Origin of the sequence: Burkholderia sp. ABCPW 14, from assembly GCF_001523835.1 — a bacterium.
Taxonomy (GTDB): domain Bacteria; phylum Pseudomonadota; class Gammaproteobacteria; order Burkholderiales; family Burkholderiaceae; genus Burkholderia; species Burkholderia mayonis.
Genome location: NZ_LOVS01000070.1, coordinates 1 through 111,718 on the forward strand (window position 1 = coordinate 1; position 111,718 = coordinate 111,718).

The following is a 111,718-nucleotide window of genomic DNA, read 5'->3' on the forward strand; positions in this document are numbered from 1 at the left end:
CCGACCCGCCGTTCTGAACGGTACCGCCGTCGCAACACGTCAAAGGGGCCCGAGGGCCCCTGCGTACTTGAGAAAATTACTCAGCATTGCGCCGCCGTTTAAGCGCGGTTTTACGCCGCCATCAACAGGCCGTCGACGCCGATCTCGAGGCCGAGCGTCGCGGCCGTCATGATCCCGGCGACGATCGTCTTCGGCTCGCACTCCTGAAGCTTCGGCGTCGAACTGAACGCGGTTACGGCGAGGCGCGCCATGCGATCCGCCGTCAGATGCTTCGGCAGCGCGAGCGCCATCTGCGGCTTGAACTTGTCGAGGAAGCTGCTGAACGAAGCAACCGGATTATCTTTCTTGCCGGTTGCGACTTGCTTCAGTTGGGCGGTGCTCATGTCGTATGGACTCCGGATAGGGTGTAAGTGGATTGCGTCTGGCGTGGCGTTGGGTTACTTGATCTTCGAAAGACGCAACACGCGGATTTCCTTAGTGCGCGAATACTTCGCGTAGACATCTGGTGCGTCATCCTTCAGCAGCTTCTGGTCGATGCGTGTGTCGTTCTGGTTCTTCCACGTGGCGATCGTGTTGCCACCGGCCGTGAGAACCGCGTTAGGCTGCATATACGCCGTGATGCGATAGCTCAGTTCCTCTTCGGACGCTTCTAGGATCTTGATCTTGGCTTTCACGCCGATCAGGTTGAATACTGCGTCGCGGATCTCGGTATTTGCTTCGATTGAGCCGCCGTTGCTCTTCGCGTAGATCGCCTTGCAGTCGTCGAAGTCGATCGGGTCGGGCGCCACGTCGGCGAGCACGCATTCGTTCCAGAATTCCACGACGCGGCTGCGAATGCCGTCGATGGTTTCTTGGTCGCGCTTCACCCAATAGATGAGCAGGTCGTCCATGCCGATGAGGGTTGCCACGATGCAGAAGTCGCGGCCGGTAATGCCGAGGCCGTGCATGAACTGCGCGGCGTAATCGATCGGCACTTCGTCGGTTCCTTCTTCGCCCCACTTCTTCGCAGCGAACGGGTGCACCGTCTTGCAGTCGCCGTTGATGTGCTCGCCTGAAAACTGGACCACTTCACCAGCGATTTCGATTTCACCAGTCACACGCAGTTCGAAGTCGATCTCGCACGCCAGAAAAGAATGCTCGGCATCTGTGTAGCGCTCGTTCGTGCGCACGAGCTCGACTTCGATCCCTTCATCCTCGAGGCGATCGATGAGCATCTGCAGCACGACCGGCTCCAGGCGGTGACCACGGTCGAAGCGCTTTTGTTGCTCAGGCGTGATCTCTTCGCGCGGCGCGCGGCCCGTCTTCTGAAGCCACAGTTCATGTGGCGTTTTCCACGGGCTTACGCCAAGAATGGCGGCAACGTCGCTGCCGCCGATGAAGCCAAGGCGATTCATTTCCGGTGCGTTCATGCAGGCCTCGATGAGGTTGGGACTGGGTTCGTAAGGACTTCATCCAGCGTACCGAGCATCTGCGGCACGACGAGCCATACGATGATGAAAAGGATCGTGGCGATGACGATCCACAGGGCAAAGAGCTCGCCGACCTTGCGCGCGAAGGACTTCACAGCGCACCTCCAGCACGGAGGCCGACGACCACGTACCAAAGCGCGCCGATGCATGTGAACAGGCCGAATGCCGCGCCGATCGTCAGCGCACGGTGCGCGCGCTCGCAGGCGGCGAGCAGCAGATCGTTGTCGTTTGCGGTGCGCATCATTGGTCCCTGGCCTTTAGCATGGCGTCGGCAACGATATAGGCGACTTCCGCGATCACTTTCGACATCGATGCGTAGATAGCGATAGATGAGGGCTTAAAAGTCATCATCGCAGCGTTCATCGCAGCGTTCATCGCTTTCCCGGCGAACCAGTCGCGGAGATCAACCGGCAATGCGACGTGCGGCGCGTCTTTTTCGTTGCTTTGCGTTGTAGTGTTCACGATTATTCCTTTGCCATTCAGCATGAGATGCGCCAGAGCATTGCTTGCACCAGCTCTTTAGTTTCAAAGGGCCACTCCGCCCGTTATCTGCCGAGAATTGTTCAAACGGCTTCGCTTTTTCGCACCTCGGGCAATATTTGTGGCCCGCAGGCATACTTCTAAAACTGTCTTCCGGCATGAATGCATGTCGGGTGTTGCATGACCGACAGACAATAGCCATCGACCCGTCGCGGTAATGCTGTAGGCTGGCGACTGTTGATTGACCATCCGCAGCTAACCAATTCATCGGAACACCGCAATCCGGGCATTTCAAATCAACTCCGCGCATGTTGTGCAGTTCGGCATGCGCCGGCACCGGTTTCCCGTCCCTTTTTGCTCGAACTCGCATCTGGCCAAACCGATAATGTTTGGCGCACAGATGTTGATGACCCTGCTTCCGCACAGCGGGATCGCCGCATCGAGAGCACGCCGGTCCACCATCGTTGATTTCACTCATCGCGCATTCTCGCGATCCCGTTCCATTTCCCACGATTCCCGCAACACTTCATACGGAACGTCGTCGGGACACAGTTCATCGGCGGCTTTCCGAAGCGTCTCCGCCAATTTGTTCCGATCCCGCGGATTCAACCAACCGAGTTCGACTTTCACATTGTCGATTTCGATTAGGACCTCGGAATATTTGTCGCCGTGGACCGGATAGATATTAAATTTCATCTCAGCATTCCTCCTTCGGCTCATCGAGCATCCAGTCAATCCACGCGAGGCGATCGAACAGAGACTGGTATCCGCAGCGCTCCCCGAAACCATTCTTTCTTTGCCAAGACTCTAAAGGTCCGCAATGGCCAAGTTGGATCTCGATGTAATCTCTAAGCACCTGGCATGCACCTGCAAGTCTCGGGTGTTTGCGTTTGACGCTGTATAGCGCGAAGCAGATATACATTTCTTGACCGCTTTCAATCATCTCGCGCGCATACCTCAACGCCTCGCGCTTCTCAGTGGTCAGCGCCATCACAAACCCCCTCGCGCAATCAACCCTTCGCGCTCGGCAAGATTCGCAGCAAGCTCACGTTCGCCCGACATCGCGTAGCTGATCGCCTGTACCGCAATGTCCATGCCGTGACGGTTCGCATGGCTGCGCGCTTCGTCGTAGGCGTCTTTCAGACTGGAAAGAAGATCGTGTTGCATGGTGGTTCCTTATCGGCGTATCGGCTCGCTCAGGCGATTTGTGCCTTGAATTCCTCCTCGGCCATGCGCTTCATGTCTTCGATGGCTTCATCGTTGCCGCAATAGAAGTCCGGCAAGCGCTCGATCTTCCAGCGCTCGGGATCACTTGCGAGGTAAATGAGGGTGGCTGCCGTCGCCGTTCCCATCGCCCATTCGAGGGCCTTTCCGCCTTCTCCTGCCAGTGTCACGACCCACCCGGCGCGACAGTGCGATGTGCCGCACGAGCTGTGCCAGTTACCCATGTTGAGCGCTCCCGGCTGCGATGCAGCGCCGTGGACTGCTTGGTGGATATTGGGAATTTTCGGAATGCCGCTCAGGTCCGAGCCGCGCAGGTTCGCGTCGCGCAGGTTCGCGTCGCTCAGGTTCGCGTCGCGCAGGTTCGCGTCGCTCAGGTTCGCGCCGCGCAGGTTCGCGTCGCTCAGGTTCGCGCCGCGCAGGTCCGAGCCGATCAGGTTCGCGTCGCTCAGGTTCGCGCCGCGCAGGTCCGAGCCGATCAGGTTCGCGTCGCTCAGGTCCGAGCCGCTCAGGTCCGAGCCGATCAGGTCCGAGCCGATCAGGTTCGCGCCGCTCAGGTCCGAGCCGATCAGGTCCGAGCCGATCAGGTTCGCGCCGCTCAGGTTCGCGCCGCTCAGGTCCGAGCCGATCAGGTTCGCGCCGCGCAGGTTCGCGTCGCTCAGGTTCGCGCCGCGCAGGTCGACGTTTTGCGTATAGGCCAATTCGACAGCCGCTTTCATCGAATCGGCTTCGCATTCGAAAATGACTTTCAGCGTCCAGCGGTTCAGGATTTTGATGTTCATAGTGGTTCTCGGTTTTGGGTTTTGGGTTGTGGTTCAGCGTCGTGGTGGGCTACGTTAGTCAGGCGATCTTGGACAGTTGAAACGCCAACGATTCGATCTCGCGTTTCACATACGAGAAATCTCGATACGTTTCGTAGCCGCTGTCGCCGTACTTTTCGGCTGAGACCGGACAGAGATCGCCGGCGTGAGCGCAGTCGAACCCAAATACCCATAGACCATCCAATGCCTCGACGCCGGGAGCCGAGTAGGTCAGGCCGCCGTGGACATCGATGAGCAGGACGATGCTCGCCGCTTCCTCGGTCGGTGCGTTTGCGCAAAGTAGGTTGATCGTCCCGATCTTGTCGATGTCCACTTCGCGATCCAGTTGGGCCCGCGTTGCCGGTACATCGGCGTTGTAATCCTTGCCGAACCATGGATGCGATTCCGGCACGCCGACGTATCCGCAAAGATGTCCGCTCCACGAAACGCGGCAGATCTCGCATTTCATTCCGTGAGCCTCGAATACTTCTTCGCTCGGCTCGTTCTTCCATGATTGGTCCACGTCGTTCTCCTGTAGCGGGAGGGATTGGTCAACCGCCGCCGCGCTCATCAGCGACGCCAACCGCTATTAAATTGAGCGCCACTTCGCGCAGCAGATGTTCGGTAAGCGCGCCCGCTCCGCCCTTGGCAAGGCGAATCAGTTCGAGCAGGTCTTGGGCGGCGAGGCTCATGATTCGCTCCTGTTCTGGTTGTCGAAAGCCTGTTCCTCGCTGGCTCCGATGACGTGCGCCGCTACGGCAGCCATAAAGCCCATCACCGTCACGCCGCCAGCCACGAACCCGAGAAGGAAACTCGTCATATCCATCTCACACCTCGTCAAAGAAGCGCACCTTTCGGTTGGCACGATCCGCGTGCGCCGCGAAGAATGCGTCGCGCTCTCTGGCAACCGCAGCTTCGAACAGGCGACGTACGATCCGCTCGACCTCGGTCGCTTGCTCGGCCGATTCGGGACGCGCGAACAGTTCCTTGAGGTCGCGCCACTCGTCAGGAGACAGCTCATCGATCTCATCCGCGAGCTGATGGGGAAGAAGGCCGCGCAGAATCGCCAGCTCAAGCGATTCGGTCGGGTCCAGCAGGGCATTCATGATCGACGTCCAATCACGCTGTGCGGCGCCGGCGTGCGGCCAGCCTGTCGCGCGCATAGCGCAGCACCTGGTTCGGGTCCATGTCGCCGAAGTCGGTGCGCCCGCGCATGCCGGTCAGGTAGCCCGACAGCAGGGCTACGGCGTCTCTCTTGGCGGCCAGGTACTCGATGAATTCGAGTTCCTTGTGGGTCGTCCAACTGCGTTCCTTTTCCATTGCGGCCTCGCGGTTCAATCTGTGGTCTGAGGTGGTGTGACCGTGACTTGATAATACAAACGTATTCTTAGGAAGTCAATACGAATGTATTTATCGAAGGCAAAAAAATCCATGCCGCGAGAGCTCTGCTCGAACAGGGCTCTTCGGTCGACATGGATTAATGGTGTCAGGTTCTTATGATTTTCCGCGAGGGCGTTTTCGTCGCGGTTCGGCCGCAATGAGGGCGGCCTTTAGGCAAAGTTTCACGTGCTCGAGCTGGCGCTGCGCGGCACAGGTATCGCATGGGTTTTGATCTTCGCTTTGGTCGATATTACTGACCAAAAGCCTGATTTTTTTCCTGCTTGTTGCTGCTGTCATCCGGCCCCCGAATCGTTAATGCGCTCCCCGCAGAGCATACGAATACGAGGCATCAATGTACATGTTTAGAACTTGCAGCGCTCTTACGTCTGCTTGGTTTTTGTGCTGTCTTGGCCTGCATGTGAGGGAAAATCCCTACGCGCTTGGAGAATGTAGCGAATGCCGGCGATGGTCATCTCTCTGTCTGCGCCCCCAATTTGATCAATCGCTATGAGGATTTCGACGAGCTCACGCATGTCGCGTGAAAGCGCGGCGAAAGATTTCTCCAATTTCGAAGCGCGGCGTTGGACGGCGTCCGGAAGTGAAGAGGGCTGAGAAACAGCGACGGGCGCGGCGTTGGTGCCAAGATCCGTTTCTGCGGGAATGCCCTCGGCCGCCGACGTCAGGCCAAGCTCGAGAGGATTGAGCCCAAGGGCGCGCACGATCTCGAGCAATTTCGTCGTGCTGCGGTTGCGTCCGCTTTCAAGATGACCAACGGTCCCCTGGCTGACCCCCGAGCGTTTCGCTAGCTCTTGCTGCGTCCACTCCTTGTCCAGCCGGGCCTTCTTGATGATCGGTCCGATGTCAATATTACTCATGTAGTGGATTTTGCCGATAGATCCAAATACTTGGGTAGATTTTGGGCTTTGCATTCAACTACGTTTGTATTAGACTGTGTGGTGTCAATCTTCCGGACGCACAGCCATGGATGCAAAGCAACTCATCATCGCCTTGCGCAAGCATGGCTTGTCGCAAACGGCGATCGCGGAGAAGTGCGGCTTGTCTCAAGGTGCGATCAGCCATATCGAGATCGGGCGCCGCAAGAACGTGCTGCTCAGCACTCAACAGCAGCTCGAACGTCTGTATGCGGAGACGTGCTTAGCCGAAGGCGTTGCTGATAATTCCGAAACGCCCGGAGAGGTGGTCGCATGAGCCAACTTTCAATGCAGCGTACCTCCGCGTACTGCTTTCAGCGTCTCGCAGGCATTCCAGTTCCTGACAGGACCGGCGAAAGTGATAACTGGCTTTCCCGTTGGATCTTCAACCCACGCATTCATGACGGTGAGTCCTCTCCCCAGACCTGCAACGCCAACCATTTCCTGCACGATGAATCGCGAGTCGACGGGGAAGTAAGCATTCGTTGCAGTGCCACATACAACGAAAACTTCCCCTTCTTCTACAGGGGAACGGTACACGCGTACGTTCAGGAATTCTTCCGTGCGAAGCGCATTCGCTGGGAGCCAATACATATGAATTGGCACGGCTTCTTCCGCGAGGGCCTTGATCTCGTCGTCGGTTGGCGCAGATGCGCCGGATGCCAGAGGGGAGAGCGCTGCCGCAAAGGCAACTGCAAACAAGGATGCGAGTGCTTTCATTTTCTTTCCTTTCCTAAGCGTAGGACGCCATGAAGGCTGCCTATTTGCCACCCACCAGCGCTTTCAGAGCGTTGCGAATCGTGCGTTCGTACACCTCATGCGTGTTTGGAGTTTCGCGCGCAGACGCCTCGCTCAGGTGCGTGGTGGCCGCACGCAGGAGCACCGCGACATCGCCTTGCTGCGGATGCGTTTTCAGCAATAGTCGTATCGCAGTCATGCACAGGTCGATCCGCGCCTGCTGTTCCACGATGCAGTTGAACAACTTCAGATCTTTCCGGTTAGCTCGCCATTCCATCAGGCGTCGATCCCACCCAAGCGAAAAGGCCACGAAGACTCCCAATCCGATGAGGATGAAAAACGTTTTCATGAATTTCTCCTTTGTCAACGAAGGGTGAAGTGATGCCACGAAGATTCTTCCCGATTCGGCGCGCATGCAAGCCCAGTATTCGCAGCGGTGCATCTAGCCGCCGAGCCGGCTCCCCCGGAAATTCGGGTTCGCTCGCAACGCCTCGATCACCGAATTCGCTTCTGCCGATGCAGCCGCAGTGCCATGGTGAGCGGCCGGATTTGAGTCCGGCATTGCAAGAACTCTTTCGACATACCCACGAAAGTCTTTTAGAGCTGCATCCGGTTCCGGATGCGTCCGTGCAATCGCATGAAGCGCTGCACTCTGCACGGAGAGGCGCATTTGCATGGCCACGAACTGCCGTTGCAGCGTTGCGATCACTTCTGCGTCGCCCTTTTCGGGCATAGGCGCTGGATTTTTTCTGCTCATGGGACTCTCCTTTCATGAAAGTCATTGACGTAGGGGTACGCAATTCTGGCATGACTGGAGACTCCTTCTTTCCGGGTGCCCGCCGCATTTGCGCGGGCATCACTTCCATTTGCGGCTGTTGCTGCGCACCTCTGTGCTTGCGCGTCACCGCACATCGTGCGGGAAGCCCGCCATGAGCACAGTCTCGCCGACGATTGCCGAACGCGCACGCAAGTTCATGTCGATCGCAATGCAGCGAATTTCGGCGATCGGGCAAAACACGATCGCCACTGAAATCGGCGTTTCACCGCCGACGATCTCGCGCTTCGTTTCGGACGATCTCGAACGCGCATGCCAGGTGCTGGCCGCAGCCGGGCTGAAGCTAGTACCGGCGGAAATGCAGTGCTTTCCTCCGCGCAAAGTCGCGATCTTGATGGAGCTCGCGCGCGACCATCTCAATCAGCTCGAGAACGTCGAACAGCTAACGTGGGAAGACCGGCGGACAGGATCGGGCGATACAGCGAAACCATGAAAGACCATGAAATTGCACAAAGCTCGCTGGGAAGAATTGAATGCCGATTTCGTCGGCTCTGCGTTTCTTCTGCTCGGTGAAAGGAGGTTTTTATGACAGAACTCCCGAATCCTCTCACCGATGCTGAACGCGAGTTACGCATCCATGAACTCGGCGAATCGATGGTTGCAGCCGAGTCTAAATACGTCCGGGCCATTCTGTGGCAGCAGATGCGTGAGCTTATTGTGCAGCGCTCGCAAGCTCAGGTGGAACGAATGGAGAAGCAAAAGGGGCTTCGGTGAACTTCTATAAGCACCACATCGGTGATTACGACCAGGCGACTCGACATCTGTCGTTTGTCGAGGACGCGGCATATTCGCGACTGATCAGGAAATACTATGCGGAAGAGCGCCCTTTGCCAGTTTCAGTCGAAAAAATTCAAAAGTTGATCGGGGCACGCAGTAAAGAAGAGAAAAAGGCTGTTTTGACGGTGCTGGAAGAATTCTTCGAATTGCGCGAGGACGGCTACCACAATTTGCGCTGTGACTCAGAGCTGGAAGCCGCTCAGGCTAAGGCTGAGCGCAATCGCGCTGTTGGGAAGCTGGGCGGTAGACCGAAGAAATCTGGCAACCCAGATGAAACCCATGAAGAACCCATAGATAACCCAGATGGTTTATTTGTGGAACCCACACAAAACCCTAGCCAGACTCCAGACTCCAGACTCCAGACAACAGCTTTAACTTCTTCTGCCCCGAGCGAAAAAATCTCGCTCGGCGCCGACGGATGGATTGGCATCCCAGAAGGCCTCCTGAGGCAGTGGGGCAGGGCTTACCCGGCCGTGAACATCGACGGTGAGCTTGCGAAGGCGGCAGCATGGATCATCGCCAACCCTGCGAATCGAAAGTCGAACTACGCCCGGTTCCTGACGAACTGGCTTGCGAAGGCTCAGGACCGTGCACCGCGTTTGAACGGCATGAACGGCCACCGCAGCCCTGACGAAATTTTCGGGTGACGCCATGGACCTCCGATTCCCCGGCAACTCTGCCGAACTCGTCGCCATGCGCAAGGGCGGCAACGTGCCGGCGCTCCCGGTGCTCGTGACCTTGGCCGGCCCGCTTCCGTGGTCGAACACCACGCTTCGCGCAACCGCCGGCGAGCGTTACGACTGGCGTCCGATCCGTGCGCTCGACGTCGAGGTCTTTGCTTCGAGAAACGTCGCATGGAGCGATCTGGTCCACACGCTTGCGGATATCGCAGCGGCAATTCCCAACACGCTCGCACTGACTTTCCGCGAAGGTCCTAGCATCGACTGCGGGCAAATGCGCGTCGTGCCGGGCCAAGATTTCGCACTCTTCGACTGGTTGCCGCTGCCGCTCGACCAAGCGCATTGGCATGCCTCGCGCGTCATCGCAAACCGCCTGCTCAATGCGCTCGGCCGCGATCTTCCGAATCCCTATGACCGAGCGTGCGAGCTCGTCTTGCAGCTCGCCGATGAAAGCCATGCAAACGTCGCGGAGGTGGCCTGATGGCCCGAACCATTCCTGATTCGATCGATTGGGATGCATACGCTTCCGACGAGGATGACGGACGCTCAGATGTGCGCCCTGCCCACGAGTTCATCGATGAGCTCGTCGATCACCTGTACGGCGAAGAAGAGCAACAGACGGGTGTCGCGACGCCATGGCCGAGCGTGGGCAATGACATCGCATTTCGTCCGGGCGAGGTGACGCTATGGGGCGGCGTGAACGGTCATGGAAAATCGGCCGTGCTCGGCTACGCGATGCTTCATGCGCTGACGGCGGCCGAACGCGTCTGTATCGCTTCGATGGAGATGCGACCGCGGGCCACGATGGAGCGATTGACGAGGCAGGCCGCATGCACCGAACGTCCTGGGTCCGATTATCTGCAAGCGTTCGGCCGTTGGACGAACGATCGGCTTTGGATCTACAACCACGTCGGCACTGTGCCGCGGAATCGGATGCTTGCGGTATCGCGCTATTGCCGCCGTGAGCTGAACGTTTCGCATATGGTCATCGACAGCCTGCTCAAGTGCGGCATAGCGCCGGACGACTACGCTGGGCAGAAGGCATTCGTCGACGCGCTTTGCTCGCTTGCACGCGACACCGATCTGCACATCCATCTCGTGCATCACGCACGCAAGGGCGAGAGGGAATCGGACATTCCAGACAAGTTCGACCTTAAAGGCGCAGGCGAGATCACCGATCTCGTCGACAACGTGCTGATCGTCCATCGCAACAAACGCAAGGAAGCCGATCTGCGGAAAACCGATCTGTCGGACGAAAAGCGCGCCGCCGTCGAGAGTTCGGCAGACACGGTGCTGATCTGCGCGAAGCAGCGACATTACACGTGGGAAGGAAACATCCGCCTCTGGTTCGATCCTGCGAGCTTGCAGTTTCGCGATGATCGGAGCGGTGCCCAACGCTATCTCGATCTGCGATCGGGGCAATGGATTGCTCAATGGGGGACGCAACGATGATCGGCAAGCCATTGTTTCCTGCCCAAAATCCGGAGGCGCAATGATCATCGTGGGGATCGATCCAGGCATCCATGGCGCCATCGCCACGCTCACCGCCAGCGACTTTGCGCACGTCATCGATATGCCGATCCGTCCATCTCATCGCGGCGGCAAGATCCGCAACGAGGTCGACCCGCTCGCGCTGCGCGATGAACTGCGCAAGCTCGTGCCGCCCGATGAGAAGGGAATCGTCGTGATGGAGGACCTAAACGCGTTCATCGGCGGCGGAGCGCGTGTAGGCTCGATGGCATCTCAGGCATCGCTAGCCGCGACGAAGGCCGTGGTGAGGACGGTATGCGAGCTCGCGGGTCTTCCCATTACCCATGTCTCGCCGAAGGCATGGCAGGCGTTCTACGGCATCGCTACGCGGGTCGAGTCGACGAAGAAGCAGTCGCTGCGTATCGCGCGAGAGATGTTCGGGCGTGAGCTGTGCCCCCTCGAGCGACACGATGGGCGGGCTGATGCGCTGCTGATTGCACGCTTTGCACTGAGGACGATGACATGAGCCCGTATTTCTGGCGATCCCACGAGAAAGCGCTTGTCGCGCGCATGTACGAAGCCGGCGCGCCATTGCGCGACATCGCTGCGGCTACCGGCGTAAGTGACGACACGGTGCGGCGCGCGGTGGGTCGGTGGAAGCTACGCCGTCCGGCGGGTCACATCGGCATCGAGACGCGCACCAATCTCGCATGGCCGCGCATCCGTCTCGCGCTTGAGCAGCACGGCCCGATGTCGACGCCCGAACTGTGCGTTGCGACCGGCATGATGAAGAGCGTTGTCGTGCGCAACCTGGCGCGGTATCGCGGCGAAATGCATGTGGCGCGCTGGATTCCTACGTCGCGCAGGCCAGCTGCGGTATGGGCGCTCGGCCCCGGCACAGACGCCATCAAGCCTCTCAAGGTGCGCCGCGTGATGCGTACGCAGGCTAATCCCTTCCTCGTCGCGCTAGGAGCCATCGCCGCGCCGAAGAACCACCGCGGGCGTGTGATCGAGATGCTCGATGAGCCCGAAACCGTTTGAACGAAACTCTTTCGAGGGGAACGAAATGGCTGAGAAGAAGTGGATTCAGGGCGCGGTGAAGCATCCCGGTGCGCTGCGCAAGGAACTGGGCGTCAAGAAGGGCGAGAAGATCCCCGAGAAAAAGCTCGACGCCGCGGCGAAGAAGAGCGGCAAGGAAGGTAAGCGCGCGAGGTTGGCAAAGACTTTGCGGAAGATGGGGAGCAAGTGATCGTGGAGCTACCTGAAATTCCAATGGGAAGCGTTGTAGAGGTGCTGGGAAACATCGTAGAGACACATATGCTCGATCCGTATTTCGTGCCGCTTGGCACGCGCATCAATGCGCGTTATGACACGATGATCGACGGCCAACAGCGGGTCCTCTGGGCAACCTTCACTTCTTCCGATGAGAGAGGAACGGCGACTGAGCAACTTCTCAGATTTCGTCCACTTGCTTGCAGTCATTTCGAAAGCGAAGAGAGGCGCATCTTGGCCGAAAAAACTCGCGAGTTGCCGAAGGAGGCATGAGCATGGCAGCGCACAAGGGAATGGAAAACCTGCGGCCGCGCGCGTCATCGTACAAGCCGGAATACGCCGAGCTCGCGCGCAACTACGCGCTGCTCGGCGCGACGATCGAAGAGATCGGGCCGCTGCTCGGCGTGACCGGCCGTACGATCAAGAACTGGAAGAAGGCGCATCCGGAGTTCGCCGAGGCGATTGCGATCGGCAACAAGCATGCGGACGCGAAGGTGATCGGACGCGCCTTCGAGCGATGCGTGGAAGGCGATTCGACCATGCTCATCTTCTGGCTGAAGAATCGGATGGGATGGCGCGACAGGCGCGATACGCAACTCAGTGGGCCCGGCGGCGAACCGCTCACGGTCCAGATCGTGCGCTTCGGGGAGGTCGATGAAGATCCGCCTGCCGAATAATTGGCATCCTCGCGCCTATCAGCGGCCAGCTTGGGACTACCTCGAACGGGGTGGCAAGCATGCCGAATTGATCTGGTGTCGTCGCGCCGGCAAGGACGATATCGCGCTGCATAGAACGGCCGTGTCGGCGTTCGAGCGCGTCGGTACGTACTGGCACATGCTGCCGATGGCATCGCAGGCACGCAAGGCGATCTGGAACGCGGTGAACCCGCACACGGGCCGCAAGCGGATCGACGAGGCGTTTCCGGACGCGATCCGCGCACGCAAGAACGATCAGGAGATGTACATCGAGTTCGTCAACGGCTCGACATGGCAGGTGGTGGGATCCGACAATTACAACTCGATGGTCGGCGCGCCTCCGGTCGGCATCGTCTATTCGGAGTGGGCATTGTCGAATCCTTCCGCGAAGGCCTATCTGCGTCCGATCCTGGCTGAAAACGGTGGTTGGCAAATCTTCATCACCACGCCGCGCGGCAAGAACCACGCATATACGACCTATCAGAATGCCTCGCGCGACGAGCAGGCTTTCGCTCAAATCCTGACGGCCAATCAGACCGGCCAATACGATGCCGAGCAACTCGATCGGCTGCGCGCCGAATACGTTGCCGACTTCGGCGAGACGATGGGCAACGCGCTCTTCGAGCAGGAATTCCTGTGCTCGTTCGAATCGCCCATTCTCGGCGCGGTCTACGCCAAAGAGCTTCGGGAAGCAGCTGATCGCATTACGCGCGTGCCGCACGATCCGACGAAGCCGGTGCATCTGTTTTGGGACTTGGGCCGCGCCGACAAGACGGCGATCTGGTTCGCTCAGTTTGCGCACATGGAGTATCGCGTCATCGATTACCTGGAAGGAACCGGCAAGCACATCGGCGAGTATGCGCACGCCCTCCAAGGAAAGCGGTACGTCTATGCCGATTGCTGGCTGCCGCATGACGCCGAGCACGAGTTGCTTGCTTCGAAGCGGACAGTGGCGCAGCAATTGAAGGATGCCGGATTCAAAGTGCGGATCGTGCCGAAGACATCGATCGAGACGCGCATTCAGGCCGCTCGCCTGCTTTTTCCGTTGCTGTGGATCGATGGCGAACGATGCGAAGAGGGCCTGCAAGCGCTGCGCAGCTATCACTACGACGTCGATCCGGACACCAAGCAATTTAGCAAGGATCCCGTGCATGACTGGTCCTCGCATGCGGCCGATGCATTCGGATACATGGCGGTCGCGATGAAAGAGCCGAAGAAAGAAGCGCCGCCCGTGGAGATACCGCGAACGGTCAATCATTGGAATAAGGGGAGACGATGAAATACGCGCCAGACATTCTGCTGCGCCGTCGATGCGATTTGGGTCTATGCATTGACGAGCGCGACTATCTGCGGGAAATGCGCCGACTAAAGATCAAGTCGCCAAGTGATTTTGTGACCGCCGGAAAATCCGCGACGATGCACTGGTTCGATCATAAGCGCGGAGGGGATGATCTCGCGATCGTGTGCATCGACATGATGCGTTTGAGAAAGTGTCCCGGTACCGCGATCGCGGCACTTCTTGTTCACGAGGCTGTTCACGTCTTTCAGCGCATCCGGGAAAGTATGGGCGAGGAACAGCCGAGCTCAGAATTCGAGGCTTATTCGATCCAACGGATCAGCCAAGACCTGATGCTCATGTACCAGCAATCGATGAAGAAGGTGAAACGGCAATCCAGTTGAACTAAGATTCATCCCATTCAGCCATTCGTAGCCGCGTATCGGATGTGCAGTGAGCAGTTCCACGCGAGTTCAGTTTCATCCGCCCAGGATGGTTTTGCCGCGCATGCGGCGTTCATTGAACTCGCACATCATGACCCGACCCAAATCCGAAATCGAAGCCGCGCTCGTCGAAGAGTCGCTCAAGCATTTCGACTACGCGTACAAGTCTCAGCAAGAAATCCGCCTGAAGTGCCTGCAAGATCGACGCTTCGTGTTCGTCGATGGCGCGCAGTGGGAGGACGCACTGCGCCTGCAATTCGACAACAAGCCGCGCTTCGAGCTGAACAAGCTACACATGGCCTGCGTGCGCATCTTCAACGAGTACCGGGCGAACCGTATCGACGTGAAGTTCGAGCCGAATGACGACGATGCGGATCAGCATACATCCGAGACGCTCGAAGGCATGTACCGCGGCGACGAGCAACGCTCGGGCGGTCAGGAAGCCTATGACAACGCGTTCGAGGAAGGTATCTCCGGTGGCTTCGGCGCATGGCGTTTGCGAAACGAGTACACCGACGAATACGACGAGGACGACGATTCGCAGAAGATCGTGTTCGAGCCGATCTATGACGCCGACTCATCGGTGTTTTGGGATCTAGGCGGCAAGCGCTACGACAAGAGCGACGCAAAGCGGTGCTGGGTCATCACGTCGATGTCGCGCGACGAATACCAGGACACCTATGGCGAGACCGATTCGAGCGATCCATTCGGCAATGCCGGGATGGGTCAACCGGCGACGTTCCGCAAGGTCCAGAAAATGACCGAGTTCGACTGGTACACGCCGGACGTCATCTACGTCGCCGAGTATTACCACGCCGAGGAAGTGAAGAAGAAGGTGCACGTCTATCGGATGCTTAACCAGAACACGAAGGACGTGAGAATCGATGATGCGGATCTTGAAGACAAGACGCGCGAGGACATGCAGGCGCAGGGCTATACGCATGTGCGCACGCGCACGGTGAAGCAGCGCCGCGTGCATAAGTGGATTCACGATGGCGGGAAGGTGCTTGAGGATTGCGGGTTAATCGCCGGGCCGAATATCCCGATCGTGCCGTTCTACGGCAAGCGCGCGTTCATCGACAACCAAGAGCGGATCATGTCGCACATCCGCTTGGGCAAGGATGCGCAGCGCCTGCTCAATATGCAGATCTCGTTGCTCGCGATCATCACCGCGCTCGCGCCGCGCCGCAAACCGATCTTTGTGCCGGAGCAGGTGCGCGGCCATGAAATGAAGTGGGCGAACGACAACATCGACGACAACCCGTTCCTGATGATCAACCCGATCGAAAATCCGGACGGTACTGTGACGCCGGCCGGTCCGGTCGGTTACACGGAACCTCCGCCGATTCCGGAGTCGCTCGCCGCGCTGTTGCAGATCGTCGATTCCAGCATCAAGGAACTGACCGGCAATCAGGAGGCCGGCGAGCAGGTCGTCTCGAATGTCTCCGATGCGCTGATGGAGCGCGTGCAGGCGAAGGTCGACATGATGGCCTTCATCTACATGGACAACATGGCGAAGTCGATGCAGCGCTCGGGCGAGATCTGGCTCGGGATGGCACGCGAAATCTACGACGAAGAAAGCCGTCGGGTCGTGACGGTCGGCAAGGATGGCAAGCGCGGCAAGGCGGTACTGAAACAGCCGCGCCTCGTCGATGGCGTGCCGCAGATCACCAACGATCCGACGAAGGGCAAGTTCGAGGTGACGGTCGACGTCGGGCCGGCCTTCAAGAGCCGGCGCGACAGCACGGTTCGATCGCTGGTGTCGATGCTTCAGTTCATCCAAGACCCGCAGCTCGCCTCGATCGTCGTCTCGCTGACGCTGACCAACATGGATGGCGAAGGGCTCGACGATTTGCAGGAGTTTCTGCGGATGCAGCTCGTCAAGCTGGGCGTCATCAAGCCCAACGATTCGGAACGCAAGCAGCTCGAGGCGCAGCAGCAAGCCGCGGCCAATCAGCCGCCCGATCCGCAGTCGCAATACCTGCTCGCCGCCGCTGAGCGCGAACAGGCTGGCGCCGGCAAGGCGCATGCGGAAACCATCAAGACCCTGGCGGATGCCGCCAACAGCCGCGCGGACGCGATCGCGCGGCTCGCCAATGCGCGCCGTGAGGATCTGATGGGCGCCTACGAAATCCTGCAAACGCTGATCGGACAAACGGGGCAGGATGCTGTCGTCGCCCAGAAAACCACGCAATAATCTGTGGCATGAGTAGGATATATAGCAATTTAAGTGCTCTGATTCTTGATTTTGTTGACATTTAATGCTAACAATGCGTCAGGCTCTCCGCGAGGCCTGAATCGCGAGTCGATACGGTGATCGAATGGACAACACGGCAGAAACGCCCGAAGCGCAGCAAGACGATGTGCTCGATGCAGGACTGGATGACCCGGCGGCCGACCTCGGCGAGCAGGACATCGACCCAGCCGCAAATGGCGAGCAGCCCGAGACCCCCGAAGGCGGTCCCGAAGGCTCGGCAGGCGAAGGCGATACCGACAACGAGCTCACCCTGCAATTCGGCGATGAGGCACCGCCGGCCTCAGCCAGCCAAGAGCAGCAGAACGCACCACAGTGGGTGAAAGACCTTCGCAAGCAGTACGCGGAAGCGCAGCGCAAGCTGCGCGAGTTCGAGGCGAAGGAAAAGACGCAGCAGCAATCGCAGCAGACGCAGCCTCCGACGCTCGGCCCGAAGCCGAAACTCGAGGAATTCGACTACGACGAAGGCAAGTTCGATGACGCGCTCGGCAAGTGGTACGACGCCAAGCGCCAAGTCGATGCCGCGGAAGCCGAAAAGCGTCAGGCAGCGGAAGCGCGCCAGCGAGCCATCCAGGAACGTCAGGAAGGCTACGTCAAGGAAGCGCGTGAGTTGCGCGTCAAGGACTACCAAGACGCAGAAACGGAAGTCGTCGCGGCCCTGTCCGTCGAGCAGCAAGGCATCTTGCTAGCCGGTGCTGACAAGCCCGCGCTTCTGGTCTACGCCTTGGGTCGTAATCCCACCAAGCTGCAACCGCTGGCCCAAATCAAAGATCCCGTCCGGTTCGCATTCGCGGCGGCCAAGCTCGAAAAGGAGTTGAAAGTGACGTCTGCCCGCACTGCGACCAAGCCCGCGCCCGAAGGGCGCATCTCGTCTTCGTCTGGCGCTCCGGCGGCTGGCGGCGGCGAGAGGAAACTCGAGCAGCTGCGAGCTGAGGCGGAGAAGACCGGCGATTATTCGAAGGTCGTCGCATACAAGCAACAACTGAAGCGAGCGCATAACCAGCGCAAATAGTAGGTTGTCGCGGCTGCTCTGATGCCAACTTGGACAGGAGCAGCACAAATGAGCAACGCGTTTTCGAAAGAGGAACGTGTCGCCTTCGAGCAATTGCTCGAAGGCTTCAACGATATGCTGGTGCTGTCGCGGCTGGTCAAGAAATATTCGACCGATCAGCAGGCGATGGAACGGTCTTTTAACACCATCTGGCGCCCGATGCCGTACATCTCGCAGTCGTATGCGGGTATCGATATGACGGGCAATTTCAACAGCTATACACAGCTGGCGGTACCGGCACAGATCAATCAGCCGCGCTCGGTGCCATGGACCATGACTGCACTCGAGCTACGCGATGCGCTGCAAGAGAATCGCCTCGGCGAATCCGCCAAGAAGAAACTCGCTTCAGACATCAACGTCGCGGTGAACAATGCGGTAACGTCGCTCGGCTCGTTGGTGGTCAAGCGTACGTCGGCCGCGTCCGGCTTCGACGACATCGCAGCAATCGACGCGATCTACAACGAACAGGGCATCGGCGCCGACGATCGCTATGCAGCGTTCGTGTCGCGCGACTATAACTCGATGGCGAGCAATCTCGCGGCGCGTCAGACGATGCAAGGCCGTCCCGAAACCGCTTACGACAAGGCATATATCGGCGAGGTCGCGAATTTCGGCGTGTTCAAGATGGACTACGCGCCGCGGATCGCAGCGGCCGGCGGTGGCGCCATCACGATCGGTGCAGCGAATCAGTTCTATGTTCCGCAAGCGACCGTCGCCGCCTCGTATGGCGAAGTGACGAACGTCGATAACCGCTTCCAGACGATCGTCGTCAGCTCGACGACCGGCGTATTGGCTGGCGACTGCTTCCAGGTCGCAGGCTCCAACTCGGTCCATCACATCACGAAGCAGGACACGGGCCAGCCGAAGACCTTCCGCGTCGTATCGGTGGTCGACAGCACGCATCTGCAAATCACGCCGCCGTTCATCAGCGGCCAAGGCGGTTCGAATGCCGAAATCTGCTACCAAAACGTGTCGGCGACGCCGGCCAACGGTGCGGCGATCACGTGGCTGAACACCGCCGCGTCGTCGCTCAATCCGCACTGGAAGAAGGATGCGATCGAACTGCTGCCCGGCCGCTTTGCGCCGCCGACCGATGCCGGTGCGCAAGTGCTGCGCGCGACGACAGAGCAAGGGATCGAAATGTCGCTCGAAAAGTTCTACGACATCAAGACCAAGACCATCCTGTACCGCGCTGACGTGTTCTTCGGCGTCGCCGTACTCAACACCGAGATGTGTGGTGTCGAGCTGTTCAACCAGGTGTAAGGAGAGATCATGCAAATCACTCGCTCCACAGACTTTGGGCAAAAGGGCATCGGTCCAGGCGCCGGGGCCGGATATACGTATGAGCCTGTCACGCAGCTTGTTTCCGCGTCCAACGATCCGAATCCCGTCAACTACAACGCGCAAAACAATGACTTCCTGATTCTCGTCGATGCATCAAGCCAAAACGTGCAGATCACGTTGCCAGCCGCTTCGGTATCGAAAGGGCAGCACAAGATGATCAAGCGTAGCGATACGGCATTCGCGGCGGCGAATTCGGTTTCGCTCGTCACGGTTGATGGGTCGCAGATCGAAGGCTCTGCATCGCAATCGCTGACTGCGCAGAATTCGATCGTCGAAGTGAAGTCAGACGGGGCGCAATGGCAGGTCATCGGCGGCACGAATAGCGCCGCATGGGGAGCTGCCGGTGCAATTGCTGCGCTCACCGTGGGGGCTTCGCCGTTTGCCTATACGGCGCAGGCGGCTGGCACCGTCGTCATTAGCGGTGGCACCGTATCGGCGGTAACGCTCAAACGCGGCTCGCCTGCGGCTATTTCGGTGGGTGAGACTGCCGGTGTCGTACCGGTATCGGCAGGCGACATCGTGACCGTCACCTATACCGTGGCACCGACGATGGACTTCGTACCGCGGTAACGCGGACGATCTTGAGCCGCCCTTCTGGGCGGCCTCTCACTTTTTGGAGATCACGGAATGATCCCGCTGAAAAAAGCCACGATGCTCTATCGCAAGGGTACCCAAGAGCTGATTCACAAGATCCACGTCGACTGGATCATCGTCGACGAAGCCGACGTCGCCACGCATCTCGAGCAGGGCTGGCATCGCACGCCGGCCGACGTGATCGAGGCGCAGCAGGCCGAAGAAGCGGCGCGCGCGGCCGCGGCCTCGAAGGCTGCTAAGAAAGCTGACCAACCGCAATTGATCGAGAAGCAATCGTGACCACGAAAGGCGATTTGGTCGAAGCCGCATATGAGGAAATCGCGCTCGCGGGCTACGTGTTCGATCTGAGCCCAGAAGAGCGCAATACGGCACTGCTGCGCCTCGAACGGATGGCCGCATCTTTTGATGCGCGCGGCATCCGCATCGGCTACAACCTGGCAGGAAAGAGCGCATCGCTCAATGATGACGCGGGCATTCCCGATTGGGCCGAAGAGCCGTTCTATACGAACCTCGCGAAACGCCTCGCGCCGACGCTCGGCAAGCAGTTGAGCATGGAAACGATGCGCGCGGCCGCCGCTGGCTATCGGACGCTGCTGCTCGGCAATTACGAGATTCCGCAGATGCAAATGCCGCGGCACATGCCGATCGGACTGGGCAATCGACGCAACACGAAGAATCAGCAATTCTTCGCGCCCGTGGATCGCGTCACGACGACCAACGATGCGACGCTCGAGCCGAGCGGCAATCCGTGGCCGGATTCGAATTGAGGACACGTCATGTCGAACATCAATCAGCTGTCCCCAGACATCTCGCCGCAGCTCGCGGACCAACTGGCGATCTGGAATCAGAACGCCGGCCAACCGCGCAAGGTGGCGTTGTCGGCGCTTCTGTCGCTGTTCCAATCGAGTTTCGTGTTCTCGACCGGCGGTTTGTTGCTGGCGAGTTCGCTGTATGCGCTGCGCCGCACGCAGACTGAGAACGTTGCGCTGACCACGACGCCGGCCGTGATCGCGCCGTATGACGCCAACGGCGCCTCGACGCTGAAGATGGGCGGCCAGACGCTGACCGAGAACGTGACGACAGGCATCTTGCAGGCGACCCGCGCGATCAAGGCGTGCGCGTTCTGGGTCGCGCTGATCGGCTCGCTGCCGTCGCCGCGCGTGCTGACGCTTCAGGTACAGACCGGCCCGGTGGGCGGCCCGATGTACACGTCCGAATTCCAGGCGCTCATCGCCCAGACTGGCGCATCGCAGGCGTTCAGCTTCTCGGGCATCCTGCAAAACCCGAACAACGTCAATGCGCAGATCAACATGGGCGACGTGATTCAGCTCGTCGCATCGGCCGATGCGGCGACGACGTTTTCCCTCAGCCGCGCGACCCTGATCGTGCAGCCACTCGACGGAGTGTGAGACATGGCTTTCAATCAACCGTTTTCGCCGGCCCAAGGGCAGACGCAGGTCGTCTCGGTATCGAGCACGCACACCGAAATCGGCGTCGATGCACTGGCGAAGCAGGTTAGGGTACTCAATCCGAACGCTTTCCCGGTCTACGTGCGCTTTTCGATCTCCGGCAATCCGGCGGCGGCCTCCGCGCCCAGCTCCGGCCTGTCCGGCGATTACCCGATCGGTCCGAATTCGTCCGAGGTCGTCACGAAAGCCGATACGTACGGCGCGATGTCGCTAATCACCGATACCGGCAATAGCGGCAAGGTCTATGTGACGCCGGGCGAAGGTTTCCAGAGCGCGGCTGCCTGACATGCCCCAAATCCCACTCGCCTCGGGCACCTACACCGACGTCGGCGCGGAATTTCGCACGTCGTATCCGCGCAATCTCGTGCCCGTCATGAAGAGCACCGGCATCAGCAAGATGTTCCTGCGCTCGGCCGAGGGTCTCACGCGCTTCGACGTGGGCGCGCCGACGCTCGTCGGCCATGACCGCGGCGGCATCAACTGGCTCGGGACCTGCTATCGCGTGATCGGCACCAATTTCGTATCGGTGAACGCGCTCGGCGCGGTGAAGGTGCTCGGACAGCTTCCCGATGATGGCGAGCCGGTGGCGATGGCCTACGGCTACCAGAATCAGGGCATCGGAATCGTCACGGCGAAGCAACTTTTTTTCTACACGATCCAGAAGCCGGACGGCACCACGCAGGCAAATCCGACACTTCAGCAGTGCACCGATTCGAATGTCGGCAGCCCGATCGATCTGATCTGGTTCGCCGGCTACTTCGCGCTGACCGATCACACATCGGTCTACGTCACGCAGCTTGCGAACCAGTTCACGTTCAACTCGCAGCTGTTCGGCAGCGATAGCAATGCGGCCGATCCGATCAACTGCCTTTGGAAGTTCCGAAACGAACTCTATCTCGGCAATCGCTACACGATCGCGGTATTCGACAATACTGGCGGACTCGGCTTTCCGTTCACCGAAAACACCGGCGCGACGATCCAGAAGGGCGTCATCGGTCCCTATGCGAAGACCCTGACGAGTCAGGGTTTCGCCTTTGTCGGCGGCGCGCCGGACGAAGCGCCGAGCGTCTGGTTGTCGGTCGGTCTTGGCGTTGCGACGAAGATCGCCGCGCGCGAGGTCGAAATGATCCTCGCGCAGTACACCGAGGCGCAGCTCTACAATGCCGCGCTCGAGTACCGCGCCGAGAAAGAGCAGCAGTTCATCTATCTACATCTGGCCGACTATACGCTCGTCTATGACGTGGCCGGTTCTCAGGCGGCCGAGCAGCCGCTGTGGTTCCTGCTCGACTCGAGTTCGGATGGCACCGGCGCATGGCGCGCATGGCACCCGGTCTATTGCTACGGCAAGTTCCTGATGGGCGACAAGTTCGATCAGCGGATCGGCTATGTCGACGCGACGACATCTGCTCAATACGGTACCGATGCCCGCTGGCAACTCGACACGATCTTCGCCTACAACGAGGCGCACGGCTATATCGTGACGTCGCTCGAATTGATCGGCACCTACGGGCACGCGGCGCTCGGCGAGCACGACACGATGAGCATGCAGTACACCAATGACGGCCGCGTGTGGAGCACGCCCCGATACGTGTCGATGGGCGCGCAAGGCCGCACCCGGCAGCGTGCGCAATGGCGTCCCAAGCATTTTTTCCGCAATTTCCGCGGCTATCGGTTCGCCGGCTTTAATGCGGCGCCGGTTTCGTTTGCGGCACTTCAGGCGGACGGCGAGCCGTTGACGGCATGACGCTGAAGATCACCATTTCGACGCCGCCCGCGAACCGTCAAGAGCTATCGGAGGCGCTCGGCGGCAATCCGGCCGCGGTGCGCAGATTCGAGACGATGACGCGCGACATCACGATCAATCTGCCCGGCGAGATCGAAGAGGTCAACGGCACCGCGGAGGGCGGCTTGGCGCTCGCGCAACTGGTGCAAAAGCTGCTGGCCGCGCTCGACACGGAAGTGCATTCAGCCTCCTCGATCACTTCGATGATCGCGGCCGTCGCGGCCCGACTCGCGGCGGATGATGGCGGCGCGCTGGCGCCCGTGCCGGTTCAGGTGACGATCGAGGAAAGTGCATCGCCGGTTGCCGTGGTGCTGCCGCCGTCCGATGACATGCCGGGCGCCGTATCGCTTCCGGCACCAGCCGCGGAGGACGTTTCGGACGTGCTCGGTGCGCTGCTCGGCTTCATCCAGCGCGCGTTCGCCGATCCGCCCGCGCTCGGCAGCGATCTTCCGGCACCGGTAGCGGCGACGACTCTCTCGGCAGCCGGCAACGAGGCGCTCACCTACGGATCGGCCGGCGGTCAGAGTATCCCAAACAACGCGGCCACGACGCTCACCGGTTGGACGCAGATCACCGACCGCCTCAACGCGAACTTCAACGCGAGCAGCGGCGTCTACACGGCACCGGCGACCGGCTATTACCTGGTCAGCGCGCAGATCATCTTCAACACCGTGCCGCCCGCGGCGATCGGCGATCAGTTCGATCTCTACGTGCTCGTCAATGGCACGGTCGAGGTGGTCGCATCGAAATTCGCGGAAAGCACGACGTCGAACTATCAGCCGGTGTCGATGGCCGCGCGCCTATTTCAACTGAACGCGGGCGATCAGATCAAGCTACAGGCATTCCAGAATTCCGGTGTCGGCTGCACGCTGATGGCGACGTCGGCCGAGAACTGGCTCACGATCGCTCAAATACCCTGATGGAGAACTGAATGACCACGACGAAAATCCGGCTTTGCGAGGCGGTGCTGACCGGGACGCCGACGCTCGTCTATGGGCCGGTTCCGGCCGGTTCGGTGGTGACGCCGCAGGCCGCATCGGCATGGAATCCCGCAAGCGCATCGGGACCGATCCCGGTCGACGTGTTCATCGTGCCGTCCGGCGGCAGCGCCAACGATGCGACGCACGTTGGCCACGTATCGGTCGGCGTCGGTCGCACTGGGTTGATCGTCGAGTTGCTCAATCAGGCGTTGAGCCCCGGCGACGAGCTCTATGCATCCGGGAACGGCTGCACGCTGACCGTTTCCGGCAATCAGATCTCGAACTGATCGAGATTGAATTTCAAAGAAAAATGCAATATTGTTTCGTCTAGAACTGATGTGATCGAATTAAGTGCTCTGTTTGTTCGATATGACGATAGAAGATGGTAGAAGGGCTATTTGATGTCGAATTGATCGAATCGGTTTATGCGATTCCGTCGATTCGCGATCGAATCCAGCATGACCACTGGAAGCCTACCTACATCGCCAGTCCGGCAGTCGGTTATCTCGGCGCCTGGCATGAAGGCGAGTTCTGCGGATTCTTCATGGTCCGCGAAAAAAGCAGACTGGATATCGAGATCCACGCATGTCTGCTTCCTCGAGCGACGCTCTACAGCCGCGTATTGGGTGTCGAAGTGCTCGAAAAGGTGTTCAACGCGAGTTCGGCCCGGCGAGTGAGTGCGCCCATCATCAGTGATCTGGTGAGCGCACAGAACTACGTTCGGAAGCTTGGGTTCCGACAGGAAGGTGTTCTGCGCGAGGCGTGCATGCGAAATGGCCGCGCGCTCGACGTGATCCTGTTTGGAATGACCCGGACGGACTACGCAGAGAGCATCGCATGTCGTTCATCGGAAAGGCAATTAGCAGCATAGGCGGTTCGGCGCTCGGCGGGATTGTGGGTGGTGTCGGCTCGCTTGTCGGCGGCATCATTGGCGCTCATGGCGCACAATCCGCCGCCAATACGCAAGCTGGGGCCTCTGAGGCGGGGATTGCCGAGCAGCAGCGCGAATTCGATCAGATACGTGAACTGCTGAAGCCGTATGTCGATGCCGGCACAGGCGCGCTCGGCGGCTATGCGAATGCCCAGAAGAGCTATGCCAGCGCGTTGGCTCAGTATGGCGGCACGCTCGGTGAGATGAACAATCTGACCGGCGCGAATGGCATCGAGGCGCAGCAGGCCGCGATCAATGGCCTGAAGTCGAACCCGCTGTACACCACGTCGATGAACCTCGGCCAACAGGCCATCCTCGCAAACGGAAGCGCGACGGGTGGCCTGCGCGGCGGCAATACGAACTACTCGCTCGGCTATCTGCCGGGCCAGGTGCTGTCAAACGTGATGCAGTCGCAGATCGGCAATCTTGGCACGTCTCTTAGCGGCATCTCCGGCCTACTCAGCGGCTACGGCAATCAGATCTCCCAGTTCGGCAACCTCATCAACGTCGGCGAGAACGCGGCGGCCGGCACCGGCCAAGCGGGAATGCAAACCGGCAACAACATCACGAACCTCACCGGTCAGATCGGCGCCGCGCAAGCGGGCGGCACGCTCGGCTCGATGAATGCCATCCAGGGCGGCATCAATGGCCTGGCGGGCGCGCTCGGGTCATTCCTGAACAACTCCGGCTCCAACAACTATCAGTTCGCGTTGCCGGCGTACCTCAATGCTGCGGGCGTCGGAGGAAGGTTGTATGGCGTCGGCGCGGGCATGTTTTAAGGGAGACGATCATGTCCGACATCATGGCAACGCCGCCGCAGCCGATCAACTACACGGGGCTGCAAATCCAGCCCGATCCGGTCGGCAACTTCCTGAAGGCCGCGCAGGCCCAGGCAGGCATCGGCCTGACGAACGCGCAGACGCAAAACGTCCAGCAGTTCGCGTTGCTGAATGCGCTCGCTGCGCAACGGCAGCAGCAGTTCCAGCAGCAGTGGCAGCAATTCAGCCAGAATCCGACGCCGCAAAGCGCGGTGCAGATGGCGATGGCGAATCCCGAATGGGCGGATGGCATTACCAGCGCGTGGAATCGATACAACGAGCAGGAGCGGCAGCAGAAGCTCGACGTGTCCGCACCAGTCGTCGCGTCGCTGCAAAACGGCCGCTACGATCTCGCGTCCAATCTCGTCCAGAACCACATCGACGCGATCCAGAACACGCCCGGCTACGACAGCAATCCGCACATGCAGGAGGATTTGGCTAGCGCGAAGCAGATGCTGTCGGTCATCCAGGCCGACCAGCAAGGGGGCACGAAGAACGCGCTTGGGATGCTGTATGGCTCGCTGGCGGCGGCGATGGGGCCGCAGGATTTCATGCATCACTTCGGGCAAGGCGCGACGATGCCGGCCACGATCGCAGCAGCGCAATTCGCGCCGGCGCAGGCGGCGGCCAATGTGGGCCTGACCACGTCTCAGGCGCAAGACCTGCAAAGCACGATTCAGCGGCGCGCGGCCGATTTTCAGCTCGATCAAAATAGGTTCCAGGCTGACTTGCAGCTCAAGCTGCGCCAGATGAACTACCAGCAGACTGCGCCTGACATGGACGAGGGCACGCGCCAGATCGTGACGAGCGGCGCGCTCGACAGCGTGCAGCACGGTCAGATGGCAGATCGCGTCGGCTCGCTGCTTTCGAATGTCGCGACGCTGAACCAGGCCGGTCAATGGGCATCCGGCAAGCCCGAGGACGTGCGCAACTTCTGGCAGAACTTCTGGGGCTCGCAAGACAACGTCAGTTCGCTGCGCAACGAGTACCAGTCGATCATGAAGGGCGTGTCTGGCTATGGTCAGGCCGGCCTTTCGGATGCCGATCGCAAGGCACTCGAGACGGGCTTTCCGGCGAAGAACGCCAGTCCCGATCAAATCGTGCAGTTCCTGAGCTCGATGCGCAATGCATCGCTGCGCGCGGCCCGCATCGGCGACGGCTCGTCTTCATGGGCCGGCTCGTTCGGCTGGATGGGCCCCGCCAAATACGACGCCAACGTCGGCGGCGTGCAAGTCGCGAAGGGCACGACGTTCGCGCAGTTCATGAAACAGAACCTCGCGTCCGGCTCCGGCTCGCCCTCGGCCTTTGCGGCGCCGACCGCCGCGCCCGGCGTCCAGCTCAAGCCGCCGGCCGGCACCGCGCCCGGCGCGTCTTCCGCGCCCGTCTTCTCTGGCGGCCTCAGCTACCTCAATAAGTACACGGGAGGTCAGTAAATGGCCGGCGCCTACAACGCAAGCGCCTTCCCGGTCAGTTACCGTGATCCGGCCTACGATCAGGCCGATCAGGCCGCGTCGGCCGCAGTCGGCATCCCCGCGCAACTGCTGATGAACATCCGCACGAAGGGCGAGAAGAGCAATGCCGACCAGATCAGCAGCGCCGGGGCAGCAACTCCATACCAGATTACTCCCGGCACGCGCGATGCCATCATCAAGCAAACCGGCGTCGATCCGTGGCTCAACCCGCAGACGGCCTCCTACGGCGCCGCGTACCTGCTGAAACAGTCGATGGACCGCAACGGCGGCAATCCGGTGCTGGCGACCGCCGAATACCATGGCGGGACCGATCGCGATGCGTGGGGCCCGAAGACGATGGCCTACGTCAAGCGCGTGGCCGGCATGTCGCCGAACAACCCGGACGTCACCAATCCATACGCGGTGCAGGCGCTTCCCGGCATCGGCACCGCGCCCGGTGCATTGCAGCCGACGCCGCAGGGCTCTCAGCCGTCGCCCTCGAACCCGTATGCGGTCGCGCCGCTGCCGAACATCGGCGCGGCGCCGGGCGCCGTCGATTCCGGTCCGTCCGGACTTCAGCTCGCCTACGACGCATACCAGTCCGGACGCATGAGCCCGGAGGATTCCGCGCAGTTCGAGCAGGACGTGCAGGGCGGCCGGATCGTACTGCCGGCTGGAATGAACGTGAAGGCCGCGCCGCAGCCGCCGATGGCACCGCAACAGGCCGTCGATGCGTTCAACACCGGCCGCATGTCACCGGAAGATGCGCAGCAGTTTCAGCAGGACGTGAATAGCGGCGCGCTCGCGCTGCCGCATGGTGCTGTGCTCACGCCGCAGCAGCCTGAGACTGCCGGCCGCGTTGCAGGCATCGCCGCGCGCGGCTTTCTGCAAGGTGCGGCCACATCGTGGCAAAACGCCGTGCAGACGGCCGCAAATCCGACAAAGGTCCCGCTGCCAATCGCGGTGATTAACCAGCTGATGCAGTCAGCTCCGCAAGTCGCGGACCAAATTTTCGGGACGCATCTTGCATCAAACGTGACGCCGCAACAGGCGGTTGAACAGTCCGGATTGCCGCGCGCTCAGAATGCCGGCGAGCAAATTGTGCAGCAGGGGGCGGAAGGCGCGGGCGGCATGGCCGTGCCGCTTGGCGCCCTTTCGACGATCCCGAAAATGATCGCCGCGGGCGCGGCCGGAGGCACTGTCGGCGAAGCCGTCCATCAGGCAACAGGCAATCATATGCTCGGGGTCGCCGCAAACCTGCTGACGACGGCGTTGTCGCCCGTGGCAGCCTCGCGCGTGATGGCTGCGCTGGCGCGCGAATTGCCGCAGGCTGGCGCCGCGGCGGCAGCACAGGGAGGCGAAACTGCCGCAGCTTCGCAAGCCGCTCCCGAAGCGTCAACATCAGCTGCCGCTTCATCCGCGCCGTCTTCGTTGGGTACTCGATTGAATCCCGGCACACCGGAAGTTCCCAGCCCGACCGTGGCAAGTTTGCAGCAGGAGCGCGAAAGTCTTCTTCCCGTTGCCGCGAATGCTCCGGCTAAGGGTGACACGTCAATTCAGGATCAGATCTCTGCATTGGAGGGTCGATCTTTCGATTCGATCGCGGAGCGCACAAAGGAATTGCAGGCGCGAGGCATGAAGTTCGGTGACGCGCGAGCGCTTGCGCAGAAACAGATTGCTGGCGAGATGTCTGGATACCAAGACCAGATGCAGCGGCTGCAAAGTCAGATGGAAGCGTCTCAGGCTGGCTCACGTGCGCTGCAACGCATCCAGGAAATCGATGCCGAGCTGGCGCAGACGGCACCTACTGCTCCTGCCGCACGAAATCCTATCGCTGCGGCATCGAGCGAAGCTTTTTCTTCGCCTGGACTCCCGAATTCCGGCGCAATGGCCCGCATGCAGGAAGGGCGAGCGCAAGAGGCGGCCGCTGGCGCCGCGCAGGCGCCGGAAGGCGGCTATGTGGGCGCGCAGGAAACAGCAGGCGGCACATATGTCGTGTCGCCCGAGGAATTGGCCGCAGCACAACGTGCCCAGCGGGTCAACGATGCATTGGCAGCATCGAATGGCGAACAAGCACCACCGAGCACGGCAAGAAGTGTCGTCAATCCCGCTGCATCGCCGCTCGCGTCGGCCGCGCAGGATTTCATGTCATCCGACGAACTCGCCGCGCAGATGCGGAAAGCGACCGGTTCGGCGCCGTTCGGCATCGGCAAAAAAACCGCGCGCGAGGTACTCGCGTCGCAGGCATCGCCCGATCCAGAAACGCTCAAGGCCGCGAAGTATCTGGGCATCGAGGACAACCTGCAACCCGATCACCTGACCTCAAATCAGGCCTTTCGTGAGCTCGCGCAGGCGATCAAGTCGACGCCCGGCAGCCTCTCGCGTTCGCAGGAAATGGAAGGGCTGCAAGCGGTTGGGCAACGCGCACAGCAACTCGTCGATGATCTCGGCGGCACGCGCGATCTGAGCGGATTGTCCGGGCAAGTGAAGGGCGAGCTGATGAACACGCAGCAACAGCTCGATCAGAAGGCAGAAGGCCTGTATCAGTCGCTGCGCGATACCGTGCCCGCAAAGATGGGCGTGGATGCATCGAACGTGCTCGACTTCATCAAGCAACGCACGGACGATCTCGGCGGCGCAAAGAACCTGTCGCCAATCGAGCGGATGATCCAGTCGAAGCTCGCCCCTCGCGAACTGCCTGTCTCGATCGGCGGTCAGGAAGTATCGTCCGCATCGCTCGGCATGAAACCGCAAATGCAGCAGCCGACTTACGCGCTACTCGACGACATCCGCAAGAGCATCGGCTCCGGCCTGCGCAATCAGGGGCCGTTCAAGGACGCCGATCAGGGTCTGCTGAAAGCGCTCTATGGGCGCATCTCGGAAGATCAGCGCGGCGCGCTATCGACTATTCCCGGCGCGCTTGAACAGTTCGACGCGGCGCGCGCGGCGGTGCAGATGCGCAAGAGCGTCGAGGACGACATGACGTCGTTATTCGGCAAGCATCTCGGCGATTCGCTGGTCGGCAAGCTCGGCACGGCGATGGCCGTATTGCCGAAGGGCGACGAAGTCAAATTCGTAGCGCTGATGAAGTCGGTTCCTCCCGGAATGCGTCAGCAGGTTACGGCGAGCGGCCTTGCGTATGCCTTCGGAAAGGCCACGAAGAACGGCGAGCTCAATTTCAAGACCTACGCGGATTGGATGGACGGACTCAAGAAGAATCCGTCTGCCTTCAACGCGGTGATGGGCAATCTTCCCGACGAAGGGCGACAGCAACTGCTCGCGCTCGCCAAGGTCTCTCGCGGCATTGCGAATGCTACTCGAGAAAACATCACGACGGGTCGGATTATGGCCGCGCGCGAGGAATTGGCCGCACGAGCCGACGGCATGATCGCGAAGATCATGAACGCCGCACGAAGCGCGGCGATCGGCAAGGTGGGGACCGTAGTTTCTGCCGCGGCCGCGCACGTTGGCGGCCCCGTGGGTGCAGGCATCAGCCACGCACTGATGAGTGGCCTTTCGAAAGGAAAGGTGGATGTGCTGAAGGAAGGAGATGGAGTGCTCGTTTCGCCAGAATTCCAGCAATACGCCAAAAAAGGCGCATCGGCTACTCAGCAGGAAGTTACGGCACTTGCCAATTCGCCGCAGTTCCGCCATTGGTTCGACTTCGCGCGCGACACCACCGCGGCCAACGATCAGGCCTCGCGCGTGCGCTGGATTCTCGGCACGCTCAACGCCGCCGAAAGCGCCTCAAACATCAACAGCAATGGCAACAGGTGACGCATGGGCAACATGGTGATCGATCCGGTCGTGTTCTTTCCCGACCTGTTGGGCCTGCCGCTGCAAGATGGCTCGATCTATGTCGGGGTCGCGAATACGGATCCGGTGACGAACCCGGTGACGGTGTATCAGGACGCCGCGATGACGATCCCGATGCAGCAGCCGCTATCGGTGAACAACGGCTTCATCGAGCTCAACGGATCGCCTCAGACGGTGTACGTCAGCGGCGCGTCGTATTCGCTGCTGGTGAACGACAGCGACGGAAATTTGGTGCTGTCGATTCCGAACTATACCAACCAGTTGATGGACGAAAATGGCGCGGGCGGGGCCGCGCTGATCGGCTTCGACGGCACCACGCTCGACCAGGTGTTCAAGCTGCGCATGCGGCGCGTCGTGCCGCATCTCAACGCATTGCGGGCTCTCTCGGGCAAGCTCTACAGCCTTGCAGAGACGGAGGGCGCGGTCGCCGTCACTGACGGCGGCTCCAATCGCTTCTGGGCAAATTATGCCGATACCACGTCCGCGGACAATGGCGTGACGCTGATCGTCGGCACCGACGGGACACGCTGGTACGCTGAAGACATGCGCGTCGTCGATACGCGTCAGGCCGGGCTGCATGCCGACGGCGTAACCGACGATAGTGCCGCGATTCAGAAGGCGCTCAATTGCGGCGCGGTCGCCGTGCGCCACATGGTGAACTCGGCGATTTCGACCTATCTGGTCGTGCCGTCCGGCGTGCGACTCTTCGGCAATGGCGAAGGCTCGAAGCTGACTGCGCTGAACAACATGCCGGCCTATGGCCCATGGGGTTCCGCGCACCAAGGTCAATCGGTGCTGCTGAACGGTGACGGCGCATGCACGAACGACATTTGGATCTTCGGCGCCAACTTCAACGCGGGCGGCGTCGGGACGTTCAATTTCTCCCGCAACCGCATCAGTAAATGCGTCATCTCCAACACCGGCAATTGCCAGGGAACGATGAGCACGAGCTCGCAGTATCTGCATGCGAGCGAGAACACCATCATGTACGCGCCCGGCAGCGATGGCATGGAAGGCTGGCAGTGCGCGTTCTCGAACTGGGAAAACAACATCATCGATGTCGTCGGCGCGGGCGGCATCTTCATCACCGACTGCGCGAGCTGCCTGATCTCCGGCAATGCCGTGACGAACTGCGGCGACGTCGGTGTCGACATGGAAGGCGGCATCAACTGCCTGGCGACCGGTAACACGGTGGGCTCGTGCTGCAACGGCGAGCTGACCTGGTTCGGCAACGGCACCGGTTCGGGGCGCGTACCGACGTCGTGCTCGTTCACCGGCAACAACGTGATTCGGTCGGCGACCTATCAGGCCGGCGTGGCGCGCACGGCAACACCCTGCAATGCGTCCGCGGGCGGCATCCGCGTGGTAACGGCGACAGCCGGTCAGGAAGCCATCTCGTTCAACGGTAACAACGTCTATGCGCAAGCGCCGATGACGGCGTTGTATGTGGACGACTTGGGCGCGACCAACTGCGGCGTGTCGATCGTAGGCAATACGTTCACGAGCCAAGGAACGCTATATCGGATCAACCGCGCGTACAACATCAAGATCCAGGCCAACAACTTCCACGGCCTCGGTGCTTCGTCCGCGCTCGAAAACATCTTCAAGAACTGCGACCTCGGTCTGTTCGAAGGCAACACGATCGAATACGAGGTGACGAAGAACACCAACTACGCGTTGCGCTATTACACCGATATCGCGATCACGAACAGTCCGACCATCAGCAACAACATCTTCAAGAACTGCGGCACGTTCGCGTTCCTGCATGATCCGTTCGTGAGCGCGATTCCGGCCTACGTCGAGGAAAACACGTTCTCGGAATCACCGCAAGTCAACGGCGGGATGGACAGTACCGCGAACGCGTATCCGATCTACCGCAACCAGGTGCTGAACATTCTCGTCAACGAGAACAACACCGGCACGTCGGTGTCGGTCGACTTGAACACGATTTCGGCGCTGAAGGGCAACACGCCTCCGCTGAACTGGGGGCGCGGCTCGCTTGGCTGCGTCGACGGCAACTTCGGCAACCTCTACAACATCACGTATGACGCGGGCGCGGTGAAGATCTATAGCGACAACGGCAGCGGATCGGGCAGCGGCCTCACGACCAGCACATCGCGCTATGCGACCTTCTCGGGCTCGACGGTGACGATCACGGGCCCGGACAGCGCTGTGTATGGGCTGCTGAAAATGACGATGGATACGGCAGGGTAACAGGGGAAATGATGAGCAAGGAAATGATCGGCAATGCGGCCAGTGCTGTCGCAAACGCCACTTCTTCGGCGGCGGTTCCGATGGGCGGCATCGTGACGTTCTGGAACTGGCTGAACGGCCACAATATCTCGTGGTGGGTCGGTCTTCTGACGATCGTCGTGCTGATTTTGCAGATCCGCGATCATCTGTTCCCCCGAGCGGAGCGCGAGCAATGAAAATCCATTGGCTTGACGAACCCGAGCAACACGACTATTCGGCCGCGCTCTCGTACCTGTCGCTGCATTTCCCGCTCGAGCGTGCCGCGGATCTCGTCCATGCGCTGCGCGCGGCGCCCGTATCCGAATGGAAGGCGAAGGACATCATCCGCGCCTCCGGGCTGGAAGTGCTCGGCGAGCACAACAGCCATATCGCGCACAACCTGAAGAAGATCGAGGACGGCAAGAAGCTGTCGCCGATCCTGCTGGTGCGTGCCGACGGGCGGCTCCTGATCGCGGACGGCTTCCATCGCACATGCACGGTCTACCTGCGCGACGAAGACGCGCCGATTCCGGCGAAGATCGTGGGGGATGCGTCATGAGCAGTTTCGATGATGCGTTCGAGGCGTTGATCGGGAATGAAAGCGGATATAGCAACAATCCCGCTGATCCAGGTCAAGAAACAATGTACGGAGTGACGGCGAGAGTTGCAAGAGCGTCGGGCTACACGGGCGCGATGCGGGACCTTCCGCGCGAGACTGCGAAGGCCATCGCGAAAAAGCTCTATTGGGACCCGCTGCACTGCGACGAGTACGACCCGCGCATCGGATTCCAACTGCTCGATGCGAACTACAACGGCGGCCATGCCGTGCTCTGGATGCAGCAGGCGGCCGGCGCGCATGCCGACGGCATTCTCGGCCCCGCGACGATCGCCGCGGTGAAGGCCGCGGACGTCCCGCGCTTCATCATGCGCTTCATCGCCGTCCGCCAGAACTACCTCACGGCGTGCAAGCCTTGGCCCACCTTCGGTCGCGGCTGGATTCACCGCACTTCGGCCAATCTCTTGAAAGGAGCATCCTGACATGCCGCTCATTCCGATCGCGATGGCGCTCGCTCAGTTCGCGCCCATGATCGCCGGCTGGCTCGGCGGCTCGAGCGCGGCGAACGTCGCCCAAAAGGTCGTAGGCGTCGCCCAAGCCGTGACGGGCACTTCGGCGCCGGACGCCGCGCTCGCCGCCATCCAGGCCGATCCGAACCTTGCCATGCAGTTTCAGACGAAGATCGTCGAGTCTCAGGTCGAGATGGCGCAGATCGCCGCCGACGTCACCAAGGCCGAGCTCGCCGCAGATACCGCAGATACCGCGGCGGTCAACCAGACGATGCAGGTCGAGGCGAAGGCGGATCACTGGCCTACGTACAGCTGGCGCCCATTCGTTGGCTTCTGCTTCGGCTTGCTCGGGCTGCTGAGCGGGATGACCGTCGGGGGCGCCTATATCGGCGTCATGGCCTTCCACGCCAATCCATCGATCCTTGGACAACTTCCGGGGATGCTCGGCTCGGAAGCGGCCGTCATGGCGACGATGGCGCCCGTGCTTGGGATCGCCAGCTATTTCCGCGGGAAGATGCAAGCGAACCCGACCACTCCAACTGACAATCGGGGCTGAGCATGCGCAAGATCGGACGCTATCTGCTGAACTGGCTAGTGCTGCTCGATGAGGCAGGCAACACGCTGTTCGGCGGCTCCCCGAACGAGACGATCAGTGAGCGCGCGGCGAAGGCGCGCAATGCCGGGCGCTGGTGGGGCTGCGTGCTCTGTCGGTTCCTAGACCGGATCAGCAAGAGCCATTGCGACAACGCGCTGACGTCGACGATTGGGGATGATGCGGTGATCCCGGACGGCGAGTGATGTGTTCAAAACCCATATGTAAGCCGTTGATTTGATTGACCAACACATGTCACAACTGGCATGCTATGAGGGACACATATTCCAATTGCAAGCCATTGATTAAAAATAGAAATTGGCGATTGCGAAAGGCATTTCGTGAGGTTACTGTGACGGGTTTTCGCCGATGGCGTTTTCGCCAGAACTTCCGATATGACCACGACCTATCCGCTTCACAAGACGCTCGCGCGCGCCGACGAACCGTTTCCCACGCAAGCCGACGTCGTGATCGCGGGCGCCGGCATCATGGGCTGCGCGGCCGCCTATTATCTCGGGTTGCGTGGAATAAAGGCGGTCGTCTTCGACAAATCCCGCATTGCGGGACAGCAATCGACGCGCGCATGGGGTTTCGTGCGCCAGCAGGGCCGCGAGGCCGCCGAGGTGCCGCTGATGATGGCCGGCATACGCCTGTGGGAAGGCCTCGAGCGCGCGCTCGGCGCCGATCTCGAATGGCGGCAGGGCGGCTGCCTCTATCTTGCCGACAACGACGACGACTGGGCGTCGTTCGTGCAATGGATCGACGTCGCACGCGCGCACGGGCTCGACACACGCACGCTCACGCGCGCGGAACTCGACGCGCACGTGAGCGGCCTCGCCGCGCCCGCGCTCGGCGGCCTCTACACGGCGAGCGACGGCCAGGCCGAGCCGCGCCGCGTCGCCGCGGCGTTCGCCGCACGCGCGGTCGAGGCCGGTGCGCGCTTCTTCGAAGGCTGCGGCGTGACCGCGATCGACACGTCGGGCGGCGCGGTGACGGGCGTCGCGACCGAGCGCGGCGTCGTGAAGGCGCGGCGCGTGATCTGCGCGGCCGGCGCGACGAGCTTTCGCCTGCTCGACGGCGTCGGCATCCGGCTGCCGCAGCAGGCGGTGCGCGGTACCTGCATGCGCACGAACGCGTTGCCCGCCGTGTCCGCGTCGACGATCTGGGGACACGGCCTCGGCATCCGGCAGCGCGCGAACGGCGCGATCAACCTCGCCGACGACATGCAGGTCGACGTCGACGTCACGCTCGGCCACCTGCGCGGACTGAGCGTCTTCTTGCCCGAACTTTGGACGCAGCGCGAGAAATTCCGCTTTCATCTGAACGGCGCGGCGTGGCGCGATCTGACGACGCGGATCGCAGGCGGTACGCCCGCGATCGAGCCGCGCGATCCGAATCCGCAGCCGAATCCCGCGCATGCGCCGCGCGCGCTCGCGAAGCTGAAGACGATTTTTCCGGCGCTGCGCGACGCGCAGATCGTCGAGGCGTGGGCGGGCCTCATCGACGTGCTGCCCGACGGCATTCCCGTCATCGACGCGCCGCGCGCGCCGGACGGACTCGCGATCGCGACGGGGTTCTGCGGGCACGGCTTCGCGATGGGGCCGATCGTCGGCCGCTTGCTCGCCGAGTGGGCCGATACCGGCGCGACGTCGATCGATCTGTCCGCGTTTCGCGCGGCGCGTTTCGTCGACGGGACGATGCGGCGGCCGAGAAGCATGCTGTAGCGTCGATGACCGTTCGCGACGGCGAGCATGACAGCCGCGCCGCTGCGGGCGATGCCGGCGATGCGGCGGGCGTCAAACATCGTCAAATTGCGCGCGTTCGAGCACGACGTGCGGCGCGCGACGACGGTTTCCGCCGCGCGCGTCGCCGTCCGGCAGCGTAAAATCGCGACGCCCGATTCTGGAGAAAATCATTGGCGTCGCCAACCGATTACCGCAAGTCGCTGCGCTTTCGCCTGCGCAAGGCGCGCACGCCATGGACGGCGCCGCGGCCGCGCACGCTGTTCACGCGGCCCGCCGCGTCGCCGCTGCGCACGCTGTTGTTTCGCTTCGCACTGGTGATCGGGCTGTGCATGCTCGCGTTCCTCGTGCTGTATCTCGATCGCGACGGCCTGCGCGACTCGACGAAGAGCGCACCGATGAGCATCGCGGACCTCGTCTATTTCACGATGGTCACGGTCGCGACGGTCGGCTACGGCGACATCGTGCCCGTGACCGCGCGTGCGCGCCTCATCGATGCGTTCTTCATCGTGCCGATCCGCATCGGCATCTGGTTCATCTTTCTTGGTACCGCTTATCAATTCGTGATTCAACGAGTCATCGAGGACTTCCGCATGAAGCGCCTGCAAAAGAACCTGCGCGATCACGTCGTGATCTGCGGCTATGGGCTGAGCGGCTCGATCGCCGTGCGCGAGCTGCTCGAAAGCGGCGTCGATCCGGCGACGCTGATCGTCATCGACTCGCAGGAGCCGGCGCTCGAGGCGGCCGCGGCGCTCGGCGTGACGGGCCTCTGCGGCGATCCCGCGCAGGAGGATCTGTTGCAGCAGGCGCAGGTGCGCAGCGCGAAGGCGGTCATCATCTCGGTCACCGACGATCCGACCGCGATCCTACTCACGCTGTCGGTGCGCAGCATCGCGCCCGATACGAAGATCGTCGTGCGCATCCAGGAGAACCTGTACCAGCGGCAATTGCGGCAGGCGGGCGCCGACGTGATCGTGTCGTCGACGAAGATCGGCGCGCTGCTGCTCGCCGATGCGGTCGAGAGCCGCTACATCGTGCCGTTCGTCAACGACATGCTGTCGACGCGCGGCCGCGCGACGCTCGTCGAGCGGCCGGCCGCCGCGCACGAGATCGGCTGCATGTCGAACGGGGTGATGGGCGCGCTCGTCGTCGGGCTGGATCGCGCGGGCAAGATCCTGTCGTTCTACGAAGATCCGCCGTGCCGGATCGAGGCGGGCGATACGCTCGTCGTGATCCAGTCGACGCGGGCGATGGAGCGGGCGGGCATCGACGTGGCGGACTGAGCGCGCGCGGCGGGAACGGGTGTCCGGCCCGGCGCGCGTGCGTGCGCGGTTGGCGGCGCGCGAGTCTCGCGTTGCGAGTCTCGTGATGTCCCGATGCGCCGAATCGCCGATGCTTCGTCGGGTCGTTCGGCGGCGGAACGGTTCGCCGACCATTGGCCGAGGCGCCGGCGCGGTCGAGGCGATGCGCGACGCACGCGTGCAGAAGCGTCGCGCGCCGATCGACTCGCCGCCGCGCCTCACGTGAGCACGCGCGCTGTTCCGGACTTGGCGCGAATCGGCCGATCCGAGATTGACGGTCAGTTCGCCGGCGCGGCGGCGAGATCGCCGGGCGCTGCGTCAGGCCGCATCGCGATCGATTCGCGTATGAGCGCGGCGAGCTTGTCGGCGTCGTGCTCGGGAATCCAGTGGGTCGCGTGCGGCAGCACCTCGAGCCGGTACGGGCCGCTCACGAAGTGCCGCGCCAGCTCGGCGCCGCGCCGCGACAACGCCGCATCCCGCGCGCCCCATATGTGCAGCACGGGCACCGACACCTTGCGGGACAGATAGCCGGGCGGCGTCAGCGCGATCGCGCGGTACCAGTTGAGCGACGTCGTCAGCGCACCCGCGTCGACGATGTCGGTATAGACGGCGTCCACTTCGTCGCGCGTCATCCCGGTGCGCATCAGCATTTTCTCGAACAGCTTGCGACCGCGCGTGACGAACAGCTCCGGCAGCTTCGGCAACTGGAAGAGGCCCATGTAGTACGCGCGGAACAACTGGTCGCTGCTCAGCATCGAGCGCATGAACGCGCCCGAGTGCGGCACCGACACGGTCGTCAGCGTGCGCACCGCGGCAGGGTGCTGGGCGGCGAGCGCCCAGGCGACGGCCGCCCCCCAGTCATGGCCGACGACGTGGACCGGGCCGCCGCCGAGCCGCTCGATCAGCGCGACGACGTCGCCGACGAGGTGCGGCATCCGGTACGCGGCGACCCGATGCGGGCGTGCGCCCGGCGAGTAGCCGCGCTGGTTCGGCGCGACGGTCCGGTAGCCGTCGGCGTTCAGCGCGGCCGCGACGCGCGCCCAGCACTTCGCCGTCTGCGGCCAGCCGTGCAGCAGCACGATGATCTTGCCGTCGATCGGGCCCGTATCGACGACGTCGAAAGTCAATCCTTCGTGACTGAACGAAGTCACGCGGCGCGCATCGGCATCATCCAAGGTCGAATCTCCTGATTTATGTCTTCGATAACTTGTCTTCGGCACTCGCGCGACGCGCGACGCAATGCGCAAGCCGTCGTCGTCGGCCCGTGCGGCGTGCGCTTGCACGGGCGTTCGCCCGTCGTCGCACGGGGGCGCGGCGATGGGCGCAGGGCGCCGGCAGCGCGCGGCATCGAATGAGTCTAGGCTGCGGCTGTCGATTTGCCTACTGGATATTCGTGATGTGACTCATTGACCATCCGGAATTTGCTTTCGCGACATCTGGCGGCGCGCCGGACGCAAGCGCGCCGCCAAGGGGGCCCCGCAATGGGGGAAAACCTCGACCGCGAAGCGCCGGCGCCGGGATCGAAGCCGTGTAGCATCTGAGCCGACCCGGAATCCACTACGAGCATCCCTTTCAAGAGAGGAGAGCAGCATGAGCGAAGCAGACCGCGAGCAGGGCAAGGCGCGCCGGACGCAGGTGATGGGCGACGCCTTCGTCGAGCGTGCGATGAGCGACCTGGACGGCTTTTCGCGGCCGTTGCAGGATTGGCTGAACGAGCATGCGTGGGGCAGCACGTGGCGGCGCGGCGGCATCGATCTGAAGACGCGCAGCCTGTGCACGTGCGCGATGCTGGCGGCGCTCGGCCGCGGCCACGAGCTCAAGGGGCACGTCCGCGGCGCGCTGAACAACGGCGCGAGCCTCGTCGAGATCCGCGAGGTGCTGCTGCACAGCGCGCTGTACGCGGGCGCGCCCGCGGCCGTCGAGGCGTTCCGCAATGCGCGCGAAGTGATCGATGCGATGGGGCTCGGCGTGCCCGATGACGGCGAATGACGGCGACGTGCGCCGCGTCGCCGGAATCGCGCATCGGGCTCGCGGCAGCGCCGACCGGCCGCGACGGCGGCGGCGGTCGTCTGCTTGCGGATCATCGCTGATCGTCGATACTGGAGTAGCCGAGTAGCCGAGTAGCCGAGTAGCCGAGTAGCCGAGCAGCCGAGCAGCCGAGTAGCCGAGCAGCCGAGCAGCCGAGCAGCCAAGTAGCCAAGTAGCCAAGTAGCCAAGTAGCCAAGTAGCCAAGTAGCCAAGTAGCCAAGTAGCCAAGCAGCCAAGTAGCCAAGCAGCCAAGTAGCCAAGCAGCCAAGCAGCCAAGTAGCCAAGCAGCCGAGACGACTGATCGACGCCGCAAGAGCACGAAGCCGAAGAGCAACACCGAACAACCAGCAAAGCCCCCGAACGGACCCACGAACCCGAAGCCGACGGCTCCCTTCAAGAGGACAAACGATGACGACAGCGGTTTTCGACGCGGCGCAGACGGCGCGACTGACGCCGTTCGCCGAGCTGGTGGATGCATTGCGTACGGCCGCGCTCGACGCAGCCGACGGCCGGATCGCGAGCCCGGCGCGGCTCGTCGTGCCGCTCAACGAAGGCGGCGTGATGCTGTCGATGCCCGCGTCGGCGTCCGATCTCGCGATTCACAAGCTCGTGACCGTGTGTCCGCGCAATCGCGGCGGCGGTCTGCCGACGATCCAGGGACAGGTGGGTGTCTTCGATCCGATGACGGGCGAGCCGCTCTTCGCGCTCGACGGCCCGACCGTCACCGGCCGCCGGACGGCCGCGGTCACGCTGCTCGCGATCCGCACGTTCCTGCCCGCCGCGCCGCGCGACGTGCTGCTGATCGGCACCGGCACGCAGGCCGCGCATCATGTCGCCGCGCTCGCCGCGCTGTTTCCCAGCTTGCGGGTGCGCGTGAAGGCGCGTACGCCCGAGCAAGCGGCGGCGTTCTGCGAGCGATTGCGCGCGGTACTGCCGACGCTCGAGCCGATCGGCGGCGACGCGCTGCCCGATACGCTCGATGCGATCATCACGTCGACGACGAGCGCGACCCCCGTCTACGACGAAGCGGCGCGGGCGGGGCGGCTCGTCGTCGGCGTCGGCGCGTTTACGCCCGGCGCGGCCGAGGTCGGCGCGCGGACGATCGCAGCAAGCGCGCTCTACGTCGACGATCCGGCGGGCGCGCGCCACGAGGCGGGCGATCTGATCGCCGCGGGCGTCGACTGGATGCGCGTGCATTCGCTTGCCGACGCGCTGCGCGCGAAAGAAGCGGCTGCGCTCGCATCCGCCGAAGCCGCACCGGGCACGCCGGTGTTCTTCAAGAGCGTCGGCTGCGCAGCCTGGGATCTCGCCGCGTGCCGCGTCGCGCTCACTTCACGCACTCGAGCGTGTACCTGAGCGCCGGGCCGATCAGGCGCCGCCACACGTCCCACGTGTGCGCGCCGTCGACGATCCGCAGCGCGGCCGGATTCTGCGCGCGCCGCAGGCTCGTGTAGAGCACGCTCGACTCGGCCTGGATCGACAGGTCGTCGTCGCCCGCCGCGATGAACATCCGCAGCCGCAGCGGCTGCGCGAAATAGCTGCGCCACAGCGCCGGGTAGTTGAGCTCGTGCCAGACCTTCGGATCGAACTGCTTGTCGCCGAACACGCCGACGTAGCGCGCGGCGGAGCTCGCGGGCGGCTCGTTCGCGTAGATCGCGGGGCTCAGCAGCATCGCGCCGCAAAAGCGCTCGGGCTCGAGGAACGCGAAGCGCAGCGCGCCGTAGCCGCCCATCGACACGCCGCCGATCGCCCGTCCCGCGCGCTGGTTCGACACCGCGTAGTGCGCTTCGACATCGGGAATCAGGTCGTCGAGGAATGCGCTTTGCATCTTCTCCTTGCGGTCGACGTACCAGTCGGTGCCGCCTTGCGGCATCACGATCACGACGGGCGGAATGTCCCGGCGCTCGATCAGCGCGTCGGCGGTGAGCTGCAGGCGGCCCAGCGTGATCCAGTCGTTCGCGTTGCCGGCGTTGCCGTGCAGCAGGTATAGCACCGGATAGCGCGCGCCCTCCGGGTTGTAGCCCGCCGGCAGGTAGACGGTGTACGACCAGTCGCGGTGCAGCGCTTGCGAGCGGAACGTGCGGGTGGCGATGCTGCTGACGGGCGCCGCGTGCGCGGCGAGAGGGAGCGCGGCGGCGAGCAGCGCGGCGAGAAACAAAACGAATCGGCGCATGACGGCGTAATTGGTATGGGCGCCGATATGCTAGCAGCAGCGAATGACAGCCGTGTGCGGGTTTTTCGGCGTCAGCGCCTCGGCCGACGCAGCGGCGGCCGCACTGGCGGCCTGAACGGCTGCAACAGCCGCGATTGCCGCACGAAGCCCGACATCCGGGCGACGAGCGGCGCGTACAGCTTCGCGACGACGTACAGCAGGCCGACCGCCGCCGCATCGGCGACGAGTCCGAGCGGCAGATTCAGGTAGCCGTCCGTCGCCGCGTACAGCAGCGAATCGACCGACAGCGAGATGCCCGTGCCGGCGACGAAGCAGAGCAGCCCCTGCCGGCCGATCGTGCCGATCCACGGCATCGCTTGCGCGATGCGATGCATCCAGCCGAGATGGACGAGCTTCGCGGCGAGCCATGCGATCGCGATAAAGTTCGCGAGCCGCAGCGGGCCGAGGTTCTGCTTGATCGACGGGTCGGTCGGGAACGGCTCGATGCGCAGCCGGTAATACGCGCCCGCCGCGACGACGACGATCGCGGCCGCGGTCGCGAACCAGCCGACCGGCCGCCGCGCGAGCACCTGATAGATCGGCTGGCAGCGCGCGACGATGCCGAGCACGAACAGGAACTGCCACGCGAACGGATTGAAGTCCCACGGCACGCCGTCGGCGGTCGGCAGATAGCCGGCGATCTTGCGCGCGGCGAGCCACAGCGCCGCGCTTGCGACGACGAGCAGCCACCACCCGCGGCTGCGCGCGACGGGCAGCGCGAGCGGCACGAGAAGCGCGAAGAACGCGTACATCGGCAGCACCGACGCGAGATACGGCTGACGCCTGAGCAGCAGGATGTCGCGAAGCGCGGCGAGCGGCGCGTGCAGCAGCCCTTCGAGATCGTTGGTCGGCATGTTCGGCGCATCGATCGCGAATGCGTTCAGCACTGCGGTGATGAAGAGCATCAGGCCGGCCGTGAACAGGAACGCGCGGTAGATTTCAAACGCGCGTTTGACGAAGCGCTGGCGCGCGGCGGCCTCGGTGTGGCGCGCGGCGAGCGAGTTGTACGCGATCGCGGTCGCGAAGCCGCCGAGGAAGACGAACACCTCGGCCGCGTCGCAGAGCGCGTACGCGTGCAGCGTGACGCGCGACAGGATGCTGCCGCCGATATGGTCGACGACGATGACGAGCAGCACGAGACCGCGGAAGAAGTCGAGCTCGGCGTAGCGTTGGGCCGGCGCGGCGTTCATGCGGCGTCGCGTGCGCGCGACGCGCGACGGACGCGGTGCGAGGCTGGAACGGCGAAAACGGGGACGGACAAGGTGCGCATGATGGGGGGCGGCATCGCTACATGATCGGATTCAGACAACGATGGTCGCGCATTGTGCCATCGAAGGCGAGGGTTTCGGGTTTACGCGAAGTTACAAACGATCCTGACGAAATCCCGACACAGTAGTTGGCAATACGCAACGAAATGTAAAAAAAGTGATGCACCAACATGGACGTTGCATTTTTTGCATGACAGTATTTCTTTCATTGCAGCAATCCCGCGACGTGGGCCGTCGGAGACGGGATGCACTCGAAATGCTCCGAAATGGGGCGCCGAAATTTGAAATGCGTCGTGGCAGCCTGGCTTGTGCGAGGCTGTCGAAAACAAGGTCTGGAGATACTGATAATGAAAAAGCAAGTCATTTCCGCAGCCGCTTTGCTCGCATTCGCCGCGCCGGTTTTCGCCCAAAGCAGCGTCACGCTGTACGGCGTGATCGACGAGGGCTTCAACTATACGAGCAACGTGAACGTCAACGGCGTGGGCAAGAGCAATTACCAGCTCGCGAGCGGTTTCGCGCAAGGCAGCCGCTGGGGTCTGCGCGGCTCGGAAGACCTGGGCGGCGGCCTGAAGGCGATCTTCACGCTGGAAAACGGCTTCGATCTGAATAACGGCAAGCTGAATCAGGGCGGCCGGATGTTCGGCCGTCAGGCGTTCGTCGGCCTGTCGCACACGCAATTCGGTTCGCTGACGCTCGGCCGTCAGTATGACTCGGTCGTCGACTACCTCGCGCCGCTGACCGCGAACGGCAACTGGGGCGGCACGCTGTTTTCGCACCCGTTCGACAACGACAACACGGACAACTCGTTCCGTGTGAACAACACGGTCAAGTACGCGAGCCCGGACTGGAACGGCCTGCAAGTCGGCGGCACGTACAGCTTCAGCAACGCGACCGGCTTCTCGAACAACCGTCAGTACAGCATCGGCGCCGCGTACACGATGGGCGGCCTGCAACTCGCCGCCGCGTACCTGCAGGCGAACAACCCGGGCAAGACCGCGAGCGGCGCGATCGCGGACAACGACGCGAACTTCACGGCCGACCGCCTGCGCATCTTCGGCGGCGGCGTCAACTACACGTTCGGCCCGGCGACGGTCGGCTTCGTGTACACGAAGGCCGACATCAAGAATCCGGTCTCGACGGTCTATCTGCCGTCGTCGACGTTCACGGGCCTCGGCCTGACCGCGACGAAGTTCCAGAACTTCGAAATCAACGGCAAGTACCAGCTGACGCCGGCGCTCTTCATCGGCGCGCAATACGTGTATACGGACGGCAAGTTCGACGCGGCCGCGGGCAGCGTGAAGCCGAAGTACCACACGGTCGGCCTGATGGCGGACTACAACCTGTCGAAGCGCACCGACGTCTACCTGCAAGGCGCATGGCAGAAGGTCGCGGGCGACAAGACGGGCACGATCGCGGACGGCGGCTATGTCGTCGGTACGGACGGCCCGTCGGCGTCGGCGAACCAGTTCGCGGTCCGCGCGGCGATCCGCCACAAGTTCTGATCGGGGCGGCCACGCGGCGGCGCGCGGTCGAGCGTGCCGTCGGCGTCCGGTTTGCTTCGGCTTGCGTTCAGCCGGCTCGTTTGGCCGGCTGAACGACTCTGTGGTTCAGCCGGCGAAGTTGGGCTCATCCAGCGGAACTGGTCGGACCGACTGCTGCGTCGTCGACACAAAGCGTGCCGGTGTGTGCAGTTGCGATTGCATTTCGGTCGGTCTTTCGGGCGCGGTAAACGCTTGGGTATCGCCACGCGGCGCTTGAGTCCTCTCCATTTTTCCCTCGGCGGCAAGCGGATACGCGTGCGTATTGATTTTTCGCCGGCGCAATGCCGTGCATCTTCGCAAACCGCAAACCGCATTTGCTGTTCGCGCCCGCCGGGCGGTTCGGATCGAGCGCGGCGGAATCCACGTCTTTGCGTTCTGCTTGCTTGCTGCACAGATCAGCCGACAATTTGCTCGACTCGAACGAGCCCCGGCAGATCGTCCATCAAGCGATGCTTGCCGCGCCACACGCGTGGTGGGCGCGGCGCATAACCGATTCGCAGCGATTCCCCGAGCCGAAGCGCCGCGACGAGCGAACGCCAATCGGCGAGCAACCGATCAACCCGTGAACGACTCGCCCTTGCCCGGATCGTGTGCGAGAAACGCGATGAAATCGCGCGTGTATTTCGGCAATTCGTCGAAGCTGCGTGCACAGATCGTCAGCCGGCGGTGCGCCCACGGATCGGTGAGTTCGATCAGGCGGATCTGCATCGTCTGTTGCGCGCGCAGCGCCGCATGGCGCGACACGATGCCGATCCCGACGCCGCGCTCGATCAGCCGGCAGATCGCGTCGAAGCTCTTCAACTGCACGCGGTAGTCGATCCGCTTGCCGAGCGCCTTCGCTTGTTCGGCGAGGTGGACCTGCAGCGCGCTGCCGTCCGTCATGCCGATAAAGTCGGCGTCGACGAGTTCCGTGAACGCGACCCGCTCGCGTGCGGCGAGCGGATGGTCGACCGCCGCGACGGCGATCAGCCAGTCCTCGCGAAACGGCATCTGCTCGAGTCCGTCGAGGCCGACCGAATCGGCGACGATTCCGAAGTCCGCCGTCTTGCCGCGGATCGCATGGACGATCTCCTGACTCGAGCGCTCCTCGACGCTCACCGACAGCTTCGGATGGCGCGGCAGATATTCGGCGAGCGCGTCGGGCAGGTACTCGCTGAGCGCCGCGGTGTTGCTGAGGAGGCGAATGTGGCCGCGCAGTCCGGCGCCGAATTGCTGGAGTTCGCCGCGCATGTGGTCGATCTGCTGCAGCACGACGCGCGCGTGGTGCTCGAGCGCGCGGCCGGCTTCGGTCGCGCGCGTGCCGCGCTTCGCGCGCTGCAGCAGCGGGACGCCGAGTTCTTCTTCCATGCCGCGAATTCGCTCGCTCGCGGATTGCAGCGTCATGTGCGCGCGCTCGGCGCCTCCCGTGATGCTGCCGGCTTCGCAGACGTGCAGGAAAAGTCGCAGATCGGTCAGGTCGAATCGCATGGGGCTTGCGTTGTCGTTGTAATGGCCGATACGGTAACAGGATTGCGGCGCGTCGCGTTCAGGCTGTGCCTGAGAGCCGCTTCGCCGGTTCCGCATTTTCGTGCGACGAATTGCCGCGCATCATGACCGCTCGTTCGTCGATCCGGAGGCGCGCATGCGAAGCAACCCGTCTTGGCTCCTGGCGTTCAAGATCGCATTGCACATCTTCTTTCTCTGCTGCGGCGCCGCTTTCGCGTATTCGACGCTGTTCGCGCCGCAGCTGTGATGCGAACGGTCGCGGAGGGTTCGGCGCATGAATCCGCCGTCGGATGAAGAGGCGCGGCGCGTGCGGATCGCCGGACGCCGTGCGCAAAAAAATGCGTCCAGTCGTCCGAAATAGGCTCGGATCGGCATTTTTGACGGGGCGAACGCGTGTTTTGCGCCGTGCGTCGAAGTCGCGCTTATCGATGCCGCATCGGCGAATTATTTCGTTTTCTGCGGATTTGTGGTGGCGCAATTTCTATTTTCGAAATTCTCGCTGCGGTTTTGTCATCATTCTTGCATCCGGTTACACGCGCTCGCGGCGATTTTTGAGATGCTCAAAAAATTCAATGACCGGAGTTGTCTCGAGCATGAGCAAGAGCGAGATCAACCGCAGTGTCGCGTGGCTGTCCGGCATGTCGGCCGCGCTCGTCGTCGCGGGTTGCGCAACCACGTCGCCTGTCACGCCTACCGATACGCTTGCCGGCGCGGCGGCCCCCGCTTCGTCGGCGAGTGCCGCGCAGGCGGCCGCCGCGCCGCCGGCCGGCGATGCGGCGCAGCATCAGGACAAGCCCGCCGCGCCGGCGTCCGTCGCGACGCGCTACGTCGTGAAGCGCGGCGACACGCTGTCGGCGATCGCCGACGCGAACGGCTGCACGGTGCGCGACCTGCAGGCCTGGAACCGCATGGGCCGCCGGACCCGAATCGCCATCGGGCAGGTGCTGCGGATCGCGCCGCCCGGCGCGGAAAACGCGGCCGCCTCGCAGGCGGCGAACGGCGCCGATTCCGCACGTGCGCCCGGCAATGTCGCTGACGCGGCTCGCACGAACGATTCGGCAAGCGGGGCGAGCGCGGCGCCGGCCGGCGGCACGAATCCGTCGTCGTCGGTTGCCGATGCGTCGCAGCCGGCTTCGACGCCCGAAAGTGCCGCCGATCGCGCGGCGGACCGACGCGTCGTGCAGGAAACGAAGCGGCATGCGCAGTCGATCGCGCTCGCATGGCCGGCGAAGGGCGCGGTCGCCGAAACGTTCCAGCCCGGTCGCAACCGCGGCATCCGGATCGTCGGACGTGCGGGCGACGCGGTGCGCGCGGCGGCATCGGGCCGCGTGATGTATGCGGGCACGGGCCTGAACGGCTACGGCACGCTGATCCTCGTCCAGCACAACGCGGATTTCCTGACCGCGTATGCGCACAATCGCAAGGTGCTCGTGAAGACGGGAGACGTCGTTCAGCAGGGCGAACAGATCGCCGAGATGGGCACCGGCGACAGCACGCGCGCGGGGATGCTGTTCGAAGTGCGGCGCGACGGCAAGCCGGTCAATCCCATGCAGTATCTGCCGGGCCGGCAGCAGGGATAGCGATCGCGCACGCAGGCGGCGTGCGAACGAGAGACGGGCGATGCGCGGCGAATTTGACGCTTCGCCCGAGCACGGCGCCGTGCGCGCGAGCGACCACAAATCCGCACGGTTTCGTACAGCGAGAACTGATACGCTCTTGGGCTGCGATTTCGGGTGCGCGAGTGCCGTGCCGCCCGGTTCGCGTCCGTTCACCATCTCGCTATCCGCTTATGAACCACTCACCGTTACGCCGTTCACTGCTTGCCGCCGCCGTTTTCGCGCCGCTGATCGGCGCATGTGCGCCGCTGCGTGGCAACGCGAACGGCGTCGCCGCCGCCGAGCGGCAATTGGGGGAACTCGAGTCGTCGTTCGACGGCCGCCTCGGCTTCGTCGCGCTCGACACGGCGACGGGCGCGCGTATCGCGCATCGCGCCAACGAGCGCTTTCCGTTCTGCAGCACGTTCAAGACGATGCTGTCGGCCGCGATCCTCGCGCGCAGCGCAGGTGACGCCACGTTGCTGCGGCGTCGGATTCCATATGCGAAGCGCGATCTCGTCAGTTATTCGCCGATCACCGAGAAGCGCGTCGGCGATGGGATGACCGTCGCCGAACTTTGCGCGGCGATGCTCCAGTACAGCGACAACACGGCGGCGAACCTGCTGATCGCGCTGCTCGGCGGTCCGCAGGCCGTCACCGCATATGCGCGTTCGATCGGCGACACGACGTTGCGCCTCGACCGCCGGGAGACCGAACTGAATACCGCGATTCCCGGCGACGAGCGCGACACGACGACGCCCGCCGCGATGGCCGCGAGCGTGCGCCGGCTGCTTGTCGGCGATGCGCTCGGCGCCGCGCAACGTGCGCAACTCGATACGTGGATGCTCGGCAACACGACGGGCGGCGCGCGGATCCGCGCGGGCGTGCCGGCCGACTGGCGCGTCGCCGACAAGACGGGCACGGGCGACTACGGGACGGGGAACGACATCGGCGTCGCGTATCCGCCGAACCGCGCGCCGATCGTGATCGTCATCTACACGACGATGCGCGACAAGAATGCGCAGGCGCGCGACGACGTGCTGGCGTCGGCGGCGCGGATCGCCGCGCGGACATTCGGTTGACGATGCGCCGAGGGTACGCCGTTCGGGCGGGCCCGGCGTGCGGGTGGTTGGCGGCGGCTTAACGCGTCGTGCGAGCGATGCCGTGCGCGCCATGCCGATGCGTCGGGCATCGGCGTTTCGGTGACGCGAGTTCGACGCGTGACCGGCTTCGGCGCTCGCCGGCATGCAAGCGATGCCGATCGATCCGCTTGGCCGTGTTCGTTGCGAGGCGGGCCGCCCTGAGGCACGCAACGTGCGTCACGAACGGGCGCGGGCAGCATCCTCCCGTTGGGCGACGGCGATTCGAACGTTCGCCTCGGTGATCGGGCAGCGCCGCGTTCGTGCGCAGCGCGAGCCGCTTCGTACCGCCGAGTTTCCCGCTCGCCGCCGGCGACGGCGAATCGAACATTCATCGACGTGATCAGGCGGCGCCGCTTTCCCTTCTCGCACGATCCGCATCATGTCGCCGACGCCGGGAATTGTCTGTCATAACGTCGCGAGCCGGCGAGGCCCGCATCGCTCGCACGAGCCACGCGGCAGCGGCGGTTTACGCCGCGCGTCGCGTGCGTTCCGCCCCGCCTTGTCCTGCCTCGCCAAACGCTTCGTGCTCCGAACGCTCGCGCAGCGCCCGCATTTCGCTTATCGTGACGGCTTGCCCGCAGGCATCGTCCGTCGCATCGCCTGCGCGTCCGTGTTGCCTCCGCTCCGCCGTCGATCGCCATGCGCCGCCTTCCACCCTTGAACGCCCTGCAGATTTTCGCGACGGTCGCGCGCCATCGCAACTTCACGCGCGCCGCCGACGCGCTGTGCGTGACGCAAGGCGCGATCAGCCGTCAGATTCAATCGCTCGAAGCGCATTACGGTTTTCCGCTCTTCATGCGCCACGCGCGCGGCCTCACGCTGACGGCGGAGGGCGAGCAACTGCTGCCCGTCGTCGCCGAGAGCTTCGCGCGGATCGAGGATATTTCACGGAAGCTCACGCGCCAACGCACCGATCTCGCGCTGAAGGTGCCGACCTGCATGATGCGGTGGGTGTTGCCGCGGATCATGCGGTTCCAGCGCGAGCATCCGGACCTGCACGTGCAGATGACGACCACCTGGCGGCACGACGTCGATTTCCAGAGCGAGCCGTTCGATGCGGCGATCGTCTACGGGACATCGCCCGGCCCGGACATGAAGGCCGTGCCGCTCTTCGACGAGCGCCTCACGCCCGTGTGTTCGCCGGACCTGCTGAAGGACAAGCCGCTCGCGCGCGCAGACGACCTCGCGCGCCACACGCTGCTGCATCCGACGCGCGATCATCGCGACTGGCGGCGCTGGCTCAAGTACGCGGGCGTGGCCGGCGTCGACCCGGATCGCGGGCCGAGCTTCGACACGCTCGACCTCGCGACGAGCGCTGCGACGCAAGGCTTCGGCGTCGCGCTGGGCGACCTGACGTTGAGCGAGGAGGACCTTGCCGCACGGCGGCTCGCGACGCCGCTCGACATCGTGCTGAAGACGGGGGCGCGCTATTACTTTGTCTATCCGGACAGCGTCGCGCAACAGCAGAAGATCCAGCGTTTCAGCGGGTGGCTCGAAGCGAATCGCGACTGACCGGACGGCTCGTCCGGTCCGGCCGCGATCTCGCCGGGCGATACCGAGTGCCGAACGTGCTCCGCGCGGCCGCCGCTACAGATACGACACGACGGCGACGATGCGCTGCGGGTCGCCGGGCTGGCCCGCCGGCAGCGGAATCGTGCGCGACTGCTCGGTGAACCTGACCGTGCGCAGCGCGGCGCCGCTTTGCGGATCGACGAACGTGACGGCGCCTTTCGCCGGACGAGGGCAGGCGGGCTGCAGTTGCGCGCGCGCGCTGGCGTCGCTTGCGACCGAGAACGAGCACGGCGGCTCGACGATCATGCCGGTGAAGCGGATGATGCCGGTCTGCTGGGCGTGGGCCGCGGAGGAAAGCGCAAACATCGACACGGCCAGCAGGCTGGACGCAATGAGCGATGGACGTTGCATAGCGTACTCCACGCGAATGAGTGCCCCGCAACGTTCCGAACGGCAGGCTGCGGATACGCTGCGAAGCTAAATGCGTAAACGGCAGTGCATGCGAAAACTTGATGTGAACGGACTAGAAAGTTGCGTCAACAACGAACGGGTTGGTGCCTTTCGAAAGATGCCGACGCTTTCAAGATAGAAGCGGCACGCGGCGAATGCAAGGCGATGTGGGGCGTGCGGCGGATGGGAGCGTCGCCGACGAGCGCGACGCGAAGGCGCACGGCGGCGCTGCGTCGAACGGACGCATGCGAGTGCGCTGCTCGCGCCGCGGGGTGCTCGCGCTGGAAGCGGCCATGTGCGGTGGCTGACGCATTCGCTCATGACGCCTGCCGCCGGAACGACGCGATGGCCGCGCGACACGCCGGGCATCGGGCGTCGCGACGCCCGCGCGGAGAAACCCTCAAACGAGCCGCGTCAACGTGCCGAACAGCGCGAGGTCTTCCTTCTTCGCCGAGCGCGCGTGCCGGCGAATCACCTGAAGCAGACAGTCGATGAAGCAATGCGCGGCGCTGCTCAACGTGCCGTTGCGTCTCGCGCGCGCGTCAGCCCGCTCGCCGATAGCCTTCCGTCGCGCGCAGCAGCGTCCGCGTGTACTCGGTGCCGACGCGCGCCGCGCGCACGTCCTCGATCCCGAGCTGCTCGACCATCGCGCCGTCGCGCATCACCGCGACGCGGCTGCACAGGAAGCCGACGACCGCGAGATTGTGGCTGACGAGGATCATCGTCAGCCCGCGCTCGCGATGCAGCCGCTTCAGCAGATTCAGGATCTCCGCCTGCACCGATACGTCGAGCGCCGACGTCGGCTCGTCGAGCAGCAGCACGCGCGGCTCGACGATCAGCGCGCGCGCGATCGCGATGCGCTGCCGCTGCCCGCCCGATAGCTGATGCGGATAGCGAAAGCGGAACGCGGGGCCGAGCCCCACCTCGGCGAGCGCGCGGGCGATCCGTTCGTCCGCGTCCGGCAGCCGATGGATCGCGAGCGGTTCGCGCAGCGTCTCGTCGACGGTGAAGCGCGGATGCAGCGACGCGTAGGGGTCCTGAAACACCATCTGCACGTCGCGGCGGAACGCGCGATCGAGTTTGCCTTCGATCGCGCGCGCGTCGATCGACAGCGCGCCGCCCGCGAGCGGCACGAGGCCCGTGAGCGCGCGCAGCAGCGTCGACTTGCCGGAGCCGGATTCGCCGACGAGCCCGAACGCCTCGCCCGCGCCGACGGAGAGATTCGCGCCGCGCACCGCGTCGACGTGGCCGGTGCGGGTCGGAAAGCGGATCGACACGTCGCGGACTTCGATCATCGGTGCGCTTCTCATCGTGCGGCCTCCGTCAACCACGCCGGATCGCGCTCGAGCACCGGCAGTGCGTCGGGCGGATTCGAAAGCGGCGGCGTTGCGGCGAGCAGGCCGCGCGTATAGGGATGCGTCGCGTGGACGAGATCTCGCGCCGCGCATGCTTCGACGACGCGCCCCGCGTACATCACGGCGACGCGGTCGCAGAACGACATCACGAGCGGCAGGTCGTGGCTGATGAACACGAGGCCCGTGCGATGGCGCGCGATCATGTCGTCGAGCACCGCGAGCACCTGCATCGACACCGCGACGTCGAGCGCGGACGTCGGCTCGTCGGCGACCAGGAGACGCGGGCCTGTCGACACCATCATCGCGATCATCACGCGCTGGCCCATCCCGCCCGACAGCTCGTGCGGATAGGCATCGGCGACGCGCGCCGGATCGCGGATCTCGACCGCGGCGAGCGCATCGACGATCCGCTCGCGCAGCGCGCGGCCGCGCAGGCCGGGCTCGCGCAGCCGGAATGCCTCGGCCATCTGCTTGCCGACCGTCATCACCGGGTTTAGCGAATACTTCGGGTCCTGAAGAATCATGCCCATCGCACTGCCGCACAGCTTGCGCCGCTCGCGCGCGGAGAGCGTGAGCAGGTCGCGGCCGTCGAAGCGCAGCGCCCGCGCGCGCCATTGCGCGGCGGCGGGCAGCAGGCCGAGCAGCGCGCGACCGGTCAGCGATTTGCCGGAGCCGGATTCGCCGACGATGCCGAGCCGCTCGCCCGGCGCGAGCGTGAGCGACAGGTCGCGCACCGCTTCGACGAGCGTGCCGTCGTGCGTGCGAAAGCCGATCTGCAGTCCTTCGATCTCGCAGAGCGGCGGCGTGTCCGGGGAAATGGCGGAAGCAGCCATGTCAGGCTCCATGACGCGGATCGAAGACGTCGCGCAGACCGTCGCCGAGCAGGTTGAACGCGATGCTGACGACGAGAATCGCCGCGCCCGGCAGCGTCGCGACCCACCACGCATCGAGCAGCACGTTGCGGCCCGACGCGACCATGAAGCCCCATTCGGGGCTCGGCGGCTGCGCACCGAGCCCGAGAAAGCCGAGCCCCGCGACGGTCAGGACGATGCCCGCCATGTCGAGCGTCGCGCGCACGATCACCGACGACAGGCACAGCGGCACCACGTAGCGCAGCACGATCCGCAGGTCGGATGCGCCTTGCAGCCGCGCCGCGTGGATGAAGTCCGCGTTCGCGATGCGCAGCGTCTCCGCGCGCGCGAGCCGCGCGTACGCGGGCCACGCGGTGATCGAGATCGCGACCACCGCATTGACGACGCCCGGCCCGAGCGCCGCCGCGAACGCGAGCGCGAGCACGATCTTCGGGAACGCGAGCGCGATGTCGGTGATCCGCATCAGCGCGCTGTCGACGAGGCCGCCGCAGTAGCCGGCCGTCGTGCCGATCGCGAGCCCGATCGGCACGACGATCGCGACGACGAGGATCGCGATGCCGAGCGTGAGGCGCGAGCCGGCGATCAGACGCGAGAGGATGTCGCGGCCGAGCTGGTCGGTGCCGAGCCAGTGCGACGGCGAGCCGGGCGGCAGCAGCCGGTCGGCGAGCACCTGGCGCAGCGGATCGTGCGGCATGACGAGCGGCGCGACGAGCGCGACCGCGACGAGCGCGGCGAGGATCGCGAGCCCGAGCAGGTTCAGCGGATTGCCGGCGAAGCGCCGCCAGCGGCGGTACGCGAGGCCGAGCGTCGCCTGCCGGCGCGATGCGGGCGCGTCGCAGAGCAGCCACGCGCGCAGCGTCGGCGCGGCGGGGTTCGGGGTGGAGCGGTCGGGTGAAGCGTTCATGGAGAAATCGGTCGGGCGAGCGGGGCGCGCATCGCGTCAGCGGGCGCGCGGGTCGAACACGCGATAGAGCGCATCCGTCAGCAGATTGATCGTGATGAACATGATCCCGATCACGAGCGTGCAGCCGAGCACCGCGTTCATGTCGGCGTTCAGGAGCGCGCCCGTCAGATACGAGCCGATGCCGGGCCACGCGAACACGATCTCGGTCAGCACGGAGCCTTCGAGCAGGTTGCTGTATGTGAGCGCGATCACGGTCAGGAGCGGCACCGCGATGTTGCCGAACGCGTGCCGCCAGATCACGCGGCGCTCGGCGAGCCCCTTCGCGCGCGCGGTGACGATGTACTCCTGGCTGAGCTGGTCGAGCATGAACGAGCGCGTCATCCGGCTCAGGTACGCGACCGAGTAGTAGCCGAGGATCGCGGCGGGCAGCGCGATATGCGCGAACGCGTTGCGGAACACGTCCCATTCGCCGGCGAGCGCCGAATCGATCAGCAGGCTTCCCGTGCGCGTATCGACCATCCCGTCATAGACGGGATCGAGCCGTCCCGGCCCGGCGACCCAGTGCAGCCGCGCATAAAACAGCAGGAGCCCCATCAGTCCGAGCCAGAACACCGGCACCGAGTTGCCGATCAGGCCGACGAAGCGCGCGACGTGATCGATCGGCCGGTTGTGCTTCACGGCCGCCGCGACGCCGAGCGGCACGCCGAGCCCGATGCCGAGCAGCGTCGCGAGCGTGGCGAGCTCGAGCGTCGCGGGGAACACACGCATGATGTCGTCGAGCACCGGGTTCGACGTCAGCAGCGACATGCCGAGATTGCCGTGCAGCACGTCGCGCGCGTAGATCACGAATTGCGTCGCGAGCGGCTTGTCGAGCCCGAGCGCGATGCGCTCGGCCGCATAGGCTTCGGCCGACGCGCGGTCGCCGAGCACGGCGAGCACCGGGTCGATCGGCACCTTGCGGCCGATCACGAACGTGAGCGCGAGGAGCCCGGCGAACGTCACGGCGAGCGTGAGCGCCCAGCGCAGGATGCGCAGCGCCCAGCGCACGCCGGGCCGCCGCGCGGGCAGCGTGCGGAGCGCTTCGAGGGAGGTGGCGGGTGTCGACATGTTGCTAATCCGGTTATTGCGTCACTGCTTCTTCACATTGCGATACGACACGAGGTCGTTGATCGGGCCGACTTCGAGGCCGCTCACGCCGGGCCGCGTCGCGACCTGCGCGACTTTCTCGAACAGGATCACGAACGGCGATTTCGCGAGCACGTCCTTCTGCATCGCCTGATACAGCTGCGCGCGCTTCGCCGCCGACGGTTCCGCGAGCGCCGCGCCGGTTTGCGCGGTCAGTTGCGGAATGTTCCAGGCGTTGCGCCACGCGAGCATCTTGTAGCTGGACCGATCGGAATTATCCGGGTTCCATGCGAAGCCTTGCGCGTTGCTGTGCGGATCGATGTAATCCGCAGACCATTCGCCGATGTAGATGTCGTGCTGGCGCGCGCGATATTTCGCGAGCGTCTGCTTGTTGTCGCCCGGAATCAACTGCACCTTGACGCCCGCCTGCGCGAAGTTCGCCTGTACAGCCTGCGCGATCTCGGTGTACGGATAGTCGTTGCGCACATCCATCGTCACCGTGAAGCCGTTCGGCACGCCGGCCTTCGCGAGGAGCGCCTTCGCCTTCGCGACGTCGAGCTTGTACGGGTTCGCGTTCAGCGTGCCGAGGAAGCCTTCCGGCATGAACGTCTGATGAACCTTGTAGGTCGTCTTCACGACGTGGCTCTGAATTCCGCTGTAGTCGACGAGCCATTTCAGCGCCTCCTGAACTTCGGGCTTCGCGAGCGTCGGATTCTTCGTGTCGAGGCCGAGGTACAGCAGCGTCGCCTGCGGCGACGGCGCGACCTTCGCCTTGCCGCTTTTCGCGACGGCCGCGAGATCGTCGGGGCTGAGATCGCGCGCCGCGTCGATGTCGCCGCTCTCGAGCAGCAGGCGCTGGCTCGCCGCCTCCGGCACGTGCCGCAGCACGATCCGCTTCATCGCGAGCGGCAGCCGGTAGCCGTCGAAGCGCTGCAGCACGATGCTGTCGCCCGCCGTCCACTTGACGAGCCGGTACGCGCCGGAGCCCGCCTCGTGGGTTTTCAGCCAGCCGTTGCCGAAGTCGTTGCCCTGCTGGTGCGACAGCAGCAGCTGCTTGTCGGCGACCGACGCCGGCCACGAGCCGAGCACGTTCAGCACGAAGGTCGGCGCGTACTTGCGGTCGGTCGTCACCGAGACCGTCAGGTCGTCGATCTTCTTCACGTTCGCGAGCGCGTTCGCCTTCGTGAGGCCGATGCCCGCGAGCACCGCGGCCGGCCCCTTGTCGAGCAGCACGGCGCGCTGGATCGACCACGCGACATCGTCGGCCGTGAGCGGGTTGCCCGAATGGAACTTGAGGCCCGTGCGCAGCTTGAACGTGAACGTGAGGCCGTCGGAGCTCACGGTCCACGACTGCGCGACGTCGCCGTTGAACTTCGACGGATCGGCGAGATCGACGCGCACGAGCCGGTCGTAGGTGTTCGCGACATATTCTTCGGGCACCAGTTCGTAGATTTCGCCCGGATCGAGCGAGATGAATTCGTCGAGCAGCGTGGCCATCACGAACATGTCTTTCGGCGTCGCCGCGTGGGCATCGAGGGCCGGGGCGGCCCCGAGCACGGAAGCGGCGGCAAGCGCCGAGACGAGCTTGGGCATCGGGAGTTTCATACGCGCTCCATGGGGCTGGGATTCGGCGTGAAGGCCGTGGCTCGGGCTTCGGCCCGGTTGCGGGGCAGGCGTGGCGAGCCTGTCGCGTGCGGCGCGGGCGGGCGTCACATCAGCCGCCACGATCCGCTCGCCGCGTTGTCGATTGGCGGGAATGCGCGCGAGCCGGGCAGCTCGTAATGCCACCACTCTTCAGGAATGTGCATGAAGCCCGCCGCGTGCATCACGCCGAGCAGCAGCAGCCGGTTGCGCTGCACGGACTCGGGCAGGCCGTCGTGAAAATGGCGCGACGCCGTCACCATCTCGTCGAAACCCGTACCCATGTCGAGCGCGGTGCCGTGCGCGTCGACGAGCGTCAGGTCGAGCGCGGTGCCGCGGCTGTGATTCGAGCCGAGGCCGAGGTCGGCGACGAAGTTCCGGTCGGTCGCGTAGACGATGTCGATGTCGACGTCGTGCGTGCGAGGCGTGATTTCGACGAGGTGCGGATGCGTCATCGGATGCGGTATCACGGTTCGAATTGATCGAGCTCGCGCTGCAACTCGCGGTTGCGCGCGATGCGCGCGTCGATCGCATCGCCGAGCCGGTCGACGACCGCGCTGATCAGCAGGTTGAACAGGCACGTGAGCGGCGCGAGCGAATCCCGGAACTGGCCGACGTCGGTCTTCACCTGCAGCAGGTCGCACGGCAGCTCGCGCGCCCACGGGCAGTAGACGTCGGTGACGAGCGCGAAGCGCACGCCCCGCGCGACGGCCGCGTCGCAATAACGGCGCGCGATTCGCGAGTACGCGCGCGTGTCGGTGACGATGCAGTACGGATCGGCGAATTCGGCGTTCAGCGAATCGACATACGAGCCCGACATCCCATCCGAATAGAACACGCGCGGCCGCAGATATTCGAGGTAGCTGTGGAACGCGTTGCTGATCCCGCGCGTCGACTGGATGCCGAGGATGAACACCGCGTCCGCCCGCGCGACGCGGTCCGCCACTTGCGCGAACGCCGGCGTGCTCGCGAGCCGGTACACGTGGCGAATCGCGTCGAACTCGCGCGCGAGCGCGTCGTCGAGCGGGCCGGGTGCGCCGTCCGGCGCGGCCTCGTCGCTTGCCGGCGCGAATGCGCTCGTCACGCGGCGGTATTCGTCGAGGCGATCGGTGATCATCCACGGCCGCTCGGTCGCGCCGCGCAACTCGCGCTTCAGGTCGTCGAGATTGCGGTAGCCGACGCTGCGCAGGAAGCGCCCGACCGAGATGCCGCTCGTGCCGGCCTGCCGCGCGATCTGGTCGGCGGTTTCGAGGCCGAGCCGGTCGAGGTTCGCGAGCATGTAGCTCGCGATGCGCTTCGCCGTGGGCGTCAGTTCGGCAAAGCGGGCTTCGACGGTCTGGGCGAAGGCGGGAGGCATGGACGCGTGTGTTAATGGATTGTCGTGGGTGATGAAGTTGTCATCCATCTAACAAGGCCAAAATACGGCGTGCCACATCAAAATAACTATCAAACTCAACTATTCATAGCGCTTCGTTATTTAAGACTTATATTTTTTTGCGCGGTGAATCGCGGCTGAAGTATTGCGCGGATGTTTTTGTTCGTGTCTTATTTCGATCGCATTACAGAACATTACATTGAAATGAAAATCACCGTCTGTTTAATCGCTTGTTCCAAACAAAACAAGCGAGCGGGCGATGCCGGTTCGGCGACGCGCACCATTGGCCGTGGGCGTGCGCCAAGCCGGAACTGCGCTGCCACGGCGACGAGGCCGATCGCCGGGAGACGGACATGCGTGCGAAGAGTGTGAGGCAGGGCGATTGAGCTGCCAATAATAAAAGGAGAAAAATCAATGATCCATATTGGAAGGACGAATAAATCGGAATACGAGGAGAATCTCAATGGCCCGGCGTGAATATCCGAGAACGATGAAGCGCGCAGGGTCGAAGCTGCTGGTTCCGGTGGTCGTCGCGGCCGCAGCCGCGGTCGCGGCCCGCCCCGGATGGGCGCAGACCGCGCCCGTCGCGCCATACCAGGACCCGGGCCGGCGAGGCGACCCGGCGAGCTGGCGCACGCCGGAATTCACGAACGCATGGGGGCTCGGCGCGATGCACGCCGAGTATGCGTATGCGGCCGGCTATACCGGCGCGAACGTCTCGATCGGCGTGCTGGACTCCGGCTACTATGCGCAGCATCCGGAACTGCCCGACAGCCGGTTCATTCCGGTGACGGCGGCGGGCGTATCGGGCGTGCTGAACGCGAGCAACAACAGTCACGGCACGCTCGTGAGCGGCGTCGTCGGCGGGGCGCGGGACGGCGTCGGCATGCACGGCGTCGCGCCGGACGCGAAGGTGTTCGTCGGCAACACGAACGCGACGGACGGCTTGCGGTTCGGCGTGTCCGATCCGATGTTTCCCGCGTCGGATGCGGAGTATTTCGCCGAGGTCTACGACGCGCTCGCCGCGAAGGGCGTGCGCATCATCAGCAATAGCTGGGGCTCGCAGCCGGTCGACGAAAACTACAGCACGCCGAAGAACGTCGCCGACGCGTACAAGCTGCACGAGGCGGTGCGCATCCGCACCGGCCAGGGCACATGGCTCGACGCGGCCGCCAAGGTGTCGCGCGACGGCGTGATCAACAACTTCAGCGCGGGCAACACCGGCTACGACAACGCCAGCCTGCGCGGCTCGTACGCGTACTTCCATCCGGAGCTCGAAGGGCACTGGATGACGACGACGGGCTACGATCAGTTGAGCGGCCAGGTCTACAACAAGTGCGGGATCGCGAAGTGGTGGTGCGTGATGGCGCCGACCGGCGTGCCGTCCACGTCGTACTCCGGCAGCTCGTCGGCGCCGACGGGCGCGACCTATGCGAACTTCAACGGTACGTCGGCGGCCGCGCCGCACGCGTCGGCCGCGCTCGCGCTGATCATGGAGCGGTTCCCGTACATGACGAGCGAGCAGGCGCTGTCCTTGATGTTCACGACGGCGCAGAACATGGAGCCGGACCCGAGCCGGCCGGACTACACCAACAACGGGCTGTTCTCGACCGTGCATCCGGCGAAGCCGGGCGCGTCGAACGTGCCGAACACGTTCGGCGGCTGGGGGCTCGTCGACCTGAGAAAGGCGATGAACGGTCCGGGCCAGTTGCTCGGCACATTCGATGCGGCGCTGCCGTCGGGCGTCGCGGACGTGTGGTCGAACGATATTTCCGATGTCGCGCTCGCCGCGCGCAAGCTGGACGACGACGCCGAGCACCGGGCGTGGCTCGATACGCTGAAGACGAATGGCTGGGAGCGCGGGCTGCCCGCCGGCGCGAGCGACGGCGACAGGATCGACTATGCGGTCGGCGCCGCGCGCGAGGCGGCCTATCAGGCGCGCGAGTATCAGGGCAGCCTCGTGAAGTCGGGCGGCGGCACGCTGACGCTTGCCGGCGCGAACACCTATCGCGGGCTGACGACGGTCGACGGCGGCGAGCTGAGGATCGACGGCTCGATCGCGGCGGGCGCAGTGGTCAATCCGGCGGGGCGGCTCACGGTGAACGGCCGCGCGGCCGACATCGCCGTCAACGGCGGCGTCGCGACGATCGCGGGAACGAGCGCGAATCTGTCGGTGGACCGGCAGGGCACGGCGGCCGTCACCGGCACGACGGCGGACGTGCGGGTGGCGAGCGGTTTTGCGTCGCTTGGCGGAACGAGCGGCAATGTCGCGGTCGGCGTGCTCGGCGTCGCGGCGATCACGGGCCGGACGGCCGATGTGACGGTCGACGGTGGCCGCGCGTCGCTAGACGGCGCGAGCGGCCGCGTGTCGGTCGGCAACGGCGGCGTCGTGAACGGCAACGGCACGGTGCGCACGCTCACCGCGACGGCCAACGGCACCGTCGCGCCCGGGCATTCGGTCGGCGCGCTGACTGTGTCGGGCGACGTGCGCTTCGCGCAGGGTTCGATCTATGCGGTCGAGGTGTCGCCGAGCGGCGCGAGCGACCGGATCGATGCCGGCGGCCAGGCGCGGATCGAGGGCGGCGCGGTGACGCTCGCGCTCGAGAACGCGCCGCCTCCGCTCACGCCCGACCAGTCGCGCTCGGTGCTGGGCCAGCGCTTCGAGATCCTGAACGCGGCGGGCGGCGTTGAAGGCAGGTTCGATACGCCGGGCGGCTATCTGTTCGTCAACCCGGTGCTGGCCTATGGCCCGACGAACGTGAGCCTGACGATCGATCGCAATGCGACGCCATTCGCGAGCGTCGCGCGCACCGACAACGAGCGCAGCGTCGCCGATGCGCTGGAAACGGTGAATCCGGGCAGCGCGGTCTACAACAGCGTGCTGTTCGCGGCTTCGGCGCAGGCGCCGCAGGCGACGCTCGCGCAACTGACGGGCGAGATCTACCCGGCGGCCTACGCGGCGCTCATCAACGAGAGCCGGCAGGTGCGCGACGCGGTGCTCGACCGCTTGTGGACGGTGCGCGGCGCGCCGGGCCGGCCCGGCGCGTGGGCGCGGCTGCTCGGCTCGTGGGGCAGCGCGAGCGGAAGCGGCGACGTCGACGGCTACACGAGCTCGACGGGCGGCTTTCTCGCCGGCGCGGACGCCGCCGTGCGCGACGGCCTCCGGGCGGGCGGCTTCGCCGGCTACAGTCACACTGGTGTGCACTTGAAGGATCAGCCGTCGTGCGCATCGTTCGACAGCTTCCACCTCGGCGCGTATGCGGGCTGGCAGCCCGGCGCGCTCGGCGTGCGCGTTGGCGCCGTGCATGCATGGCATCGCGGCGGAGTCGATCGCGCGGTGCAATACGGTGCGGCCGCCGAAAGCGAGACGACCACGCTGAACGCGGAAACGACGCAGGCCTTCGGCGAGACCGGCTATCAGTTCACACTCGGTGTCGCCGCGACGGTCGAGCCGTTCGGCCGCATCGCGTACGTGCATCTGAAGAACCACGGGACGACCGAAACCGGCGGCGCCGCGGCGCTGCGCGTGCAGGAAGGCAATCATGACGTGACGTTCTCGACGCTCGGCGTGCGCGGCGAGACGCGGCTGGGCCTCACGCCCCGGCTGCAACTGACGCTGCAAGGCAGCGCGGGTTGGCAGCATGCGCTGACGGGCGGGCAGCCGGTTGGCTCGCTCGCGTTCGCGACGGGGAGCAGCGTGTTTTCGGTGTCGAGCGTGCCGGCGGCGAAGGATGCGGCGGTGCTGAACCTGAGCGCCGCGCTCGAGCTCGGCAGGAACGGGCGGCTGAGTGTCGGTTACTCGGGATCGCTAGCGAGCCGTCAGTCGGATCATGCGGTGCAAGGCAGTCTGCACTGGAAGTTCTGACGGGCGCGCGGGGCGCGGATCGGACAACGGCCGCGCCCCGCGCGTCGCGTGCGTGGCCGTTGCGGCAACGCGGGTGGCGCATCGGGCCGTCATCGACATTCACGGGGACAACGATGGATATTTCATCCCGGCCGGGCGCGTCCGGCGCCTGGCAGGACATCACGATCATCGACGATCTGCTGCCGCCGCGCGAGCACGCGGAAATCTACCGATTCCTGTCGACGGGCCAATGGAGCCACGGCTGGCGCTCGCACAACGGCGCGGGGACGCAGCCGTTCTGGAATCGGCATTTTGCGGGCGCGACGGACCCTGCTCGATCCCGCGTCGGGCCGGGCGCGGGCGACGAACTGGCGCGTGCCGCGCCACCGTTGCATGCATGCTGGCAACGACTGGCGCAGACCCATCTGAAGCAGCACGAACTGCAGAGCTGCTACGCGAACGGCCTTCCTTACGGCGTCGACGGCTCGGTGCATACGGATTCGCTCGCGACGGGCGCGTGCACGGCGGTGTATTACCCGCACGAGCACTGGAATGCCGATTGGGGCGGCGAGACGATACTCTTCAACAAGGACCGCAGCGACATCCTGTCCGCGGTGTATCCGAAGCCGAACCGGCTGCTGATTTTTCCGGGCTTCGTCTATCACGTTGCGCGCGGCGTGTCGCGCGCCTGCCCGACGATGCGGATCACGCTGATGTTCAAGACGCAATGGCTGTCGTGACGGGCGGGTGTCGGTGCGCACGGGCGGCGTAAGATCGCCGCGGCCGATGCATACGCCGATCTCCGCCGGCCGCGATTTCGGAAGAGACTGCGAATGACGAGCCGGCCGACGATCACGGCGCCGAGACGAAGCGCGGCGCCGTGATCGTGCAAGCCCGAGCCCAAGCCCGAGCCCGAGCGAACGCCGGCGTCGTCACTTCTTCAGCGTCTGGTACGACACGAGATCGTTGATCGGCCCGATCTCCGGGCCTGTCACGCCCGGTCGCGTGGCGACCTGCACGACCTTCTCGAACATGATCACGAACGGCGAATTCGCGAGCACCGCTTTTTGCAGCGCCTGATACTGCTGCGCGCGCTTCGCGGTCGACGGCTCGGCGAGCGCCGCGTCGGTCTGCGCGGTGAGCTGCGGTACGTCCCAGCCGTTGCGCCACGCGAGCAGCTTGTGCTTCGCGTTGTCCGAATTGTCAGGATTCCATGCGAAGCCGCGCGCGTTGCTGTTCGGGTCCATGTAGTCGGGCGACCATTCGCCGATGAAGATATCGTGCTGGCGCGCGCGGTACTTGCCGATCGCCTGCTTCGCGTCGCCCGGAATCAGCTTCACCTTGATCCCGCCTTGCGCGAAGTTCGCCTGCAGCGCCTGCGCGATCTCGATGTATGGGTAGTCGTTCGGCATGTCCATCGACACCGAGAAGCCGTTCGGCAGCCCGGCTTTCGCGAGGAGCGCCTTCGCCTTCTCGACGTTCTGCTTGTACGGATTCGCGTTCAGCGCGCCGAGGAAGCCGTCCGGCAGGAAGGTCTGATGGACCTTGTACGTCGTCCTGACGATGTTGCGCTGGATGCCGTCGTAGTCGACGAGCCACTTCATCGCTTCTTGCACCTCGGGTTTCGCGAGATTCGGATTCTTCGTGTTCAGGCTCAGGTACAGCAGCGCGGACACGGGCCACGACGCGACCTTGATCTTGCCCGCCTTCGACAGCGCATCGAGGCTGTCGGGGCTCAGGTTGCGGGCGGCGTCGACGTCGCCGTTCTCGAGCAAGAGGCGCTGCGCGGACGCTTCGGGCACGTGCCGCAGCACGATGCGCTTCATCGGATACGGCGTGCGGTAGCCGTCAAAGCGTTGCAGCACGAGGCTCTCGTTCGGCGTCCACTTGACGAGCCGGTACGGGCCGGAGCCCGCGTCGGCGTTCTTCAGCCAGCCGTTGCCGAAATCGCCGTTCTTCTCGTGCGGCAGCAGCAGCTTCTTGTCGACGATCGACGCCGGATCGGCGCTCAGCACGTTCAGCACGAAGCTCGGCGCGTACTTGCGGTCGGTTTCGATCGATACGGTCATGTCGTCGATCTTCTTCACCTTTCGCGCGACGTTGTCCTTCGTGAGGCCCAGGTCCGCGAGCACGCCGGCCGGCCCCTTGTCGAGCAGCACCGTGCGCTGCAACGACCACGCGACGTCGTCGGCCGTCACCGGATTGCCCGAGTGGAACTTGAGGCCGGGGCGCAGCTTGAACGTGTAGGTCGCGCCGTCGGCGCCGACGCTCCACCACTGCGCGATCCGGCCTTCGAACTTCGACGGATCGCGCAGATCGACGCGTACGAGCCGCTCATAGGCGTTCGCGACGTATTCGGACGGGACGAGCTCGTAGATCTCGCTCGGATCGAGCGTCGTGAATTCGCCGAGCTGCGTCGCGATCACGAAGATGCCGGGCGGGGTGGCGGCGTGCGCGGGGAATGCGGGCGCCAGCGCAATGAGCGCGGCGCTCGCCGCGAGCTTGGACAGCAAGTGCTTCATCGAGACTCCGTCGGAAAGGGTGTCGAGCCCATTCTCTCATTGCCGGGCGCGTTTCAGAAACCTCGGCCGGCGCGGCGCGCCGCCGCGCCGCCGCAAAACGCGCCGCGCCGGCACGCGAATATTACAAACTTAAAGTAAATCAGATTAATTCATCGATTCATCTTAACAAGTCATTTAATTTTTTTGATTACTTGTATTTAACTTGCGTGGCGGGATGATCGATTTATTGAAAATCAAATCGATATTTCGCGAAAGTCATTATTTTGAGAAACGATAGAAGAGGCAAACATGACAAACCTGTCCCGACGCAAGATGCTCGCCAATACGGCCGGCGCGCTCGCCGCCGCCGGCATCGCCGTTTCCGCGAAGGCTGCTTCGTTCGGCAATCCGGATAGTCCGCCCGAAGGCGCGGTGAATGCGCGCAATCCGCAGAGCCTGACCGACCCCGGCCCGAAAAACCGGGCGTTGATGAACGAATTTCCGTCTTTTCAGAGCCCGCCGGCAACCGATATTAACGGGATGCCGATTTTCTGGGCGTCGTTCAATAATTCGCACAAGCGCATTCAGGACGGCGGCTGGGCACGCGAAGTCACCCAGGACGATTTCGCGATTTCCGAAACGATTGCCGGCGTCAACATGCGCTTGACGCGCGGCGGCATTCGCGAGATGCACTGGCACCAGCAGGCCGAATGGGCGTTCATGCTCGACGGCCGCTGCCGGATCACCGTGCTCGACGAGCAAGGGCGGTCGTCCGTGCAGGACGTGAAGGCGGGCGATCTGTGGTACTTCCCGCCGGGGCTGCCGCATTCGCTGCAGGGGCTCGGCGTCGACGGCGCCGAATTCCTGCTCGCGTTCGACAACGGGCGCGCGTCCGAATTCAACACGCTGCTGGTGACGGACTGGATCGCCCACACGCCGCCCGACGTGCTCGCGCTGAACTTCGGCGTGCCCGCCGAAGCGTTCAGGAACATTCCGCTCGACAACCTGTGGATTTTCCAGGGCGACGATCCGGGGGCGCTCGCGGATGCGCAGCGGGCGTCGGCGTCGTCGCGCGGCGCGCCGACGCATCCGTTCATCTTCTCGATGGGGGACATGAAGCCGACCGTGAAGACGCGCGGCGGCGAAGTGCGGATCGTCGACAGCACGACTTTCGACGTGTCGAAGACGGTCGCGGCCGCGCTCGTCACGGTGAAGCCGGGCGGCATGCGCGAGCTGCACTGGCACCCGAACGCGGACGAATGGCAGTACTACATCCGGGGCCAGGCGCGGATGACGGTGTTCGACACCGGCCCGAAGGCGCAGACGGCGGATTTCCGCGCGGGCGACGTCGGCTACGTGAAGAAGAGCCTCGGCCACTACGTGCAGAACACGGGCAATACCGATCTCGTGTTCCTCGAGATTTTCAAGGCTGACCGCTACGCGGAGGTGTCGTTGTCCGACTGGCTCGCGCACACGCCGCCGAAGCTCGTCGAAGCGCACCTGAACGTCGCGCCCGACGTGATCGCGCGCTTTCCGCGCAACCGGCCGGACGTGGTGCCGGCGTAATCGCGCGGCGGGCGAGCGGCCGAAACGGTCACGGCGGCGGCCGCCGCCCGGCCGCGCGGCCGGCGGGCGTTCCGGCTTGCCGCGCCGCGCATTCAGAAACACTCCGAACCATTCAGAACTCGAACGGACACACACCATGCTTTCCTCCACCACGATAAGCAAATCCGCTGGCGATTTCGCGCTGGCCGGCGAGGCGACGTCGCGCACCGTCCGCGCGGCGCGCGACGCGCTCGAAGGGCGCCGCAAGGGCGTCGCGGCCGCGCTGCCGTTCGTCGGGCCGGCCGTGATCGCGTCGATCGGCTACATGGACCCCGGCAACTTTGCGACCAATATCCAGGCGGGCGCCGCGTACGGCTACGCGCTGCTGTGGGTCGTGCTGGCCGCGAACGTGATCGCGATGGTGTTCCAGGCGATGTCGGCGAAGCTCGGCATCGTGACGGGCCGCAACCTCGCCGAGCTGTGCCGCGAGCATTTTCCGCTGCCCGTCGTCTGGGGGATGTGGGCGGCGTCGGAGATCGCCGCGATGGCGACCGACCTCGCCGAATTCCTGGGCGGCGCGCTCGCGTTCGGACTGCTGTTCCATTTGCCGCTCATCGTCGGGATGGGCGCGACGGCCGTGCTGACCTGCGCGATCCTCACGCTCGAAAAGCGCGGCTTCCGGCCGCTCGAAGCGGCGATCGCGGCGTTGGTCGGCGTGATCGGCGCGAGCTATCTCGGCGAACTGCTGATCGCGCCGCAGGACTGGCATGCGGCCGCCTACCATCTCGTCGTGCCGCACTTGCGCGACCGCGCGGCGCTCACGCTCGCGGTCGGCATCATCGGCGCGACGATCATGCCGCACACGCTCTATCTGCACTCGGGCCTCACGCAGCAGCGCACGACGCCGCGCGACGACCGCGAGCGCCGGCTGCTGCTGCGCTTCTCGAACCGCGAGGTGACGGTCGCGCTCGGCGTCGCCGGCTTCGTGAACATCGCGATGGTGATGATGGCGTCGTCGGCGTTCCACGAGACGATGCCGGGAATGGCCGACATCGGCGACGCGTATCACACGCTGATTCCGCTGCTCGGACCGGCGGCGGGCGCGCTCTTTCTCGTCGCGCTGCTCGCGTCGGGCGTGTCGAGCTCGGTCGTCGGCACGCTCGCCGGGCAGGTCGTGATGCAGGGCTTCCTGCGCCGCCGTGTGCCGATCTGGGTGCGGCGGCTCGTGACGATCGCGCCCGCGTTCGCGATCGTCGCGCTCGGTTGCGACGTCACGCGCGCGATGGTGCTGAGCCAGGTCGTGCTGAGCCTCGTGCTGCCGCTGCCGATGGTCGCGCTGCTGCGGCTGTCGAGCCGGCGCGCGGTGCTCGGCGATTATGCGCTGCGCATGCCGATGGTCGTCGCGGCGAGCGCGGCGGCGGCCGCGATCGTCGCGTTGAACGTGTATCTGATCTGGGCGGCGTTCGATTGAACGAAGGCGTGACGGACGGCGAGCGGCGCATGCGGCACCCGGCGCGTGGTGCGGAAAAGACATCGGTCGCCGCACCGCCGCCGTCACGACAGCCGATAGCTCGGCCCGGCGGGCACTTCATCCGGCAGCGGCACGCCGGCCAATTCGAGCAGCGAGCGCTCGATCTGCCGCGCCAGCGCATCGAGCGCGAGATGGTTCGGCCCGTCGCCGAACGGATCGGCGATTTCGTCGGCGATCGCATCGAGCGCGATCAGCGTGTACGACACGAACACCGCGACGAACGGCGTCGCGATGCCGATCGAATCGACGAGCCCGAACGGCAGCATCACGCAGTACGCGTAGACGGTCCGGTGCAGCAGCACGTGATACGGAAACGGAATCGGCGTCGACGCGATCCGCTCACAGCCCGCGAGCTTCGCGCCGAGCTCGTTGACCTGCGCGTCGAGCATCCAGAGCTGCGTGCCGGTCAGCGCGCCGCCGCGATGCCGCTCGGCGAGCCGCCCGCGCAGCGCGTGCAGGATCGCGACCGGCCGATATTGCGCGGCCGCGACGGGCGCGATCCAGTCGGCGGGCAGGCAGCGGCGCAGGTCGTCCGCCGGATCGGTGCCGCGCAACTGGTGCTTGAGCGCGTACACGAAGCCCGCCGTCGCGCGCGCGAACGCGGCGCCGTCGGCTGTCGCGTCGTAGCTGAGCGCCTGCGACGTCAGCGCGCGCGCCGCCGTCAGCACGCCGCCCCACAGCTTGCGCGCCTCCCAGTAGCGGTCGTAGCTCGCGTTGTTGCGGAACGCGGCGAAGATCGCAAGCGCGAGGCCCGCGAGCGTGAACGGCGTCGGGTTGAGCGGTACCTTCTCGCCGAGAATGCGGCCGTCCGTCAGCAGCGCGACGACGCTCACGGCGCTCATCAGCGCGAGCTGCGGCAGAATCGATTGGAGCACCGAACCGTCCCAGACGAACAGCATCCGGAACCAGTGCTCGCGCGGTCTGACGATCATACGGTCACCGTGTCATGCCGCTTGCCGCGCATCGGCTGCGGACCGATGCATCAGCACCGGAATCGACTTCGACGTCGGCGTGTTGCAGACGTCGCCGACGCTGTCGAGCGGCACGAGCGGATTCGTCTCCGGGTAGTACGCGCCGAGGCAGCCGCGCGGAATGTCGTACGCGACGAGCAGGAACCCGTGGACGCGCCGCTCGATCCCGTCGTCCCACACCGTTTCGAGATCGACGCGCTCACCCGCTTCGAAGCCGAGCATCGCGAGGTCGGCCGCGTTCGCGAACACGACGCGCCGCTGGCCGAACACGCCGCGATAGCGGTCGTCGAGCGCGTAGATCGTCGTGTTGTACTGATCGTGCGAGCGCGTCGTCATCAGCGTCATCAGCCGCTCGCCGTAGCGCGCGCGGGCGCGCTGGATCGGCGAGTCGACGGGCAGCGCGTGAACGATGAAGTTCGCCTTGCCGGTCGGCGTGAGCCATTCGCGCTCGCGCGACGCGATCCGCATGTGGAAGCCGCCCGGCTGCGCTATCCGCGCGTTGTAATCGTCGAAGCCTTCGATGCTCGCCTCGATCGCGTCGCGGATCTTCGCGTAGTCGTTCATGTAGCCGAGCCAGTCGATTTCGCCGCTGCCGAAGAGCGCATGCCCGAGCCGCGCGACGATCGCGGTCTCCGACAGCAGGCGCGGCGACGCCGGCTTGTTCATTCCGTACGACACGTGAACCATGCACATCGAATCCTCGACCGTCACGCCCTGCGCGACGCCGTTCTGCAGATCGATCTCGGTGCGGCCGAGCGTCGGCAGGATCAGCGCTTCGCGGCCGTGCACGAGGTGGCTGCGGTTCAGCTTCGTCGTGATGTGGACGGTCAGGCCGCAATTGCGCAGGCCCTGCCACGTGCGCGGCGTGTCGGGCGTCGCCATCGCGAAGTTGCCGCCGAGACCGATGAACACGCCGATGCGGCCGTCGAGCATCGCTTCGATCGTCTCGACGACGTCGTAGCCGTGGCCGCGCGGCGGCGCGAAGCCGAACGCCTGGCCGAGCCGGTCGAGGAACGCGTCGGACGGCTTCTCCTCGATGCCGACCGTGCGGTTGCCCTGCACGTTCGAATGCCCGCGCACGGGGCAGAGGCCCGCGCCGGGGCGGCCGATGTTGCCGCGCATCATCATCAGGTTCGACAGCATGTGCACGGTCGCAACCGAGTGCTTGTGCTGCGTGATGCCCATTCCCCACGTCGCGATCACGCGCTCGCCGCGCACGTAGACTTGCGCGAGCGCGTCGATCTGCTCGTGCGACACGCCGCTTTCCGCGGTCAGCGCGGCCCAGCTTTCCGCGCGCAGATCGGACGCGAACGCGTCGAAGCCGGCCGTATGCCCGGCGATGAAGTCGACGTCGAGCACGCGTGCGTCGCCGCGCTCGCGCGCCGCGTCGTCGAGCTCGACCACGCGCTTCGCGACGCCCTTGATCAGCGCGAAATCGCCGCCGACGGCCGGCTGCACGAACATCGACGCGATCGGCGTGCTCGACATCGTCAGCATCTCGGCCGGGTGCTGCGGGCTCGCGAAGCGTTCGAGCCCGCGCTCCTTCAGCGGATTGATCGACACGATCGTCGCGCCGCGCTTCGCGCATTCGCGCAACTCGCCCATCATCCGCGGATGGTTCGTCGCCGGATTCTGGCCGAAGATCAGCAGCGTGTCGGCCGCTTCGAAATCGTCGAGCGTGACGGTGCCCTTGCCGACGCCGACCGTGGCCGGCAGCCCGCGACTCGTCGCCTCGTGGCACATGTTCGAGCAGTCGGGGAAGTTGTTCGTGCCGTAGTAGCGCACGAGCAACTGATACAGGAACGCGGCCTCGTTGCTCGCGCGGCCCGACGTGTAGAACGCCGCGCGGTCCGGATCGCCGAGCGCGCGCAGATGCCGCGCGATCAGCTCGAACGCGGCGTCCCACGCGATCGGCACGTAGCGATCGGTTGCCGCGTCGTAGACCATCGGATCGGTGAGGCGCCCGTGCTGCTCGAGCGCGTAGTCGGACTGTTCGAGGAGCGACGCGACCGTGTGCTCGGCGAAGAACGCGGGCGTCACGCGCTTCGCGGTCGCCTCGGCGGCGACGGCTTTCACGCCGTTCTCGCAGAATTCGAACGTCGACGCGTGCTGGCGATCGGGCCACGCGCAGCCGGGGCAGTCGAAGCCGTCCGGCTGGTTCTGGCGCAGCAGCGCGCGGTAGTTGCCGCCCGATACCTTTTCCTTGAACAGGTTGATCGCGACGTACTTGAGTGCGCCCCAGCCGCCCGCCGGATGGGCGTACGGTTCGATGCGCGCATCGGGTTGCTTGGTTTTCATGTCTTGAAGAGTCTGAGCGCCGGTTGGGGACGGCGATGCAACGAAGCGTACGCGCTCGGCGGCGTGGGCCGGGAGCACACCTCGCCGGAAAGAAAAAGGGTACAGTTCGCATTTATGGTGCGCTGCGTCAAGAAACTGTACTCTTATGTATCGACAAACGGACAATCGAGGCACACGGTGAAGCGCTACGAACAGCTCGCGGACGACATCGAGGCGATGATCCGGCGCGGCGTCTACCGGCCGGGCGAGCGGATTCCGTCGGTGCGGCAGGCGAGCCGCCAGCACCGGCTCAGCGTCACGACCGTCGTGCGCGCGTATCTGGTACTCGAGAGCCGCGGCGCGATCGACAGCCGGCCGCAGTCCGGCTATTTCGTGCGCGCGCGGCAGGACGCGCCGGAGCTGGAACTGCATGCGTCGACGCCCGTCGCGGTGTCGTCGGCCGTCGACGTGAGCCGGCTCGTGCTGTCGACGCTGCGCTCGATCGCGCGCGACGACGCGGTGCCGCTCGGCTCGCCGTATCCGGATGCGACGCCGTTTCCCGCGCAGCGGATCGCGCGGCACGCGCAGGCGATCGCGCGGCGGCGCACGCGCTGGGGCGTGATCGACGACCTGCCGCCCGGCAATCCGGAGCTGATCCGGCAGATCGCGCGCCGCTATCTGGAGGGCGGCGTCGCGGTCGATCCGGACGAGATCGTCGTGACGATCGGCGCGACCGAAGCGATCAATCTGTGCCTGCAGGCGGTCGCGAAGGCGGGCGACACGATCGCGGTCGAATCGCCGACGTTTTATGCGATGCTCCACGCGATCGAGCGGCTCGGGATGCGCGCGATCGAGGTGGCGACGCATCCGGGCGAGGGAATCGATATCGATGCGCTCGCCCGGATCCTCGCGAGCGAGCGCATTGCTGCGTGCATGGTGATGCCGAACTTCCAGAATCCGCTCGGCTTCCTGATGCCGGACGAGCGCAAGCGCGCGCTCGTCGAGCTGCTCGCGCGGCACGACGTGCCGGCGATCGAGAACGACGTCTATCACGAGCTTTACTATGGCGCCGCGCAGCCGAGCACGCTGAAGGCGTTCGATTCGCGCGGGCTCGTGCTGCATTGCGCGTCGTTTTCGAAGAGCCTGTCGCCCGCGTACCGGATCGGCTGGGCGATGCCGGGGCGCTACCGCGATCAGGTCGAAAAGCTCAAGTTCCTGAACACGCTCGCGACGCCCGCGATCGACCAGCTCGCGATCGCCGAGTATCTGAAGCACGACGGCTACGATCATCATCTGCGGCGGATTCGCAAGCTCTATGCGCAGCAGGCGAGCATGATGGTGGCGATGGTGCGGCGCTTCTTTCCGGACGGCACGCGGCTGTCGCAGCCGCGCGGCGGCTACGTGCTGTGGGTCGAGCTGCCGGGCGGCGCCGATGCGATGGAACTGTACCGGCTCGCGCTCGCGCAGAAGATCACGCTCGGGCCGGGGCACATGTTCTCGACGACGGGCGCATATCGGCGCTTCATCCGGCTCAATTACAGCTATCCGTGGTCCCGGCAGATCGAGGAGGCGGTGAAGACGCTCGGCCGGTTGGCGGCGGTGTGTGCAAAGAGATGACGGGTAGGGCGATGCGCGGTGCGCGCCCGACCGACGAGAGGACGGGACGATGATGAAAGCGGATCACGGCGAACGGAACGAGCGGGGCGAACGGAACGAACCGGCGGAGGCAGACGGACGGATCGCGGTCTCGCATGACGACGACGGGCTCGATCCGGCGATCGTCGCGGTGCTGCTGCGATTGCGCGATGCGGCTGTCGAAGCGCGCGGCGCGCCGTGGTCGCTCGCGAAGCTCGGCAAACGCGCGCACGTGCCGATGAGCACGCTGCGGCGCACGTTGACGCAGCTCGATGCGGCCGGCTTGACCGAGACGGTCCTGCGCGACGACGGCACGGGTCGCGCGATGCTGACGGCGCAGGGGCTGGAATTGTGCGATGCGCTTTTCGGCGATGCTGCCGCGGCGTGCGGCGACGCCTGACGCAACCGCGCGCGTGCGAATCGGCGACACGCATGCGGGCACGATTCGACAGGCGGCGCAAACAAGAGCGGGGCGGTCACGGACGGACCGCCCCGCCGTCATGCAGCAATGACCCGGCTTACCACCGCGCCGAGATCCCCGCCATCAACGAATGATCGTAAATCTGATCGTTGAGCCCGCGCCGATAGCCGATGTCGAGATCGAGCCAGCCGCGCGGCGAGTAGATCGCGCCCGCGATCACGTATGCCGGATTCGCGCCGGCGCCGCGCTCGGGATTGCGCGAGATCCCGACGTCGATGCCGAGCCGCAGTTTGTCCGTCGCGCGATAGATCGCCGCGCCGGACGCCTGCCAGATCGACGTCAGGCCGTCCTGGCGATTCGGCTGGTACATCAGGCCCGCATTGGCGAGCAGTTGCACGCGTGCGATGTCGTACTGCGCGAGCAGCATCGCGCCCGCGTTCACGCGGCCGTTGCCGAGGCCGCGCGCGTCGTCGCCGGCCGGCATCGTGACGCGCGGCTTCACGGCGATGCTGAACGGCCCGCGTTCCAGCACGCGCCATTTCGCGCCGATTTCGATGTCGCCGAAGCCCGAGCCCTGTTCGTCGGCGCGTGTCTGCACGTGCGTGTACGGCGCCTGCACGTACAGGTCGACGCGCTCGCCGAAGCCGCGCGTGAGCGTCGCGTTCCAGAGCTGTTGGCGGCCGATGTCGGGCTGCTTCGACGTGCGCTCGACATTCATTTCGTACTGCCAGCTACCGTCGCCTTGCGTGTTGGTGTCGTCGGACGTGAACGGGTGGTCGGCTTGCGCGCCGGAGGGCGCGAAAAGGGCGCCCGCGGCTGCGAGCGGAAGCATTCTTTTCATATCGTCACCTTCGATGAAACGAGCGGCCGGCGCGCGCGCCGCGCGCGGCCGGATGCGAGAGGGATGCGTCGCTTTAGAACCACTGTTTGTAGCGACGGACGTAGAGCGTCTTCACGATCTGCGCGAGCATGATGTAGCCCGCCATCGTCGCGACGAGCCACAGCCAGTAGCTGCCGGGCAGATGGATGAAGCCGAGCGCTTCGGCGAACGGCGAGAACGGCAGCCAGCAGCCGATCGCGATCGCGATCGTCGTCGACATCAGCACGGGCAGCGACGCGGTGCTCTGCAGGAACGGGATCTTCTGCGTGCGCAGCAGATGGACGACGATCGTCTGCGACACGAGGCTCTCGACGAACCAGCCGGAGTTCATCACGAGCTGGCCGCCCGCGCCGCCTTGCGCGTGGTACAGCGCGCCCGCGCCGAACACGGTCCACATCAGCACGTACGTCGTGATGTCGAACACCGACGACGTCGGCCCGACCCACAGCATGAAGCGGCCGATGTTCTTCGCTTCCCACTTGCGCGGCTTCTTCAGGAATTCGGGGTCCATCTTGTCCCACGGCAGCAGCATCTGCGACGTGTCGTAGACGAGGTTCAGCACGAGCATCTGCACGGCGAGCATCGGCTCCCACGGCAGGAACGCGCTCGCGACGAGCACCGAGAACACGTTGCCGAAGTTCGAGCTCGCGGTCATGTTCAGGTACTTGAGGATGTTGCCGAACGTCTCGCGGCCCTTGATCACGCCTTCTTCGAGCACCATCAGGCTCTTCTCGAGCAGGATGATGTCGGCGGTCTCCTTCGCGATGTCCGCGCCGCTGTCGACCGAGATGCCGACATCGGCATCGCGCAGCGCGGGCGCGTCGTTGATCCCGTCGCCGAGGAAGCCGACCGTGTGGCCGTTCGCCTGCAGCGCCTTCACGATCCGCGCCTTCTGCAGCGGCGTGAGCTTCGCGAACACGGTGGTGCGCTCGACCGCCTTTTCGAGCGCCGCATCGTCGAGCGCTTCGACTTCGGTTCCGAGGAGCGGCTTGCCGGGCTCGAGGCCGACTTGCCGGCACACGTTCAGCGTGACGGTCGGGTTGTCGCCCGTCAGCACCTTGACCGCGACGCCGTTCTCGCGCAGCGCGGCGAGCGCCGGCGCGGCGGATTCCTTCGGCGGATCGAGGAACGTCAGGAAGCCGCGCACGACGAGGTCGCGCTCGTCGGCCGTCCGGTATTGCTCGCGCTCGTCGCCGCGCGGGATCGAGCGCGTCGCGACGATCAGCACGCGGAAGCCGTCTTCGTTGTACGCGTTCGCCTGCGTGAGAAGCCGCTTGCGCTCGACGAAATCGAGCGGGCGCACGCCTTCGTTATCCTGAACGTGCGTCGACACCGCGAGCATCTCCTCGACCGCGCCCTTGCAGACGAGCAGATGCGCGCCGCGCGGGTCCTCGACGACGACGGACAGGCGCCGCCGCACGAAATCGAACGGCAGTTCGTCGATCTTGCGATAGCCCTGCGGCTTGATCCATTCGCCAAGCTGATTCGCACGATTGACGATCGCGATGTCGATCAGATTCTTCTGGCCGCTCTGGTGGAAGCTGTTCAGCCAGCCGAGGCGCAGCACGTCCTCGTTCTTGCGGCCGGACACGTCGAGGTGATGCTCGAGGATGATCTTGTCCTGCGTGAGCGTGCCCGTCTTGTCGGTGCAGAGCACGTCCATCGCGCCGAAGTTCTGGACCGCGTTCAGCCGCTTGACGACGACCTTGCGCCGCGCCATCGCGACCGCGCCGCGCGCGAGGTTCGCGCTGACGATCATCGGCAGCATCTCGGGCGTCAGGCCGACTGCGACGGCGAGTGCGAACGTCAGCGCGCTCAGCCAGTCGCCCTTTGTGAGGCCGTTGATCATGAAGACGACCGGCACCATCACGAGCATGAAACGGATCAGCAGCCAGCTGACGCTCGACACGCCGCGATCGAAGCTCGTCTCGACCCGCTTGTGGCTGACGACGTTCTTCGCGAGCGCGCCGAAATACGTGCCGGCGCCCGTCGCGACGACGACCGCGGTCGCCGTCCCGCTGACGACGTTGGTGCCCATGAAGCATGCGTTCGCGAGATCGAGCAGCGAACCGTCGTGGCCGGCGTCGCCGCTGCCGCTGCCGTTCGCCGGCTCGGCGGATTTCTGCGCGACGGCGCCGAGCGTGTCGTACTTCTCGACGGGCAGCGCTTCGCCCGTCAGCACCGCCTGGCTGATGAAGAGATCGCGCGACGAAATCAGCCGCACGTCCGCGGGGATCATGTCGCCCGCGGACAGATGCACGATGTCGCCGACGACGACGTCGCGCATCGGCACGTCGTGCTTGATCGGCGCGCTCGCGTCGTCGGTGCGGCGCTGCACGGTCGCCGTCGTGCGCACCATCGCCTTCAGCTTCTCGGCGGCGCGCAGCGAGCGGAATTCCTGCACGAAGCGCAGCAGCACGCTGATCGTGATCATCGCGAGCAGGATCGTGATCTTGACGTAGTCGCGATCGTCCGGCTCGGCGAAGTAGACGTCGGTGAGGAAGCTGATCGAGGCGAGCACGAGCAGCACGTAGACGAACGGGTTGTTGAACGACGTCAGCAGCTGCCGGCTCCAGTGCGGCGGCTTGTCGTGCGCGATTTCGTTCGGGCCGTCGCGCAGCAGGCGATCCTCGGCGTCGGATGTCGTGAGGCCGCGCTCGCTCGTGCGCAGGTTGTCGAGCGTGTCGGCGAGCGGTTGCGCGGATTCGTATTCGATGCGCATCGGGCGGCGATCGTCGCCGTCGCCCCGTGCGCCGTAATGGAGGAACCCGCGTTGCTTGTTCTTTGAAGGAGTGCGTTGTGTCATCGGACGCTCCGTGTGTCGCGCGCGGCGAGCGGGGAGCGTCGTCGTTATCGATGGACGAGCGTCTCCCGCCGCTTCGCGTCGCGCGCGTTCGGCTGAATGAGTGAAAAATCGGGGTCGCTCGCCGGCGCAGCCGACGCGGCGCATGCGCCGCTCGGCGTGACGCCGGCGAGCGGTAATCGGCTACTGTCGTCTGCTTCCATCTGGACTCCTGTCGATCGTCGGCCGGACACGCTAAGGCATCCGGAATGAAGGGTGCGCATCACGGGTCGATGCGAAAGCGATGCATGCGCGAGCGGCACGCGAGCGCATGCGCACGCATGGCGCGGGCCGCGTATGGCGAGAACGAACGAGCACGACGCGCGCACGGCGGCGCATGCATCGTTCATTCGAGAGAATCGTGGCGGGAAGATCGGGCCGGGATGGCCGCAAAGACGCCGCATCCTGCTGGCTGGGATGCGGCAGAAGCGTGGGGCTCTGCGCGAATGCCTCAGTCAGCAGTCAAGCCGGTGCAGGACCGACTACAACTCGCATCGGTGTTCACGGAACACTCCAAGTATCAAGACGGGGGCGATGGTAAGGGGTCGGCGTGCGAAGCGTCAAGCTTTTTACGGCAGGTTTACACGGTTTGCGCATTCGTTCGTGCGGCGCATGTGCGTCGTCGCGCGACCGTGGCCGCGCGCGGCGGCAAAGCAAGCGGCCGCCCGAACGGGCGGCCGCTGCACGATCACGCGCGGTTCGCGTGGCTATTTCGTTGCGGACGCAACCACGGTGCCCGCGTCGACGATCCCCGCACCCGGCGCGCGCGCGAGACAGGACGCCGTCGACGCCGACGGCCGCGCGGTGCTCGCGAGCCTCTGCGCGATCTGTGCGGGCGTCAGGTTCGGATTCACCGCGAGCATCAGCGACGCGACGCCCGCCACTTGCGGCGCGGCGAGGCTCGTGCCGCTGTGTGTGCCGTACGCGTCGGACGTCGGCACCGTCGTGCCGGCGTTGGTCGTCGACAGAATGTTCGAGCCCGGCGCGCTCAGCGTGATGTCAGCGCCGAAGTTGCTGTACCACGCACGCTGGCCCGTGCTGTCGGTCGCGCCGACCGCGATCACGCCCTTGCAGTTCGCGGGGCGATCCTGGGTCGTCGCCTGGCCGTCGTTGCCGGCCGCGACGACGACGCTCGCACCTTGTGCGATGGCGTCGTTGATCGCCTGCTGAAACGTGTCGCCGCACGGGCCGTTGCCGCCCAGGCTAAGGTTGATGACCTTCGCGGGCGTCAGATTCGCCGGCACGCCGGCGACGGGGAGGCCCGCCGCCCAGCGCATCGCGTCGGCGATGTCGCTCGTCGTGCCGCCGCACTTGCCGAGCACGCGCACGGGCAGCATCTTGCCGTACCAGTTGACGCCCGCGATGCCGATGCCGTTGTTCGCGGCGGCGCCGATGATGCCGGCGACCTGCGTGCCGTGCCAACTGCTGTTCGACGGCGCGCTCGCGCAGTTATAGAACGGGCTCGACGGATCGGTCAGCTCCTGCTGCGTGACCCAGTCGCCCGGATCGGTCGCGTCCGGGCTGCGACCGTGCCCGTTGTTGCCGGTGTTGATGTCGGAAATGAAGTCGTAGCCGGGCAGCAGGTTCGCGATGATGTCCGGATGCGGGCGATAGCCGGTGTCGAGCACCGCGGTGACGACGCTCGGCAAGCCGGTTGTCACGCTCCACGCGTTCGGCAGATCGATGCCGGCCGTCGGATCGAAGTAGTTCCACTGCTGCGCGTAGTTCGGATCGGTCGCCACGGTGCGGGCGAAGACGCGCCGGTCAGGCTCCGCGTACGCGACGTCCGGATCGACGGCGAACGTTTGCGCGAGCGTGCTGGCGGTATCCGCGTTCATCTTTTGTCCGAGCGCGAGCAGCGCCGCGCCGCCCGACATCGTTCGCTCGACCTGCACGGCACTTGTCTGCGCGATGTTTTGCGCATACGAGCGCACGGCGCCGCCCTTCGTGCTCCATTGCGACATCACGCGCAGGATCACCGCGTCGAGACGCGCCGCGTCGTTCGTCGCGGCCATGATCCGCGCGCCCGACGCCGTCGTTGCCGATGCGTTTTGCAGCTTGACGATCAGATGGTCGACGGGCGCGTCTTGTTGAACGGCGCTGGAGACGAGGGAGGCGCTTGCGGCGGCCGATGCGGTTTGCGTGACGGGGCAGGCCGTCGTCGAAGTCGAGGAAGTCGCGGATTGCGACGAGCCCGATGTCGGGGCCGGCGTCGGAGCGGGTGTCGGAGTCGGCTGTGCGGCGGCCGATGGCGTGCTGCCGCCGCCCCCGCCGCCGCCTCCGCCGCAACCGGCGAGCGGAACGAGGAGAGACACGGAGAGAATGCCGGCGACGGCGCGGGCTTGGCCAAACCGCGTCTGATCAGGATTGCTACGTTTTTTGTTCACGATGCCTCTCCACCCTTGGGTTCGAAAACCGCGTGCGCGGTCAACGCGGTCAAGATCCGTGGCGTGAGAAGTCCGTGAGCATCGTCGTCCTTCGTTTGCATCCCGATACATCGCCAGGTCTTGTCCGGATTCCGCCGGGCTCGTGCTCGCCCGATCGGAGGTACTGGTGTGAGTAACGGCTGCGCTTAACAATTCTTGATAGTCTTTCCGAAAATATAGTCGCTCACCGCACAAATTTACGAGCACTTTTGGTGTACTTCGCGGCCTGATTTGAGTGTGATTTTGAGATAAGCGCGGTAAACCGAGAACGGCCGTATCAAACGGGTGAGCGAATGCGTTTTCGGCGCACCGCCGGTAGGCGGCCGCGTCATGCGGCCCGAAGGTTGCCGCGGCGCAGGGCGGCCGGAGGTTTTTGAACGGATTACGATCGCTTTTCGTTCGACTTTTTCGGAGAAAAGCATGCACGTTCGTTTTAACGGGCTCGTCGCCGCGTTCGTCTGCATGGCTGCAGGCGCCGTCCATGCGCAGGACCTCACCGGTACGCTCAAGAAAATCAAGGAGACGGGCGTCGTCGGGCTCGGCATTCGCGAATCGTCGGTGCCGTTCTCGTATTCCGACAATCAGCAGAAGAACATCGGCTATTCGCGCGACATCGCCGCGAAGATCATCGACGAGATCAAGCGGCAACTGAGGCTGCCCGGACTCGTCGTCAAGGAGATTCCGATCACGTCGCAAAACCGCATTCCGCTCGTGCAGAACGGCACGATCGACTTCGAATGCGGATCGACGACGAACACGCTCGAGCGGCAGAAGCAGGCGGCGTTCTCGAACAGCATCTTCCTGTACGGCATCCGCTTCAGCACGCGCAAGGATTCGGGCATCAAGGACTTCGGCGATTTCGCGGGCAAGACCGTCGTGACGACGGCGGGTACGTCCGACGAGCGCCTTCTGCGCAAGCTGAACGAAGACAAGAACATGAACATGACGATCATCAGCGCGAAGGACCACGCCGAGGCGTTCATGAACGTGACGACGAGCCGTGCGGTCGCGTTCGTGATGGACGAGCCGCTGCTGTACGGCGAGCTCGCGAAGGAGAAGAACCCGGGGGCTTACGTGGTCGCGGGTACGCCGCTCGTCCACGAGAACTACGCGTGCATGATGCGCAGGGACGATCCCGCGTTCAAGAAGCTCGTCGATTCGACGATTGCGCAGATGCAGACATCGGGCGAAGCGGCGAAGCTCTACGACAAGTGGTTCATGCAGCCGATTCCGCCGCGGGGGCTGAATCTGAATTATCCGTTGTCGCCGGAAATGCGCGCGCTCTTCAAGAATCCCAGCGATCGCGCGCAGTACTGAATACGGGCCGCGCTCGGCGGAGGCCGGCGCGACGCGCTTCGCCGCGCCGGCCCCGTGATCGGTCGATTGCCGCTTGGCCGCCGTCGGCGCTGCCGTGCCCGGTTACGCGGCCGGCTCCGTATGCCGCTCGCCTCGCCGCGTGCGTGTCGCAACGATCGGCACGCGGCTTCACGATCCCGTCACATCGCACTGCGGCACCTTCCGGATAGGCCGGATGCTGCAACTCCATATTGCGAAACAGTTTTTTGCTGAAACTGAAAAAACAGCCGGAACCCATAATGCAAGGGAGTGCAAAGCGATTCGATGAACTATAAAGGGATTGTTCAATTGTCGATGAACGCGTACATTTCGGGTCCGCGCCGTGGTTTGAGAAATATCAAGACTCGTTTTCCCGAGCCCGACGCCTGAGAGAAGGAACGATGAATAACGACACCAATCCCTACGCGCGTCGCTCGGGCGACGCGGCCGAGCCCATGGGTGGGGGGCTCACTCGACGCCAATGGCTGCAGCGCTCGCTCGCGCTGACCGCATTGGGCCTTGCCGGCTCGCTCACGTTGCGCGCGTTAGCCGATGGTCCGAGCGCCGCGCCGCTCGATGCGTTCATGACGCTGTCCCAAGCGTTGACCGGCAAGACAGGCCTGAACCGCGCGGTCGGCGAACGGTTGCTGCGCGCGCTTCAGAAGGGTTCGTTCGAACTCGGCGACGGGCTGCCGAAGCTTGCAGGCGCGCTTGCCGCGAACACGCTCACGCCCGATCAGGAGGCCCTCTCGCTGCGCATTCTCGAAGCGTGGTATCTCGGCATCGTCGACAACGTCGTGATCACCTATGAAGAAGCGCTGATGTTCGGCGTCGTGTCGGACACGCTCGTGATCCGCTCGTACTGCCCCAACAAACCCGGCTTCTGGGCCGACAAACCGACCGAGAGGCAAGCCTGATGGCCGATACACAACAAGCCGACGTCGTTGTCGTGGGCTCGGGCGTCGCGGGTGCGATCGTCGCGCATCAGCTCGCGATGGCGGGCAAGTCGGTGATCCTGCTGGAAGCCGGCCCGAGGATGCCGCGCTGGGAGATCGTCGAGCGCTTCCGCAACCAGCCGGACAAGATGGACTTCATGGCCCCGTATCCGTCGAGCCCGTGGGCGCCGCATCCGGAGTACGCCCCGCCGAACGACTACCTGGTCCTGAAGGGCGAGCACAAGTTCAACTCGCAGTACATCCGCGCGGTGGGCGGCACGACGTGGCACTGGGCTGCGTCCGCGTGGCGCTTCATCCCGAACGACTTCAAGTTGAAGACCGTCTACGGCGTCGGCCGCGACTGGCCGATCCAGTATGACGATCTCGAGCATTACTATCAGCGCGCCGAAGAGGAACTGGGCGTCTGGGGGCCGGGCGCCGAAGAGGATCTGCTGTCGCCGCGCAAGCAGCCGTACCCGATGCCGCCGCTGCCGCTGTCTTACAACGAGCAGACGATCAAGACCGCGCTCAACGGGTACGATCCGAAGTTCCACGTCGTGACCGAGCCCGTCGCGCGCAACAGCCGTCCGTACGACGGCCGTCCGACCTGCTGCGGTAACAACAACTGCATGCCGATCTGCCCGATCGGCGCGATGTACAACGGCGTCGTCCACGTCGAGAAGGCCGAGCAGGCGGGCGCGAAGCTGATCGAGAACGCAGTCGTCCACAAGCTCGAGGTCGGCCCGCAGAAGAAAATCGTCGCGGCGCGCTACAAGGACCCGAAGGGTGTCGAGCATCGCGTCGAAGGCAAGTACTTCGTGCTCGCCGCGAACGGCATCGAGACGCCGAAGCTGATGCTGATGTCGACGAGCCACGATTTCCCGAACGGCGTCGGCAACAGCTCCGACATGGTCGGCCGCAACCTGATGGACCACCCGGGCACGGGCGTGTCGTTCTACGCGAGCGAGAAGCTGTGGCCGGGCCGCGGCCCGCAGGAGATGACGTCGCTGATCGGCTTTCGCGACGGCGCGTTCCGCGCGACCGAAGCGGCGAAGAAGATCCATCTGTCGAATCTGTCGCGCATCGACCAGGAAACGCAGAAGATCTTCAAGGCCGGCAAGCTCTTGAAGCCCGCCGAGCTCGACGCGCAGATCCGCGACCGTTCCGCGCGCTACGTGCAGTTCGACTGCTTCCACGAGATCCTGCCGCAGCCGGAGAACCGGATCGTGCCGAGCAAGACGGCGACCGACGCGATCGGCATCCCGCGCCCGGAAATCACCTACGCGATCGACGACTACGTAAGGCGGGGCGCGGTGCACACGCGCGAGGTCTATGCGACCGCCGCGAAGGTGCTCGGCGGCACAAATATCGCGTTCAACGACGAGTTCGCGCCGAACAACCACATCACCGGCGCGACGATCATGGGCGCCGACCCGCACGATTCGGTCGTCGACAAGGACTGCCGCACGTTCGACCATCCGAACCTGTTCGTTTCGAGCAGCGCGACGATGCCGACGGTCGGCACGGTGAACGTGACGCTGACGATCGCGGCGCTCGCGCTGCGGATCTCGGACCAGTTGAAGAAGGAAATCTGATGCTGAAACGAACCCTTTCCTTCGTACTGGCCGGCTGCCTCGCATTGCCCGGGCTGGCGGGCGCGGCGGACGCCGCCACGGCTGCGTCCGCGCCCGCCGCCGCTGCGTCCGCGCCGGCTGCGGCCGCTGCGATCGCCGCGGCCGCACCCTCCGGCAATGCGGCGCTCGTCGAGCGCGGCCGCTATCTGGCCGTCGCGGGCGACTGCATGGCGTGCCACACGGCGAAGGGCGGCAAGCCGTTCGCGGGCGGCTTGCCGATGCGCGCGCCCGTCCTCGGCACGATCTACACGACCAACATCACGCCCGACAAGGAAACGGGCATCGGCGACTGGACGTTCGCGGACTTCGAGCGCGCGGTGCGTCACGGCGTCGCGAAGAACGGCGACAACCTGTATCCGGCGATGCCGTACGTGTCGTATGCGAAAGTCACCGACGACGACGTGAAGGCGCTGTACGCGTACTTCATGCACGGCGTCGAGCCGGTCAAGCAGTCGGCGCGCAAGAACGACATTCCGTGGTATCTGAGCATGCGCTGGCCGCTCAAGATCTGGAATCTCCTGTTCCTGAAGGACGGCGCGTACCAGCCGAAGCCCGAGCGCGGCGTCGAATGGAACCGCGGCGCGTATCTCGTGCAGGGCCTCGCGCACTGCGGCACGTGCCACACGCCGCGCGGCGTCGCGCTGCAGGAGAAGTCGCTCGACGATACGGGCGGCGGCAGCTTCCTCGCGGGCTCGGTGCTGTCGGGCTGGGACGGCTACAACATCACGTCGGACACGAGCGCGGGGATCGGCGGCTGGTCGCAGCAGCAGCTCGTCCAGTACCTGCGCACGGGCAGCGTGCCGGGGCTCGCGCAGGCGGCGGGGCCGATGGCCGAAGCGGTCGAGCACAGCTTCTCGCAGATGAGCGATGCCGACATCGGCGCGATCGCGACGTACATCCGCACGGTGCCCGCCGTCGCCGACGGCAGCGCGAAGGCGCGCTTCGCATGGGGCAAGCCGGCCGAGGACGGGATTCGGCTGCGCGGCGTCGCGCTCGCGTCGACGGGCATCGATCCCGCGCGGCTCTATCTCGGCAATTGCGCGAGCTGTCACCAGATGCAGGGCAAGGGCACGCCGGACGGCTACTATCCGCCGCTCTTCCATAACTCGACCGTCGGCGCGCCGAATCCGACGAACCTCGTGCAGGTGATCCTGAACGGCGTCGCGCGCAAGGCGGGCCAGGAAGACGTCGGGATGCCGGCGTTCCGCCACGAACTGTCGGATGCGCAGATCGCCGCGCTGACGAACTACCTGACCGTCCAGTTCGGCAATCCGGCGGCGAAAGTGAGCGAACAGGACGTTGCGAAGCTGCGCGCGTCGCAGTAACGTACGGGTCGGTTATCCGGCGATCGAGGAGGACGGCATCGCACCGGGCGGCTGTCCGGTGGCAGGTCGCAGTCGACAGCGAGGCGGCCCGCGGCGTGAGCCGTGAGCCGTGAGCCGTGAGCCGCCTCGGTCCGCAACCGGCACGCGCGACGCTTCGCGCGCGGCGCCCGCTTCCCGCTCCATACGACAATGAGACAAACCTTTCTTGCACCTCAGAGAGACCTTCTTCTGCTGCTTTCCCGCGTTCTGCTCGTCATCCTGTTCGTGATCTTCGGCTGGGAGAAGCTGCTGAATTTCTCGGGCACGGTCCAGTTCATGGCGGCCGAGGGCACGCCGTTGCCGTCGATCGCGGCGGTCGTCGCGGTCGTGATGGAGTTCTTCGTCGGCATCGCGATCCTGATCGGCTTCTACACGCGGCCGCTCGCGCTGCTGCTCGGCCTCTACACGATCGGCACCGCGATCATCGGCCATCACTACTGGTCGATGCCGGCCGCCGAGCAGATGAACATGATGATCCACTTCTACAAGAACATCGCGATCACGGGCGGCCTGTTCGCCCTGTGCGCGGCTGGCCCCGGACGCTATTCGCTCGATCGCGGTTGAGCGGCGTGCCGGACGTGTTTGGAACCTGAGAGAAGACAATAGGCGGAGAACAATGGGTTTTCATTCGAAGAAAATGATGGCTGCGATCGTCGCGGCCGGGCCGGCGCTCGCTTGCGCGCAAACGAGCGTCACGCTGTACGGCCGGGTCGACGGCGGCATCGAATACCTGAATCACATCGCGAATCCCTCGGGCGGCAGTTCGTCGCGCTGGAGCGCCGAGAGCGGCGACTGGGGCACCAGCATGTTCGGCCTGAAAGGCGTCGAGGATCTGGGCGGCGGCACGGCGGCGATCTTCAACCTGGAGACCGCGTTCCAGGTGATGAACGGCACGACGGGCGGCGGCCGGATGTGGTCGCGGCGCGCATACGTCGGCCTGAAGAACGACACGTGGGGCACGCTGCAGGCGGGGCGCAATCTCTTCATCGACAGCGACGGCGTGTGGGAATTCGATCCGTTCGTCCAGCAGGCGTTCTCGTCGGCGTCGCTCGTGCGCGGCCGCAACTGGCAGCAGACGAGCAACAACGTCGAATATCACAGCCCGGTGTTCGGCGGCTTCGACGTGCAGGCGCAGTATGCGTTCGGCAACCAGTCGCGCGGCTTCAACTACGGCGCGCCCGGCGACTTCGGCCGCTCGGAAGGCGTGATGCTCTCGTATCACTCGACGATGCTTGACGTGCGCGGGATGTACGACGAGCTGCGCGACAGCAACGGCCGCATGAGCAACATCTTCTCGAGCTCGCGCGAGTATTTCATCGGGGCGAACGTGAAGGTGCAGAAGTTCAAGATCCAGGGCGCTTATACGCATTACTCGGCGCCCGACACGCCGGCGGGCCTCGCCGATCGCGCCGATCACTTCTGGCTCGGCGCGACGTATCAGGCGAATCCGCAGTGGGCGGTGACGGGCGGCGGCTACTACGTGCGCGTGCGCGGCGGCGACGGCGGCGATGCGTCGCACGATCCGTCCGGCCACGCGATCATGTATGCGCTCGGGACGACTTACAACCTGTCGAAGCGGACCTTCCTGTACGGCACGGTCGCCTATGTGCGCAACGGCGGGAATTCGAACTTCTCGCTGCTCGCGACGCCGCGCGACGCGACGCCGAACACGAGCCCGCTCGCGGGAGAATCGCAGACGGGCGCATATGTCGGGATGATGCATACGTTCTGACGCGCACGTCGCGCGATGCAGGATAGGAAGGGCTTCGGCGTGCTGGCCGAAGCCCTTTTTTCATGGGCTGGCGGCGCGGCGAACGCACCGGATCGTTCCTCGCGGCGGATTCGTTTCGCGGTCCGGACGAATGTGCGCCACGGCCGGCGCAGCGCGCGAGCATGATGCGTCCGATTGGACATTAGATAGAAACACTGATTGCTGGCCATAGTCGGACGGCGCAAAGTTGTACATACAACTTCGGCGCGGCTGAAATCGCCGCCAGAAGCCGTTCGTAAGCTCCCGGAAATCCGACGGACAGGTTGCGCGCCCGCTTGACGGCGGCGGCGTGCCGCGCCCGTGCACATCGAGGAAATCGCAGATGCTCTTTCAAGGCTTCGGTCCGCTGCTATGGGCCGGCACGGTCGAAACGGTCAAGCTCGCCGTCCTTTCGCTCGCCGCGTCGCTCGTGCTCGGGCTCGCGGGCGCGGCGGCCAAGCTGTCGCCGAATCGCGTGCTGGCCGGCATCGGCACGTTCTACACGACGCTGATTCGCGCGGTGCCGGATCTCGTGCTGATGCTGCTGCTGTTCTACGGGATCCAGATCCTGCTGAACGACACGACCGACATGCTCGGCGTCGATCAGATCGACATCGACCCGTTCGTCGCGGGCATCGTCACGCTGGGCTTCATCTACGGCGCGTACTTCACCGAGACGTTTCGCGGCGCGTTCCTCGCGGTGCCGCGCGGTCAGCTCGAAGCGGGCTTCGCGTACGGGATGAGCTCGTGGCGCGTGTTCGCGCGAATCATGTTCCCGCAGATGATGCGCTTCGCGCTGCCCGGCATCGGCAACAACTGGCAGGTGCTCGTGAAGGCGACTGCGCTCGTGTCGATCATCGGTCTCGCCGACGTCGTGAAGGCGTCGCAGGACGCAGGCAAGAGCACGCTGAACTTCTTTTTCTTCACGCTCGCGGCGGGCGCGATCTATCTCGCGATCACGACGCTGTCGAATCTCGTGTTGATGTATCTCGAAAAACGCTATTCGGCGGGTGTGCGGAGGCTGGCGCTGTGATTCAGATCATCGGTCAATATTGGCAGAACTACCTGTTCAGCGACGGCTACCGGATCAGCGGCCTCGCGATCACGCTGTGGCTGCTCGTCGTGTCGATCGGGCTCGGCTTCTGCCTCGCGGTGCCGCTCGCGATCGCGCGCGCGTCGCGCAACCGCTTGCTGTCGCGCACGGTGTGGCTCTACACGTACGTGTTTCGCGGCACGCCGCTCTACGTGCAGCTACTGCTCTGCTACACGGGCATCTACAGCCTGGGCGTCGTGCACGATCATGCGTGGCTCGACAGCTTCTTCCGAAGCGCGATGAACTGCACGCTGCTCGCGTTCACGCTGAACGAATGCGCGTATGCGACCGAGATCTTCGCGGGCGCGATCAAGTCGACGTCGCCGGGCGAGATCGAGGCGGGGCTTGCATACGGGATGTCGCGGTGCAAGCTGTACACGCGCGTGATCCTGCCGTCGGCGTTGCGCCGCGCGCTGCCGAGCTACAGCAACGAAGTGATCCTGATGCTGCACGCGACGACGCTCGCGTTCACGGCGACCGTGCCCGACATCCTCAAAGTCACGCGCGACGTCAATTCGGCGACCTACGCATCGTTTCAGGCGTACGGGATCGCGGCCGTGCTGTATGCGGTCGTCGTGTTCGGCCTCATCTGGCTGTTCCGCCGGATGGAGGCGCGCTGGCTGGCGTTCCTGAGACCGCAGGGACGCTGACGCGCACAGCGGCATCGATCAACGAAGCTCAACGACGATCAAGGACGACGGCGAATGTACAAGCTCAGTGTGGACGACCTGCACAAGAAGTTCGGCGACAACGAGGTGCTGAAGGGCATCTCGATGAAGGCGAAGGCGGGCGACGTGATCAGCATCATCGGCTCGAGCGGCTCGGGAAAGAGCACGTTCCTGCGCTGCATCAACTTTCTCGAGCAGCCTTGCGCGGGCACGATCACGCTCGGCGACGAGTCGATCCGCGTGGCGCGCGACAGGCGCGGCGCGCCGAAGATCGGCGATCCGAAGCAATTGCAGCGGATGCGCGTGAAGCTCGCGATGGTGTTCCAGCACTTCAATCTGTGGGCGCACATGACGGTGCTCGAGAACGTGACCGAGGCGCCTGTCAGCGTGCTCGGCCTGTCGCGCGCCGAGGCGCAGGCGCGGGCGCGCGCGTACCTGCGGAAAGTGGGGCTCGCGCCGGGCGTCGAGGCGAAATATCCGTCGCACCTGTCGGGTGGCCAGCAGCAGCGCGTCGCGATCGCGCGCGCGCTCGCGATGGAGCCCGAAGTGATGCTGTTCGACGAGCCGACGTCGGCGCTCGATCCCGAGCTCGTCGGCGAAGTGCTGAAGGTGATGCAGGCGCTCGCGGAAGAAGGGCGCACGATGATCGTCGTCACGCACGAGATGGGCTTCGCGCGCAACGTGTCGAATCACGTGATCTTCCTGCACCAGGGGCGGATCGAGGAGGAGGGGCATCCGCAGGACGTGCTCGTCAGCCCGAAGAGCGAGCGCCTGTCGCAGTTCCTGTCCGGCCGGCTCAAGTAGGCGGGCCGGCACCACCTATCGATTTACTCGCCGCTCGTCCACTCGACGTTCGCGCCGACCGAGCGCAGATTCTCGACGAAATGCGGATGCGCGCGCCGGATCGGCTGCGCGTTCAGGATCTCCGAGCGGCCGTCGATGCTCGCCGCGACCATCAAGAGCGCGATCGCGACGCGGATGATGTACGGGCTTTCGACGCGGGCGGGGCTGAGCGGTAGCCCGCCGAACGTGATCAGCCGATGCGGATCGGACAGGAACACGTGCGCGCCGAACTTCGACAGCTCGCCTGTCCAGCCCATCGCGCCGTCGTAGACCTTGTTCCAGAACATCACGCTGCCTTGCGCCTGCACGCCGAGCGCGATGAAGATCGGCAGCAGATCGACAGGCAGGTACGGCCACGGCGCGGCCTCGACCTTCGTCAGGATGTTGCGCGTGAACGGCTGCTTGACCTTCAGCGGACCGTCGCGCAGCGCGTGCGACCAGCCGTTCTCGTGCGTGACCTGCACGCCGAACTTCGCGAAGGTCCGGTCGATCAGCGGGAACTGCTCGGGCGAGCCGTTGCGCACCGCGATGTCGCCGCCCGTGATCGCGCCGAGTGCGAGGAACGTCGCGATCTCGTGGAAGTCCTCGTTGAAGCGGTACTCGCCGCCCGCGTGCGCGCGGCCGCCCTGGATGCTCAGATGTGACGTGCCGATGCCTTCGATCGGCACGCCGAGCATCGCGAGGAATCGGCAGAACTCCTGCACGTGCGGCTCCGACGCGGCGTTGACGAGCGTCGACGTGCCGTTCGCCGATGCCGCGCACAGCGCGAAGTTCTCGGTCGTCGTGACCGACGCGTAGTCGAGCCAGTGGTGGTTCGGCGTGAGCGGCCCGTCGGCGCGCACGATCAGCGAATCGGACGTGCGCTCGATCCGCGCGCCGAAGCGCTCGAACACCTCGACGTGCGGGTCGATTTCGCGCACGCCGAGCGTGCAGCCCTTCACGTCGTTCTCCAGCCGCGCGACGCCGAAGCGCGCAAGTAGCGGCGGCACCAGCATGATCGACGAGCGCATTTCCTCCGGCAGCCGATGGACGGCCGGATCGAACGCCGTCGCGCGGTGGTGCAGGTCGAGCACGCCCGTCGCGTAGTCGATCGACACGTCGCTGCCGAGCGTGCGGAAGATGTCGAGGATCTTGCGGACGTCGGTGATGTCCGGCACGCCGACGAGCCGCAGCGGCCGATCGGTGAGGAGCGTCGCGCACAGGATGGGCAAGACGGCGTTCTTGTTGGCGGACGGCGTGATTTCTCCGCGAAGCGGCGCGCCGCCGTGGACGATCAGGTTCGACATGTTCGGATGCAGGTGGGGGTGATGACACGCAAGGTCGATATCATGCCATCGTTCGCCAGGATTTCGCAGATTCGTCGTGCGGCGCCGCGCACGCGCGTGGACGGGCGGCGGCGGGGCGGGCGCTTCACACGACGCGCGCGAAGGGGGATCATCGGACTGCGCGCGGCACAGGCGATCGTACCCTTTCAAGCGAGGCGATCCATGCAAACCGACGATTCCCCGATCTACGAAGGCGGTTGCACGTGCGGCGCGGTGCGCTACCGGATGACGTCCCGGCCGCTCGTCGTGCACTGCTGCCATTGCCGCTGGTGTCAGCGGGAAACCGGCACGGCGTTCGCGCTGAACGCGCTGATCGAATCGGACCGCTTGGTGCTGCTGCGCGGCGAAGTCGACATCGTCGATACGCCGTCGAACAGCGGCAAGGGCCAGAAGATCGCGCGCTGCCCGCGTTGTCGTGTCGCGGTGTGGAGCCACTACGCGGGCGGCGGCGGCGCGGTGAGCTTCGTTCGCGTCGGCACGCTCGACAACCCGGATCGCCTGCCACCCGACATCCATATCTTCACGTCGTCGAAGCAGCCGTGGGTAATCCTGCCGCCCGACGCACGCGCCGTGCCCGAATACTACGCGTCTGACGAGATCTGGTCGGACGAGAGCCTCAAGCGGCGCGCGGCGCTGCGTGCGAAGCGGGATCGTTAGCCGTCGCGATGGCCGTGCCGCCGGCGGCCGGTAATCCGCCCGGCATCTCCGGCGCGCGACGCGAAGAGGCTGAGTCCGGCGGAGAACGGGGCGAGTCGATGAGACGGCGCGGCACGCGCGCATCGATCGACGCGCGCAAGCCCTGCAAACGAAACGCCGGCGCGACTTTCGCCGCGCCGGCGTGTTGGGATCATGCGGCTCATGCCGGCGTGGCCGGCATGTCGGGCTTTACAGGCAGCTATTGATGTCGCCTGCGGCCGCGCTGTCCGCCGAGCCGGTGCCCGCGCGGAAGCCGACCCACGTCTTCGCGTTGCCGGAGCGCGCGGGGCGCACGACCGCGGCCGCGCCGTTCGGCGGTTGCTGGCCCGGCACATAGACGTCCGCCGCGAGACCGTTCGCGAGCACTTCCTGCGTGACGACCTGCTGTTGCGCCTTGTCGGCCCAGGTTTTCGCAATGCAGGTCGAGACGTCCTGCGCAGGCTTCTGGCTCTGTCCCACGTTCTGGACGTCGGTGCCCGCGGCGCTGGCCGAAGTTGCCACAATCAATGCGATGAACGGTAAATATTTCACGTTATCTCCCTCTGGTCGTGATTCGTGAATCGGATTTCAACGGTACTACGATCCAATGTGAGTGCGCATCGTCGGCGATGTTCCGACGATTCGGAAACAAGATGTTAAGGAGCTTGCCAAGCGAAGCAGAGTGCGCCGGGCGTCGTGTGCGCAATTGCTGCGCCGCACGCGCATGTGCGACGACCCGGCGTTGCCGAGGCGTCGCGCGTGCTTGCGGATGAATGGATTGGATTGGCGCTGCGCAGGCGTGAAGAAGAGAGCGCGGTGCGCGGATTGCTGTCCGTCATGCCGGATTCGGCACGATCGAAACCGTCAGCCTACGCCGCGCAGTTCTCCGACCGCTTGGCGTAGGGTGCATGCTAACGGTGGCCCCGTCGCGTTCGTATTCGGTATTCGTATTCGTTGAGTTCATGATGGCAAAGACCGCGCGCGACGACTGTTAAGCACGTTCAAATCGACGGGCGAAAATTGTCATAGATTGTTTGGCGCGCGACGCGCGTTTGACGGTGCGTGCAGCCGTCAAAACTGATCCGCTGGCTGACGGTCGGCCTGAAGGATACGACGCGGCTTGTGTCCGTCGACGACGTGCTGTACTTCCAGGCGCTCGACAAATACACGGAGGTGGTGACGCACGGCGAGCGGCATGTGATTCGCACGCCGCTCAAGGAACTGCTGCCACGGCTCGATCCGGATCGCTTCGCGCAGGTGCATCGCGGCGTGATCGTCGCGTATGCGGCGATCGACCGGATCGAGCGGGATCTGCTCGGGCGCCTTCGCATCCATCTGCGCGGCCATCGGGACATGCTGCCGGTGAGTCGCGCGTATGCGGGGCTGTTCAAGCACATGTGACGCGCCGCGCGTCGCATTGTGCGTGGCCGCGCGGTGGCGGAACGGTCGATACGGCGGTTGCATGGCCGATCGCGCGTCGTCGCTTGCTTTCCAGCGCTTGAACATCCTGGGAAGTCGAATCGACGCCGCCGAGCCGACGCTTCCAATCGCCGATTTCGCGCGTTCGAGCGCGGAGCCAATTCGATCGTTCATCCGGCGTTTTGCTCTTCATGCCTGCTTTGGCGATCCGGTTTCGCAGCGTCCCGGCTTCCTCGTCGAGTTTCCTTTTCATCGCGCGTCCACCGTATTCGCAAGACGGACGATTATTCTCCCATACGAATGTCAGTGCGACGCGCGTTGTCTTCGGCGCGCCGCTCAGCCCGCCTTGCGCGTCAGCGCGAAGCGGCGCTTCACGAACGCCGCCGGATGCGCGCGGCGGAAACGCTCGCGCTTGTGCTCGTCGTCGAAGTGCCGCAGCGCCGGCTTCACGAGATCGCTGCGCGAGACGATGCCGAGGAGTCGCATCGTCTCGGGATCGGCAACGACCGGCAGACGCTCCAACTGATGCACGGCGAGCCGCGTCGCGACGAGGCGGCAGGTCTCGTCGGCGAGTGCGAAAACGGGCGTGCGGTGCGCAAGCACGTCGGCGACCCGCATGTCGGTGACCCGCACGTCGGCTACCCGCACGTCGGCTACCCGCATGTCGGCTACCTGCATGTCGCCCGCCCGCGCAGCGCCGGCGCCCGCACCGCCCGCACGCGCGTCGCCTCCGCGATCGAGCGTCGCGCGATCGAGCAAGCCGATCAGCACCCCGTCGCGCACGACCGGATAAGCGCGGTGCGCCTGCGTCGCGCCGAAGTACCGCGCACGCGCGAGGTCGACGCTCAGGTCCGCATCGATCGTGACGACGTCGCGCGTCATCACTTCATCGACGTAATGACGCTCGAGCGGATCGACGCCGTACTCGCGATAGATGTGATAGCCGCGCCGCGCGATCTTCTCGGTCATGATCGAGCGCTTCATCACGACGGTCGCGAAGCCGTGCGCGACGAGCGTCGCCGCGAGGAGCGGCAGCAGCGCGTTCGCGTCGTGCGTGAGGCCGAACGCGAAGACGATCGCGGTGAGCGGCGCGCCGAGCGTCGCACCGAGCGTCGCCGCCATGCAGACGAGCGGCCACAGCGCCGGATCGCCGCCCGGCAGCACGGGCCCGAGCAGCGTGCCGAGCCCCGCGCCGAGCATCAGGAGCGGCGCGAGCACGCCGCCCGACGTCCCCGAGCCGAGCGCGATCACCCAGATCGCGGCCTTGACGACGAGGATGGCAAGCGCGAACCGCAGCGCGATGTTGCCGTGAAGCAGATCGCCGATCACGTCGTAGCCGACGCCGAGCGCGCGCGGCTCGATCAGCCCGCCGATCCCGACCGCGAGCCCGCCGATCGCGGGCCACCACATCCAGTGGACGGGCAATTTGCCGAACCCGTCCTCGGTCTTGTAGAGTGCGACGGACAGCCCGCACGCGAGCGCGCCCGACAACAGGCCGGCAAGCACGCACGAGCCGAGCGCGGCGGCCGACGGCGGCGCGGTCACGAGCGGAAACAGCGGGCCGACGCCGAAGAACGCGGCGCGCGCGAAGCCCGCGACCGCGCACGCGAGCGCCACGGGCAGGAAACTGCGCGGCCGCCATTCGAACAGCAGCAGCTCGACGGCGAGCAGCACCGCGGCGACGGGCGTGCCGAACACGGCGGTCATCCCGGCCGTCGCGCCGGCGACGAGGAGCGTCTTGCGCTCGGCGGCCGTCACCTTCACGAACTGCGCGATCAGCGAGCCGATCGCGCCGCCCGTCATGATGATCGGGCCTTCCGCGCCGAACGGCCCGCCGCTGCCGATCACGATGCCCGATGCGAGCGGCTTCAGCACCGCGACCTTCGGCGACATCCTGCTCTTGCCGAACAGGATCGCCTCGATCGCCTCGGGAATCCCGTGGCCGCGAATCTTGTCCGAGCCGAAGCGCGCGATCAGTCCGACGGCGACGCCGCCCACGACCGGCACCGCGATCACCCAGGGCCCGAGCGTGTTCAGCGCGGGCGAGCGGTCGGCGAACGAAAACTGCTGGAAGAAGAACAGGTTCGTGAACAGGTGGATGAGGCTCAGCAGCGCGAATGCGGCGAACGTGCTGAGCACGCCGATCGCGAGCGCGAGGAGCGCGATGCGCGGCAATCGTGCGTTCGACGCGAAATCGCGTTTGTGTGGGGCGGCGATGCTCATGATGTCGGGGCGGGGAGAGTGGGTGTTAGGCTCAGTAATCGATCTGCGGCACCTGGAACGCGCCGCGCAGCGACTTCAGCTCCGCGCGGTGCAGCTCGGCGAGTCGCGCGAGCACGCGTGCGCCGGCCGGCTCCAGATGCACTTCGACTTGCCGGCGATCGGTCTCGCTCGGCTTGCGCCGGACGAGCCCGACCGCTTCGCAGCGCGTCACCAGCGCGACGACGCCGTGATGCTGCGCCTGCAGCCGCTCGGCGAGCTCGCCGACCGTCGCCCAGTCGCGCTCGGGATAGCCCTTGATGTGGAGCAGCAGCAAGTATTGCAGCGGCGTGATGCCCTCGCTTTGCGCGGCCCGCTCGGAGAAGCGCTCGAAGCGCCGCATCTGATAGCGGAATTCGGAAAGCTGTTCGAAATCTGCCTTGCGCAGCTCGCGTGCCGGTTTCGTCATCGACGTTCCAACGTGATCGAAAAGTGTGCAAATATATCATAACGTGATGTATTTTGACGGTATCCGGCGTGCTCGAATTCATTGTGCCGATTCCTTTCGCGATTCCTTGCGCTTACGCGGCGACGCGCACTTGCGATTGCCGATAGAGCCCGGCGATCAGGTCCGCCTGCGTGACGATGCCGGCGAGCGTCTGGTTCGCGTCGACGACCGGGATGTGGTGGTGGCCGTGATCGGCGAAGAGCGGCACGAGTTCGGCGATCGGCGTCGTCGTGCGCACCGTGTGCACGCGCGTGCTCATTACTGTGCGCGCGACGAACGCCGGGCCGGCGAGCGTGCGCGGCAGCCGCGCGGACAGGCTGCGCAAGAGGCTTGGCGTCGCGTGCGGCGCGGCCCTCGACAAGTCCGCGCGCGTGACGATGCCGACGACGCGCGCATTCGCATCGACGACGGGCAGCGCCTTGATCCGGTGCCGGTCGAGCAGCGTCATCGCGGCGGGCAGCGGCGTGTCGGGCGCGACGCTGATCGCCGGGCGCGTCATGATGTCGGCGCACGACAGCTCGTCGAACGTGCGCGCGTACGCGCGCAGCTCGGTCTCGCGCAGCAGCGATTCGAGATCTTCCGGCGCGACGTCGAGCCATTCGCTGCGGCTTTTTAGCACCGCGTCGAGATCGGCGCGCACGAAGCGCGCGTGCAGCGGCGTCGCGGCCACATCCGTCTTCGGTTCCGGCTGCGGCCGCGCGCCGCCGTGCGGATAGCGGTGGCCGGTGAGCGCGTGATAGACGAGCGCCGCGCCGAGGAGGGCCGCCGATTGCAGCGCGATTGGCTCGACGACGAAGCGAAAGCCGAGCGCGTGCACGGCCGGGCCGCCGACGACCGCCGTCAGCGCGACCGCGCCCGACGGCGGATGCACGCAGCGCAGCGCGAACATCGCACCGATCGCGCACGCGATCGCGAGCGACGCGGCGAGCACGGGATCGGCGATCCATTGCGCGCACGCGACGCCGACCGTCGCCGCGACGAGGTTGCCGCCGATCAGCGACCACGGCTGCGCGAGCGGGCTCGCCGGCACCGCGAACAGCAGCACGGCCGATGCGCCCATCGGCGCGACGAGGAGCGGCACGTCGCCCGGGCTGCCCGGCAGCGCGCGCATCGTCACGCCGACGCAGCCGATGCCGGCGAGCGCGCCCGCGCACGAACGCAGGCGTTCGCGCCAGCCGAGCGTCACCGGAATCGGGACGAAACGCAGGAGCCAGTGACGGAGACGATGATGAAACACGAGAGACGAAGACAAGGTCGGACTGCCGTAACGTAAAAGGAAGGTGCGCCGATCGGTCGCGCGCCGAGCGCAAAATTATATGTCATTGTGATATAAATTGCCGGCCCCGCAGAGCGCGGGGCCGGCTGTCGGTGTTTCAGGATGCGGAAAACGGGCGCGAGCGAGCGCGCCGGCGCGCATCGGCGTACAATTCGCCCAATCTGATCCCGACGAATCACATAATTTGCCGCCCGCGATGCCCGCTCCCCGCCTGTCTCATGGCCTGCGCATCCGGTCGATCAGTCGTCCCCGGCCGCGTTCGGCGGCGCCAGCCGCGTCTCGCCGGCCCTCGTATCCCGTACATTCCCGAAGCCCATCCCATGGACATGCTCGATAACATGCGCCTGTTCGTGCGCGTCGTCGAAGCCGGCAGTTTCACCGCAGTCGCGAAGGAAATCGACGCGACCACCGCTCAGGTGTCGCGTGCCGTCTCGAACCTCGAAGCGCACGTGCAGACGCGCCTGTTGCACCGGACGACCCGTCATCTCGGGTTGACCGAAAGCGGCCAGCGCTACTTCGAACGCGCGAAGTCGATCCTCGCCGAGATCGACTACGCGAACGCCGAGGCCCGCAACGCGCTGCTGCGGCCGAGCGGCAAGCTGCGCATCCATGCGATGACGGGGCTCGGGCAGAGTCACGTGGTGTCGTCGATCGTTCGCTATCAGGAGGACAACCCCGACGTGTCGGTCGAGCTGACGCTCGCGCAGCGGATGCCGAATCTCGTCGAGGAGGGCTACGACGTGTCGATCGTGTCGGCGTCGCATCTGCCCGATTCGGGCTACGTCGCGCAGACCTGCGGGACGAGCTGCAGCGTGCTCGTCGCGTCGCGCGGGTATCTCGCGCGGCACGGCACGCCGACGACGCCGGAGGATCTCGCGAAGCACGTGTGCCTGCGGCTCGACACGCCGGCGTCGCCGGGCGGCGAATGGCGGCTCGAGCGCGACGACGGCGACGAGACCGTGTACGCGCTGCCGCCCGCGCCGTTCCAGGCGAACGTGCCGGATGCGTTGTCGGTCGCGGTGCGCGCGGGGCGCGGGATCGGCTCGATCGCGCTGTACACGGCGCTCGACGACATCCGCGAAGGGCGGCTCGTCCGCGTGCTGCCGAACTATCGGCTCGACACGCTGAGCGTCTATGCCGTCTATGCGACGCGCCGCTACCTCGACGCGAAGATCCGCACGTTCCTCGATCATCTGCGCACGACGTTGACGCCCGCGCTCGCCGAGGACATCGTGGAGCTCGACCGGCTCACGCGGGCCGCCGCCCAGCCGGCGCGCAAGCGCGCGTGAGCGTGAGCGTGAACGTGTGAGCGGCTGCCGCGTTCCGTGCGCGCAATGATCACAACGCAACGCGAACGGCGCGGGCCCGGCGGCCCGCCGCCGAATGCGAAAGAGGGAAACGTGAAGCGAAGCCGCGCGCGCCGGACGGTGCCGACGCGCGCGAGCGGCGTCAGTGCGTGATCGACAGGAACAGGTAGGCGGCGAACAGCGACAGGTGCACGACGCCGTGCAGCACGGTCGTGCGTCCCAGGCTCAGCGTGAGCGTGCTGACGAGCAGCGTCAGCGACAGCAGCACCGTCTCCATCCCGCCGATGCCGAGCGTGAGCGGGGCGCCCGTCGAGATGAACACGGCGGCGACGGTCGGGATCGTGAGGCCGATGCTCGCGAGCGCGGAGCCGAGCGCGAGATTCATGCTCGTTTGCAGCCGGTTCGCGCGCGCCGCGCCGACCGCGGCGAGCCCTTCCGGCAACAGCACCAGCGCGGCGATCACGATGCCGACGGCCGCTTCGGGCGCGCCGAGCCTGAACACCGTGCGCTCGACCGCGGGCGACAACAGCTTCGCGAGCAGCACGACCGCGATGAGGCTCACGAACAGGAACACGATGCTCGTGAGCGTGGTGCGGCCGCTCGGCGGCACCGCGTGGACGGATTCGTCGGCGCTGCCGTCGATCAGGAAGTAGTCGCGGTGACGGACTGTCTGCACGAACACGAACACGCCATACAGCACGAGCGACGACACGCCTGCGAACGCGAGCTGCGACGTCGACAGATGCGGGCCGGGCGCGGCGCTCAGGTAGTTCGGCATCACGAGCGACAGCACCGACAGCGACGCGAGCACCGCGAGCGCCTTCGTCGCGCCGCGCCCCTGGAAGTCCTGCTCGCCGTGCTTCCAGCCGCCGACGAGCAGGCACAGCCCGACGATCCCGTTGCAGACGATCATCACCGCGGCGAACACGGTATCGCGCGCGAGCCCGGATTTCTCGGGGCCGCTCGTCAGCATCACCGACACGATCAGCGCGACCTCGATCACGGTGACGGCGATCGCGAGCACGAGCGTGCCGAACGGCTCGCCGACGCGATGCGCGACGACTTCGGCATGATGGACGGCGGCGAACACGGCGCCCGCGAGCGCGGCGGCGACGATTGCGATGACGAAGCCTTCGGCCGGCACGACGCGCGACAGCGCGAGCACCAGCCAGGCGGCGAGCGGGGCGGCGAGTGTCCAGCGCGGGAGGGCGGGCGATGAGATCGGCATGGCGTGTCCTTGGTCGAGGCGAGGTGCGAGCGGGGATTCTAACAGGCGGTCCGGCGCCGATATCCGGCAGGCGGCGGCACGATGCGGCGCGGATCGCGCGGTCGGCCAAGCGGAAAAACGCCGCCGTCGCGCCGCCGATGGTTGCGAGCACTGTAAAACATCTCGCTCGCGCACGAGCTGCGGCACCGGATCAAGACGATCGTCGGCGTGTCGGCGGGCGTCGCGGTGCTGCCCGCGGGCGCGATCTCGACGACCGCGACGGGCAAGGCGAAGCGGGTGATCGGCCGGCGCGGCAAGGCGGCGTGAAGGCGGCGTGAAGGCGGCATGAAGAAGACGTCAGGAAGGCGGCGGCCGCGTGGCGGCGCGCACGCGGCCGCCGGCCGTTCGGCGCGCCGCGCATGCTCTACAATGGCGCGGCCGCGCGCGCGGCGTCTCTCAACCTTTCGTCTTCCCGGCCTCTCGATGATCGTCGACCGCCTGATCTCCGAAATCCTGTTCGGCTTCACCGGCCTCATGGGCATCATCAATCCGATCGGCATCGCGTTCCTGTTCCTCGAACGCACCGAGTCGCTCACCGAATCGCAGCGCGCGGCGCTCGCGCGCAAGGTCGCGATCAACGCGTTCATCGTGCTGCTCGCCGCGTTCTTCGTCGGCACGCCGGTGCTGCACTTCTTCGGGATTTCGCTCGAGGCGCTGCGGATCGGCGGCGGCCTGGCGGTTGCCGTCGCCGGCTGGCAGATGCTCAACCAACCCGACGTGCCGAGCGGCGGCGACACCGCGGCGCAGCCCGTCGAGCCGCGCAACGCGATGGCGCGCGCGTTTTTCCCGCTGACGATTCCGTTGACGACGGGCCCCGGCTCGATCGCGACCGCGATCGCGCTGAACGCGAACCGCACGCACAAGCTGTCGGAGTTCTTGCTGTCGAGCCTCGTGTCGGTCGCGGTGTCGGCGCTCGCCGCGCTCGTGATCTGGCTGACGTACAGCCGCGCGGCGTTCCTCGCGCGCTACCTCGGCAGCGAAGGGACGAAGGTTGCGATGCGGGTGTCGGCGTTCCTGCTGCTGTGCGTCGGCGTGCAGATCATGCTGACGGGCTTCTCCGAGTTCCTGCAGCCGCTCGCCGAGCAGATGAAGTGACCGGATCGACGTGACGCGCGGCCGGTCCGGCCGTGCGTGAAAGGACGCTCGGCGCGCGGCCGGACCGGCCGCGCGCGAGAAGACGCTCAGCGTGCGGCCGCGAGCATCGGATACGTGAAGAGGCCGAAGTGCGCGAGATTCAGGCCGACGTGCGCGAGCACCGCCGCCTGCAGGCCGCCCGCGCGATACGCGAGCCCGTAGCCGATGCCCGCAACGGTCGCGAGCGCGACCCATTGCCAGCCGCCCGCGGCGTGCGCGGCGCCGAACAGCAGCGCGGCGGCGACGAGCGCGACCGCGCCCGAGGCCGGCACGCGGTTCGCGAGCAGCCGGCTCAGCCCGCCTTGCAGATAGCCGCGGAACAGCGCTTCCTCGGCGAAGCAGACGAACAGCAGATTGTTCGCGAGCCACAGCCACGCGGAGTCGGGCCACTTCGGCGCCCAGCCGACGAGGCCGACGCCGAGCGCGAACACGAGGCAGACCGCGGAGGTCGCGACGGCCGCGACGATCCCCGTGCGCCATGCCCGCGCGCGGTCGTCGATCGGCTGGAGCCATGGCAGCACCCACAGCAGCCAGAAGCCGACGAGCGGCTTGTCGAGATTCAGGTACATCGTGAACGGCACGGCGTCGGGTGTGTAGCGCACGGGGCCGATCACGCGCGGGTTGTGAAAGCCCGGCAGCCAGTGGAGCATCAGCGCGACCGCGAGCACGACGAAGACGACGTGCCCCGCAACGCGGACGGCCGAGGGGCGCTGCGGGGCGACTGCGTACGCCGCCGCCGCGAGGAGCGCGATCGGCGCGAGCGCGACGGGCGCCATCAGGCCGGTCGCGAACGCACCCGCATAGCCGAGCGCGCCGAGGCCGATGCTCGCCGCGCGCAGCTTCGGAATCCAGACGGCCGCGAGCGCGGCGACGAAGAGAGCGGCCCATGGAGCCGCGAGCCAGAGGGTATTGCCAGACATGAATCGCATCACGAATGATCTGATGAAAGGCCGCACATCATAACGCGTTCGTGGTCGCGAGCCGGACGCTCGTGGCGCGGGACTCGCATCGGAGTCGGTGCGGCGCGCGTCGGATCGTCTGTTTTCCGGGCCATGCGGCACGCCGGGTGGCGTCGGTTGCGTCGCCGTTCGACGTTGCTCCGCCCGCGCGCGCCGGGATGGCCGAGCGCCGGTATCGGGCGCAGGCGCGCCCCGCCTCCAGGCTAGCGCGCCACCCACGCGAGCAACCGCTGTCCATACCGGGCGCCGGCAACCGACACGAGCATCGCGACGCCGACATTCCAGACGAGGATCATCGCCGTCGCATCGATCGGATGGAACAGCGACAGCGCGACCGCGGACAGCGCGGAAACCGCGAGCCCGCCGGCCGTCGCCACCGGCATCGGCGCGAGTCGCGCGACGTGGCGCGACATCAGCAGCAGGGCGAGCGACAACGGCACGCCGACGAGCGTCAGCGTCGCGAAGCAGCGCAGCGTTTCGCCGGGCGATATGCCGTTCGGCCCGATCTCGACCCAGTCCGTCACGCAGCCGTAGCCGATCGTCGAGATCCAGACGAGCAGCGCGGGCATCGGCAACAGCAGCCATCGCAGCGAGCGTCCGGGGATGCCGACGACGAACGCCGCGACAGCCGACAGCACGCCGGTCAGCGCGGCGGCGGCCACGCGCGTCGCGAACATCGGCTCGTGCAGCTTGAGCGGCAGGTCGGGCCGTGTCCGGTGCGCGACGGCCACGCACGCGAGCAGCGCCGCCGCGAACAACAGCCAGCCGGCCGCCCGCCAGGTCGGCGCGTGCAGGCGCCGGACCGGCGCGGCATCGGTCACGAGCGATTCGATCAGTTCGTCGGTCGACCTCATCGGCCATTCCCCCGTTGTTGCAGCAGCTTGCGCAGCGTCGCGATGCCGCGATGCACGGCGACCTTCAATGCGGCGACGGTCATCCCGGTCGCCAATGCGGCTTCCTTCAACGACATCTCCTCGAATTTCAGCAGACGGATCGCGTCGCGCTGTCCGGCCGGCAGGCGGGCCAGCATCTCGCGCAGCACCCGGGCGTCGGCGGCTTCCTCCATAAGATTCGCTCCGACGCCGGGCAAGGTTTCATGCTCCGGATCGAGCGGGATTTCGCGCGCGGCCGCGCGCCCCGAGCGGCGCAGCGCGTCGACCACGCGCCGGCCGGCGATCGCCACGAGCCACGGGCCGAACGGCCGCTCGGGCGCGTACGTGTGACGCATCTGATGGAGGGTGATCAGGATGTCCTGCACGGCATCCTCGACCGCGTCCGGATGGACGCCGTGGCGGGCCGCGAAGCGCCGAAGGTACGGCGCGACGCTGTCGAGCAGGTGTCGATACGCGTCGCGGTCGCCTGCCTGCGCGCGCGCCATCAGCGTCGACCAGTCGGGCGAGCCGTCGGCGCGGATCGCGGTGTGCGCGCAAGCGTCGTCTCGCGCGCTGGGGGCGGGGGGGGGCTCGTTCGCCCGGAGCCGCCCCCCGTCATGATGCATTTCGTCGGTCATGGTCGTACACGCTCTGCGTCGGTGGCGCGGCGCAAAAAAATCTTCGTTGCGCCGCGTAACCTTTTGTCGCGCCGGCGCGAAATTTCTGACAAGGTCGCATCCCCGCGATCGCTATTCCCCTCTCAGGAGAAGACACCATGAGCAGATCCGCTTTGACGATTTCGTCGCTGTCCGCCGCGATCGGCGTCGCGCTCGCGATGCAGGCCGCGCCCGGGCAGGCGCAAGGCATGAAGGACATGAGCGGCATGCCGCAGGTCGTGAAGGACAATATGGCAAGGATGGCGCAAAACAAGCTCGAGAAGTGCTACGGCATCAACGCGATGGCGAAGAACGACTGCGCGGAAGGCGCACATTCGTGCGCCGGACAGGCGAGCCAGGCGCGCGACCCGAAGTCGTTCGTGCTGCTGCCGGCGGGCGATTGCGGCAAGATCTCGGGCGGCATGCTGAAGGCCGGCTGACGCGCGCCCGATCATGAGCACGATCCCGGCGCGGATGCACCCGACGCCCGGCGGCGCATCGCCCGGCGCGATTGCCGGGCGAGCGGGCATCGGCCTGCGTTTTCGCCATCATCGGGCAGTGCTCGACGAGCGGCCCGCCGTCGCCTGGTTCGAAGTGCATACCGAGAACTACATGGGCGGCGGCGCCGCGCCGCGCGTGCTGGATGCGATCCGGCGCGACTATCCGGTGTCGCTGCACGGCGTCGGGCTGTCTCTCGGCAGCGCCGACGGGATCGACGCCGCGCATCTGGCCCGCGTGCGCGACGCGGTCGCGCGCTACCAGCCGGCGCTCGTGTCCGAGCATCTGTCGTGGAGCGCGGTGGGCGGCGCGTATCTCGCCGATCTGCTGCCGCTGCCGATGACCGAAGAGGCGCTCGACGTCGTGAGCCGGCACGTGGATCAAGTGCAGACGGCGCTCGGCCGGCGGCTGCTCGTCGAGAATCCTTCGACCTATCTTCGCTTCGCGCATTCGACGATGCCCGAGTGGGCATTTCTGGCGGCGCTCGCGCGGCGCACCGGCTGCGGCATCCTCTGTGACGTCAACAACGTCTATGTCAGCGCGTGCAATCACGGCTGGAATCCGCTGACTTATCTGGCGGCGCTGCCGCCCGCCGCGATCGGCGAGATCCATCTTGCCGGCCATCGCGTGATGCGGCTCGACGGCGGCCGCGTGCTGCGCATCGACGATCACGGCTCGCGCGTCGCGCCCGCGGTTTGGGCGCTGTATCGCGTCGCGCTGCGCCGCTTCGGCGCGGTGCCGACGCTGATCGAATGGGACACCGACGTGCCGCCCGTCGACACGCTGATGCAGGAAGCGGCGATCGCCGAGTCGGCGCTGGAGGAGGTTCGACATGAATCCGCGAACGCCGACGCTGGCTGAATTGCAGTGGGCCGTTCGACGCAGTCTGTCCGACGGCGGCGCCGCCGCCGCCGGCGCAGAGGCAACGGACTGGGTGGTGCCGGACGGGCTGGCGCCGGCCGCGCGTTTGCGCGTCTATCGGAACACGTCCGCGAGCGTGCTGCGGGACGCGCTGCGGCTTGCGTTTCCCGCGACGGAGCGGCTGGTGGGCGCAGCCTTCTTCGAAGGCGCGGCCGGTCTTTTCGCTCGTGCATCGCCGCCGGCGAGCGCGTGGCTTGACGCGTACGGCGCCGAGTTTCCCGCATTTCTCGCGCGGATGCCGGAGACGGCTTGCGTGCCGTATCTGGCGGACGTCGCGCGTCTCGAATGGCAGGTCGATCTCGCGCTGCACGCGCCCGACGTGGCGGCGCTCGATCTCGCGCGCCTTGCGCGACTCGACGAACCGGCGCTTCGCGCGCTTCGGCTGCGGCCGCATCCCGCCGCGCGGCTGCTGCGCTGCGCGTATCCGGTCGACGCGATCTGGCGCGCGGTGCTCGAGCAGGACGATCGTGCGCTGCGGCAGATCCGGCTCGACGACGGCCCCGTGCATCTGCTCGCGCAGCGCACCGACGACGGCGTCGACGTGCTGAGGCTCGACGAGGCGGATTGGCGCGTCGCGTGCGCGCTCTTCGCGGGCGAGCCGATCGACGCCGCGCTCGCGAGCGCGCCGCAGGCGGACGCGCATGCGCGCTTCGCCACGCTCTTGTCGCGCGGCTGCTTCGCCGATGCGGCGGCGCAGGACGGCGACATCGACCCGACGAACGGAGGATCGCGATCATGACACGCCCGATTCGAGCCGGCGGCATCTGGCGCGCCGAGTGCAAAGCGGGGTTGTTGCGCGTCGCGCAGCGGCTCGAACGCGTGCCTTACTGGCTGCTCGCGATTCCGTTGCGGCTGGCGGTGGCGACGATCTTCTGGAATTCGGCGATGACGAAGCTCGCGAACTGGGACACGGCGCTCGCGTTGTTCCGCGACGAGTACCGGCTGCCGTTGCTGCCGCCGGAGCTGGCCGCGTACGCGGCCGTGTCGATCGAGCTCAGCACGCCCGTGCTGCTCGTGCTCGGCCTGGCCACGCGGCCTGTGGCGCTGGCGCTGCTCGGCATGACCTCCGTCATCGAGATCTTCGTGTATCCGCAGGCGTGGCCGACGCACATCCAGTGGGCGGCGATGCTGCTCGTGCTGCTGTGTCGCGGCGCGGGCACGCTGTCGGTCGATCATTGGCTGTGGCGGCGCTGGCTGCGCCCCGACGTGTCGGCAACGGTTGGCGGGGCGTAGGCGGGGCGGATCAGGTCGAGCGTCGGCCGCGCCAGGCGGGACCTCGCGCCGGGGAGGAAGCGATGAGCGAGATCGTGCGGGAATCCGTGCTGACCTGTCCGCACTGCGGTTTCGCGCGGCAGGAGACGATGCCGGAGAACGCCTGTCTGTTCCATTACGAATGCACTGCTTGCGGAGCGCTGCTGCGTCCTCGTCCGGGCGATTGCTGCGTGTTTTGCTCGTACGGTTCGGTGCGTTGTCCGTCCAGGCAGCGAACATCGGAGTCCGACGATCCGGCCTGTTCTTGACGATGGGCCAGCCGCCCGGCGTCGAGCACTGCGGCGTGCACGCGGTCCCGGCGCGGGGCGCGATGTCGCGCTCGACGGCGCGGCGCGAACGCCGGCGACGTCGTGCGCGACGCGCTTGCCCGCAAGGCTCCCGCCGCCGGGCGGGCGATGGCTCCGATTCCGCCGCGCAACCGCCGACATCGCTCACGCGGCCGGCTTCTCCCCGACGACGAATTCGAACGACGCGACGCCGTCGACGCCGCCCGTCACGCGGTCGCCCGGCTGCAGCGCGGCGACGCCCGCCGGCGTGCCGGTGAAGATCAGATCGCCGGCGCGCAGCTCGACCGCGCGCGACGCGTAGCTGACGATGTCGGTGATGGGCCAGATCATGTCGGCGAGGTCGCCTTGCTGGCGCGCGTCGTCGTTCACCGCGAGCCAGATCCGCCCGCGCTGCGGATGGCCGATCGACGCGGCCGGATGCAGCGCCGTCAGCGGCCCCGACGCGTCGAAGCCCTTCGCCCAATCCCACGGCCGGCCCGCTTTCTTCGCTTCAGCCTGCAGATCGCGTCGCGTCAGGTCGACGCCGACGCCGTAGCCCCACACGTGGTCGAGCGCCGAGTCGGCGGCGATCGCGCGGCCGCCGCGGCCGATCGCGATCACGAGCTCGATCTCGTGATGCAGGTCGGACGTGAGCGTCGGATACGGCACCGTGCCGCTCGCGGGCACGATCGCGTCGGCGGGCTTCGAGAAGAAGAACGGCGGCTCGCGGTTCGGATCGGCGCCCATCTCGCGCGCGTGGTCCGCGTAGTTGCGGCCGACGCAGAACACGCGGCGCACCGGAAAGCGCGCGGCGGAGCCGGCAATCTCGACGGACGGAACGGCGGGCGGCGCGAAAACGTAATCGGTCATCTTCTGGTCTCTGAAAGGGTTTCGGAAAGCAAAAACGGAAGCTGAGGTCTTCGGAAGCGGGACGCCCGGCCATGCATCTCGGCGGGCGGCGGCGACACGTCGACGATAGCAATGCGGCGCGCACGCCGCTGCGACGGATGTGTCGTCTTCATGGACAAAACTACGCGCGCGGCTTCGCGGCCGCCCGGATCGCGCCTTTTGCACCGGCGGCGCCGACCGCGTCCTTCGCATCCTCGGCGGCTCGCGCGACGGCGGCGTCGGGCGCGCCGTTCGCCTCGCGGTAGTCCTTCGGCGACATGCCGGCGCACGCGCGAAAGCGCCGCGAGAAATAGCCTTCGTCGCGAAAGCCGACCGCGTGCGCGATGTCGGCGATCCGCCGCGTCGTGGCGCGAGCAGCGACTGCGCGAGCGCGATCCGCCGCTCGGTGACGAGATCGGTGAACGTGCCGCCGGTTTCCTTGCGGATCAAATGCGCGAGGTAGTTCGGCGACAGGAACGCCGCGCGCGCGGTGCCCGCGAGCGTCAGCGCGTCGTTCGTCAGGTTTGCGCGCACGTGACGCAGCACGCGCGCGAACGCGTCGCGGCGGCCCGCGCGGTGCACGCCGTTCTGCGCGAGCTTCGTGAGCGGCCCCGCATACTGCGTGCAGACGAGCCCGATCAGTTGCAGCAGGTAGCCGCGCAACAGCGGCACCGAGCCGAACGTGCGCGCGCGGTCGGTTTCGAGCATCCGCTGCGCGATGCGGCGCGCGTCGTCGAACGCCGCGCCCGTCAGGATGAAATCGAGGTGCTCCTGGAAGCGGAACGGCGCGAGCTCGGGCGCGCGCTGCGTGGACACATCTTCGAGATCGAGCGGATCGACGTCGAGGTCGGCGCGCAGGAACGCCAGCGAAAAGTTGATCACGATGAAGTGCGCGCCCGGCGGGTGCGGAATCAGATGCTCGCGGTACGGCAGCACGAACGCGAGCGCGCCGCGCGAAAACGGGCGCGTGACGCCGCCGATTTGCTGCTCGGTGTCGCCGCCGAGGTTGAACTGGATCTGGAAGTACGCGTGCCGGTGCGGCTCGGTGATCGCCCGGCGGGTGGCCTCGTCGCGGATGTAGAAGTCGAGGCGGTCGCTGCGCTCGGGCATGCCGTACGTGCGCGGCTTGACGGTGGATGGCATGGGCGGTCGGGGCGGTCGTGATGCGGGTCTTGCAATCGGCCGCGCGCGGCGGCGCGGCGGGGAATCGTCAGATTGTCGCAAAAATGCGTGAGCGCGGGGGCGGGCCGGTTGCGGCGTGGCGTCTGCCGCCGATACTGTTACCGTTATCGGTGCCGATACCGATACCGACGCCGGTGCAGGCTGTCGCTTCGGCATGGCGGCGTGCGTTGCTTCGGCGCACGCGCGAGGCGGCGTCGCCGGACGTCCATGCGACGGGCGACGCCGTCGCGCAAATCGCCTCCCTTTTCAATCGCCGGAACGGCGATTCTTGCATGGCTTCCGGAGTCCGCTTTCATGCGGCCGGCCGACGAAACCGCCGCCGAAATCGGCATGCGTATCGAACCGGGCGGATGATCGCGCGCCGCTATTTTGACAGACATCGCAATGGCCGCCCGCAACCTGTAATCCGTAACCCGCAACCCGCGTAACCCGAAACAGCAATCGGCAACCGGCTCACGACCGCTCGGCAGCCGCGCAACCCCGGCCGGGGCGGCGTCGATGCGCGCCGCCCAGTTCCCGAAACGGTCCCACCTCGTTTTCCTGAACGTGTCCCGGGCGCGATCCGGCCTATCTTTGTGGTCACGTACGTCCGGAAGCGGCGGAATAAAGCGCGCCCGACGAACGTTCTTGTACACATGGGCGCCGCACGCCGCGGCGTGCGAGCGGCGCCCGAACGCAACAGGCGCGCCGCCGGGAGGCGGAAATGACATCGACACGGGTTCTTTCGGCCGTATTCGCGCTGCTCGCGCTGATGCTGTCCACGGGCTGCGCGTCGCCGGACGACATGTCGCCGTCCGGCCGTGCCGCGCCGACGAGCGGCTACGGCAGAGGCGGCGGCGGTGGCGGCGGCTATTGACGACGGCGCTGCGCGTGAGCTTCGAAACGGACGTCGTCGGCTGGCTGCCGCAGTTGCGCCGCTATGCGCGCGCGCTGACGGGCGATCCCGCGTGGGCCGACGATCTGGTGCAGGACACCGCCGAGCGCGCGCTCGCGCGGATGCGCGCGTTTCGCCCTGACAGCAATCTGCGCGCGTGGCTGTTGACGATCCTGCGCCATCTGTACATCGACCAGTTGCGCGCGCGCCGCGAATTCGCGGTCGACGAAGACGACGGCCCGTGGCGCACGCTCGAAGCGCCGACCGGCCAGGTCGATGCGCTCGTGCTGCGCGACGTGCAGAGGATGCTGTACCGGCTGCCGCTCGAGCAGCGCGAAGTGCTGCTGCTCGTGTGCGTCGAGGAATTGAGCTATCAGGAGGCGTCGACGGTGCTCGGCGTGCCGGTCGGCACGGTGATGTCGCGGCTGTCGCGCGCGCGGGAGCACATGCGCGCGCTGCTGACCGACGCGCCGCATAGACAATCGTTGTCCTTCACCACAGCGAGAAATCATCGATGAGCGACGATCTCGATCCCACTGTCGCGCCGGAATTCGACGAGCCGGGGCTGCTTGCGCTGTCGGCGTTCGTCGACGGCGAGTTGCCGGAAGCGGAGCGTCGCGCGATCGCCGAGCGGCTTGCCGACGATGCGCGCGCGGCGGACGTCGCGTCGCACTATCGCGCGCAGCGCGCGGCGTTGCGCGCGCTGTTCGCCGATCCCGCCGCGCAGAGCAATGGCCCGTGCGTCGTGCTGCGCGTGCGCGCCCGCTGGTGGCGGCGCGCCGCGTTCGCCGGCGGCGCGCTGGCGGCGGGCGTCGCGCTCGGGTGGTTGGGCGGCGCGGTCGCACCGCAGTTCGCGCCGGAATTCTTGGCGCCCGCGGCCGCGCAGACGGCTTTCGCGCGCCAGGCGAATCTCGCCTATGCGGTCTACGCGCCCGATGCGCGGCACCCGGTCGAGATCGCCGCCGGCCGCGACGGCGCGCTCGCCGCGTGGCTGTCGGCGCGGATCGGCCGGCGAATCGTCGCGCCGTCGCTCGACGAATACGGGTTCGCGCTGCTTGGCGGCCGGCTGCTGCCGGGCGCGGCCGGCCCCGCCGCGCAGTTCATGTACGAGAGCCCGGCGGGGGGGCGGCTCGCGCTCTATGTGAGCGCGTCCGCGCAGCGCGAGACGGCGGTCAAGCTGCTGCGCGACGGCGAGCGGCGCACGTTCTACTGGGTCAGCGACCACACCGCGTACGCGCTGTCCGGCCAGCTCGCCGAAGGCCGGCTGCGCGCGATCGCGGTCGACGTCTGCGGCGTGCTCGGCGGCCATCCGGATCGATGGCGGTAGGCGCGAGCCGGGGCGCGACGTCGATGCAGCGAAGAGGCGATCATGGGTGCGGCCGGCACATGCGGGAAAGCGGTCGCGACGCTCGCGTGCGTCGTGTGCGCGTGGCTCGCGCCGGGCGTGGGCGCGGGCGGCGCGGTAGGCGCAATGGATGCGCAGCCGGCCATCGCGCTCGACGCGTCGCTGCAAGCGGCGCCGCGCTACCGGCTCGATCCGCGGCGCTCCGGCGTCACGTTCCGCGTCGACAATTTCTGGCACGCGCATCTGACGATGCGCTTCACGCGGATGCGCGCGGAGCTTGCCGGCGTCGACGACGATCTGGTCGCGAGCCGCGTCGACGTGACGATCGATGCGGCGAGCCTCGGCGCGAACGTGCCGCTCGTCGCCGCGCTCGTCAAGGGTTCGTCGATGCTCGACGTCGCCCGCTACCCGGAGATCCGCTTCGTCGGCACGCGCTTCGTGCGCACGGGCGCGGCGACGGGTCTCTTGACCGGCGACCTGACGATCCGCGCGACGACGCGGCCGATCACGCTCGCCGTCACGTTCGACGCCGGTCCGCCGGACGCCGATCCGCATGATGCCGTTCGGAGCGACGCCGCTCAGCGCAACGCCAATCCGCGCGAATCGATCCCGTGCGACGCGTCGAGCGCCGCGCGCACGCTCGCGTTCGTCGCCGACGGCCACTTCAGCCGGACGTCGTTCGGGCTGTCGCGCTGGCTGCCCACCGTCGGCGACGACGTGCGGATGCGGATCCAGGCCGAATTCGTCAGGGAGCGCGCGGTTCCGTAGCCGGCGCGCCCGTTTTCTTCGTTCAAGGAGAGTCATCATGATCAAGATCCTGCTGGTCGCGATTGCATGCGCGGCGTCGGCCGCGGCGCTCGCGGAGCCGCCGAAGGCGTCGAACGGCATCGTCGTAGACGACGATGGCATGACGCTTTACACGCTCGACCGGGACACGATGCCCGGCAAGAGCGCGTGCATGGGCGGCTGCGCGGCGAACTGGCCGGCGGCGCTCGCCGATCCGTACGACAAGCCGGGCGGCGACCTCGGCCTCATCGCGGCGGAGGGCGGCAAGCATCAATGGACGTACAAGGGGCATCCGCTGTATCGCTTTTCGGGCGACAAGAAGCCCGGGCAGCGCAACGGCGACGGCTTCGGCGGCATGTGGCATGTCGCGAAGCCTTGACGGGCGCGGCCGCATCGCCTGCAGGGCGGACGAGCGCGGGTGAGCGCGTGCGCCGCGTGCTGCCCGGGGCGGCCGTCCCGGGCGGCGCGCGGCGAATACGGGAAAAGGGTCGCAGCCGCGCCCGCCGCTGGACAACGCCGATCGTTCGGGGCGCGAATGCGGCCGCGTGCGCGAGCGCAACCGGAAGCGACGGCCGCGAGCGAAGCGCCGCGCGGCTGGGTGAGCGCATCGGCGCACGCGCGACCGGACCGGCAGGCGGCCATGACGGACGACGACGAAACGAAAGTGGCGGCCGCCCCACAGATCGCGACGACGCGCTCGCCGTGCGGTTGCAGGCCTGTATATAATAATCATTCTCATTTACAAAACCGCATCCCGGCGCGACGTTCCGGGGAGATCACGTCCATGCCGGCCAACACTCTGCCTTTGCAGCGGGAGATCGCTGCGCTCTACACCGGTCATCGCGGCTGGCTGCACGGTTGGCTGTCGAAGAAGCTCGGCTGCGGCGAACGCGCGGCCGATCTCGTCCATGACACGTTCATCCGCCTCCTCGCACGCGACGAGCCGATCGACGCGGCCGAGCCGCGCGCGTTCCTGACGACGGTCGCGCAGCGCGTGCTGTACAACCACTGGCGGCGCGAACGGCTCGAGCGCACGTATCTCGACGCGCTCGCGCAATTGCCGGAGGCAGTCGCGCCTTCGCCGGAGACGCGCGCGATCCTGTTCGAGACGCTGCTCGAGATCGAGCGGATGCTCGACGGGCTGCCCGCCCCGGTCAAGCGCGCGTTCCTGCTCGCGCAGCTCGACGGGATGACGCAC

Annotated in this window: 119 protein-coding genes and 4 pseudogenes (1 of these 123 cut by a window edge); 72 read left to right on the plus strand and 51 right to left on the minus strand. The window is 65.6% G+C overall.

The annotated features are described in order from the left end of the window. Positions 1–110: 110 nt before the first annotated feature. From WS62_RS09865 to WS62_RS09910, 15 genes are all read right to left on the minus strand, one after another. Positions 111–383 carry a recombinase RecT gene (locus tag WS62_RS09865; RefSeq protein ID WP_066570667.1) on the minus strand — a complete coding sequence of 91 codons (273 nt, stop codon included), beginning with the start codon at positions 381–383 and terminating at the stop codon, positions 111–113. Positions 384–437: 54 nt separating this feature from the next. Next, positions 438–1,409, minus strand: coding sequence for a YqaJ viral recombinase family nuclease (locus WS62_RS09870; protein WP_066570669.1), 972 nt, complete (start codon positions 1,407–1,409; stop codon positions 438–440). Next, positions 1,406–1,564 carry a hypothetical protein gene (locus WS62_RS37360; protein ID WP_197422808.1) on the minus strand — a complete coding sequence of 53 codons (159 nt, stop codon included), beginning with the start codon at positions 1,562–1,564 and terminating at the stop codon, positions 1,406–1,408. The genes WS62_RS09870 and WS62_RS37360 overlap by 4 nt, the downstream gene beginning before the upstream one ends. Further along, positions 1,561–1,713, minus strand: coding sequence for a hypothetical protein (locus WS62_RS36185; RefSeq protein ID WP_156440929.1), 153 nt, complete (start codon positions 1,711–1,713; stop codon positions 1,561–1,563). Before WS62_RS36185 ends, WS62_RS37360 begins: the two co-directional genes overlap by 4 nt. Next, complete coding sequence (locus WS62_RS09875; RefSeq protein WP_156440930.1) at positions 1,710–1,931, minus strand: hypothetical protein; 222 nt, start codon at positions 1,929–1,931, stop codon at positions 1,710–1,712. The genes WS62_RS36185 and WS62_RS09875 overlap by 4 nt, the downstream gene beginning before the upstream one ends. A gap of 492 nt (positions 1,932–2,423) precedes the next feature. After that, a complete protein-coding gene (locus WS62_RS09880; RefSeq protein WP_066570672.1) occupies positions 2,424–2,645 on the minus strand; it encodes a hypothetical protein in 222 nt (73 codons plus the stop codon). A 1-nt stretch (position 2,646) separates the two neighbouring features. After that, positions 2,647–2,940: a hypothetical protein gene (locus WS62_RS09885; RefSeq protein ID WP_066570674.1), complete on the minus strand. Its 294-nt coding sequence runs from the start codon at positions 2,938–2,940 to the stop codon at positions 2,647–2,649. Further along, entirely contained in the window at positions 2,940–3,116 is a 177-nt protein-coding gene (locus WS62_RS36190; protein ID WP_156440931.1) for a hypothetical protein, read from the minus strand. Before WS62_RS36190 ends, WS62_RS09885 begins: the two co-directional genes overlap by 1 nt. A gap of 29 nt (positions 3,117–3,145) precedes the next feature. Next, positions 3,146–3,952 (minus strand): pentapeptide repeat-containing protein, encoded by an 807-nt coding sequence (locus tag WS62_RS09890; RefSeq protein WP_066570676.1) that lies wholly within the window; start codon positions 3,950–3,952, stop codon positions 3,146–3,148. A 58-nt stretch (positions 3,953–4,010) separates the two neighbouring features. Next, positions 4,011–4,493 (minus strand): hypothetical protein, encoded by a 483-nt coding sequence (locus WS62_RS09895; RefSeq protein ID WP_066570799.1) that lies wholly within the window; start codon positions 4,491–4,493, stop codon positions 4,011–4,013. Between the two features lie 28 nt (positions 4,494–4,521). Beyond that, the gene (locus WS62_RS33165; protein ID WP_082720837.1) at positions 4,522–4,662 is read right to left on the minus strand and encodes a hypothetical protein; all 141 of its coding nucleotides are present in this window, start codon (positions 4,660–4,662) and stop codon (positions 4,522–4,524) included. Further along, complete coding sequence (locus tag WS62_RS36195; RefSeq protein WP_156440932.1) at positions 4,659–4,796, minus strand: hypothetical protein; 138 nt, start codon at positions 4,794–4,796, stop codon at positions 4,659–4,661. The genes WS62_RS33165 and WS62_RS36195 overlap by 4 nt, the downstream gene beginning before the upstream one ends. Before the next feature lies 1 nt (position 4,797). Then, positions 4,798–5,076, minus strand: coding sequence for a hypothetical protein (locus WS62_RS09900; RefSeq protein ID WP_156440933.1), 279 nt, complete (start codon positions 5,074–5,076; stop codon positions 4,798–4,800). 13 nt (positions 5,077–5,089) lie between these two features. Next, a complete protein-coding gene (locus WS62_RS09905; protein ID WP_066570679.1) occupies positions 5,090–5,290 on the minus strand; it encodes a hypothetical protein in 201 nt (66 codons plus the stop codon). A gap of 440 nt (positions 5,291–5,730) precedes the next feature. Further along, positions 5,731–6,279, minus strand: a complete 549-nt coding sequence (locus WS62_RS09910; protein WP_082720838.1) for a helix-turn-helix domain-containing protein — start codon at positions 6,277–6,279, stop codon at positions 5,731–5,733. Positions 6,280–6,331: 52 nt separating this feature from the next. On the opposite strand from WS62_RS09910, the gene WS62_RS09915 reads away from it, so the two are divergent. Further along, positions 6,332–6,559 (plus strand): helix-turn-helix domain-containing protein, encoded by a 228-nt coding sequence (locus WS62_RS09915; protein WP_066570681.1) that lies wholly within the window; start codon positions 6,332–6,334, stop codon positions 6,557–6,559. Positions 6,560–6,567: 8 nt separating this feature from the next. Here WS62_RS09915 and WS62_RS36200 read toward each other — a convergent pair whose 3' ends face one another. From WS62_RS36200 to WS62_RS36205, 3 genes are all read right to left on the minus strand, one after another. Then, positions 6,568–7,002: a hypothetical protein gene (locus WS62_RS36200; protein ID WP_156440934.1), complete on the minus strand. Its 435-nt coding sequence runs from the start codon at positions 7,000–7,002 to the stop codon at positions 6,568–6,570. A gap of 40 nt (positions 7,003–7,042) precedes the next feature. Further along, a complete protein-coding gene (locus tag WS62_RS09920) occupies positions 7,043–7,369 on the minus strand; it encodes a hypothetical protein (RefSeq protein ID WP_066570682.1) in 327 nt (108 codons plus the stop codon). A 93-nt stretch (positions 7,370–7,462) separates the two neighbouring features. Further along, positions 7,463–7,777 carry a hypothetical protein gene (locus tag WS62_RS36205; protein WP_156440935.1) on the minus strand — a complete coding sequence of 105 codons (315 nt, stop codon included), beginning with the start codon at positions 7,775–7,777 and terminating at the stop codon, positions 7,463–7,465. Between the two features lie 118 nt (positions 7,778–7,895). Between WS62_RS36205 and WS62_RS09925 the strand changes: the two genes are divergently transcribed. The 35 genes from WS62_RS09925 to WS62_RS10090 all read left to right on the plus strand — a co-directional run bounded on the left by WS62_RS09925 (position 7,896) and on the right by WS62_RS10090 (position 37,873). Then, positions 7,896–8,288, plus strand: coding sequence for a hypothetical protein (locus tag WS62_RS09925; protein WP_156440936.1), 393 nt, complete (start codon positions 7,896–7,898; stop codon positions 8,286–8,288). A 92-nt stretch (positions 8,289–8,380) separates the two neighbouring features. Next, positions 8,381–8,569 carry a hypothetical protein gene (locus WS62_RS36210; RefSeq protein WP_156440937.1) on the plus strand — a complete coding sequence of 63 codons (189 nt, stop codon included), beginning with the start codon at positions 8,381–8,383 and terminating at the stop codon, positions 8,567–8,569. Next, positions 8,566–9,279, plus strand: a complete 714-nt coding sequence (locus WS62_RS09930) for a YdaU family protein (RefSeq protein WP_066570684.1) — start codon at positions 8,566–8,568, stop codon at positions 9,277–9,279. The genes WS62_RS36210 and WS62_RS09930 overlap by 4 nt, the downstream gene beginning before the upstream one ends. 4 nt (positions 9,280–9,283) lie before the next feature. Beyond that, a complete protein-coding gene (locus tag WS62_RS09935; protein ID WP_066570685.1) occupies positions 9,284–9,793 on the plus strand; it encodes a histidine ammonia-lyase in 510 nt (169 codons plus the stop codon). Continuing rightward, positions 9,793–10,764: an AAA family ATPase gene (locus tag WS62_RS09940; RefSeq protein WP_066570686.1), complete on the plus strand. Its 972-nt coding sequence runs from the start codon at positions 9,793–9,795 to the stop codon at positions 10,762–10,764. The genes WS62_RS09935 and WS62_RS09940 overlap by 1 nt, the downstream gene beginning before the upstream one ends. A gap of 40 nt (positions 10,765–10,804) precedes the next feature. Beyond that, positions 10,805–11,308 carry a hypothetical protein gene (locus tag WS62_RS09945; RefSeq protein ID WP_066570687.1) on the plus strand — a complete coding sequence of 168 codons (504 nt, stop codon included), beginning with the start codon at positions 10,805–10,807 and terminating at the stop codon, positions 11,306–11,308. Beyond that, positions 11,305–11,823, plus strand: a complete 519-nt coding sequence (locus tag WS62_RS09950) for a helix-turn-helix domain-containing protein (protein ID WP_066570688.1) — start codon at positions 11,305–11,307, stop codon at positions 11,821–11,823. Before WS62_RS09945 ends, WS62_RS09950 begins: the two co-directional genes overlap by 4 nt. A 25-nt stretch (positions 11,824–11,848) precedes the next feature. Further along, a complete protein-coding gene (locus tag WS62_RS09955; protein WP_066570689.1) occupies positions 11,849–12,031 on the plus strand; it encodes a hypothetical protein in 183 nt (60 codons plus the stop codon). Positions 12,032–12,033: 2 nt separating this feature from the next. Further along, the gene (locus WS62_RS09960; protein WP_156440938.1) at positions 12,034–12,327 is read left to right on the plus strand and encodes a hypothetical protein; all 294 of its coding nucleotides are present in this window, start codon (positions 12,034–12,036) and stop codon (positions 12,325–12,327) included. Positions 12,328–12,329: 2 nt separating this feature from the next. After that, entirely contained in the window at positions 12,330–12,731 is a 402-nt protein-coding gene (locus WS62_RS09965; protein ID WP_156440939.1) for a hypothetical protein, read from the plus strand. Continuing rightward, positions 12,709–14,028, plus strand: a complete 1,320-nt coding sequence (locus WS62_RS09970; protein ID WP_082720839.1) for a hypothetical protein — start codon at positions 12,709–12,711, stop codon at positions 14,026–14,028. The genes WS62_RS09965 and WS62_RS09970 overlap by 23 nt, the downstream gene beginning before the upstream one ends. After that, positions 14,025–14,429: a hypothetical protein gene (locus tag WS62_RS09975; protein WP_066570692.1), complete on the plus strand. Its 405-nt coding sequence runs from the start codon at positions 14,025–14,027 to the stop codon at positions 14,427–14,429. Before WS62_RS09970 ends, WS62_RS09975 begins: the two co-directional genes overlap by 4 nt. Before the next feature lie 130 nt (positions 14,430–14,559). Continuing rightward, the gene (locus WS62_RS09980; RefSeq protein WP_066570693.1) at positions 14,560–16,665 is read left to right on the plus strand and encodes a portal protein; all 2,106 of its coding nucleotides are present in this window, start codon (positions 14,560–14,562) and stop codon (positions 16,663–16,665) included. 124 nt (positions 16,666–16,789) lie between these two features. Then, complete coding sequence (locus WS62_RS09985) at positions 16,790–17,734, plus strand: hypothetical protein (RefSeq protein WP_066570694.1); 945 nt, start codon at positions 16,790–16,792, stop codon at positions 17,732–17,734. A 48-nt stretch (positions 17,735–17,782) separates the two neighbouring features. Continuing rightward, positions 17,783–19,036: a P22 phage major capsid protein family protein gene (locus tag WS62_RS09990; RefSeq protein WP_066570695.1), complete on the plus strand. Its 1,254-nt coding sequence runs from the start codon at positions 17,783–17,785 to the stop codon at positions 19,034–19,036. A 9-nt stretch (positions 19,037–19,045) separates the two neighbouring features. After that, entirely contained in the window at positions 19,046–19,687 is a 642-nt protein-coding gene (locus WS62_RS09995; protein ID WP_066570696.1) for a hypothetical protein, read from the plus strand. A 57-nt stretch (positions 19,688–19,744) separates the two neighbouring features. Next, the gene (locus WS62_RS10000) at positions 19,745–19,990 is read left to right on the plus strand and encodes a hypothetical protein (protein WP_066570697.1); all 246 of its coding nucleotides are present in this window, start codon (positions 19,745–19,747) and stop codon (positions 19,988–19,990) included. Continuing rightward, positions 19,987–20,478 (plus strand): packaged DNA stabilization gp4 family protein, encoded by a 492-nt coding sequence (locus WS62_RS10005; RefSeq protein WP_066570698.1) that lies wholly within the window; start codon positions 19,987–19,989, stop codon positions 20,476–20,478. Before WS62_RS10000 ends, WS62_RS10005 begins: the two co-directional genes overlap by 4 nt. Positions 20,479–20,487: 9 nt before the next feature. Continuing rightward, positions 20,488–21,120: a hypothetical protein gene (locus WS62_RS10010; protein WP_066570699.1), complete on the plus strand. Its 633-nt coding sequence runs from the start codon at positions 20,488–20,490 to the stop codon at positions 21,118–21,120. Positions 21,121–21,123: 3 nt separating this feature from the next. Then, entirely contained in the window at positions 21,124–21,465 is a 342-nt protein-coding gene (locus WS62_RS10015) for a hypothetical protein (RefSeq protein ID WP_066489762.1), read from the plus strand. 1 nt (position 21,466) lies between these two features. Next, on the plus strand, positions 21,467–22,924 hold the full coding sequence (locus WS62_RS10020; protein ID WP_066570700.1) for a packaged DNA stabilization protein: 1,458 nt from the start codon (positions 21,467–21,469) through the stop codon (positions 22,922–22,924). Between the two features lie 164 nt (positions 22,925–23,088). Next, positions 23,089–23,883, plus strand: coding sequence for a hypothetical protein (locus WS62_RS10025; protein WP_156440941.1), 795 nt, complete (start codon positions 23,089–23,091; stop codon positions 23,881–23,883). Positions 23,884–23,894: 11 nt separating this feature from the next. Further along, positions 23,895–24,230, plus strand: a complete 336-nt coding sequence (locus WS62_RS10030) for a hypothetical protein (protein ID WP_066570702.1) — start codon at positions 23,895–23,897, stop codon at positions 24,228–24,230. A gap of 95 nt (positions 24,231–24,325) precedes the next feature. Next, positions 24,326–24,814, plus strand: a complete 489-nt coding sequence (locus tag WS62_RS10035) for a GNAT family N-acetyltransferase (protein ID WP_066570703.1) — start codon at positions 24,326–24,328, stop codon at positions 24,812–24,814. Then, entirely contained in the window at positions 24,781–25,653 is an 873-nt protein-coding gene (locus WS62_RS10040) for a hypothetical protein (RefSeq protein ID WP_156440942.1), read from the plus strand. The genes WS62_RS10035 and WS62_RS10040 overlap by 34 nt, the downstream gene beginning before the upstream one ends. A gap of 11 nt (positions 25,654–25,664) precedes the next feature. Continuing rightward, a complete protein-coding gene (locus WS62_RS10045) occupies positions 25,665–27,125 on the plus strand; it encodes a hypothetical protein (protein WP_066570705.1) in 1,461 nt (486 codons plus the stop codon). Then, positions 27,126–30,920 carry a lytic transglycosylase domain-containing protein gene (locus WS62_RS10050; RefSeq protein WP_066570706.1) on the plus strand — a complete coding sequence of 1,265 codons (3,795 nt, stop codon included), beginning with the start codon at positions 27,126–27,128 and terminating at the stop codon, positions 30,918–30,920. Positions 30,921–30,923: 3 nt separating this feature from the next. Then, complete coding sequence (locus tag WS62_RS10055; protein WP_066570707.1) at positions 30,924–33,173, plus strand: phage tailspike protein; 2,250 nt, start codon at positions 30,924–30,926, stop codon at positions 33,171–33,173. An 8-nt stretch (positions 33,174–33,181) separates the two neighbouring features. Continuing rightward, a complete protein-coding gene (locus tag WS62_RS10060; RefSeq protein WP_226383372.1) occupies positions 33,182–33,388 on the plus strand; it encodes a hypothetical protein in 207 nt (68 codons plus the stop codon). After that, the gene (locus WS62_RS10065; RefSeq protein ID WP_066570708.1) at positions 33,385–33,750 is read left to right on the plus strand and encodes a hypothetical protein; all 366 of its coding nucleotides are present in this window, start codon (positions 33,385–33,387) and stop codon (positions 33,748–33,750) included. The genes WS62_RS10060 and WS62_RS10065 overlap by 4 nt, the downstream gene beginning before the upstream one ends. Beyond that, the gene (locus WS62_RS10070; protein ID WP_066570709.1) at positions 33,747–34,229 is read left to right on the plus strand and encodes a glycoside hydrolase family 108 protein; all 483 of its coding nucleotides are present in this window, start codon (positions 33,747–33,749) and stop codon (positions 34,227–34,229) included. The genes WS62_RS10065 and WS62_RS10070 overlap by 4 nt, the downstream gene beginning before the upstream one ends. Position 34,230: 1 nt before the next feature. Beyond that, complete coding sequence (locus WS62_RS37365; RefSeq protein ID WP_066570710.1) at positions 34,231–34,812, plus strand: hypothetical protein; 582 nt, start codon at positions 34,231–34,233, stop codon at positions 34,810–34,812. 2 nt (positions 34,813–34,814) lie between these two features. Further along, entirely contained in the window at positions 34,815–35,054 is a 240-nt protein-coding gene (locus WS62_RS10080) for a hypothetical protein (RefSeq protein WP_066570711.1), read from the plus strand. A gap of 189 nt (positions 35,055–35,243) precedes the next feature. After that, on the plus strand, positions 35,244–36,572 hold the full coding sequence (locus WS62_RS10085) for an NAD(P)/FAD-dependent oxidoreductase (RefSeq protein WP_066570712.1): 1,329 nt from the start codon (positions 35,244–35,246) through the stop codon (positions 36,570–36,572). A gap of 191 nt (positions 36,573–36,763) precedes the next feature. Next, positions 36,764–37,873, plus strand: coding sequence for a potassium channel family protein (locus WS62_RS10090; protein ID WP_066570713.1), 1,110 nt, complete (start codon positions 36,764–36,766; stop codon positions 37,871–37,873). 296 nt (positions 37,874–38,169) lie between these two features. Here WS62_RS10090 and WS62_RS10100 read toward each other — a convergent pair whose 3' ends face one another. Next, positions 38,170–39,066 (minus strand): alpha/beta fold hydrolase, encoded by an 897-nt coding sequence (locus tag WS62_RS10100; RefSeq protein WP_066570715.1) that lies wholly within the window; start codon positions 39,064–39,066, stop codon positions 38,170–38,172. Positions 39,067–39,481: 415 nt separating this feature from the next. Between WS62_RS10100 and WS62_RS10105 the strand changes: the two genes are divergently transcribed. Together WS62_RS10105 and WS62_RS10110 are read left to right on the plus strand one after the other, a co-directional pair. Further along, positions 39,482–39,880, plus strand: coding sequence for a carboxymuconolactone decarboxylase family protein (locus WS62_RS10105; protein WP_066570716.1), 399 nt, complete (start codon positions 39,482–39,484; stop codon positions 39,878–39,880). A gap of 447 nt (positions 39,881–40,327) precedes the next feature. Then, complete coding sequence (locus WS62_RS10110) at positions 40,328–41,275, plus strand: delta(1)-pyrroline-2-carboxylate reductase family protein (protein ID WP_066570717.1); 948 nt, start codon at positions 40,328–40,330, stop codon at positions 41,273–41,275. Here the strand turns inward: WS62_RS10110 and WS62_RS10115 are convergent. Beyond that, entirely contained in the window at positions 41,247–42,092 is an 846-nt protein-coding gene (locus tag WS62_RS10115; RefSeq protein WP_066570718.1) for an alpha/beta hydrolase, read from the minus strand. The two genes, WS62_RS10110 and WS62_RS10115, sit on opposite strands and share 29 nt — an antisense overlap. Before the next feature lie 71 nt (positions 42,093–42,163). Further along, on the minus strand, positions 42,164–43,321 hold the full coding sequence (locus WS62_RS10120) for an OpgC domain-containing protein (RefSeq protein ID WP_066570719.1): 1,158 nt from the start codon (positions 43,319–43,321) through the stop codon (positions 42,164–42,166). A gap of 425 nt (positions 43,322–43,746) precedes the next feature. Between WS62_RS10120 and WS62_RS10125 the strand changes: the two genes are divergently transcribed. Continuing rightward, positions 43,747–44,901: a porin gene (locus WS62_RS10125; RefSeq protein WP_066570720.1), complete on the plus strand. Its 1,155-nt coding sequence runs from the start codon at positions 43,747–43,749 to the stop codon at positions 44,899–44,901. A 594-nt stretch (positions 44,902–45,495) separates the two neighbouring features. Here WS62_RS10125 and WS62_RS10135 read toward each other — a convergent pair. Beyond that, positions 45,496–46,407, minus strand: a complete 912-nt coding sequence (locus WS62_RS10135) for a LysR substrate-binding domain-containing protein (protein ID WP_066570722.1) — start codon at positions 46,405–46,407, stop codon at positions 45,496–45,498. 58 nt (positions 46,408–46,465) lie between these two features. Further along, on the minus strand, positions 46,466–46,903 hold the full coding sequence (locus tag WS62_RS36220; RefSeq protein ID WP_156440943.1) for a hypothetical protein: 438 nt from the start codon (positions 46,901–46,903) through the stop codon (positions 46,466–46,468). A gap of 115 nt (positions 46,904–47,018) precedes the next feature. Between WS62_RS36220 and WS62_RS10140 the strand changes: the two genes are divergently transcribed. From WS62_RS10140 to gcvA, 3 genes are all read left to right on the plus strand, one after another. Further along, on the plus strand, positions 47,019–48,005 hold the full coding sequence (locus WS62_RS10140; RefSeq protein WP_066570723.1) for a M23 family metallopeptidase: 987 nt from the start codon (positions 47,019–47,021) through the stop codon (positions 48,003–48,005). Between the two features lie 209 nt (positions 48,006–48,214). After that, complete coding sequence (gene blaPEN-bpc / locus WS62_RS10145; RefSeq protein ID WP_066570724.1) at positions 48,215–49,102, plus strand: PEN family class A beta-lactamase, Bpc-type; 888 nt, start codon at positions 48,215–48,217, stop codon at positions 49,100–49,102. A gap of 699 nt (positions 49,103–49,801) precedes the next feature. Next, positions 49,802–50,674: a transcriptional regulator GcvA gene (gene gcvA / locus WS62_RS10155; protein WP_066570726.1), complete on the plus strand. Its 873-nt coding sequence runs from the start codon at positions 49,802–49,804 to the stop codon at positions 50,672–50,674. Between the two features lie 75 nt (positions 50,675–50,749). Here the strand turns inward: gcvA and WS62_RS10160 are convergent, their stop codons facing one another. The 9 genes and pseudogenes from WS62_RS10160 to sapR all read right to left on the minus strand — a co-directional run bounded on the left by WS62_RS10160 (position 50,750) and on the right by sapR (position 58,378). Beyond that, on the minus strand, positions 50,750–51,085 hold the full coding sequence (locus tag WS62_RS10160; protein ID WP_066570727.1) for a type 1 fimbrial protein: 336 nt from the start codon (positions 51,083–51,085) through the stop codon (positions 50,750–50,752). Positions 51,086–51,524: 439 nt separating this feature from the next. Beyond that, a pseudogene (locus WS62_RS10165) lies at positions 51,525–51,656 on the minus strand (LysR family transcriptional regulator); the annotation flags it as partial. A gap of 10 nt (positions 51,657–51,666) precedes the next feature. Beyond that, positions 51,667–52,434 carry an ABC transporter ATP-binding protein gene (locus WS62_RS10170; protein ID WP_082720844.1) on the minus strand — a complete coding sequence of 256 codons (768 nt, stop codon included), beginning with the start codon at positions 52,432–52,434 and terminating at the stop codon, positions 51,667–51,669. Further along, positions 52,431–53,312: an ABC transporter ATP-binding protein gene (locus WS62_RS10175; RefSeq protein ID WP_066570729.1), complete on the minus strand. Its 882-nt coding sequence runs from the start codon at positions 53,310–53,312 to the stop codon at positions 52,431–52,433. The genes WS62_RS10170 and WS62_RS10175 overlap by 4 nt, the downstream gene beginning before the upstream one ends. A 1-nt stretch (position 53,313) precedes the next feature. Then, positions 53,314–54,255, minus strand: coding sequence for a nickel transporter permease (gene nikC, locus WS62_RS10180; protein WP_066570730.1), 942 nt, complete (start codon positions 54,253–54,255; stop codon positions 53,314–53,316). A 36-nt stretch (positions 54,256–54,291) separates the two neighbouring features. Continuing rightward, the gene (locus WS62_RS10185) at positions 54,292–55,362 is read right to left on the minus strand and encodes an ABC transporter permease (RefSeq protein WP_066570731.1); all 1,071 of its coding nucleotides are present in this window, start codon (positions 55,360–55,362) and stop codon (positions 54,292–54,294) included. Positions 55,363–55,383: 21 nt separating this feature from the next. Then, positions 55,384–56,985, minus strand: coding sequence for an ABC transporter substrate-binding protein (locus WS62_RS10190; protein WP_066570732.1), 1,602 nt, complete (start codon positions 56,983–56,985; stop codon positions 55,384–55,386). 104 nt (positions 56,986–57,089) lie between these two features. Then, a complete protein-coding gene (locus tag WS62_RS10195; RefSeq protein ID WP_066570733.1) occupies positions 57,090–57,476 on the minus strand; it encodes a M15 family metallopeptidase in 387 nt (128 codons plus the stop codon). Between the two features lie 11 nt (positions 57,477–57,487). Continuing rightward, positions 57,488–58,378, minus strand: a complete 891-nt coding sequence (gene sapR, locus WS62_RS10200) for a sap1 transcriptional regulator SapR (protein WP_066570734.1) — start codon at positions 58,376–58,378, stop codon at positions 57,488–57,490. A gap of 481 nt (positions 58,379–58,859) precedes the next feature. Here sapR and WS62_RS10205 point away from each other — a divergent pair, with 481 nt between their 5' ends. Together WS62_RS10205 and WS62_RS10210 are read left to right on the plus strand one after the other, a co-directional pair. Further along, positions 58,860–62,261, plus strand: a complete 3,402-nt coding sequence (locus WS62_RS10205) for an autotransporter domain-containing protein (protein WP_082720845.1) — start codon at positions 58,860–58,862, stop codon at positions 62,259–62,261. A 113-nt stretch (positions 62,262–62,374) separates the two neighbouring features. Then, complete coding sequence (locus WS62_RS10210) at positions 62,375–62,980, plus strand: 2OG-Fe(II) oxygenase (protein WP_066570735.1); 606 nt, start codon at positions 62,375–62,377, stop codon at positions 62,978–62,980. A gap of 192 nt (positions 62,981–63,172) precedes the next feature. Here the strand turns inward: WS62_RS10210 and WS62_RS10215 are convergent, their stop codons facing one another. Beyond that, entirely contained in the window at positions 63,173–64,762 is a 1,590-nt protein-coding gene (locus WS62_RS10215) for an ABC transporter substrate-binding protein (protein ID WP_066570736.1), read from the minus strand. 288 nt (positions 64,763–65,050) lie between these two features. On the opposite strand from WS62_RS10215, the gene WS62_RS10220 reads away from it, so the two are divergent. Next, positions 65,051–66,307 carry an oxalate decarboxylase family bicupin gene (locus WS62_RS10220; protein WP_066570737.1) on the plus strand — a complete coding sequence of 419 codons (1,257 nt, stop codon included), beginning with the start codon at positions 65,051–65,053 and terminating at the stop codon, positions 66,305–66,307. A gap of 136 nt (positions 66,308–66,443) precedes the next feature. After that, on the plus strand, positions 66,444–67,757 hold the full coding sequence (locus WS62_RS10225) for an Nramp family divalent metal transporter (RefSeq protein ID WP_066570738.1): 1,314 nt from the start codon (positions 66,444–66,446) through the stop codon (positions 67,755–67,757). 83 nt (positions 67,758–67,840) lie between these two features. Here the strand turns inward: WS62_RS10225 and WS62_RS10230 are convergent, their stop codons facing one another. Together WS62_RS10230 and WS62_RS10235 are read right to left on the minus strand one after the other, a co-directional pair. Further along, positions 67,841–68,749, minus strand: a complete 909-nt coding sequence (locus tag WS62_RS10230; RefSeq protein WP_066570739.1) for a bestrophin family protein — start codon at positions 68,747–68,749, stop codon at positions 67,841–67,843. Between the two features lie 12 nt (positions 68,750–68,761). After that, positions 68,762–71,086, minus strand: coding sequence for an FdhF/YdeP family oxidoreductase (locus tag WS62_RS10235; RefSeq protein WP_066570740.1), 2,325 nt, complete (start codon positions 71,084–71,086; stop codon positions 68,762–68,764). Between the two features lie 177 nt (positions 71,087–71,263). Between WS62_RS10235 and WS62_RS10240 the strand changes: the two genes are divergently transcribed. Together WS62_RS10240 and WS62_RS10245 are read left to right on the plus strand one after the other, a co-directional pair. Next, on the plus strand, positions 71,264–72,682 hold the full coding sequence (locus WS62_RS10240; protein WP_066570741.1) for an aminotransferase-like domain-containing protein: 1,419 nt from the start codon (positions 71,264–71,266) through the stop codon (positions 72,680–72,682). A gap of 52 nt (positions 72,683–72,734) precedes the next feature. Next, positions 72,735–73,100 carry a DNA-binding protein gene (locus WS62_RS10245; RefSeq protein ID WP_066570801.1) on the plus strand — a complete coding sequence of 122 codons (366 nt, stop codon included), beginning with the start codon at positions 72,735–72,737 and terminating at the stop codon, positions 73,098–73,100. A gap of 118 nt (positions 73,101–73,218) precedes the next feature. Here WS62_RS10245 and WS62_RS10250 read toward each other — a convergent pair whose 3' ends face one another. The 3 genes from WS62_RS10250 to WS62_RS10260 form a co-directional block, all read right to left on the minus strand. Beyond that, on the minus strand, positions 73,219–73,962 hold the full coding sequence (locus WS62_RS10250) for a transporter (RefSeq protein ID WP_066570742.1): 744 nt from the start codon (positions 73,960–73,962) through the stop codon (positions 73,219–73,221). 73 nt (positions 73,963–74,035) lie between these two features. After that, entirely contained in the window at positions 74,036–76,807 is a 2,772-nt protein-coding gene (gene mgtA, locus WS62_RS10255; protein ID WP_066570743.1) for a magnesium-translocating P-type ATPase, read from the minus strand. A 743-nt stretch (positions 76,808–77,550) separates the two neighbouring features. After that, positions 77,551–79,158, minus strand: a complete 1,608-nt coding sequence (locus WS62_RS10260) for a S8 family peptidase (protein ID WP_082720852.1) — start codon at positions 79,156–79,158, stop codon at positions 77,551–77,553. Positions 79,159–79,689: 531 nt separating this feature from the next. Between WS62_RS10260 and WS62_RS10265 the strand changes: the two genes are divergently transcribed. The 9 genes from WS62_RS10265 to WS62_RS10305 all read left to right on the plus strand — a co-directional run bounded on the left by WS62_RS10265 (position 79,690) and on the right by WS62_RS10305 (position 88,852). After that, positions 79,690–80,586: a glutamate/aspartate ABC transporter substrate-binding protein gene (locus tag WS62_RS10265; protein ID WP_066570745.1), complete on the plus strand. Its 897-nt coding sequence runs from the start codon at positions 79,690–79,692 to the stop codon at positions 80,584–80,586. Between the two features lie 419 nt (positions 80,587–81,005). After that, a complete protein-coding gene (locus tag WS62_RS10270) occupies positions 81,006–81,521 on the plus strand; it encodes a sugar dehydrogenase complex small subunit (RefSeq protein ID WP_066570746.1) in 516 nt (171 codons plus the stop codon). Further along, complete coding sequence (locus tag WS62_RS10275; RefSeq protein ID WP_066570747.1) at positions 81,521–83,134, plus strand: GMC family oxidoreductase; 1,614 nt, start codon at positions 81,521–81,523, stop codon at positions 83,132–83,134. Before WS62_RS10270 ends, WS62_RS10275 begins: the two co-directional genes overlap by 1 nt. Continuing rightward, entirely contained in the window at positions 83,134–84,498 is a 1,365-nt protein-coding gene (locus tag WS62_RS10280) for a cytochrome c (RefSeq protein WP_066570748.1), read from the plus strand. Before WS62_RS10275 ends, WS62_RS10280 begins: the two co-directional genes overlap by 1 nt. A 189-nt stretch (positions 84,499–84,687) precedes the next feature. Beyond that, entirely contained in the window at positions 84,688–85,101 is a 414-nt protein-coding gene (locus WS62_RS10285; protein ID WP_066570749.1) for a DoxX family protein, read from the plus strand. Between the two features lie 52 nt (positions 85,102–85,153). Beyond that, a complete protein-coding gene (locus WS62_RS10290; RefSeq protein ID WP_066570750.1) occupies positions 85,154–86,269 on the plus strand; it encodes a porin in 1,116 nt (371 codons plus the stop codon). Positions 86,270–86,630: 361 nt separating this feature from the next. Further along, positions 86,631–87,320 carry an ABC transporter permease gene (locus WS62_RS10295; RefSeq protein WP_066570751.1) on the plus strand — a complete coding sequence of 230 codons (690 nt, stop codon included), beginning with the start codon at positions 86,631–86,633 and terminating at the stop codon, positions 87,318–87,320. Next, positions 87,317–88,030 carry an ABC transporter permease gene (locus tag WS62_RS10300; RefSeq protein ID WP_066570752.1) on the plus strand — a complete coding sequence of 238 codons (714 nt, stop codon included), beginning with the start codon at positions 87,317–87,319 and terminating at the stop codon, positions 88,028–88,030. Before WS62_RS10295 ends, WS62_RS10300 begins: the two co-directional genes overlap by 4 nt. A 54-nt stretch (positions 88,031–88,084) precedes the next feature. Next, entirely contained in the window at positions 88,085–88,852 is a 768-nt protein-coding gene (locus WS62_RS10305) for an ABC transporter ATP-binding protein (RefSeq protein WP_066570753.1), read from the plus strand. Positions 88,853–88,875: 23 nt separating this feature from the next. On the opposite strand, the gene WS62_RS10310 is transcribed toward WS62_RS10305, so the two are convergent. After that, the gene (locus WS62_RS10310; protein WP_066570754.1) at positions 88,876–90,177 is read right to left on the minus strand and encodes a UDP-N-acetylglucosamine 1-carboxyvinyltransferase; all 1,302 of its coding nucleotides are present in this window, start codon (positions 90,175–90,177) and stop codon (positions 88,876–88,878) included. A gap of 201 nt (positions 90,178–90,378) precedes the next feature. Here WS62_RS10310 and WS62_RS10315 point away from each other — a divergent pair, with 201 nt between their 5' ends. After that, positions 90,379–90,873, plus strand: a complete 495-nt coding sequence (locus WS62_RS10315) for a GFA family protein (protein WP_066496422.1) — start codon at positions 90,379–90,381, stop codon at positions 90,871–90,873. 228 nt (positions 90,874–91,101) lie between these two features. On the opposite strand, the gene WS62_RS10325 is transcribed toward WS62_RS10315, so the two are convergent. Further along, positions 91,102–91,371: a hypothetical protein gene (locus tag WS62_RS10325; RefSeq protein ID WP_231748253.1), complete on the minus strand. Its 270-nt coding sequence runs from the start codon at positions 91,369–91,371 to the stop codon at positions 91,102–91,104. Between the two features lie 600 nt (positions 91,372–91,971). On the opposite strand from WS62_RS10325, the pseudogene WS62_RS10330 reads away from it, so the two are divergent. Beyond that, a pseudogene (locus tag WS62_RS10330) lies at positions 91,972–92,292 on the plus strand (LytR/AlgR family response regulator transcription factor); the annotation flags it as partial. On the opposite strand, the gene WS62_RS10335 reads toward WS62_RS10330, so the two are convergent. The 5 genes and pseudogenes from WS62_RS10335 to WS62_RS38785 form a co-directional block, all read right to left on the minus strand. Next, positions 92,279–92,563, minus strand: coding sequence for a hypothetical protein (locus WS62_RS10335; RefSeq protein ID WP_066570757.1), 285 nt, complete (start codon positions 92,561–92,563; stop codon positions 92,279–92,281). The pseudogene WS62_RS10330 and the gene WS62_RS10335 overlap by 14 nt on opposite strands. A gap of 83 nt (positions 92,564–92,646) precedes the next feature. Next, positions 92,647–94,533: a chloride channel protein gene (locus tag WS62_RS10340; RefSeq protein WP_066570758.1), complete on the minus strand. Its 1,887-nt coding sequence runs from the start codon at positions 94,531–94,533 to the stop codon at positions 92,647–92,649. Positions 94,534–94,564: 31 nt separating this feature from the next. Next, positions 94,565–94,978: a MarR family winged helix-turn-helix transcriptional regulator gene (locus WS62_RS10345; protein WP_066570759.1), complete on the minus strand. Its 414-nt coding sequence runs from the start codon at positions 94,976–94,978 to the stop codon at positions 94,565–94,567. 112 nt (positions 94,979–95,090) lie between these two features. Continuing rightward, complete coding sequence (locus tag WS62_RS10350) at positions 95,091–96,269, minus strand: HPP family protein (protein WP_066570760.1); 1,179 nt, start codon at positions 96,267–96,269, stop codon at positions 95,091–95,093. Between the two features lie 60 nt (positions 96,270–96,329). Continuing rightward, positions 96,330–96,536, minus strand: a pseudogene (locus WS62_RS38785) (hypothetical protein). A gap of 77 nt (positions 96,537–96,613) precedes the next feature. On the opposite strand from WS62_RS38785, the gene WS62_RS10355 reads away from it, so the two are divergent. After that, positions 96,614–97,582 (plus strand): LysR family transcriptional regulator, encoded by a 969-nt coding sequence (locus tag WS62_RS10355; RefSeq protein ID WP_066570761.1) that lies wholly within the window; start codon positions 96,614–96,616, stop codon positions 97,580–97,582. Between the two features lie 160 nt (positions 97,583–97,742). Here WS62_RS10355 and WS62_RS10360 read toward each other — a convergent pair whose 3' ends face one another. After that, on the minus strand, positions 97,743–98,828 hold the full coding sequence (locus tag WS62_RS10360) for a calcium:proton antiporter (protein ID WP_066570762.1): 1,086 nt from the start codon (positions 98,826–98,828) through the stop codon (positions 97,743–97,745). Between the two features lie 462 nt (positions 98,829–99,290). On the opposite strand from WS62_RS10360, the gene WS62_RS10365 reads away from it, so the two are divergent. Further along, on the plus strand, positions 99,291–99,962 hold the full coding sequence (locus tag WS62_RS10365) for a MarC family protein (protein ID WP_066570763.1): 672 nt from the start codon (positions 99,291–99,293) through the stop codon (positions 99,960–99,962). 86 nt (positions 99,963–100,048) lie between these two features. On the opposite strand, the gene WS62_RS10370 is transcribed toward WS62_RS10365, so the two are convergent. The 3 genes from WS62_RS10370 to WS62_RS10380 form a co-directional block, all read right to left on the minus strand. Further along, complete coding sequence (locus WS62_RS10370) at positions 100,049–100,957, minus strand: CPBP family glutamic-type intramembrane protease (RefSeq protein ID WP_331460072.1); 909 nt, start codon at positions 100,955–100,957, stop codon at positions 100,049–100,051. A 206-nt stretch (positions 100,958–101,163) separates the two neighbouring features. Beyond that, positions 101,164–101,814: an NrsF family protein gene (locus WS62_RS10375; protein WP_066570764.1), complete on the minus strand. Its 651-nt coding sequence runs from the start codon at positions 101,812–101,814 to the stop codon at positions 101,164–101,166. Continuing rightward, a complete protein-coding gene (locus WS62_RS10380) occupies positions 101,811–102,470 on the minus strand; it encodes a sigma-70 family RNA polymerase sigma factor (protein ID WP_066570765.1) in 660 nt (219 codons plus the stop codon). Before WS62_RS10380 ends, WS62_RS10375 begins: the two co-directional genes overlap by 4 nt. Positions 102,471–102,607: 137 nt before the next feature. Here WS62_RS10380 and bufA1 point away from each other — a divergent pair, with 137 nt between their 5' ends. From bufA1 to WS62_RS33200, 5 genes are all read left to right on the plus strand, one after another. Next, positions 102,608–102,928, plus strand: coding sequence for a BufA1 family periplasmic bufferin-type metallophore (bufA1, locus tag WS62_RS10385; protein WP_066570766.1), 321 nt, complete (start codon positions 102,608–102,610; stop codon positions 102,926–102,928). 13 nt (positions 102,929–102,941) lie between these two features. Continuing rightward, positions 102,942–103,847: an MNIO family bufferin maturase gene (gene bufB, locus WS62_RS10390; protein WP_066570767.1), complete on the plus strand. Its 906-nt coding sequence runs from the start codon at positions 102,942–102,944 to the stop codon at positions 103,845–103,847. Then, the gene (locus WS62_RS10395) at positions 103,819–104,646 is read left to right on the plus strand and encodes an HvfC/BufC N-terminal domain-containing protein (RefSeq protein WP_066570768.1); all 828 of its coding nucleotides are present in this window, start codon (positions 103,819–103,821) and stop codon (positions 104,644–104,646) included. The genes bufB and WS62_RS10395 overlap by 29 nt, the downstream gene beginning before the upstream one ends. Then, entirely contained in the window at positions 104,643–105,140 is a 498-nt protein-coding gene (locus tag WS62_RS10400; protein WP_066570769.1) for a DoxX family protein, read from the plus strand. Before WS62_RS10395 ends, WS62_RS10400 begins: the two co-directional genes overlap by 4 nt. A gap of 62 nt (positions 105,141–105,202) precedes the next feature. Next, positions 105,203–105,427 carry a GDCCVxC domain-containing (seleno)protein gene (locus tag WS62_RS33200; RefSeq protein WP_082720848.1) on the plus strand — a complete coding sequence of 75 codons (225 nt, stop codon included), beginning with the start codon at positions 105,203–105,205 and terminating at the stop codon, positions 105,425–105,427. Positions 105,428–105,610: 183 nt separating this feature from the next. Here the strand turns inward: WS62_RS33200 and WS62_RS10405 are convergent, their stop codons facing one another. Next, entirely contained in the window at positions 105,611–106,315 is a 705-nt protein-coding gene (locus WS62_RS10405) for a fumarylacetoacetate hydrolase family protein (protein WP_066570770.1), read from the minus strand. A 160-nt stretch (positions 106,316–106,475) separates the two neighbouring features. Continuing rightward, a pseudogene (locus WS62_RS10410) lies at positions 106,476–107,443 on the minus strand (helix-turn-helix transcriptional regulator). Between the two features lie 775 nt (positions 107,444–108,218). Between WS62_RS10410 and WS62_RS33205 the strand changes: the two are divergent. From WS62_RS33205 to WS62_RS10435, 6 genes are all read left to right on the plus strand, one after another. After that, positions 108,219–108,371: a hypothetical protein gene (locus tag WS62_RS33205; RefSeq protein WP_082720849.1), complete on the plus strand. Its 153-nt coding sequence runs from the start codon at positions 108,219–108,221 to the stop codon at positions 108,369–108,371. A gap of 14 nt (positions 108,372–108,385) precedes the next feature. Continuing rightward, complete coding sequence (locus tag WS62_RS10415) at positions 108,386–108,907, plus strand: sigma-70 family RNA polymerase sigma factor (protein ID WP_066570804.1); 522 nt, start codon at positions 108,386–108,388, stop codon at positions 108,905–108,907. Continuing rightward, entirely contained in the window at positions 108,904–109,716 is an 813-nt protein-coding gene (locus WS62_RS10420) for an anti-sigma factor family protein (RefSeq protein WP_066570771.1), read from the plus strand. Before WS62_RS10415 ends, WS62_RS10420 begins: the two co-directional genes overlap by 4 nt. A 42-nt stretch (positions 109,717–109,758) precedes the next feature. Continuing rightward, positions 109,759–110,502 (plus strand): YceI family protein, encoded by a 744-nt coding sequence (locus WS62_RS10425; protein ID WP_066570772.1) that lies wholly within the window; start codon positions 109,759–109,761, stop codon positions 110,500–110,502. Positions 110,503–110,539: 37 nt separating this feature from the next. Beyond that, positions 110,540–110,899 (plus strand): COG4315 family predicted lipoprotein, encoded by a 360-nt coding sequence (locus WS62_RS10430; RefSeq protein ID WP_066570773.1) that lies wholly within the window; start codon positions 110,540–110,542, stop codon positions 110,897–110,899. Positions 110,900–111,304: 405 nt separating this feature from the next. Next, a protein-coding gene (locus WS62_RS10435) for a sigma-70 family RNA polymerase sigma factor (RefSeq protein WP_066570774.1) crosses the window boundary here: on the plus strand, positions 111,305–111,718 show its 5' portion. 96 nt of this gene lie beyond the right edge of the window; the window shows 414 of its 510 coding nt (coding positions 1–414); the start codon lies at positions 111,305–111,307; its stop codon lies beyond the right edge, outside the window.

Coding starts and splice junctions, on each gene's coding strand:
- WS62_RS09865 (WP_066570667.1), bottom strand. CDS start 383: ATGAGCACCGCCCAACTGAAGCAAGTCGCAACCGGCAAGAAAGATAAT.
- WS62_RS09870 (WP_066570669.1), bottom strand. CDS start 1,409: ATGAACGCACCGGAAATGAATCGCCTTGGCTTCATCGGCGGCAGCGAC.
- WS62_RS36185 (WP_156440929.1), bottom strand. CDS start 1,713: ATGATGCGCACCGCAAACGACAACGATCTGCTGCTCGCCGCCTGCGAG.
- WS62_RS09880 (WP_066570672.1), bottom strand. CDS start 2,645: ATGAAATTTAATATCTATCCGGTCCACGGCGACAAATATTCCGAGGTC.
- WS62_RS09885 (WP_066570674.1), bottom strand. CDS start 2,940: ATGGCGCTGACCACTGAGAAGCGCGAGGCGTTGAGGTATGCGCGCGAG.
- WS62_RS36190 (WP_156440931.1), bottom strand. CDS start 3,116: ATGCAACACGATCTTCTTTCCAGTCTGAAAGACGCCTACGACGAAGCG.
- WS62_RS09890 (WP_066570676.1), bottom strand. CDS start 3,952: ATGAACATCAAAATCCTGAACCGCTGGACGCTGAAAGTCATTTTCGAA.
- WS62_RS33165 (WP_082720837.1), bottom strand. CDS start 4,662: ATGAGCCTCGCCGCCCAAGACCTGCTCGAACTGATTCGCCTTGCCAAG.
- WS62_RS36195 (WP_156440932.1), bottom strand. CDS start 4,796: ATGGATATGACGAGTTTCCTTCTCGGGTTCGTGGCTGGCGGCGTGACG.
- WS62_RS09900 (WP_156440933.1), bottom strand. CDS start 5,076: ATGAATGCCCTGCTGGACCCGACCGAATCGCTTGAGCTGGCGATTCTG.
- WS62_RS09905 (WP_066570679.1), bottom strand. CDS start 5,290: ATGGAAAAGGAACGCAGTTGGACGACCCACAAGGAACTCGAATTCATC.
- WS62_RS09910 (WP_082720838.1), bottom strand. CDS start 6,279: ATGCAAAGCCCAAAATCTACCCAAGTATTTGGATCTATCGGCAAAATC.
- WS62_RS09915 (WP_066570681.1), top strand. CDS start 6,332: ATGGATGCAAAGCAACTCATCATCGCCTTGCGCAAGCATGGCTTGTCG.
- WS62_RS36200 (WP_156440934.1), bottom strand. CDS start 7,002: ATGAAAGCACTCGCATCCTTGTTTGCAGTTGCCTTTGCGGCAGCGCTC.
- WS62_RS09920 (WP_066570682.1), bottom strand. CDS start 7,369: ATGAAAACGTTTTTCATCCTCATCGGATTGGGAGTCTTCGTGGCCTTT.
- WS62_RS36205 (WP_156440935.1), bottom strand. CDS start 7,777: ATGAGCAGAAAAAATCCAGCGCCTATGCCCGAAAAGGGCGACGCAGAA.
- WS62_RS36210 (WP_156440937.1), top strand. CDS start 8,381: ATGACAGAACTCCCGAATCCTCTCACCGATGCTGAACGCGAGTTACGC.
- WS62_RS09935 (WP_066570685.1), top strand. CDS start 9,284: ATGGACCTCCGATTCCCCGGCAACTCTGCCGAACTCGTCGCCATGCGC.
- WS62_RS09940 (WP_066570686.1), top strand. CDS start 9,793: ATGGCCCGAACCATTCCTGATTCGATCGATTGGGATGCATACGCTTCC.
- WS62_RS09945 (WP_066570687.1), top strand. CDS start 10,805: ATGATCATCGTGGGGATCGATCCAGGCATCCATGGCGCCATCGCCACG.
- WS62_RS09950 (WP_066570688.1), top strand. CDS start 11,305: ATGAGCCCGTATTTCTGGCGATCCCACGAGAAAGCGCTTGTCGCGCGC.
- WS62_RS09955 (WP_066570689.1), top strand. CDS start 11,849: ATGGCTGAGAAGAAGTGGATTCAGGGCGCGGTGAAGCATCCCGGTGCG.
- WS62_RS09965 (WP_156440939.1), top strand. CDS start 12,330: ATGGCAGCGCACAAGGGAATGGAAAACCTGCGGCCGCGCGCGTCATCG.
- WS62_RS09970 (WP_082720839.1), top strand. CDS start 12,709: ATGAAGATCCGCCTGCCGAATAATTGGCATCCTCGCGCCTATCAGCGG.
- WS62_RS09975 (WP_066570692.1), top strand. CDS start 14,025: ATGAAATACGCGCCAGACATTCTGCTGCGCCGTCGATGCGATTTGGGT.
- WS62_RS09980 (WP_066570693.1), top strand. CDS start 14,560: ATGACCCGACCCAAATCCGAAATCGAAGCCGCGCTCGTCGAAGAGTCG.
- WS62_RS09985 (WP_066570694.1), top strand. CDS start 16,790: ATGGACAACACGGCAGAAACGCCCGAAGCGCAGCAAGACGATGTGCTC.
- WS62_RS09990 (WP_066570695.1), top strand. CDS start 17,783: ATGAGCAACGCGTTTTCGAAAGAGGAACGTGTCGCCTTCGAGCAATTG.
- WS62_RS09995 (WP_066570696.1), top strand. CDS start 19,046: ATGCAAATCACTCGCTCCACAGACTTTGGGCAAAAGGGCATCGGTCCA.
- WS62_RS10000 (WP_066570697.1), top strand. CDS start 19,745: ATGATCCCGCTGAAAAAAGCCACGATGCTCTATCGCAAGGGTACCCAA.
- WS62_RS10010 (WP_066570699.1), top strand. CDS start 20,488: ATGTCGAACATCAATCAGCTGTCCCCAGACATCTCGCCGCAGCTCGCG.
- WS62_RS10015 (WP_066489762.1), top strand. CDS start 21,124: ATGGCTTTCAATCAACCGTTTTCGCCGGCCCAAGGGCAGACGCAGGTC.
- WS62_RS10020 (WP_066570700.1), top strand. CDS start 21,467: ATGCCCCAAATCCCACTCGCCTCGGGCACCTACACCGACGTCGGCGCG.
- WS62_RS10030 (WP_066570702.1), top strand. CDS start 23,895: ATGACCACGACGAAAATCCGGCTTTGCGAGGCGGTGCTGACCGGGACG.
- WS62_RS10035 (WP_066570703.1), top strand. CDS start 24,326: ATGGTAGAAGGGCTATTTGATGTCGAATTGATCGAATCGGTTTATGCG.
- WS62_RS10040 (WP_156440942.1), top strand. CDS start 24,781: ATGTCGTTCATCGGAAAGGCAATTAGCAGCATAGGCGGTTCGGCGCTC.
- WS62_RS10045 (WP_066570705.1), top strand. CDS start 25,665: ATGTCCGACATCATGGCAACGCCGCCGCAGCCGATCAACTACACGGGG.
- WS62_RS10050 (WP_066570706.1), top strand. CDS start 27,126: ATGGCCGGCGCCTACAACGCAAGCGCCTTCCCGGTCAGTTACCGTGAT.
- WS62_RS10055 (WP_066570707.1), top strand. CDS start 30,924: ATGGGCAACATGGTGATCGATCCGGTCGTGTTCTTTCCCGACCTGTTG.
- WS62_RS10060 (WP_226383372.1), top strand. CDS start 33,182: ATGATGAGCAAGGAAATGATCGGCAATGCGGCCAGTGCTGTCGCAAAC.
- WS62_RS10065 (WP_066570708.1), top strand. CDS start 33,385: ATGAAAATCCATTGGCTTGACGAACCCGAGCAACACGACTATTCGGCC.
- WS62_RS10070 (WP_066570709.1), top strand. CDS start 33,747: ATGAGCAGTTTCGATGATGCGTTCGAGGCGTTGATCGGGAATGAAAGC.
- WS62_RS37365 (WP_066570710.1), top strand. CDS start 34,231: ATGCCGCTCATTCCGATCGCGATGGCGCTCGCTCAGTTCGCGCCCATG.
- WS62_RS10080 (WP_066570711.1), top strand. CDS start 34,815: ATGCGCAAGATCGGACGCTATCTGCTGAACTGGCTAGTGCTGCTCGAT.
- WS62_RS10085 (WP_066570712.1), top strand. CDS start 35,244: ATGACCACGACCTATCCGCTTCACAAGACGCTCGCGCGCGCCGACGAA.
- WS62_RS10105 (WP_066570716.1), top strand. CDS start 39,482: ATGAGCGAAGCAGACCGCGAGCAGGGCAAGGCGCGCCGGACGCAGGTG.
- WS62_RS10110 (WP_066570717.1), top strand. CDS start 40,328: ATGACGACAGCGGTTTTCGACGCGGCGCAGACGGCGCGACTGACGCCG.
- WS62_RS10115 (WP_066570718.1), bottom strand. CDS start 42,092: ATGCGCCGATTCGTTTTGTTTCTCGCCGCGCTGCTCGCCGCCGCGCTC.
- WS62_RS10120 (WP_066570719.1), bottom strand. CDS start 43,321: ATGAACGCCGCGCCGGCCCAACGCTACGCCGAGCTCGACTTCTTCCGC.
- WS62_RS10125 (WP_066570720.1), top strand. CDS start 43,747: ATGAAAAAGCAAGTCATTTCCGCAGCCGCTTTGCTCGCATTCGCCGCG.
- WS62_RS10135 (WP_066570722.1), bottom strand. CDS start 46,407: ATGCGATTCGACCTGACCGATCTGCGACTTTTCCTGCACGTCTGCGAA.
- WS62_RS10140 (WP_066570723.1), top strand. CDS start 47,019: ATGAGCAAGAGCGAGATCAACCGCAGTGTCGCGTGGCTGTCCGGCATG.
- blaPEN-bpc (WP_066570724.1), top strand. CDS start 48,215: ATGAACCACTCACCGTTACGCCGTTCACTGCTTGCCGCCGCCGTTTTC.
- gcvA (WP_066570726.1), top strand. CDS start 49,802: ATGCGCCGCCTTCCACCCTTGAACGCCCTGCAGATTTTCGCGACGGTC.
- WS62_RS10160 (WP_066570727.1), bottom strand. CDS start 51,085: ATGCAACGTCCATCGCTCATTGCGTCCAGCCTGCTGGCCGTGTCGATG.
- WS62_RS10170 (WP_082720844.1), bottom strand. CDS start 52,434: ATGAGAAGCGCACCGATGATCGAAGTCCGCGACGTGTCGATCCGCTTT.
- WS62_RS10175 (WP_066570729.1), bottom strand. CDS start 53,312: ATGGCTGCTTCCGCCATTTCCCCGGACACGCCGCCGCTCTGCGAGATC.
- nikC (WP_066570730.1), bottom strand. CDS start 54,255: ATGAACGCTTCACCCGACCGCTCCACCCCGAACCCCGCCGCGCCGACG.
- WS62_RS10185 (WP_066570731.1), bottom strand. CDS start 55,362: ATGTCGACACCCGCCACCTCCCTCGAAGCGCTCCGCACGCTGCCCGCG.
- WS62_RS10190 (WP_066570732.1), bottom strand. CDS start 56,985: ATGAAACTCCCGATGCCCAAGCTCGTCTCGGCGCTTGCCGCCGCTTCC.
- WS62_RS10195 (WP_066570733.1), bottom strand. CDS start 57,476: ATGACGCATCCGCACCTCGTCGAAATCACGCCTCGCACGCACGACGTC.
- sapR (WP_066570734.1), bottom strand. CDS start 58,378: ATGCCTCCCGCCTTCGCCCAGACCGTCGAAGCCCGCTTTGCCGAACTG.
- WS62_RS10205 (WP_082720845.1), top strand. CDS start 58,860: ATGGCCCGGCGTGAATATCCGAGAACGATGAAGCGCGCAGGGTCGAAG.
- WS62_RS10210 (WP_066570735.1), top strand. CDS start 62,375: ATGGATATTTCATCCCGGCCGGGCGCGTCCGGCGCCTGGCAGGACATC.
- WS62_RS10215 (WP_066570736.1), bottom strand. CDS start 64,762: ATGAAGCACTTGCTGTCCAAGCTCGCGGCGAGCGCCGCGCTCATTGCG.
- WS62_RS10220 (WP_066570737.1), top strand. CDS start 65,051: ATGACAAACCTGTCCCGACGCAAGATGCTCGCCAATACGGCCGGCGCG.
- WS62_RS10225 (WP_066570738.1), top strand. CDS start 66,444: ATGCTTTCCTCCACCACGATAAGCAAATCCGCTGGCGATTTCGCGCTG.
- WS62_RS10230 (WP_066570739.1), bottom strand. CDS start 68,749: ATGATCGTCAGACCGCGCGAGCACTGGTTCCGGATGCTGTTCGTCTGG.
- WS62_RS10235 (WP_066570740.1), bottom strand. CDS start 71,086: ATGAAAACCAAGCAACCCGATGCGCGCATCGAACCGTACGCCCATCCG.
- WS62_RS10245 (WP_066570801.1), top strand. CDS start 72,735: ATGAAAGCGGATCACGGCGAACGGAACGAGCGGGGCGAACGGAACGAA.
- WS62_RS10250 (WP_066570742.1), bottom strand. CDS start 73,962: ATGAAAAGAATGCTTCCGCTCGCAGCCGCGGGCGCCCTTTTCGCGCCC.
- mgtA (WP_066570743.1), bottom strand. CDS start 76,807: ATGACACAACGCACTCCTTCAAAGAACAAGCAACGCGGGTTCCTCCAT.
- WS62_RS10265 (WP_066570745.1), top strand. CDS start 79,690: ATGCACGTTCGTTTTAACGGGCTCGTCGCCGCGTTCGTCTGCATGGCT.
- WS62_RS10270 (WP_066570746.1), top strand. CDS start 81,006: ATGAATAACGACACCAATCCCTACGCGCGTCGCTCGGGCGACGCGGCC.
- WS62_RS10275 (WP_066570747.1), top strand. CDS start 81,521: ATGGCCGATACACAACAAGCCGACGTCGTTGTCGTGGGCTCGGGCGTC.
- WS62_RS10280 (WP_066570748.1), top strand. CDS start 83,134: ATGCTGAAACGAACCCTTTCCTTCGTACTGGCCGGCTGCCTCGCATTG.
- WS62_RS10285 (WP_066570749.1), top strand. CDS start 84,688: ATGAGACAAACCTTTCTTGCACCTCAGAGAGACCTTCTTCTGCTGCTT.
- WS62_RS10290 (WP_066570750.1), top strand. CDS start 85,154: ATGGGTTTTCATTCGAAGAAAATGATGGCTGCGATCGTCGCGGCCGGG.
- WS62_RS10295 (WP_066570751.1), top strand. CDS start 86,631: ATGCTCTTTCAAGGCTTCGGTCCGCTGCTATGGGCCGGCACGGTCGAA.
- WS62_RS10305 (WP_066570753.1), top strand. CDS start 88,085: ATGTACAAGCTCAGTGTGGACGACCTGCACAAGAAGTTCGGCGACAAC.
- WS62_RS10310 (WP_066570754.1), bottom strand. CDS start 90,177: ATGTCGAACCTGATCGTCCACGGCGGCGCGCCGCTTCGCGGAGAAATC.
- WS62_RS10315 (WP_066496422.1), top strand. CDS start 90,379: ATGCAAACCGACGATTCCCCGATCTACGAAGGCGGTTGCACGTGCGGC.
- WS62_RS10335 (WP_066570757.1), bottom strand. CDS start 92,563: ATGAAAAGGAAACTCGACGAGGAAGCCGGGACGCTGCGAAACCGGATC.
- WS62_RS10340 (WP_066570758.1), bottom strand. CDS start 94,533: ATGAGCATCGCCGCCCCACACAAACGCGATTTCGCGTCGAACGCACGA.
- WS62_RS10345 (WP_066570759.1), bottom strand. CDS start 94,978: ATGACGAAACCGGCACGCGAGCTGCGCAAGGCAGATTTCGAACAGCTT.
- WS62_RS10355 (WP_066570761.1), top strand. CDS start 96,614: ATGGACATGCTCGATAACATGCGCCTGTTCGTGCGCGTCGTCGAAGCC.
- WS62_RS10360 (WP_066570762.1), bottom strand. CDS start 98,828: ATGCCGATCTCATCGCCCGCCCTCCCGCGCTGGACACTCGCCGCCCCG.
- WS62_RS10365 (WP_066570763.1), top strand. CDS start 99,291: ATGATCGTCGACCGCCTGATCTCCGAAATCCTGTTCGGCTTCACCGGC.
- WS62_RS10375 (WP_066570764.1), bottom strand. CDS start 101,814: ATGAGGTCGACCGACGAACTGATCGAATCGCTCGTGACCGATGCCGCG.
- WS62_RS10380 (WP_066570765.1), bottom strand. CDS start 102,470: ATGACCGACGAAATGCATCATGACGGGGGGCGGCTCCGGGCGAACGAG.
- bufA1 (WP_066570766.1), top strand. CDS start 102,608: ATGAGCAGATCCGCTTTGACGATTTCGTCGCTGTCCGCCGCGATCGGC.
- bufB (WP_066570767.1), top strand. CDS start 102,942: ATGAGCACGATCCCGGCGCGGATGCACCCGACGCCCGGCGGCGCATCG.
- WS62_RS10395 (WP_066570768.1), top strand. CDS start 103,819: ATGAATCCGCGAACGCCGACGCTGGCTGAATTGCAGTGGGCCGTTCGA.
- WS62_RS10400 (WP_066570769.1), top strand. CDS start 104,643: ATGACACGCCCGATTCGAGCCGGCGGCATCTGGCGCGCCGAGTGCAAA.
- WS62_RS33200 (WP_082720848.1), top strand. CDS start 105,203: ATGAGCGAGATCGTGCGGGAATCCGTGCTGACCTGTCCGCACTGCGGT.
- WS62_RS10405 (WP_066570770.1), bottom strand. CDS start 106,315: ATGACCGATTACGTTTTCGCGCCGCCCGCCGTTCCGTCCGTCGAGATT.
- WS62_RS33205 (WP_082720849.1), top strand. CDS start 108,219: ATGACATCGACACGGGTTCTTTCGGCCGTATTCGCGCTGCTCGCGCTG.
- WS62_RS10420 (WP_066570771.1), top strand. CDS start 108,904: ATGAGCGACGATCTCGATCCCACTGTCGCGCCGGAATTCGACGAGCCG.
- WS62_RS10425 (WP_066570772.1), top strand. CDS start 109,759: ATGGGTGCGGCCGGCACATGCGGGAAAGCGGTCGCGACGCTCGCGTGC.
- WS62_RS10430 (WP_066570773.1), top strand. CDS start 110,540: ATGATCAAGATCCTGCTGGTCGCGATTGCATGCGCGGCGTCGGCCGCG.